The sequence below is a fragment of the Embleya hyalina genome (genome assembly GCF_003967355.1).
Classification (GTDB): domain Bacteria; phylum Actinomycetota; class Actinomycetes; order Streptomycetales; family Streptomycetaceae; genus Embleya; species Embleya hyalina.
The window spans coordinates 1-96,762 of record NZ_BIFH01000053.1 but is presented as its reverse complement, the minus strand read 5'-3'; the positions used below and the strand labels follow the sequence as shown (position 1 = coordinate 96,762).

Below are 96,762 nucleotides of genomic sequence, written 5' to 3'. Positions count from 1 at the left end.
GTCTGGTACGTCTCGTCCCGCCGGCCAAGCATTCTCATCCGTGTGGCCGACCGATCTCGGGACGTCGTCCCTCTCCCCCGGCCGGGACGAGATCACCAACTCCCTTACGGACAAGGATAGATCCCGGGTTCGCGTCCAAACGGACCCATGGACAATCCGCTGAGAATCCACCGGACGACAACACGAGACTCACCACCGGCCCGCTCCGCGGCCCCACCGCCGCGCCCGCCGGCCCAACTCGGGCCGACCTTCAGCCCCGTCGAACCGGCCCCTCAACGGCCACCGTGAGCCCGCCCCGGGACACCACCAGAAAACCCCGAGAACAGCCCTGGACGACCCCTGCGACCCTCACGCCCCGATCCCCGCCACAGCCCACACCAGGGGCCAGACAACACCACACGACGCCACACCCCGACATCGACGGACTTGGCCAAGCCGAGCCCGAAAGTTGTAAGGAAATCCAGGCAGGAAAATCAGCCAGGAAATCCGGGGACCCGCACCCGGATCGCCGAATTCCACGCGCCGGGCATGGTCTGGGACGCCTACGAACAGGGCCGGCGGGACGCCCTCGCCCACGCCCGCGAATACGCCCGACTCCACGGCGACCAGGCCGCGCCGGTCGACGCGATCATCGAGGGCTTCCCCATCGGGCGGCAGGGCAGCTGCAGAAATGGCGCCGGAGCAACGGTGAAACGCCACCCGGCACGCGCGGAGCAGCTCGCCGCCATCGACCCCGAGTGGATCCCGGCACTGGTTGATCGAGTGGCTGCGCCACCTCAACCACCTTCGCGGCTGGCAACAGGCCCACAACCCCCGAGGGCGGCGACGGCGCAGCGGCGGGTGGGGGTGAGCCGAATGTCGGGGTGGGCGCCGATGGGTCGTACGGCGCAGCGGCGAGTGGGCGTGGGGTGCCCGACGCGGCGGCGGTTCGAAATGGCGGGGCGGGGCGGGGCGGGTGGCGTGGGGGCCGGTGATGACGGGGGTCGACGGCGGCGGCGCGGTGGCGGTGCGGGAGGTGGTCGTTCCCGGGCTCGAGACGGCGTATCGCGGGGTCGGGATCGGGCGCTGGGTCGAGCGTCGGGTCGCGGGGTGGGCGCGGCTGAACCCGGCGCAGCGGGAGGCGCTGCTCGCCGTTGGCGTCGCGGCGCCCACTGCCGGGGCGGTGGCGGAGCGGCCTGGGGTGTCGGGTGGGCCGAGGGCGGGGCGCAGCAGGGACGAGGCGTTCGCGGTGGGGTTGGCCGCGGCCGGGGTGTTCTTCGCGCGGGAGGGGCACCTGGAGGTCCCGCGAGGGCACGTCGAGGCCGTCGACGTGCCCGGGGTGGCGGGGTCGAGGAGGTGCGATTGGGGGTGTGGGTCACCAACACCCGGACCCGCCGCGGGAAGTTGACGGCGGAGCGGATCACCGCGCTCGACGCGGTCGGGATGCGGTGGACGTGAGGCGGATGTGAGATCGAGCGTGAGGTTCGAGGTGCGGCCGGTTGTCGGGGAGGTTGGTCATGTCCGGGCGGGTCATGGCTCGATGAAGGTGAGTGTTTGGTTGTCCAGGTCGAGTTCGACGGTGCCGCCGTTGTGCTTGCGGAGTTGGCGCCATACGTCGTAGCCGGTCATGATCGCTCGTTCCCAGTCGGCGGTGCGGAGGACGTTGACTTCCAGGTGGGCGGTCATTTGGTCGATGGTGTCGAGGAGTTCGTGGTCGACGTGGCGTGTGCCTTCGAAGAAGTCGTGGCGTGTGGCGTAGGTGAAGACCAGGGCGGATACGCCTTCTTCGATGGCGATTGCGCGGCCTCCGTCTTCGGCTTCGTCGACGCCGGGGCGGCTGCGGCGTTTGCGCTCCAGGAGGAAGCGGGTGACCGGTGACCATCCCAGGACCGCGGCGTGCGCCAGGTGGAAGGCATCGTGAAAGCGGTAGTCGTCCTCGATGTGGGAGGCACTGGTGAGGGGGTCGCCTGCGGGGGTGCCGTCTTCGCGTGTGAGGACGACGACGGTGCGGTCGTTCTCGGCAGGTGTGGGGGTGAAGGTGACGGTCGTGCGGCGGGGAAGTTGTTCGTGGTGGGGATAGTCGGCGTCGAAGTGTACGCGTTCGGGCTCTGGGGTGACGCGCCACCGGTCCTTGGCCTTTTCGAGGCTCGCGGCGGCGACGTCCTCGAGGTCGAGGTCCAGGCGGTGGGCGAGGGTGGCGATGTACCACAGGACGTCGCCGAGTTCCTCGCGTAGTTGTTGTCGTCCTGTCGTCGTGCCGTCGCGCATGCGCTTCTTGTAGGCCGCGGCGACCGAGCCGACTTCGCCCACGAGTCCCAGGAGTGGGACGAGGACGGGGTCGGTGTCGGGGGTGGGGGGTTGCAGGGTCTTCAAGGCGGCCTGCTGATAGCGAGCGAGTTGCACCGACGCTCCGTTAAGGAATAGAGGACATGTCTGTCGGATTTTCCGACACGTCGCTATGCTAGGTGACATCAGCCCGAGCTGTCCGGGAGTTGCGAACATGGGGGCGTCCGGCATGCCTCACGAGAGAGTCAGGGAGATCGTCGACGTCGTCATCGATCTGCTGGCGGAGGAACAACGTCAGCCGTTCGACGAGGTGTACGAGGAACTCGCCGCGCGGGGGGCGGAATTGCCGGTGGACTCGGTGAAGGTCGTCGAGATCCTGATCCGTGTCGAGGAGCGTTACGGCGTCAAGATCGACGCGAATGCCGAAGCCGGGCGGTCCCTGCGCTCGGTGTGGGCGTTCGCCGAGACCATCCACGTAGCCGTCATCAAGAAGGAGGGACTCTCATGACCACCGCCACCGAGCCGGGGGACGACGCCACCGAGCGCACCCGGCTCGGGCAGAAACTGAGGAGCACCCGCGACTATCTGGGCCTGTCCCAGCAGCAGGTGTCCGAGCGCACCGGCATTCCCCGATCGGCCGTCAGCGACATCGAGAGGGGGGTACGCAAGGTGGACACCATGGAGTTGAAGAAGCTGGCTCGTCTCTATCGTTTGTCCACCTCCTACTTCCTGGACGAGGACGAGGACGCCGACGCCGGCGAGCACGCCTTGGCAGGGATGCCTCGCACCCGTAAGGACTTGACCGCCGAGGATCGGATCGAGGTGGCCAGGTTCATCCATTACCTGAAGGCTCGACGCGCTGCGGAGGCGGAGGACGGGCGCCCTCCGGCGTCGGATGCCTCGGCCGGGCCGTCGTCCGCGGAGCTTCCTTGAGTTGGGGCGAGGCGCACGGCATCGCGATGATCGCCGCCGCGCACGCGCATGAGGACCTCAAGGTTCGTCGGGACGACTACGTGGACGTCTTCGCGGCCTTGAGGGCGGCGGGGGTGGAGGTGATGGCCCAGAAGTTGGGGCCGTTGCTGGGGTTGTACGTCGCCGCGGACGATCACGGTCCGGCCTGTCTGCTCAACACGGGTCTGGCGGAAACCGATCTTCGGCACACCCTGGCCCACGAGTTGGGTCACCACGTCCTGGGACACGGAACGACCCTGGACCACGACGCGGACAGGAGGTGGGGACGCTGGGGCGAGGACTGGCCGGAGCACGAGAAGGCTGCCGAGGCCTTCGCGTCCTGGTTCCTGATGCCCTTGCCGGCCGTCCGTGCGGCCTGTGCGCGCATCGGTGTGCAGCGCCCGTCCGACCCTGCGGAGGTCTATCAAATCGCGCGGTGGCTGGGGACTCCCTACGCCACCACGGTGCGCCATCTGGTGCGGGTCAAGAGCATCGGAGGTGCCGTCGAACGGCGGTGGGCAGGCATCGCGCCGGCCGGCTTGAAGAGCCTGCTCGCGCACGGGTGCGGGTTCTCGTCCCGTGCTCACGTCCACACGTTGGGCCCCGGTGCCCACGAGGGGCACGCGCGCGTGGGCACCGGGGACCTCCTGTGGTTGGACTTCCCGGGCACCTGGGATGCGGTACCGCGTGGCCTCACGTGCGAGGACCCTTTCGACGGTGCGCAACTTCCCTGGGGGGAAGCCGGGTTCGACGGTGGTCGTGCTCTGTGGGTCACCGAGGATTTGGACACCACCTCCGCTTTGACCGCCACTGCGGGCGGCGGCGAGACCTTCCGCATCACCGTGTCCCCGACACCGCGACGTCGAGGCTCCGATCATTTCTGGCCGTCGTGAGCCGAACGCGCGCGTGTCGGATGTCGAGGGGAGAGAATGTTGCACACCTTCACCGTCGACGCGCTCGACGTGTCCTCCGCATGGCTGAAGGCATGTCGCAGCCTGGCCAAGATCCCCGGCGGGAGGGGCTATCACACCGTCGTGCGCATCGCCGACCCGCGGAGCGAACGTGTCGAGGTGCACGCCGAGTTGGAGCGCCTGCGCATCGCCGGGGACAAGTACCCGATGGAAGCGGTGATCAACACCCTCTTCCCCTCCGCGCTCGCCGCTTCCTGCAGGGACCACGCCGAACTGGCCCGACGCTATCTCGCCTTGTACGAGCGGCTGCGCAAGGCCGATCGGCGCAACGTCCACGGCACCTACTTCGGGCGGTTGGTGGGCCACCCCGGGCGCGAGGGCGCGGCTCCGGTCGACCAGTTGGGCCTACTCATCGCGCGACTGCGGAAGCTCAGTCACAGCAGTCGCTGGAACGCGGTGTATGAGGCCGGCACCGTCCACGTCGAGGACGGGCCGCCGCCGGTCGAGGAGGTTCCGGCCGACCTGCCCATCCGCGACCTCGGAGGCGATACCCAGATGCTGGACTTTCCCTGCCTGAGTCACGTCTCGTTCCAGTTGGAGAGCGGCACCGGCACCGTCCACACGGTCGCCTACTACCGCAGCCACTACATGTTCGACCGCGCCTACGGCAACTACCTGGCGCTGGGCAAGCTCAACGCCTGGGTCGCCGAGCAGGCGGGGCTACGTCCGGGACGTCTGATGGTCGTGGCAGGCGTCGCGCATCTGGACTGCAGCCAAAAGATCCTCGATCGGGTGGACAAGGCGCAGCCGGCAGACCTGCTCGGTCTCGTGTCGGACGCTCAGGAACGCTCCGCCGCCCCGGATGCGCCCCGTGTCCCGGACGCGCCGGCACCGGCGGCGTCGGTCAGTCCCCACTTCGGGGGGAACCACGGTGTCAACGGCGCGGAGTCGGCGCGGTAGACCTGCTTGATCCGTGCGCGGCCGCTGATCCCGGCGACCTCGGGATGCGCGACCCGGGCGTACTTGTCGACCTCGCAGAACAGGTTCTGGCAGTCGATCAGTTGGAGTCGGCGGCGGCCTCCCAGCCGCACCGGTTCCAGGCCCAGTCGGGCGAAGTGCTCCTCCTGGGTGTCGGTCATGTAGTGGATGACCTCAGCCTCGATGCCGTCCGCCGCCGCACCGAACGCCTTGCGAATACCGTCCTTGGCCCCCGGGCCGGGCACGACGAAGTCGCCTTCCTCGAAGGGCATCTCGGCCGCGTAGTTCAGGTCGATCACGTACTGGTAGGCCAGGAACGGGCCGATCGCCGGATAGCCGAGCAGGATCCGGTACGCCTCCTGGAGGCTCTTCGCCGCCAGTACCCGCGCGGGCGCGTTCGTGGCCATCATCGTCTCCAGCACGCGCAGGTGGTTGGCGTGCTTGCGTGACTCCCCCATGGCCGGCGGCGGGGTGATGTACGCCGCCGAGTACAACCGCCCACCGGACGCGAACGCCTTCGACAACACCCCGTCGTAACGACCGAAGTCGTAGTCCGCCCACGTCGGCGTCCCGCCGAGCGCGCCCACCAACAACTCCCACGTGGACGCCTTGTTGAAGAACTTGAACAACAGTGTGCGGAAGAACACCTCCTCCCAGCGCTGATCGCCCCGGTAGCTCACCCCCGCGATCAGCTGCTGGCTGACGCGATCCGCCGCGCGGAAGCAGTTGGTGAACCGGTGACGGGCCAGAATCGGGTCGCTCGTCCACGGCGCAGGCGCGCCGGCCACCCGGGCCCGATACACCCGGTCGCGCAGCACGGCGAACCGCCAATAGGTGTCGAAGACCGCCGTCGGCCGCAACCGCCGCCCCGCCACGACCACCTCGTCGCAGGCGCGATGAGCATGTTCCTCGGCAGCGGGGCTGGCCAGCAGGGAAGGCATGCGTTTGAATATATATTCAATCTATAGTCGATGAACAGGGGCGCCGCTGTGGACAGGTCCGTGGAGCGGGTCCATCAGGGAGCACGGCGCAAGGTCCTGCTCACCTGGCCGCAGGAGATCGACGCCCGCCTCGACCTTCTGGTGCGCGCGGCGACCGAGGCGGGCGAACGCACCAACCGGTCCGAGCTCCTGGCCGCCCTGATCGCCTCCACCAAGACGACCCCGAAGAAACTCGCGGACACGCTGCGCGCCTATCGACGACTCGACCCGGAGACGTTCACCGCCGCCCACGACCGGCCCGATCTGCCCACCGTGCGCCGCACCGGACCCAAGACCGCGAGCGGGGACACCACCGCACCCACGCCGTAGCCGCACGCCCCCGCGGCCGCCGCCACGTGGGCAGGCCCGCCGGCGGCAGATGTTCCCGCCCGGTCCGCACCGCATGGGTGACCCACCACCGCGTCTCGACACGGCGTCCGACGAAAGCAACGACACGCGGATTCAACCCCCCACACGACACCGAGGACACGGCCCAACCCCCACGACCACGCGCCGGCCGGCCGCAACAGGAACCCCCGGGAGTCGAAGACGGCTCACCCTCGGCGGAACGGGGCACGTCATCGCGTGCTCTACCGCTCGTCGCCCGTACACCGCACCGCCGGGCCGGCCCTACTCGCGGTTGCCGGATCGGGAGGGTCCACCGCACGTCGCAGAAACCAACGGCCCAGCCGAGGCGCGACATAGGGCGCACCCACGCGCAAGTTCGCTGGTGGAATCCCTCACGTGGACGACTCCCACGTCTTGGCGAAGATTCGTTCCAGGGTCCGATACATGGGCGAGGACACGGGGTACTTGACGACCGCGCAGTGTCGGCCGTGCTCGTGTGCCGAGTAGGGCGTGAAGTAGGCCGCCCGTTCGGTCAGACACACCCGCCCGATGTGCGGGGCGTCGAACCTTCTGAGTTCGATCGTGCCCGCACTCGTGTACGGGGCCACGAACGCGACGTTGGTCTCGATCTGAGTGTGCAACAGGCCCGAGCCGTGACTGCGATCGAACGTCGCAAGTTCCGCCTCGCGGTCGGTCGTCCAGCGAGCGTCCTGGCCGGTTCCGGTGCACGGCAACAGGAGCCGAACCTGGCGCCCCGTCGTACCTGCGGCCGCCAGGAGAGGAGCGAAAGTATCCCGCTGCAGCTCGTTTCCCCGACCGGTCAACAGGTCCACGCGACGAGCGCGCGCCAACTCCCTGCGGAAATCCTCGTCCGCCTCGACTTTCGTCGGCCACGTCTGACCGAAATCACCACGTGTCAATCGCGATACCGCCCGGATCAACAACCAACGAAAACGTCCCGACCACAACACCGCGAGTGTGACGGTCAGCCCCGTGGCCGCGAGTGAGGACAACACCCCCATCAAGAACTCGTTCACCACCCACCCCCTCGCACGTCATACCCCGCCGCCCGCTCCGACCAAGCCCCGGGAAGACGAACAACACATGCGATTCGCGACGTCGGCGCCACCCGCGGATGCGCGACTCCATTGGCGACCGGGAACGATTCGTGGCAACCGCATCGACGGCCACAGGCCGGCTCGCATCACAAGGGATTCGGTTCCCGGCCGATGTTCACCGAATCGGTCGGGGACCGGTCGGTCGTACCGCACGAGAACGCACACGCGCGCCGGACTCACCCGTCGAGCCCGTGACTTGCTCGCCGGTCCCGTTGCACGGTTCGTCGCCGCGGTGGGAGGCCGGGCGGGCCCCGAAGTCGAGCACAAGCGTGACGGGTGAAGGGACGGCGCTACGGGGCGCGGGCGTCGCCGTGCCACTGGTCGAGGAGGTCGGGGAACTCGGGTGCGTCGTGTGGGGTGCGTTGCTTTTTCAGGATGCGGTTGGTGAGTTCGACGGTGGCGAGGTACCACCAGAAGATCCAATCGAGGAAGGCGTCGTCGTAGTCGGCGCGTTGGTCGGCGCGGCCGTGGCGCAGGTCGTATCGATTGGCGATTTCGAAGAGGAATCCGTCGTCGGGTTTCCCAGCCTCGGTCTTGATGAGGTCGCGGCGTTGTTCGAGGATTCGGGCGAGGGCGACGATGGCCGAGCGTTTGTGGTCGCGGGTGGCCCCGCGTGCGCGGAACAGGGCGATGGCGTGCTCGGTGCCCGTGCGTGTTCGCGGGTCGGGTGTGTTCAGGACGTGGTGGACGAGGTCGCCGCGGGCGTCGTCGGTGAGCGCGACCAGTCGTCCGAGGTCCTCGCCCTCGTCGGCGAGTCGGTAGTCGATGCCGGCGTCGTGGAGGAGGTTGTTGATCCTCCACCGGTACAGGGCGCGGCCGGGGGCGGCGTTGAACTCCTTGTAGTGCCAGCCGCAGCCGGAGTAGGAGTGCATGTCGCGGTTGCGGGGGCGCGACACCAGGTCGTGGAAGACCTCGATCAGGCCGAAGAAGACGTCGTCGTCCCATGCGTCGGGATCCAGGGGCCACAGATTCGCGTATCCGAGGCGGCGGTCCAGGATCCGGGAGCGGTCCGGGAGCGGGTCGGGGTCGTCGACGCAGTCTCGGCCGAAGACCTCGACCAGGTAGCCGTTGGTGTCGAGTTCCTCGACGAGGCGGGCGAACTCGCGGCGTTCGCCGCCCTCGTGGCGTGCGTGGCCGGGTGGGGTGCCGTGGCGTTGGGGCCAGTACGGGCGTGGTCGGCGGGCGTGGCACAGTTCGGATGCGCGATCGATCAGCTCGCGCAGCCAGGTCCGTTGGGTGTACGCGGGAGGGGCCTGTCCCGCGGGCGGCTTCGGGGACCAGGGGTCGTCGGCCCGGATGGTCGAGGATTCGCCGACCTCGTCGAAGTCGCCCACCGCCGTGGTACCAGCGAACGCCTCGCCCAACAGCAGTCGTGCGCGTTCGACCCACTGGCGGTGGTCGGAACGCGAGATGCGCTCGGCCTCGGCCGTGAACAGAGAGGTGGGCCAAACGAGTTCGTACACGCTCACATCCAGCACGGGGACCATCCTGGCCGAGTGTGTACGAGATCGTCCCCGAATCAGCGTGGCTGCGTGCGGGGTCGCATCCCCGCCGGCGTCGGTCGGGTGCCGTGCAGTTCGGTCGGGGGCGCGGGGCGGTCAGGCCCGGCCGCCATTCCATGCCGAGTGCCTGCAGGGCGTCGAGTTCCGGGCGGGACAGGCGTGTGACCCGGTCGGGGTCGCGCAGGGCGGCGATCGCGGCACCGAGGAGAACACGGTCGCGGGGGACGCGTTCGACGTGGTCGGCGGGTACGCGCAGGTGTCCGTGGGTGCGACGGAACCGGCGGGCGGCGCGCAGGAGGTGGCAGAACTCCCTCTCCCCCGAGCTGCGGGGATTGCGCAGGCCGATGGCGAGGGGGTCCGCGGGCAGGAGAGCGGCGAGTTGCTCGCGCTGGCCCGAACGCAGCGCGGGGAAGGCGTCGAACTGGGCGTCCAGCCATCGGGTCAGGTCGTCGGCCTCGGCCTGGGCGTGGGTGATGGGGATGGCCAGGGCGCCGCTGCGGGCCCGAACGAGGGCGGCGGTGTGCGTTCGCTGCCAGGCGTGCGGCCAGGCGGGGTTCCAGTGGCGGTCGATACCGGCCAGCGCCTGGGCGTAGCGGCGGGGCAGGGTGCCGGCCGTGTCCTTGGCGCGTTGGTGCTCGAGCCAGGCGCCCAGAGGTCGTTTGCGGAAGGTCTCGGTCGGTTCGGGGAGCAGGTGGCCGTGTCGGTGGTGCCAGGCGCGGGCGAAGGCGAGGTGGTGCTCGGCGCTGTCGGCGGGGTGGGGCCAGCTCATGCCGAGTCGGGCCAGGGCGCGGATGCGGTCGGGGGCGAGGTTGCCGGCGGCTTTGAGGGAGCGCTGGTATCCGATCCACCAGCCGAGGTGGAATCCGTCGTCGTCGATGTGGTCGCTGTCGATGTCGAGGTCGCCGTGGCGGGCGTGGTGGAGGGCGGCGGCGTCCAGGCCGCGGAGCCATAGTTCGGGCGGTGGGTCCATGGTGCGCAGGCCGAGGTGGGCGGCGATTTCGGCGGCGCGTTCCGGGCGTGGGGCGGGCAGCGGGGCGTGGAGGGGGCGTTCGCCGGCGCGGACGAGGCGGTGGAACCAGTGCTCGTCGTGGGCGCGGAGCGCGACCATGACCTGGTAGAGCAGGTGGTAGGGGGTGGCGAGGGTGGCCTCCGCGGGGTCGTCGCCGGGGGCGAAGAACACCGGGACGATCAGGGTGGCGCATTTGGACGTGCCGGGTGCCAGGCGCAGCGCGCGGCCGACGGCTTGGACGATGTCGATGGTGCTGGATTTGGAGTCGGTGAACAGGACCGAGTCGGCCAGGGGGAAGTCGACGCCTTCGATGGCGAGGCGGCAGGTGGCGAGGACTTCCAGGTCCAGGGTGTTGCCCGGGTGCGTGGCGTGGGGCGGGCGGGCGAAGCGGTCCATGCGGCGGCGGCGTTCGTCGGGGGCGTGGCGGGAGTGGACGGCGGCGGCGTGGAGTCCTTGGTCGTGTCCGGGGCCGGCGTTGCGGGCGGTCTCCAGGAGGGTGTCGGCGAAGGCTTCGGTGCGGCTGATCGAGTTGGAGAAGGAGATCGTGCGGGTGATGCCGTGGCGTTCGCGGGCACGCAGCAGGGCGAGTTGGGCGGCGGCGGCGCGCATGTTGTCGGCGGACGGGTGGTCGCGGTGGCCGCGTCGGCCGGTCAGGACGGTGTGGAGTTCGGGGTGGTGGATCTCGGGGGCGCAGACGCGGTAGTCGGCGAGGAGGCCGTCGTCGATGGCCTGGGCCAGGGAGTAGCGGAAGACGAAGGGGCCGTAGAGGGACTGGTCGTCCATGGAGGCGACGGGCTCGTCGGCGAGGGGGTGGTTGACGTCCCAGATCCTGGGGGTGGCGGTGAGGTAGAGGCGGTGGCGGGCCGGGAGGGCGTCGGCACTGTGGACGACGGCCCATTGTTTGCCCAGGGCTCCGGCGGTGCGGTGGGCTTCGTCGACGACGACGATGTCCCAGCGCGGCAGGGTGAGTTCGGCGTGGGCGAGGAGGACCTTGTCGAGTGAGGCGTAGGTGGAGAACACGGTGACCGGGCCGTCGGCGGCGCGGATCGCCCGGGTGAGGACGCCAGGGTCGGTGGTCATGGTCATGTGGCCGTGCAGGGCAGGGTCGGTGGGGGCGGGGTCGCTGCACAGGGCGATGTAGGTGCCGCGGCGGCCGTGGGCGTGCCAGCGGGCGGCGGTCTGCTGGAGGAGGAGCCGGGTCGGGCACAGGACCAGGACGCGGCCTTCGGGGGCGCACTCGTGGGCGATACACAGGGACATGACCGTCTTGCCAGTGCCGCAGAGCGAGATGAGGGTGGAGCGTTCGCTGCCGAGGGCGAAGCTGTTGCACAGGGCGTCGACGGCGTCCTTCTGGCAGCCGCGGAATTCGACGTCGAGGTCGCGGAACGGCCGGGCGGGGCGGATGAAGCCGGTGGGGTGGTCGGCGTGGGTGAGCCGTGGCGGCACGGGGCCTCCTGAGCGTCGGTCGGGCCGCGCTGTCCGGCGGTGGTGCCGTCGGCGTGCCGCTGACGTGCTGTCTCCTGGGCAGCGTGCAGGAGCCGGGGCCGGGTTCCGCCCGTGCGGGCCGTCGATTCGCTCGTTCGAGCGAACAGGTCTGGTGTCGTTCGGTGTTGGCGTGCTATTCCGCGATGGGGTCGGCGCGGCGTGCGGCCGGGTGTGCGGGTGGTTGCCGGGAGGGTTCGCCGGGCCGCGGGGTGAAGTGGAACGGGGGTGGGTGCGGGTGGAGGGGCGGGCGGGGTGGGGCGTGTCGCGTCCGTGGCCGCTTGCGGTGCGGTTCGTGGCGGAGGAGTCGACGGGGTCGTTCCTGGTGCGGTGGGCGGCCGCGAACGGCCGGACGCTGGGAGACCTTCTGGAGGATCTCGGTGAGGGCGGGCAGCCGCCGGCGGACCCGGGGTCGGCGGAGGTCTACCTCAGTCGCCCGGCCCTGGCATGGCTCGCGGCGATGACCGGCCGTGCGGTGCCGGTGCTGCGGCGGGCGCTGCCGGGTCTGCGCGGACCGCTGTTGTTGCCCGGGGAGGACGCGCGGTGGCACTGCCCGTGGACGCCTGCGGCGGGGGTGCTGGTGCGGGCGTGCCCGTGCTGCGCCGGTGCCCGAGGCGCCGCCGACGCGTGGGTGCTGGCGCGGGATCCGTGGCGGGTGTGCCTGCGGCACCGGCGGTGGACGGACGGCGCCCGGGCACGGGATCCGGGGTGGTACGACCTGAGGGCGGTGCCGGAGGCAGTGGCCGCGTGGCGGGGGCTGGAGCGGTTGGAGCGGCGGTTCGGGCCGACGGGTGTGGCGCTGGTCGCGGACGCGTTCGCGGTCGCCGGGTGGTGGTGGCGCCGGGTGCCGCAGGCACGGGTGTGGGCGGACCGCGAACGGCGTGTGGGCGCCGGCCCCGGCGCGGTGCGCACCGCGGCGCTGGTGATGGCTCCGGAGGTGTACGCGGTCGCCCGGCTGCTGCTGCGCCACGAACGCGCCCGTGGCCTCACAGACCACGGCGGGGCAGGGGCGGGGGCGGAACTGCTGGCAGCGGCATGGGTGTCGGCCGGGCCGCTCGGCTTGTCGGCGGCGGTGGCGCAGCAGCCGGTCGCGGAGTGGTTGGCGCGTCATCACCGCACGCTGCCGCCGGTCCCCGGCGAACGGGTGCCGGGCCGGGGCGGTGGGATGCACCGGTCTGCGCCGGTGCGCGCCGTCGCCCATGAACGGGACGACCCGCGGGCGTGTCTGGACGACCGCACTTGCCTGCCGTGGTGCTGGGGTGACCTGCGAACCCGGGTGTGACGATGCACGCCGCGAAGGGCGGGCGGGCCGCGCTCGTGCGGCGGCCCGGGGTGCGTCGGGCCGCCGGCGCACGGCCGAACGGTTCAGGGAGCGGCCGCCATGTACCGTTGGCACCTTGCCCGTTCAGCGTCTAGCTCACTCTGGTCGGCTTGGCAAGGGCTTGCGAGGGGGGTGTCACCCGTTCGTGTGGATACGGCGGTCACCCGCACGGGCGGCCTCGCTTGGTGGATCACTGTGAAGGGACACGTCTCGTGCCTACACCCTGAGGGGGCCGCGTGCTGGAGATCTCCGTCGCCTACCTCGACGCACGAGGACGCCTCCGCGAGGTACCCGCCGCCGAGGCGTCCGGTGTGCCCATCGAGGAACTCCCCCCTGTCGCCCCTCCTGTCGCGCACCGGGGACGCCGCGGCTTCGTCACCGACGCCTGGGTGTCCACCACCGGCAGGGTCGTCTCCTGCGGGTCGCTGCGGGAGCAGCGAGTCGCCATGGCCCTGGACCGGGACAGCACGATCGCTGCGTTCAGCGCCTGCCCGGTGGAACTGCGCTGGGACGAGGGCGGCCGACACCGTGCCCTGCGGCCCGACTTCGGCGCCCGCCGCCACGGCGGCGAGCGGCTCCTGCTCCTCGTGGAACTGCAGACGCCCGGCGCCGTCTGGGAGCGCCGCAGGCACATCCTTGAGGAGGCCGCGCTCCGGACGGGATGGGAGCTGGAGGTCACCGCCCCCGCGACCGGCACGGAACTGGCGAACCTGCAGCTGGTCTTCGGTGCCCGCGACCCGCGCGGACGCGACCCGGGCGCCGCGCAGGCACTGCTGTCCGCCTTCGCCCGTCCCCGCCGGCTCGAGGACGGCGCCGCGGCCTGCGGGCTGCCCCGCCTGGCAGCAATCGAGCTCGCCCATCACCTGATCTGGCACCGGCAACTGGAGATCGACTGGCACGCGCCGCTCCTGCCGACCTCCCCTGTCTGGGCGAGCGGGGTGCGGCCGTGAACCAGGCACCGGTGCTCGAGGCACCGCATCCGAGCGGCGAGATCCTGGACGTGGGCGACACCGTGCAATTCGACGGCCACGCCTACACGGTCAGCCTCCTGCAGGGACCCCGGGTGTCGATGGAGCCGTGCGAGGAGGGCGTCGACGCGGTCACCGGCCTGCTCCCGGTGCTCGTCGCGGCCGACGACTTCGCTGTCCTGGACCGCTCCGGCCGGCCCCGGCCGCGTCCCCGGGTTCTGCACCGCAACGGCGAGTTCGAGGCGTTGCCCGTCCGTGTCCGCGCCCAGGCACGGGAATGGGAACGCCACGTCAAGCAGGTCCTGCACCAGCAGATGCCGAACATCCCCGCCGCCACGGCGCCGCGGCCCGAGTACGATCCCGCGCTGCGCACCCTCCAGGAGCGCTACGCGGCCAAGGCCGGGCAGCTTCGGGCACTGGGCAGGGACGTGTCGGCGGCGACGGTCGAACGCAAGTGCCGGTCGTGGCGCGCCCACGGGGTGATGGGACTGGTCGACGGCAGGAGCACCCGCCGGGGCTCCTTGTACGGGCGCACCGATCCGCGGGTGGTGGAGTTGCTGTGGGAGGTGATGGACGCCGAGGCGAAGGCCGAGGAGTCCGCCGGCACGGCGCAGCGCCTGTGGGAGCGGTTGGAGCGCGCCGTGGCCAGGCGCTACCGGCGCGAGCTCGACGATCCCCTCGAGCGGGCACGGCTGCGGGTGCCGCGCTCCACCTTCTACAAGCTGCTGCGGCGCCTGGGTGTCACCGTGGACGACGTGACCGGAACGCTGGTGCGGCGCACAGCCCGACGGGCTCGTCCCCGGCCCCCGTACACGCCCACGGTCGCGCGGGTGCCCGGTGAACTGGTGCAGATCGACACCACCGGCCTGGACATCCTCGCGATCGGCGACGACGGGCGGCCCACTCCCGTCGAGGCGACCATCGCGATCGACATCGCCACCCGCAGCATCATCGGCGAGATGATCGTGCCCAGGCAGTCGGGCGACGGGCCGCGCGGGGCGCGGGTGGGCGGGCGGGCCACCCGCGCCCTGGACGCGGTCTTCACCATCGCCCAGGCCCTCGCTCCGGTGCCGGGCAGATCCGGCTGGTCGCCGCTGACCCTGCTGGACGGCTCCGACCTGCCGTACGAGGAACTGCTGGCCGCCGACCCGCGGATGGAAGGGGCGGCCGCACGGCCGGTGATCCGGCCTCGGACCGTGGTGATCGACCACGGCCGGGTCTTCACCGGCAGTGTCTTCTCCTGCGCGTGCGCCGAACTGGGCATCGAGGTACGCCACGCCCGCACCCGCACCCCGACCGACAAGGCGGTCGTGGAACGCGCCATGCGCACCATCAAGACGAGGTTCAGCCAGTACGTCGCCGGCCACACCGCGCGAAAGCTCGAACTGCGCGGCAGGCACTTCGACAAGCAGCCGCTGTGGACGATCGACCAGCTCCAGGACATGCTCGGCGAGTGGATCGCCCTGCAGTGGCAGCAGACCCCGCAGGGCGGGCTGCGCAGCCCGTACACGCCCGGGCTCGTCCTGACCCCGAACCAGATGTACGCGGCAGCGGTCTCGCTGACCGGCTACCGGGCACTGCCGCAGACCCCTGGCGACAACCGCAAGCTGCTGCCCGTGCAGTGGGTGTCGGTCACCCGCAAGGGAATCCGGATCAACAACCGCACCTACGACCTCGGCGACGAACTCGCCCCGTTCAGACGCCCCTCCGGGATCCCGGGGCGCCGCGGCAGGTGGGAGGTCCACTACAACCCCTACGAGCCGGACGTCGCCTGGCTGTACGACCACCGCGCCGGGGAGGGGCAGGACCCGTGGGTGGAGGTCCCCTTCGTGTTCCGCCGGCTCGTCGAGGACCCGTGGACCGAACGCGTGTGGGAGCAGGCCACCGCCGCCCACATCGCGGCGGGCGGCAGCGTCCGCGACGAGCGGGCGATCGCCCGTGCGATCAACGAGCTGCGTGAACGCGCCCGCCGGGGCCACGCACCCGCCCGCGCCGTGGTGCCGCCCCCGTTCCGGGGCCGCAAGCTCGAAACCTCCGCACCGCACCCGGATCCGCGGGAGAACCTCCCCGACCTCGACCCGGCCGCCCTCACCCCCTACCGCAGCCTCGACGTGCCCGCCGCGGACCTGTTCGTCGACCCGTACCCGCCGCAGGCGCCGAAACCGCCGGCGGACGACGTCCTGGTCGCCCTCGACTGGGACATCGGCGATCTCGACGGCCTTCCCCCCGACGACCCTGATCGGCCCGGGCCGGATGCAGGCACGGAACGGCGATGAGCACCACCTCCACCGGCCGGGCCGCGCTCGGCCCGGGCCGGGCACCCGGCGTCGTCACCGAGCCGGAACCCGTGACGGTCCGCTCGGGCTGGGACACCTCGGTGCGCCACCCGGTCGTGCCGCCGGACCTGCAGGACTGTGCCCCCGCCGGCACACCGGTGCACGACGACGACCCCCGGATGCTCTACCACGCCTCGCTCGGCATGGTCGCCACCCCCGACGTCGAGCACGGCCTCAAGACGGCCAGACGCCTCCTGCGCGTCAACCGTCAAAGCGTCCATGCCCGCGTCCACGCCGCCGTCGACGGCGAACGCGGCACCGGCAAGACCGCCCTGACCCACCTGATCGGCCGCGCCCACCAGGGCCGCATCGAGCAGCTGCACGGCACCGACGCCAACCGCATCCCGGTCGTCTGCGTCAACGCACCGCCCAGCCGTGACGACGCCGTGAACTGGTCCGCCCAACTCGCCGTCTTCCTCGGCTGGGACCTCTACCGCAGGGACGTCGACGGAAGATCCGTCCTGCGGATGAAGGACTGGACCGGACCGGCTGTCCACGTGATGCGCGCCTCCCGGACCCGCCTCGTCCTGGTCGACGGCGTCGACCGGCTCCGCAACAACGACATCCAGCCGACCTTCGACTTCTTCGACTTCCTGTCCGCCGAGATCCCCTCACCGTCATCTGGTGCGGCACCGGCGCACGGGAGATCCTGCACGAGGCCCGCGGCGAACGCAGCCCCGCCCTCCCCCGCCCCGCTGGCACCCGGCACACCCCCACCCCACGCAACTTTGTCCCCGTCCTGTGGGTCAACCCCCTCCCCTACACCGAGGTATGGGGAAGGACCCTGAACGGCTTCGACGAGAAACTGCGCCTGCACCACCACAAGAAGCAGGGCCTGCTCGAACACGCGGCGCTCCTGCACCGCTTGAGCGAAGGGCGCATGGAACACCTCGCGCCCCTGATCTCCCAGGCCGCTCAGATCGCCATCGAGGAAGGCGGCGAAGCCATCACGGAGGACGTCCTCCGCGAAGCCGCATCGTTCCTCGACACGTGACCGCGCCCCTCGGGTCCGTGACTGCGGTCCCGCACCGAAGGGCCTTCCCGTGAACACGTGGACGATCACCACCGCCCGCCTCCCACTGCCCGACCACACGGCTCCCATGCATCTGCGCGGGCCGTGACAATCGTGCGCGTGGCGTATCCGAGCCTTCCCGTCCACCTTCCGACCGCGCCATGAGCATTTACTGCAAGTGCGGGCAGTAAGTGGGGAGAAGCACGCGAATCAGTTGTTCGCCACGGGTGGCCGGTGCCCGCGGGTGGTTCTCGCTCATTGCTGCGAAGTCGGTCCCGTAAAGGGCCACTTGCTCCTGGGGGACGAGGTCGTGGACCGGGGCCGGCAGGCGGTCGTCGCGCATGCCGAGACAGGCCAGGGTGAATCCGTCGATACGTCCGGCGGCAGCCCATTCGTGCAATCGTCATCGACATGCGGGGTGAAGGTCGTTGAGCGGCCCGGCTCGAGCGAGCCTGTACCGAGGTTGTCGTAGACGCCGCCGTCGGTGAGCAGCACGGTGTGGCGGGCCTGCCGTCCTGTGCGTTCGAAGGTGTAGGTGCGCTCGATCGCCGGGAGCAGCGCGGGGAAGGCCGCGGACGCGGCGACGCGGTGGCCACCGACACGGGTTCGGTGATCGTCCCCAGAGGTGAGCAACTGCTCCGGGCGCTGCCGAAGCGCATCGCGTTGCCGGTGACCAGGTCAGCGGCGGTCAGGACGGTATCGAGTCCCGCGTGGCCGGTGTCGGGCATAGTGGCGTCCCCGAAAGCCAGATAAGCCGTCTCGGCACCCCTGCATAAATCTCATTTCATCTGCAAGATCAACCAGAAACATCCCCATCACCTGCAAAAACAAGAACGCCGCATCAAGATCAACCCCCGACAGGACCCGAAACGTCCGTCTCGCTGTATCTACAGCACTACAGGTCAAACACCTACAGATCACACAACTTCAACGAGACGGGACAACGCTCGTGAGTACCGCATCTCTTCGCCCGCCACGGGGACAGCCCGCTCGGCCGGCCGACTGCCCGGGCTCGCCCGGCGCGGGCGGGCTGCGAGCGCTGCAGGCCGCGGCGGTGATGGCCGGGGCGTGTACGCGGGTCGGCTGGGTCCATCGGCAGTTGGGGCGGCCGGATCGGGTGTCGGCGGCGAACCCGCGGTGGCTGGCCGGGTATCGACATCCCCGGTATCGGGGGTCGCCCGGGGCTGATGGCCTCGGCGTTCCGGGCGTTCACACGAGAACGGCCACCGATCGAAGGCATCGAGGTGGTCGGCGACCCGCTCGAAGTTCTCCCCCGTATCTTCCACGTCCTGTGGCACGGGTGGTTTGACGGCAGCGAGCACACATGCGAGTGCGGACGGGATCGAGCACGTCGCCGGCGGCGCCGACGACCGGACGCTATTCGCTACGCTTCAGCCGGGGTGGGGAGAAACTTGCCGGCGGCTGGCCGATGTCCGGCCCGCCGGTGTGCGGCGTCGGGACGTAGCCCTCGGTCGGTGCGGGCAGCGCATCGACGCAGGCCGTCGAACAGGCGTTGACCAGCAAGGGCAGCACGTCGGCGCCGGATGTCCACAGTGAGATCCACACCTGGCGCAGGTTCGCACCGTGGACACGCTCGTCGCAGACGCTGCACGTGCGGATCGCGGTCGCGCCCCACACCCCGGGGTCGACGTCGTCGAGGTCCGCGGCCCGATCATCGGTTGCCGCGGCCCGGAGCGGCGGAAACGGCGGCCGCTGCTTGTAGTTGCCGTAGACGGCACGGGAGCTGACCGTGCTGCGCCGAAGATTGAGGCACCGGGTGATCTCGTACGGGAACCAGTGCAGGCGGTACGAGGTGTACGGGGTGAACTCCTCGAGGCTCGTCATCGCACCGATCTCGGGTGGGATACGCACCAGGTTGCTGCCGTACAGCACGAGGTGTTTCACCGAGGTGAGTTCGGCGATGGTCGCCGGGAGCGTAACGACCTGGCGCCGCTGCTCCGCGGTGAGTTCCACCAGCGGCTTGAAGACCTCCCGTCCGTCGGCCGCGGCCTCTTCGATCAGTTCGAGAAGGCGGATCCATCCCGGTGCGGTGGTGTCCTGACGTTCGGGATGGAAACGGGTCGGCGACTGTGTCCGGGAGGCGTATTCGATACACCCGCATCTCTCGCGCGCCGGACCCCGATCGCCGGGCCCGGTGGCATCGGCCCACCGGTTGGGAAACACCTGCGGCTTCGAGTCCTCACTCATCGGCTCACAGTAGACGTCACGGCCGGGGAGACGTAGAGGGGGTCCGGAAGGGTCGTTCAGGGAAGCCGAGTCGGTGGTCGCCTGTCTCTGAGGGGGTGCGGATCGTGGTCGGGCCGCGCGCCGTCCGACGTGGAACGGGAGGTCCTCGCCCCTCTCGTGCCGCCGCCGAGGCCGGGAGATCGACCGGGCATCCCCGACGCGAGATCCCCAACGCGCTCTCGTATCGGCTTCCGGCCTGCTGCGCATGGCGCCTGCCTCGGCACGACTTCTCGCCGTACCGGACGGTCCACCGCCACGGGCGCAGGTGGCGGACCGAGGGACGATCGGGGGCGATCCCGGGCGCTCCCGGGAGCGGGAACGCGCCGGTCGGGGCCGTGATCCGACCCCAGGCTCCGGGATCGTGGACAGCCGAAGTGTCAAGGAAACGGAACGATGGGCCGGGGCAATCCCGGCGGCGGTGCCGTAACCGGGCGAGACCAGGGCGGTGGACGCGGCGCCGTCGCCCGCAGAGACGGCCGTCCCCCGTCCCGCCCGGCCGACATGGCCCGACGTGTTGCGCTTCGCCCGCGCCCGGTTGTTCGCCCGCGATCGGCCGATGACGTTGGACGAACACCTCGGGGGCGCTGCCCCCCGGCCGGTCGTCGTACCGGAGACCGTCGTCGTGGACCGGGGAAGGGTCTTCCTGTCGAGGGCGTTCACCGCCGCGTGCGAGACGCTCGGGATCGGCGTGCAGCCCGCCCCGCCGTACACGCCGACGGCCAAGGGCATCGTCGAGCGCGCCTTCGGGTCGATCAACTCCCCGTTCTGCCGACACCTTCCCGGGTACACCGGCTCCGACGCCGGCCGACGCGGCACAGACGCCGGGCGTGAGGCGTGTTTCAGCGTCGCCCGGTTGCAGGACCTGCTCGACGAACGGCTCGTGCACCGGCACCACCGCCCCCACGAAGGACTACGCCATCCGGTGATGCCCGGGATCGCGCCGGCGCCGAACCGGATGTGGGCCGCCATGGTCGCGGCGGGCGGATACGTGCACGGTACCGCTGAGCCGCGGCGACTACCTCGAGTTGCTACCGGTGCGATGGCAGGCGATCACCGAACGCGGGATCCGCATCGACCACCGCACCTACGACCACGAGGTGCCGGGCCCGCTTCGCGGGCAGTCCTCCGGGATCGTCGCCCGCGGCGGGAAGTGGGAGGTCCACCACAACCCCCACGACGGCCGCCAGGTGTGGGTACGCCTGCCCGACGGCGAGTTGACCGAGATCCCCTGGATCCACCGCGACCACACCCACCACCCGTTCGACGAACGCACCCGGCGGTACGTGCGTGCCACCGCCGGCCCCCACACCGACGCCGACATCCACGAAGCGAACCTCGCCGACGCCCTCGACCGGCCCATGCGCCGCGCCCACACCGGACGCGCCACCCGTGCCGAACAACGCCTCCTCGCCTGCGGCACGCCCACCCGGACCCCCCACCGGCACGCTCCGTGCACGAAGGACCGGAGCGTGCCACCGTCCCGGGGAAGGGCGAGGAGAGCCTCGACGAACTCGACGACAGTCCCGATGCATCCCCACTGCCGGGGTCGGACACTGCGCTAAAACGGCGGCGGCTCGTACGGAAGCTCCACCCGAGCAGACTCGAGCTCGGCCAAACCCTTAAGGCCGAACCGGGACGCATACCGCTCGATAGAATAATCAGATGGAGTCGCAAAAGTTAGCATCCATCGCCCCTCATCGGGAGTCGCATATCCTGTCGGCGGGGGTGTCATGCGAACCAACGCATCCTCGCTACACCACAGCCTGACCTGAGGCTCTTCACTGCAGAGCGCTACAAACTTCAACGGCTCAAACGACTCCAGAGCATCGTTAACCTCGGAAATATCAACAAAGTTAGTGAACTTGGATGCACCCCCGATGACAGCCTCCCGCACGGTACAATGCAGAAGAAAATCGCCGAGAGCCTCACCTGTTCCCGCCCAACCGCTCTCTCCTGCCTCTCTGGAGAAAACCTGAAGTGCATCATCATTGAGATCGATGGCCCAGAAATAGCCGTTCTGATTCTCAACCCAGAATTCGAGCATGCCTCGCGCGTCCGGCGCAAGGTCTCGAGGCGCAACGGGCCGATCCTGGAACGTCACCGGGCCACGAGCATGCGCTGCCGCCGCGTGCCACTCAATCAGCTCGGCAGGCACACAGGAGCTAGTGTCGAGGTGAACGTCGTTCACAACCTCTACGGTGCCGTACCAGCGCCGGAGGAAACGCCTGACACTATCCGACTCAATTGAAAGTAGTTCGTCCATGATCCCCGATCATACGCCATGGATTCACCTCGCCTCGCATAATAATAGTTGCCATACCGATACACATTCCACTGAAAAATGTTTCGGCAGGGCATCTGGCGCAGCTTGCCGAATCACTTCAGCCACGACTAGCGGTAGTTCCCCGTGAATCTACCGAGGAAACGTCCATCTTGATTGTAGACCCACATTTGGGCACCCGTCGGAAGTGCGTCCTCAATTGGCCTGACCGGAGGACCGCCCGGACGCGTATACGCCGATCCGTTGCAAAATTGACATATACCGTCCGGATGGTTTATATAAAGCACTCCGCGCTTAATATCGTTGCGGCGCATATAGGCCGCAGCCTGCATCTCGACGTGATGAAAATTCGACTGCGTCATGCCGGGTACCCAGTCGCCCATATCGTCAACGAATCCGCCCGAACGAGGGCCGCTCCCGAACGGGACGACATCCACCTGGATGTCTAGGACTCCTGACGTCACGTGGTCCATTTGCTGCACAGCGCCCCGACACTGCTCCGAACTGATGTTGTGAACCAATACTGCGGTCGCACCAGCCCGCACATAGTACGTATGGTCGTCATCAACGGTGAGATCATGGGTTCGCTGTTGTTTGCGAAAGTGGCGAATGGCGCTGACCTGGGCCCACGTACCGGCCGAAGTCTGCAGCCACTGACCTGCCTGCAAGTCACCTGCGTTGACCCAGTGCCGTAGTTCGGGAACCCAGAAGGGATGATTCATGGTGGTGATGATGGAGGCGTCGTCGTTGTCAACCTTAACGGTGAGGTCGGCGAATTCCTTATCATCTTCGGTAGTGATGGAGGCAAGGACAATGCGAGGCTTAGATGCACCCGTTTCGGGGTTGGTTGCAAGGACTTCGTCGCCTGGTTGGATGTCCTTGATCTTTTTCAGCGAACCATCGGCCATCTGGACTTCGGTGTCGGGGACGAAGCTGTGAGTGCAAGGATTCATTCCTTTCACCTTCGTGAGAGCCCCCAAGTCCATCAGCAACTCAGTGGAGTTTTCGGTTTTCTTACCCAACTGCCACGAGTCGTCACAGCCTTTCACCTGGGCGCAAGCGCTGAGGTCGGTCTTGAAGCCCTCACTTTCCATCTGCTTTTCGAGGGCCTTGGATCCACACTCGATGTCCGCGCCGAAACTGTCGGCGATCCTGCATGGCGTGTCGATAAGGTCTGCGACCCCCGAGCCGAAACCGGCCACGAACTTCATAAATCCGGAGCGTTTGGGAGTGACCTTCCCCTTCGTCATCGTGGGTGGAGTGATGGGCTTGACCCGACCACAGTTCAAAGCCACCCAGTTGCTACAGCCGCTACTGTCAGCTGTCCGGGTCGCGTTGTTGACCGGCTGTGCAGGGGCTGCAGGAGGGTTGGAAGGAGAGCTGGCGTTTCCTGGCTGTGGCTGGAAGTCGCCGCAGTCGTTCACACCAAGGACTCCGCATATTTCGCGGGCACCGCTGGGATCGCTATAGGTGAGTGGGGAGTTACTCGAGTAGGTATAGCCGTGCATCTGTTGAGCGTCGGTGAGATCCATGATCGGGTCGACGCTGATGAAGCGGCCGAGAGTCGGGTCGTATTCGCGGGCGCCGACGTGGGTAAGGCCGGTGGCGTCCATGGGCTTGCCGAGGAAGCCCTTGTCGTCGGGCCATTGGCCGTTGGCCTGGGTGGGCTGGGGACCGCGGGGTTCGCCGAAAGGCTTGGACTGGCGACGCGTGGCCGCGAGGGTGGCGGCATCGAGAGTGCTCGTGGGGGTGCCGTGGTGGTCCGCAGCCATGTAGGTGAGCGTGGCCGGGCCGTTGCGGACGACGGTGGCGCCGCCTGCCGTGGGGTAGTAGCGGGTGCCGACGACGGAGCCGGATTGGTCGGTGTTGGTGGTGAGTTCGTCGGTGCCGAGGTAGAGCGTGGTTTTGCCGGCTTCGCGGCGGATGATGCGATTGCCGTCGGCATCGTGGAGGTATTCGCTGGTGCCGGTGGCGGAGGCGACCGCCGTGAGCTTGTCTTCTTCGTTCCAGGTGAGGGTCTGGAGGTTGGAGTCGGCGGCGGGGCGGGTCTTGGTGTTGCCTGCCTGGTCGTAGGTCAGACCAGTGGTGACCGCTTCGCGGGTGCCGGTCTTGACGGTGACGGTGTCCAGGCGGTGGGTGCGGTCCGTGGACGTGGTGCCCGCGCGGTAGCCGTACTCCGTGGTGACGTTCTTCGTCGGGTCGTCGGTCGCGTCGTGGTCGACGAGTTTGGTGCGGTTGCCGACGATGTCGTAGTCGAAGGACTGCCAGTACGCGTCCGGGCCGCCAACCGTGGACGGGGTCGGGGTCTGGGTGGTGCAGCCGCCGATGCCGGGGACGTTGGGAGCGGGCAGGGTGGTGGTACCGGCGGTGTCGGTCCAGGCTTCCTTCAGGCGGCGGTGGCCGTCGTAGGCGAAGCATTGTGTGTCGGTGGTGGTGCCGTCGCGGACGGCTTTGACGGAGGTGACGTCGCCGTTGGGCTTGTAGGTGTAGGACGCGGCATCGACGCTTGCGGTGGTGCCGGTTTCCTTGTCCCAGTTGGTGGACAGCAGGCGGCCCGTGGCGGGGTCGTAGGTGCTGGTGAAGGCGGCCTGCAGGGGGCTGTCGCCGAGGGTGGCGCGGGTGTTGCCGCCGAAGGCGTCGTAGAGGGCGCGGTTGAGGTAGGCCCGCTCGCCGCCGAGTTTGGTCCGTAGTCCCTGGGTGGTGTAGGTGCTGCGCAGCGTCTCGGCGGGGAGACCGGCCTGGGCGGGGAGGTCTGTGGCCACCGGGAGGCCCAGGACCGGTTCGTATCGGGTGGCAATGGTGTAGATGCCAGCGAGTTTGCCCTCGGCCGGGGGGATGGTTGTGCGGGTGCCGGTGGGGCGGTAGGTGCCGGGTTCAAATCCGGTGATCTCGTTCGTGTACTTCGCGCCGGTTTTACCGCCGACGTAGCGGGAGGAGCCGTCAGCCTGGCCCTTTGCGTAGCGGTCGTAGGTCCACTCAGCGAGGAGGTTCGTGTCGGCGACCGAGTCCTTGTAGCTCGCGGTCTTTCGGCCGAGCGCATCATACGTATATGCGAGGTTTTGGCCTCGGGCGTCGGTGATGCCGATCACGCGGCCGACCAGGTCGTAGCGGGTGTCGGAGGGGCCCTTGTCGGGGTCTTCGACGTGGGTTTTGCGGCCAAGGAAGTCGTAGGTGTAGGTCCAGGTGTTGCCGCCCGCGTCGGTGACCTTCTGGAGTTCCCCGCGTGGGGTGTAGGTGTAGGTGATCTTGGAGTAGTCGTCGCCGGTCGGGGTGCCGCCGTTGTACTCGCGCAGTTCCTTCGGCTTGCCGCGGGCGTCGGAGATGGACAGGGTCGCGGCGCCGCCGGTGGGTGGGGTGACGCGGGTTTCGTCGGCGCCGGCGTAGGTGGTGGTGGTGCGCCACTGTTCGATGCCCTTGGAGGAGAACGTCTGGGCGGTGGTGCGGCCCTGGCCGTCGTAGACGACCGCGTTCTGGCCGTGGACTTCGTTGTCGTTGCCGACGAAGACGGTCGTGCCCGGGTTCGAGGTGGTGTTCAGGTAGGGCTGGTTGGTCTTAATCGGGCGACCGAGGCTGTCGTGGAAGGTGTCGGTGATCAGCCGGCCGAAGTCGTCGTTGGCGGTGCTCGACTGGGTCTGGCGTTCCTGGAGGAAGCTGTTAAGGATCCGGTGCGAGACCGCGTACTTCTTGTCGGTTTTCAGGGTGCGGGTGGTGACCACGGACGGGCCGGTCTTGCTGGGGGCGTATGCGAACTGCAGGTCCGCGTTGTCCGCCTTGGTATGGCCAGGCTTCCACACGGCGATCAACCGGCCGAGTACGTCGTACTCCTGCTCCACCGCCAGGCCGTTGACGTCGACGGCCTTGACGGGAAGGTTGCGGGCCCCTGCGTAGGTGGTCGAGGCGGTCCAGCCGGTGGGGCCGGTGACGGCGACCGTGGTGGGCAGGCCGCCGGCGGCAGGAGTGTACGCCGTGGTGGTGGTCTTGTTCTCGGCGTCGGTGGCCTTAGTGACGCGACCGTACGCGTCGAACTCGGACTTCGCGGTGGTGACCCAGTTGGGGGTGCCGTCGGCCTTGTAGTCGATCACGGCGTCGGTGGAGGTGGTGTCGCCGATGGAGCCGACCTCGCCGTACGGCTTGTTGTCGTAGAGGGTGCGGGCCCAGGCGTAGACGGTGTCCTTGCTCTTGGTGGTGTCGCAGGTGCCGACCAGGGAGATCGTCTCGACGGGTTTGCCGATGATCCACGCTGCGGTGTTGTGCGCGTAGGTGGTCTTGGTGCAGTACTCGGGCAGGCCGTCGGCCTTATCCGACACCGTCTCCGGGAGGCCGTGGAGGGGTTCGAAGGTGGTGGTCTTGGACGTCTCACGCCAGGTGACGGCGTCTGCGAGGAGACTGCGAGCGCGGGACCTGGAAGTGGCGGTGCGTCGGGCCTCGAGCGGGGGCAGGCTGCGGGCTCGGGCATGACTGGCGGTGACCGCCGAGGAGAACGGGGTGTTCAGAGACGTGGCCGCGACGGAGCCGCCCGCGCCGGTGAACGTCTGGGTCTCGTAGGCGAAACCTGCGTGTTGGTTCGCGTCGACGAGGGTGGCACCGGTGGAGTCGATCAGCGTGAGGGCGCGTTTGGTGCCGTCCTTTTTCACGTCGGCGTCCATGCCGCGCAGGTAGAACGTCGCGGACTGCGTGACCGGATCCTTCGACGGGTTGCCGGAGCGGGTGACGACTTGGCCGTAGCCGCGGTACTGGTTCCAGGTGCGGCGGTCCTTGCTCTTGGGGCGTGAGGCTTCCTTGTCCTCGGTGAGCTCGGCGTCGTCGCGGTGCCAGGCTGCGCCGCCGACGTACTCGTACCGGGTGGAGCGGTTGGGGGTGGTGGTGTCGATGTCGTGTTCGGTGACCTCGGCGACGGTGTACTTGTGGAACCAGTGCAGGACCGGCTCGGAGTCCTCGTCGTAGTTCCACCACATCGGGTAGCACGCATTGGTGTTGGCGTCCGGGGTGGGCAGCGTGGCCGGGGTGCACTCGGGATCGTTGTAGGTGACCGTGGTCTGGCCGCCGGTCTCGTTGGTGATGCCCTTCAGGCGGCGGCGGTTCATCGGCGGGGCGAGGTCGCCGCCGGCGTCGACGCGGTTGGGCATGAACTGGCCGACGAAGTCGACCGAGGGGACGTCGATCTTGTTGGTGCCGTCCCAGGCGGTGCGGGTGATCGAGTTCAGCCACAGCGTCGGGGAGGAGCCGTCCTGCGGGTCCGGGTAGTCCTGGTCGAGGGCGTACTCGTCGACCGTCCGGTACGTCGAGCCAACCAGGGACTGCGTGGTGATCTTCGTGAGACGGCGGGTGGAGAAGAACGACTGGCCGTACTCCTCGCACTTGCCCGTGGCGGCGCACTGCTTGTCGACGGGCACGTCCGGCCACTTGGCGGCGTTGGCCTTGGTCATCTTGGCCGGGTCGCAGTCGAAGCCGTCCTTCTTCAGGCAGCGCTCCGCCGTATCGAAGAGGACCTGGGCGGTGGGCTGCGCGGTGTCGGTCTGCTTCGAACCGTAGGTGATCCTCGCGAGGGTGCCGCCGCGGGTGTACTCGGTCAGGGTGCCGGAGCCGACGAGAATCGCGCCGCGGGTGTAGCGGTTGGTCTCGGCGTTGTACCAGTAGGTGACCATCCCGCCGCGCGGGTCGACGACGTAGTCGAGGTTCCAGCGCCAGGCCTGCTGGCACCACGACGCGTCGAACCCGGAGGCCTTGTTGCAGGGTTCGCCCGCGTTGTTGCCGTAGACGGGCGCGGACCAGGTCGAGTTCGTGGGGGTGTCCTGATTGTTGCCGCCGGGCCTGTGGCCCACGCCGAAGTAGTACTGGATGCCGTCGCCGGTGGTCAGGCGCCAGTACTCGCCGTTGTCGTCGCCGTTGACCGCGCCGGTCAGCGGTTCGATGCGGGAGTCGTCGTCACCCTCGAGGCGCCACTTTGCCTTGTCGGTGTCGTCCTGGACCAGGATGGAGGACTTGCCGTTGAGGGACAGCGCCAGGGAGTTGCGGTTCGACCAGCACTTCTCGCCGGACTTGTCCTGCCCGTCGCGCGCGCAGGAATCGTAGGAGCGTTCGACGAAGCCCGGCGAGTATTCCCAACCCTCACCGATCCACGACGCCTGATTGTTCGTGGAGGTCGTGCGGCCGTCCACGCTGCCCGAGTTGTAGGCCAGGTTCAGCGCAGGGGCGGTGCCGCCGATCGCGGGCGGGACCGCGATGCCGTACGACCAGTTCATCGAACCGGAGTTGCCGCCCGCCGACCACTGACCGGACGGGGACAACGAGGTCGCCTTGTAGTCGCCGGACGGGCCCGACGCGTCAGCGGTGACCGCGAGCAACATCGCGCCCGGGGCTGCGTTTGCGGAACGGGCGGCGGTTGCGGACAAGTCGACATCGGCGAGTACGCGGTTCTTGACGCGGTCGTTGCGTCCGCCCGCGACCGGGGACTTGGTCCGGCACTCGGCCGCGTCGGGTGTGGTCAGCGCGCACTCGGGCATCGACACCAGGCGCAGGCGTGAGGACCAGTCGGCGCCGAACGCGTCGCGGAAGCCCGCGTAGTCGACGCCGATCGTGACCTTGCCGGGGTTGGAGGCCGCTTCGGTGGGGCGGACGGTGATCAGGACGCCGTCGACGCCGGCCTTCTCGGCGGCGGTGTGGTCGGCGACGGTGACCTTGACCCGGCTCGGAGTGGTCGTCGCGTCGCTCGGGGGTGCGGCGTGGGTGTTCGAGCGCAGGGGGCCGGGGGTGGCGGCGGTGGGGGTGGTGATCCAGACGGGGGTGCCGGGGGCATTGCCGCCGGTGGGGGCGGCCAGCAGGGACGATCCTCCCCGCGCGACGAACGAGGACGCGGGCGCCGGGGCGGTCTCGGCCTCGGCCGCCTTCGGCCAGGCGGTCGCGGTGGGCTTCCACGAGCGGTGGCCGTCACCGGTGAGCGGGCGCGCGTCCGGCTTGGGTGCGTCGTGGCCGCCGACGGAGGGTGTCTTGGGCAGGTCACGCGGGGACCAGCCTTCGGTGTCGGGGCGGGTCTCGATCCAGTCGACGGCCTGGGCCGGGGCCACGCTCGCCGTCAACGCCAACACCGTCGCGCCCGTCACGAACAGGCGTGCCGCACCGGCCCCTCGACTGCGGTGGGACCTCCTCGATCCCCACGACCAACCACGCACGACGACCAACCCCCACCCGGACGGATCCCGCCCCCGAACAGGCGAAAGATCACAGACGGAGCGCACCGTACGCGGCAAGTTCGGTGTGGGTAAAGACAGTTCCCAAGGGTGGATGTGGTCTTCGTCACTACAACCTCGGCAGCTGCCCGAGAGTCCCACGAGCGGCCAAATCACCCGTTGGTATCCATAGTTCGGCAATCTGCATGCACTCGGGGACGACTTGGATCCCTATCGACATGGCTACCGGGTCGATGTGATCTGCGCCACGTGGTGTGGGCTTGCAGCCAACCGGTACGTTCCGCGCATCTATGCGCGCTCGCGCCCCGCACCCCCAACTTTCCCGAGGAGTCACCCTCATGGGGCACCCGCCTCCCCGCCCACGCCCGTACGCACGACGACTGTCGGCACTCTTCGGCGGACTCGTCACTCTGTCGATGACGTGTGCCGTCGGCGCTGCCGGAGCCACGCCGCTCAGCGCACCCGCCGCCGCGAACATCGTCCCGACCGTGGGCAACACTGCAGACACCACTGCGGATGCCCCGTCGGCCGACGCGAAGGCCGCGGCCGAGGCCGGTGCGCGAGCGCAGGCTGTGCGCACCGGAGTTCCCGTGCCGGTGCCGGAGTTGACCACCGAGACCGACACCGTGGTCGCGAGGCCGGACGGTGTGATGGTGCTCAAGCGCACGGTGGAACCGTCGCGCACCAGGAAGAGTGGTGTCTGGCGCGACCTCGACCCGACGCTGGCCCGGGCCGCGGACGGGACGGTGCGGCCCGGCGCCACCACCGGCGACCTCACCCTGGGCGGTGGAGGCTCCACGCTGCTGGCGTCGATGACCAACGGCGGCCGCAAACTCACCTTCACCTGGCCCACCGCGCTGCCCACTCCGGTGCTCGCCGGTGACGCGGCGCTGTATCCCGGGGTGTTGCCGGATGTGGACCTGAAGGTCACCGCGGGCGAACAGGGCGGCTTCACTCATACGCTGATCGTCAAGACCCCGGCCGCCGCGAAGAACCCGCAACTCGCCACGCTCAGGCTCGGGATGACCACCGACGGCGTCGCCGTCACCGAGGGCGGCGACGGATCGCTGACGGCCAAGGGCACCGACGGGAACGTCGCGTTCGTCGCGCCCGCGCCGACGATGTGGGACTCGCGCACCACCCCGAAGCAGGCACCGGCCGCAAAGGCGGCAGGCACCGCGAACGCCTCGGAGGTCGCCGACGGCGCGATACCGGCGGACCAGCTCGTCTCCACCGACAGGCGGCCCGGGACGCATGCCACGACCGCGCCGCTGGAGACGTCCGTCGCCGGTGCCTCGCTCACGCTCACTCCGGACGCGGGTCTGTTGAACGCGGCGGACACGGTGTTCCCGGTGTACGTCGACCCGCCGTGGGTGCCGCTGCGCGACAACGTCAGCTGGTACGGCTGGGCCCAGGACGCATACCCCACCACCGTGGGCTACGGGCGCACCGACTACCAACCCGGCGCCGGCTACCAGCGGTGGCGCGAAAAGACGGGTCTGGAGCGCACGTTCTATCGGGTGGACTACAACTGGGCGGGGCGCCTGGACGGCAAGCTGATCAAGCGGGTCACGTTCAACACCACCCAGGTCGACTCCGCCGTCATCGACTGCAGTCCGGACGTGTCCCAGCCCGTGTACCTGCATCTGGTCAGTGACACGCTCACGTTCGGCACGCACTGGAACAACCAGCCGGCCGACTACGGTCTGTGGTCCACCGCCTGGGCGCCCAGTTCCCGTGTCGAGTCCCACTGCGGCAGCCGCCTCGTGGACTTCGACATCACCGCCAACCTCGCCGGCCACCAGAACTGGGAGTTCATCACCCTCGGCGTCTACGGGAAGGAATCCCCGCAGAGCACGGCCAACAACGGCTTCAAGCGGTTCTCCCGCACCGCGGCGGACAATTTCGTCTACATCGAGTACAACACCCCGCCGACCCCGCCCACCAACCGGCGGATGACACCCGTGCCCGTCAACGGCGGCGCCTCCGGGAACGACGGCTACGTCGGCGCGGTCAACCCCGCCGTCGGCGGCGTCAGCCTGTACGCCACCGTCGCCGACCCCGACCCCGGGCAGACCATCGACGCCAACTTCGTGGTCACCGAGGTCGGCAACGGCAACCCCGTCGTCCACACCACTGGATGGATCTCCAAGGGCGCGAGCGGCCACGAGGCCCGCGCCGACATCCCACCGGGGATCCTGCAGGACGGACACACGTACAGGTGGGCCGTGCAGACCGGGGACGGCGACGTGCCCTCGGCGTTCGCCGACGGTCAGACGTTCACCGTCGACGGCACACCGCCCACGCAGCCCGAGATCACCAGCACCGACTACCCCGTCGCCGGCGGCGGCAAGACCGTTGGTGACAAGGGGGTGTTCGTCTTCGACAAGGCCACCGACGCCGCGTCCGGCGTGGACACCATCGAATACTCGCTCGGCAGCACCATCCCCGTGGGCTGGGCCGCCCGCGCCACCCTGGGCACCGACGGCAAATGGCGCACCGACGCCCTGCCCGTGCTGCGCTGGGGCACCAACACGCTGTGGGCGCAATCCGTGGACAGGGCCGGGAACCGCTCGCAACCGAAGGCCTACGCCTTCTACGCCCCGGCGAACGTCGACGCCCGGCCCGTCCTCGGCGACATCAACGGCGACGGACGCGCCGACCTGCTCACCATCGACGACACCGGCGCACTGCGTATGTACAACACCAACACCGACCCCGCCCTCGGCGGCACCATCGCCTCGCGCACCTTCCAGGGCCCGGCCGGCACCGAGGACCAACCCAGCTGGGCGGGATCGCTGATCACCCACCGCGGCGGCGCCGGCATCACCTACGACGACCTGTACGCCCACGCGGGCGGACAGCTCTACCGCTATGCCACCGCCGGTGCCGGAGCCCACGGCGAATACTTCACCAGCGGGGTACGCGACGGCGTCACCCGACCCGACACCTGCGTCGACGCCACCCGCCCCAACGGCACCTGCGCCGCCTACACGACCGACTGGTCCCGCGTGCGGCAGATCCTCGCCCCCGGCAACGTCGACAACGACCTCAGCCCCACCCGCGCCGCCCGCCTGGACCTGCTCACCCTCGAGAACAACGGCGACGGCAGCGCGAGCCTGTGGCTCTTCCACGGCGACACCAGCGCCGGAGAGTTCGACAAGGCGATCCCCCTGGGCACCGCCGACTGGCGCAACCTCGACCTGATCGCCCCGGGTGACGCCACCGGCGACGGGCTCCCCGACCTGTGGGCCCGCGACCGCACCACCGGCAAGCTCTACCAATACGCGTCCAAGACCGTGACGAACCCGACCACGGGCGCGGTGACGGTCGACGTCACCGCCTTGGGCGACGCCGCGGCGCGCACGCTGATCGGCACCGGGTTCGACGTCGCCGCCCACCCCCGGCTCACCTCCGACGGCGACCTCGACGGCGACGGCAAGCCCGACCTGTGGTCCCGCACGCCCGACGGACGCGTCTACACCTTCCTCGGCACCACCCCCGACGCCACCGGCCACGCGTTCAAACCCGCGACGGTGATCGCGGACACGCCCGAGAGCGTGTGCGAGACGTTCGACAACGGGGCCGCGAAGGGCGATCCCGCGCGTCGGATCCAGTTGTGCGGGCCGGTCCTGGCCAAGTACAAGGACCTGCTGAAGAGTTCCGACACCACGGTCAACCTGCCGCTGACCGGCGTCCTCGCCGACACCGACGGCGTGGGCAAGTACGCCGAGTTCCAGGGCGCCGACGCGAACGCCACGACCGCCGGGGCGTCGATCCACTGGGCGCCCACCAGCGGCGGGGCCTGGTCCGTACGCGGCAACATCCGCAACAAGTGGCTCACCGACGGCGGCACCCACGGCACGCTCGGCTACCCCGTCAGCGACGAGAACCGCATCCTCGACGGCGCCGGGACACCCGTCGGCGCCGTGAGCGTCTTCGCCGGGACCAACGAAGGCACCGGCGCCATCGCCTGGACCGGCGGCCCGGGCGGGACCGGCGCGCACACGATCACCGGGGACTTCTACGACCGTTGGCAGGCCGGCGGCGGGGCGCGCGGCGACCTCGGGTTCCCGTCCATGGAGGCCTCGCCCACCACCCTCAAACAGCCCGGCCGCTACCAGCAGTTCCGCATCCTGCACGCCGGCGCGGACACCGGCTCCCTGTACTGGTCGCCCACCACCGGGGCATGGCCGGTCTACGGCAAGGACCGCCAGACCTGGGCCGCGCAGGGCTGGGAGGGCGGACCGCTCGGGTTCCCCACCGGCGACCAGTACACCGTCGCCGGCGGGCACCGCAGCGACTTCCAGGGCGGCTACATCCGCTACACCACCGTCCTGGACACCGCCACCGCACACACCAACCCCGCCGACTCCACCGCCGGCCAACGCACCGAATACACCGGGGACTTCGACGGCGACCACCGCGCCGACATCCTGACGACGTACGACCACGGATCCGAGTCCACCTCGTTCTTCGTCTCCCCCGGCCTCGCCGACGGCACCGTCGGGGCCCCGCGGCAGGCGTGGGTCAGCCACCCCGGCTGGTTCGACAACGCGCGCGCCAAGTACGCGATCGGGGACTTCAACGGCGACGGCCGCAACGACGTCGCCGCGCTGTACGGCTACCCCGACGGCAGCACCCGCCTGATCACCTTCGCCGCCCGGCTCGACGGAACGTTCGACGAAGGCGTCCCCGGCACCCGCACCGAACCCGGCACCCGGGACTGGACCAAGGCCGCCCTCCTCGCCGGCGACTTCGACGGCGACCACCGCGACGACCTCGCGATGATCTACGACCACGGCAACGAGGACACCGGCACCTGGACCTGGACCGCCAAACCCGACGGCACCTTCAACGACGCCCTCGCCAGCTGGCGCAGCGGCCCCGGGAACTGGGGCCAGGCCCGCGGGAAATACGTGAGCGGGGACTTCGACGGCGACGGGCGCGACGACATCGCCGTCATGTACGGCTACGGCAGCCCCAGCGGCGGCGCGGTCGCCCTGTTCACGCTCAAGTCGCGGGCCGACGGCGGATTCAACGATCCCGTCAAGTCCTGGAACGTACCCGCCGGGAACTGGGAATGGGACCACGTACAACTCGTCGCCGGCGACTTCGACGGCGACCACCGGGCCGACACGGGCGCGATGTACGACTACGGGAACGGCGACACCGCACTGTTCACCTTCCACGCCCGACCCGACGCTGGCTTCGACAACGACGTCCAGAAATGGCGCTCCGGACCCGGACAATGGTCCAACAACGACACCAAGGCACTCGCCGGAGACTTCGACGGCAACCAACGCGCCGACGTCGGGGCGATGTACGAATGGGCAGACGGCTCCACCACCACCCGCACCCTCACCACCAACACCGACGGAACCGTCAACGCCCCCGCCCAGGGATGGAGAGCCCCACCCGGCACCTGGTAAACCGACAAACGACACCACCGGAACAACGACACCAACGAACGCACAGGGCCCGGCGCGCATGCGCGCCGGGCCCCGGCCGTCACCCACCACACACGCCATGGTGCCGCGACGAGGCGCCTCGCAGGTTTCGGACGGTCTTCAAGGAGTTGACACCCCCAAACGGGGGCCGTCCCGGATCCGGGCAACACTCGGTCAGGCGACCCGTGATGCTGCGTCAGGGCCGACAACGTCGTGACCCTCACGACCTCCCGCGAGGCAACGAGCGATCCCGGCTTGATCCGGCGCAGTTGTGGACGGTCACGTAACTCCCCATGGGGGTCGGTCGGGGAGTTCCCCATGCGCGGGCCTGGTCCAACCGTTTGAGTTCGCGCCGTCGGACGGGAGATGAGCGGCCACGAGAGCGGCGGCTTCCTCTGGTGTGTCTGCTTCGCCGAGCAGGGTGGTGTACCCGGCCGAGTAGACCTTGTAGGGCGGCCCACCGCAGACGATGAACGGCAGGTCGTCGGGATCCGAGCGATCCCAGGGCGGGGCGGATCGCAGAAACTTCAGAGTGCCGTGGCTCGGCCATGGGTAGAGGCTGCGGAGTCTTGGCTCGACATGCGCCGCTTCGACGACCAGCGGGTCCCCTTGCCGGGTTCCCGGAGTGCGCTCCAGTAGCTGTCGCCAGGCGGTGGGGACGTCGGGGGCTTCAGGCATCAGGCGATCGTCCAAGATCACGGCGCTGGGGACAAGTAGCGCTGCCGCAGCCCCGTGTCGGACACACGCGGGCGTCAAACACGACCGGCCAGGAACATGACGTCGTCACAACGCGCTTGACGAACCTGGACAACACCACCCCGGTCGCCGAACGAAGTACCTTCGGAAACAACGAAGCGCCCCGTGCACGTCGACCCCGGCGATCACCGGGTGTACGGCACGACGGGACCTCCTGTGTACGGACCGGCACGGCCAAGCACGCCTGATTCGCGCCCGTCTCACGCTCGTGGTCTTCGTCGGAGCCCGTAATCCCCCAGGTCCTGGCTGTGTGAGCCACTAGGTTGGTGCGCGTGGAGATGCGGGGGCCGAGATATCGGTATGTGGGTCCGGTCGAGTTGAAGGCGCTCGTCCGGGCAGGCTGTGAGGGTCGGAGCATCCGTACGTCGGCGGACTTCGTCGCGTGGGTCTCCGGGCTGCACCTGGATGAATTAAACGAGCCGTTCACGTTCGTCGTCGACGGCGGCGGGGTGCTGCGCCTGGCTCCGCGCCGCAGCGAGCACGTGGTGTGTGCCGGCGGCGGAGAGGTGCTGAGCGCCGGCGAGATGGGCTTCCGTGAGGAGTCCGGGCGGTGGGTGGTCGAGGAGGTCAGCAACCAGTCGACCGGCTACTGCCCGGACGCCGGGTCATGGCCGGCCGTGGCCGAGGCCCTGGACCGGATCGGGATCCATCGCCCGTCCGGGTTCACGCACGAGGTGGTCTTCCGCCGATGCCGCTCCTGCGGGGAGCTCAACATCGTGCGGGAGGAGGACTTCGTCTGCGTCTTCTGCGGCGAGGATCTGCCGCGGGAGTGGAACGTCGGGGAGCCCGGGTGACCCGTCGGACGGCGAAGATCGCATCGCGTTGCGAGTGCGGCAGTATGGCGGTGCGACAGGTGAACCGGTTCATCCTCCGCGACCAGTTGTGGTGGGACGTCGAGTTCGCGTGCGGGTCCTGCGGCACCTACCTGTGCGAACACGCCGGTCCGGGGCCGGCACCCGACGATGTCCGGGAGGCTCTACTCGCGGCGCACGGACCCGTCAGGCTGCGGGTGGTCGATCCGCTTCCCGGTCTCGTGCCGGCTTTGAAGGTCTTTCGGGAGGTCTCGGGGCCTCGTTGTCGCGGGCTCGTGAGCCGGTCGGGGAGCTGAGCGACGATGGCCTGGTGGAGACGTTGTCGGAGAGGGAGTTCCTGAAGACCCGGCTTCGGCTGCGCGGGGTTCACGTCGACGTTGATCGGTAGCCGAGCGGAGAGGCATGGATCTTGCCGGCGAGATCCTCCGCGTGCCGGACGAGGAGTTGCCGCAGAACCGCGTAGTGGTCGAGCGGATCCGGCCGTGAAAGCTGGAACCACGTGCTGGAGCGTCGTGGGAGCCGGTCCCGATCCACTCGGTCGGGTTGGTCGGCTTCAATCGGCCGCGAAGCGCAAATCCGGGCTCGCCCCGTGTGACGTGGGCCCGGACGAAGGCGGAAGCCCCTTGCCGTTTTCTCGGCGATCATGACGGAAGGAATCCCCGCGAGCGGGACCTGGCCGTATCAACGCCGATGGTCGGCGATGGAATTGCCGGCGGTCACGGTCTCGACCGTGGCAGCCGGGCCCGGCCGGGCGTGGCGTGCCGGGTTGGGGTCGTCCCGCGTCGTGGCGTGCCGAGGGGATGTGCGTGGCGGAGCGGGTTGCGAGTGCGCAACGATCTCTTACCGGGCGGAGTTCCGGGACACGATGGGCGCATGTCTTCCCGTCCCGATGCGCGGCCGATGGGTTGTTGCCTGTTGTGGCTCGGCCGGTTCGTCCTGGCCGTGATCACCCTGGCGGTCGTGACCTTCCACGGCGGACTGTACGCGTGCCAACGGCAGTTCGCGGCTGCCGAGAGGGAGAAGGAGGCACACGAGAGGCACCCCGCCGAGGAGAGACGTGCGTGGGTCGATGTGGAGTTGCCCTTTCGGGTCTTCGGCCGACCGGCGAGTACGGAGTTCGAGCGCCGCCGATTCGACCGGTGTTGGCGCGACACCACGCCCCGGCCCGAGCCGCAGGCGGGCGTGGTGGGCGTGATCTGCACGTCCACCGCCGTGTACTTCTACGGTTCGGACGCTCCCACGACGTCGACGGCCGCCTTCGTGCACGAGGCACACAGGCTCGGGCCGACGCCGGACACGGAGAACTGGACGAGGTGATGTGCATCGGCGAGTTCGGACTGCCGCGCGGGGCCACGGCGATCCTCCCCGTGCGGCCGCCCCCGAATTTCGTCACACATCGCCCTGCGACGACCGACTGCTCCCACGACTGGAGAACTCCGCGCGCGCCGTCGAAGGACGTCCGGTTGCGCGCGCCATTCGATGCCTGCGGGCTCAATCGACTGCGGCATCCGGTGCGAGCACCAAACCGGCTTCCGCGAGGAAGTGCTCGAGATCGATGTCGCCGCCATTGGTGCCGTCGTCCCATTCGACCAGGAGCCCCGACAGGCCCGCCTCCCACGTCTCGGGCGTGTCGTCCGCGGCATCCGGGCCGCGATGCCATTCGACACTGCCCTTGCCGTGCCGGTAGCGGAGATACAGATACCGGCCGGACACCGTCCAGGCGTTCCACTGCGACGGAAATCCGTGACAGGTCTGCACCACCCGCACCAGCGTCCGATCCGCGTCCATCCGAGGATGATCGCGCAGTGGCAGGGCGTGAACAATCGATTTCGGCGCATCGTGATCCTGTGTCCCGGGGGCGCAAGTGTCTCCCCGCGGATGTATCCGGGTGGACGGTCAGGTGCCGCACAGGCTCCGATGGCGCACCAGCACGAGCGCGGATCCTCGACGTGGGCGTGGTCGGTCCGGTACGCAACGAGGATGACCCGGCAAACGGGCCGGGTGCGGGCGGGCACACCGTGGCAGGCGAGAGGACTTCCACCACGATCGCCACGCCGGGAGTGATCCGGTGACTCGCGCATGCACGACGACGGGCACGTGGTGACGGCCGCGGCGGGCCCGCGCGGGCCGTGGCGTTCGAGAAGGACCACGGTTCTACAAGCCGGGACGGATACACGCTCCCGCCGACAAGACCACCACCGGATGGGGACGGTAAGTCAGCAACTCTGGTGGCGGTTTCGACGGGCGCGCCGAAACACCGCGATACCGGCGGCGAGGAATACGGCGCCGGCCACCGCCGCGAGGATGGCCGCCGTCGGGACGGTCTCGTCCGAGGCGTCCGTGGAGTTCGATCCGGTGGCCACCGCCGGCGGGGCCTGCCCGAGGGCGGTGGAGGGGAGCGGGGTCGAGCGAGGTGCCGCGGTGGGGAACGGGCTCGGTTTCGGAGCCGATTTCGCGCTGCGGACGTCGACCAGTGGGGAGACGTCGCGCGGGCCCGGGTCCGACGTGGATTGGAGTGCTCGGCGCGGGCTGACGATGCCATATCCGACGTCGTCGTTGGGGGTGGGTTCGTCGGGGAATCGGATGACGGTGTCGAACGGGCGTCGGATGACCTGGTTGGCCGTCCGGTCCGGAGGCGCCGACCATTCTCCGAACCAGGGCTTGAAATCGCGGAGTTGTGGTGTTCGGGCGTGTTCGCGGACGAAGATCTCCCTGGCGGTGGTTGCCGCTCGTGATGGTCGGGAGGTGCCCGCAGCGATGCTTTTCTGCCGTTTTGGTCGGGCGAGGATCCGGTGTCGCGTGGATCCGGTGTAAGGGATGTTCCGAATGAGTGAGTCCGTGGCCGACGAGAACGGCGCGAACGTGGAGCCGACGACCTTGACGATCTCGGCGGAGAGCCTGGCCGATGCCGGGCTGGAGTCGCAGGTCCGGTCGTGGATCGGTGACGGCCCCAACGAGCCGATCACCGCAGATCAGGTCGTCGCGATCATCGGCGAGGACCAACTCGCCCAGACCGCCGCAACCTTGGGGAAGACGCCCGGCGACCTGGCCGCGGAACTCGCCGCCGAGCTGCCCGAACTCGTCGACGCAACCGCGCCCGACGACGAGAGCGCCCCGGCGGCAGGCCGGATCCCCGGTTTCCGGGTTCGCATCGCCCCGAGCAACCGGTTGACTCTCGACAACGAGGTGTCGATCGACGGCTCCGCGACCTTCGAGATCTCCTACCTCTAGGCCGTGTATCGGAAGTGAATCTTGTCCATAGGGTGTCGGCATGTCGCTGAGCCGCATAGCCCTCTCATCCGGACGTTCGATCGAGCTCACCGAGCTGCGAATGTCTTCGACCTATGGAGGGATGCTGGAGGGCTACCCGTGCAAGCCCATCAACGACATGAAGGTCAGGAGCCTTCAGCGGCAGGCCGAACGTGCGTTTCCCTCCGCGCCGGTCCATCTGGTCTCCCCCTCCCGGGAGTACCCGGACCGGGCTGCCGGCGTCTTCGGCCCCGTTGAGGTGCTGCCTGCCGTGGCCTGCATCGGCGCCTTCCGCTCGACAGCGGTCACCGTTGAACTCGACCCGGTGCTGCACCGTTCCGCTCTCACCGTGATCTGGTTCCAGACCGGCTTGGACGTTCCGTCGGGCAAGGACGCCGACCTTGTGCTGCGCGGCATTCGCTGGGAGGAACTGGCCCAGGACCACGAGCTCTAGCGACGAGTTCCGGTCACAGCCACTCGTTGACAGCAGCGATCAGGACGGTCGCCTCGTAGCGGGCGGACCGCGAGCTAGTCGTATCGCGTGGCGACGGCGCGGTGTCTCGTGAGGCGGTCGATCCCGCACTCGACCGCGTGGCGCTTGCGGTGGTCGGCCCGGTCGAAACGTGGTGGTCGGCCGCCGCGCGAGCCGAGCTTCCGGCGGTTGTGGGCCTGGTCGGCCCTGTCGGGAATGGTGCAGCGGATCCCGCGGGGGCGCAGGTAAGCGCGGTTCTTACGGGAGGCGTACGCCTTTTCGGCACGCACCCGATCGGGACGGACGCGTGGGCGGCGGCAAGACTCACCGATAGGCCCTCGATCTCGCCGGGCCGGCCCTCACGTTCGGCCTCGGCGGTCCGGGCTACCGATGTCGTGAGGTTCTTCCTCGCCGCCGGTGGCGGTAGAGACGTCCTCGGTCGGGATGCCCGCCGGGCGGTTCTTCCCGGAGGGCTCGGCAACTGCAGGCGGCGCCACAGACGTTGTGACGAGGACAATCCGAACCCCGTCCATAGAGGTGGCTGCACCGGCGGGGCGGGGGCCGGGTGCCGGGAGCGGCGACGCGAGGCCCTTGCCGGGCGGCCGCGGTGCGTTGGGAGGCGTGATGGGAGGGGGGCTCGGCGGGCGGTGTCCGGGTCGCGGTGGCGGAGCCTTCGGGTCTCGCTCCGGAGCGGTGGGTCGCGCTTCGTCGGCCGAAGTCGACCGTGCCGGCGCGGTATCGGCGGGCGCGTCCTCGCCGATGAACGGGAACGGGTGCGGCGGCGGGGGTGGTTCCGTCGGGGCGGGTGGTACGACGCCGAGGGCGGGCCAGGTGTCGCGGACCTCGTCCAGGAAGGCGCGGTGGTCGGTGCCGTGTGCGTACGCGGCCGCGTGCAGGGCGTCGAGGGCGGCGCGCAGGGAGTCCGGGTCGGCGGCGCCGAGCAACGCCGGTAGGGCGCACGCCTGTTGGAGCGCGTTGTGGGTGGCGCCGTCCGGGAGGGTGATCGTGGTGTGTGGCACGTTCCGGTCCTCGAGCAGGCGCCGCCACAGTTCGGCCGGGTCGTCGAACGGCGCGGGCAACGGTGCGCCCGCGTCGAGTGCCGTCAACGCGGGGGCGATCCAGTCGACGTCGGCGAGTCCCGCCACGGTGTATGCGCGATGGGCCGCCCAGTGGGCGATCGCGCGTTGTGTCCCGTCGTCGACGCGCGCGATCGCGTGGACCAGGTGCACGTCGAGCATGCGCATCCCGTGGACGTTTCCGCGCACCTGGCGCAGCCGTTCGGTCGGCAACCGGCCCGCCCACTGGCGCAGTTCGTACTCCCGGACACGCTCCGCCCTCTCGCGGGCCTGTTCCTCGCGGGCCGCGCGCGCCGCCGCGGCCCGCTCGTCGGGCGTCGGCGGTGGTGGCCGGTCCCGGGCGATCCTGTTCCAGTAGGCCGCCTGGTCGCTGGTCTGCCTGATCACGCGGTCCGGTTCCGCGGGCGCGGGCCAGAACTGCAGGAGGTAGTGGTCGACCGGCGGTTCACCGGCGAACACCACGCCGTGGGCGTTCGCCTCGTCCATCCCCGTCGCGCAGTAGCGCACGCGATGATGGACCAAGTCGAGTTCGAACTCGCACGCGTCCGCGTCGCCCCACTGTGCCAGCCGCACGGTGCGGGCCTGTGGATTGAAGGGCGCCTCGACCACGTCCTCCCACCGCCCGTCCACCTCGGGCGGGCCGTCGTGGACCTCGATGGTCAGCCCCACACTGCCGGTGTGCATGCCGGTGGTCAGGAACAGATACCCCTCCACCGCGGCACCACACAGACCATTGACCTGCCCCGCCCGGTGGTCCTCCTCGATCGCCGACCACTGCGCGCGGCTGTCGACGTACATCTGCATGTACGCCACGTGCACCGAACCCTCGAACACCGTCCGCACGAACACTCCCCCGAAACATCACCGGCCGCGCGTCCTCGACCCGGGCCTCAAGGTGTCAGGCTGCCGGATGGCACCGACAACGCGAGCATCGGTGACGCCCGGGTTCGGTTTCCGTCGCGAACGTCTCACCTGGCCCGCCGCGTTCGCGGTACGAGGGGGTGCGGTGAACCTATCGCCGCCGATCCTGTTCCTCGGTCGGTGGCTGATCTGTTGCCTGGCGGGCCCCGATCGGATGTGCGGGGCAGAAGGGGTGGTATCGGTCGTGGGGTGCGGGCCGACGAGCGCGGCCCCGTTACGACGCCGGACCGGACCCCGTCCGGACGCTCCACGTTGCGTGGCCGGACGGCGAGGGCGGGCGTGGGTGTGTCGGCTCGGACGGACAAAATGCCACCGAGGCACCGTCGTACGATGGGGGAAGGCCATGGCGGCCAGGGGATTGCACAGGTTGACAGAACTTCTCGGTGAGCCGCGGTACCGGGGACGGGGGCAGGCGACGCTGTGGGTGGCGTCGGAGGCGTATCTGGGGTTGGCCCTGCCGGCCGACTACAAGGCGTTTCTGGATCTCTACGGCCCCGGTGCCGTGGACGGCTACGTGTGGCTGGACCGGCCGATCGACGGTAGCCACGAGGAGGCCGAACGACTGTGGCACCAGGGCGGGTGGGAAGCGTCGTTTCCGGATTCCTCTCCCTGGCCTTTCCATCCGACGAAGGGCGGCCTCCTCGAATGGGGCCACGACGAACAGGGCAACTCGTACTTCTTCCTGGCTCTCGAATCGGACCCCGACGACTGGCGCGTCGTCGTCGGGGGTGAGGCGGGAGAATGGTTCGAGACGGCCGGTACATTCACCGATTTCCTCCTGCGGTGCTTCGATCGGGTGGATCGCCCGCCGTTCCTCGACCCGGGATGGCCGGGAAGGAATGCCCGGTATCACGCATGGCCCGAACGTTCGACCGGTACCGAGCGCACTGACGCACGAACGCGCTGACGAACGCTGCCTCCCGGAGTCACCGGGATTGAACTGCCGGAGAACCTCGGCGTGTCCGGCGGACGCAACGTAGCCATCGCGCACCTGCGTGCCGCGGCCGGCGTCGATGTGATCGTCGACCCCGACGACGACGGATTCCTCGCCGACACCGAGACGCCGGCCATCACCGCATGACCGCCCGCAACCGCATCCGGCTCGCCCGCCGCAACCTGCCTGCTCCACTGGTCCCCACCTACCTCGGCATACCTGGACTCTCACCACCGCCCTCGCCCGAGGCCGCCGCGTCCCTCGGGACCTCAAGGCGCGGGCCGAAGGACTCCGCGAAGGCTGGTTGTCGCTCCGTGGGGCGGAGCGCACGGTGTCGGGTCGGGTCATGTCTCGTCGTCGAGGCGGAATGCGTCCGTCGGGCCCGGCTTGACGGTCCGCCAGATCGGCAGGTCGATGGGGCGCCCGTCGCGGAGTTGGAACATCCCGGCCCCGATCCGCGCGTCCGTGTGCGCGGAGGCCGCGCGGGCGAAGGCGGTGCGGTCGTCGAGGAGATGGGACGCGTCCGCGAACGCCGCCCGAGTGGCCGCCTCGATGGCGGCGGCCTCGCCCATCAGCCGGTCCGCGACCGCGCGTACCCAGGCGTCGAATTCGTCCGGGACCAGGTCGAGGAGTGCGTCGAAGGGGGCGGTCTGGGCGATGACCTCCGCCTCCGCACAGGTAAGCGCATAGGCGACGTGGCGCGGGTCCCGGTCGGCGAAGCGCTGCATGCCGAGGTAGCGCCAGATGTCCCGTTCGGTCACCCCGGTCAGGATCCGGTGCAGTCGTACGTAGTCGGCGAACTTGAGTTTGACCCGCCGGCCGGAGGTGTGGCGCAGCACCCAGCCCTCGGCCGCCGTCCCGGTGACGGCCGTGCCGTCCGGCAGGCGGTTCTCGGCGGCGGCGCGGGCCAGTTCGGCGAGTGAGGCGACGGGCCGGGAGCGAACCACGCGTCCGCCGAGGGTGATCCAGTCGTCCGCGTGCGCGGCGAGCGGTTGTTCGGTGCCGTCGGGGCCGAGCACGGCGAGGAGGACGAGGGTGTGCTCGGAGCCGTTGTCGACCACGATGCGGTTGTCGGGATGGATGATCTCGGTGACGTAGCCCAGCGCCGGGTCGAGCGCGTCGATGTCCCGCTCGTCCAGCCAGTCCTGGGCCCACCGGGCCTGCCGGGAGACGAACGCCCCCTTGGACGCGGCTCGCCAACGGCCGGCGTAGTGGAACACCTGGCCCAGCGAGCCGTCTTCCTTGTCGAACGCCTCGAATCCGCCGTCCGGCAGCGCGGGCGCGTACGCCGTGCCGAGGCCGTGCTCCGCGAGGCCGAAGAACTTCGGCAGGCAGGGCCCGACGATCCGGTCGGTGCCATCCTCCACGACCAGTCCGCGACAGCGCAGCGTCACCGGTGTCCATCGCCGCTCGAACACGCAGGTCCGGGTGTAGGTGTAGATCGACAGCGGCAGTTGCGGATGCCGCCGACGTGCCACCAGACCACGCTCGACCGCACCGGCCAAGTCGTCGGGATGGAACAGGGCACTCACGGTGGCGGGTTCACTCATGCGGCGGCAGCGTAGCCGGAACCCACACATGACTTCGCCGGATTTTCCCGCCCTCGCGTCCGACGGTCGGGACGCCCCGCCGAACTGTGCCTAGACGAACCAACGACACCACCCCGGCGCGCACCCTGACAACGCATGGCCCGAGATCCGATTCACGCCGGCGCCGTCCGTCCGGTCCGGCTTGCCGGTGCGGATCGATGCGTGCCGGCTGAGTCGCCGGAGTCCATGCGGTCGCGTGCACGGCGGTGGACGGCCTACCGGTCGCCGTCACCGGCGGCAACGATCGCACGATCCGAGTGTGGGACCCGACGGCCGGACGGTGCACCGACCGGGTGCCCCTCCCGGACGCTTGTCACGGGCTTGCCGCTGCCGACGGGTAACGACTGTCATCGGCTTCGGGATCGACGTCGCCCTCCTCGCGCGCGCCCCGCAGCAACCGCCGACCGGCCCGCCCCGGGAACCCGATGTCGCGGACACGGGACGGAACAACGCATGACCCGAGCTGTCGTCGGTGCCTACGGGATCCGGAACTTCCGCTGGTGACAGCGCATACGAACGACGCCGTGTCGATCCGGAAGCGCCGCGTCGCCGCCCCCGGCGTCCACGCCCGCTTCATCGTCTCCCTCCGGATCCACGATGTCCGTCACCTCCTCCGGTTGCCGGCAGGTCGACGATGCACCCCCACCCCGATACGGCGTCAGGGCGAGCTCGTTGCGGTGTCCGAATCCTCGGGAGCGTCGTTGTCACGCAACCGGATCCTCGCCGTTCCCGCTGTCGTTGCCGATGTTCAGGGACGTGCGTTCGCTGCCTCGAGAAGGTCGACGGCTGTGAGCCCGGTATCTCCGCCGGCGACTGGGGGGCGGGTCTCCACAAGGACGGTCAAGGCGCGGCGCTCGCGACGCTCCGAACCATCCGCCCGTTCCGGGAGTGCGGAGCTCGGGCGAGGTCGCCGTTCCGGCCAATCCGGGGTTGTACGGAACATGTTCGGGACTGTACGGAACACCGCACCGGCCTGGACAGCGGCCCGGAACACTGATGCGATCCGGAGACGGAACGACGGCTCCCGTCCGGGAAGGCGGCGCCCCCTCGGCCTTCGAACGAGAGTGCGGGCAAGACCTCACCTCGGCGTCGTTCCTCGACCACATCCGCCCGGCGGGCGCGGCGGCCGATCGCCGTCGACGGCCCGACTCGCGATCACCCAGGAGACGTCACATGTCGCGCAGAACCGCACGGTTCATCGGCATCACCGCGACGGCCGCGTGGCGCACAGCCCGATCTTCTGCCCGCACACAAGAAATCCATGGGGGTTCCCGTGATACATCCGGCATTCCGGCCGACCCACGGAAGTGCAGGTCACCGCCGCAGGTCCCCGACCGGAACCGGACACCCCGGGATCCGGGCAGGTCGAACGACGCCGAGGGAAAACACGGATCCAGCTGGCCGAACCCCGGGACCACGGCCCGGGACCACGACGAAACCCGAGAGCTCACACCGTCACCGGCTCGTACGTCGCCGCGTCGGGGACCGACTTCGGATCTTCGTCGATTGCGGTACGTGGAACGGGACAAGCGTCGAGGAGGTATCGACCATTCCTCCTCGCCGAGTCCTATCGAATCGGCCTTCCGCCTCAATCATGGACGCATACACGCCAAATTTCTACGAAAAGGAGAAACCATGAGATTCCGCGAAAAGATCGTTGCAGGCGCCATGGGCACGGCCGCGCTGACCATGATGTTCGCCACCACGAGTCCCACCGCGTCCGCGGCAGCCGACAGGAACAGCCCCGGCTCCGACACCCGCGAGGCCTCCGCTGCCGCGTGGACCCCGACCACCACGCTGAACAATGGCCCGATCAGGGAGTGCTACGCGGCCGGATGCGCCGAGGTGTGGCGGCCGGGCCCCGGCGAAACGGTGCGTTGGAGCCACTACGCCTACAACAGTTCCGGCAACCGCTGGTATTACGTCCAGTACGTCGTCGGCAACGGCACGCCCCACACCTTCTACGGCTGGATCTACTGCGGCAACGTCGCCGCTCCCTGCTGAGTACCTCCGCCCGAGCGCCCCGCCCGTCAGGAGGAGGCTCCACCGGATGACGACGAGGGGTGCTCGAGGCGCGTTCGGTGAAGCCATCGCCGCCCCGACGCGAACCCGGTGAATGTCGCGGGGCGGTCGGTTTCGCGGCGCCGGCCGGCCCGGTGGTGTTGGGGCCGGAACACGGCGCGAACGCACGGCGCCGGGTGGGCAGTTGGTGACCGACAGCGCGATCGGCGGCGGCATCGCGCAGGTCTCCGACACCGGCGGCAACGTGCGGACCACCCGCCGCGGCACCGGGCCCGTCGTCCCGCCTCCGGTCGCGCCGGGTACACCGCCCGCCAGGGTGCTGCGGCGGCGGACGGGCAGCGGGTGCAAGGCGGTACGGTCTCCGGTCCGATCGAGCGGGTACGGGACACCGGCGGGACGTCGACATCGAGGAGGGTCCGTGACCGGCTCGCGTCGCCGGTCCGGTTGGTGGCTCCGCCGCAGCACCTCGCCGGCCCCCGAGCCCGGGGAGCTCGCGGCCGGGTCGGATACGCAGTGGGTGGCGGGGTCGGTGGTGTACGGGCCGGTGAACCAGGTCTCCGGCGTCACCGGGGACGTGCACATCACCACGCACACGCACACCGGCGGGGAGCGGGCGCTGTACCGGGTGGACGCCTTCCCGGTGGAGCGTGCGGCGCCGACCGCCGGGCGGGCACGCGCAGTTGCCGCAGGCACGGTACGCCCTCGTCGACTTCACCGGTCGTCGCGGGAAGTTGGCGCGGTCGGCCGCGTGGCGCGACGACACCGCAGCGGCGGCGTCGGTGCTGCTGGTGCACGGTCCGGGCGGACAGCGCAAGACACGCCCGGCCGCTCGCTTCGCCGTCGACACCCGTGCCGATGGCGGGGGTTGGGAGGTGCTGCAGGCCGACACGCATACGACTCCTGCGTCGCCTGGCCGAGGCCGATCCCGTCGCGTGGGAATCGGACCTCGCCACCGTGTTGAACAACCTGGGTCAGCCAGTCGACACGGTCGGCGAACGCGCGTCCGCCGGCTGCGGTGACTGCCGAGGTTGTCCCATATCAGGACGAGCGGCAGGTCGAACGTCTCGTGTATGTCGGGTAGTTGTCGGATCGGCTCCCGATCGGTGACCGAGCCCGGAACTATGCGGTAGAGGAACTTGGGCACTGCGTCCGGCGGGTAACGGCACCAGCCGACCAACGGCCTTGATCCGTGGTCATGACGCGCGTCCTCCCCGGCGGCGATCCCCACGCGCCATGGCAGGCTTCCACAACGCGAGCCGGCCCTCCGCACCGGATTCGTCGGGACCGGGTGTTCCGCACACCCGCGAGGAGACGGTGGTGGCGTTCGGCGGCCGATCGCAGGGCATGCGGCCGGGGCGGGGGTGTGGGTGACGACGGCCGCGCCCGGCGGTCAGGCCGGTACGCCCGGATCGGCCGGCGGGCGCGCTCCACCGGTGACCGCTCCGGCCGGGGAGCGGATCGAACGGCGGCTTCGTCGGCGGGAACAGCCGGTCTCGGCGCACCGGAACACTCGGTGCGTGAGCCGGGTGGTATGTACGCCGTCGATCGGATACCGGTGGAGCTTCCTGATGACCCGGTCATCGCGGCCGTAGAGGCTGTGCGGGCCGCTGTGCGGGCCCTCGTCGGAGACCGGGATCAGGTTGTTGTCGAGCCCGGCCGCCATCGTGGGCCCGCCGTCGTATGGGCTCAACGCACCTTGTCGAGCGCGGCGTCCGGGCGTGCCGTGGGCGGCTCGCTCGCGGTGTGTTTCGTGTCCTTCGCCGCCGAGGCGCGTCGCCCCATCCAGTACGCGAGGGGCGGCACGGCGACCGCGACCGCGACCGCGCCGGCGGCCAGGGTGAGGAAGTAGGCCGAGTCGTTCGACCCGACGTGGTGGTGGTCGGCCATGCTGCCGGCCAGCGCCGTGCCGATCGAGGCGCCGAGGTAGTGCAGGGAGACCATCTGCGCACTGAACACCTTCGGCGCGGCGGCCGAGACCAGCGCCAGTCCGGCCGGGCTGGCGGCCATGTCGGAGACGCCGAACACGGCGATCGTGACGACCACCACCCACAGCGGAGTCGCCGCAGACGCCGAGGCGAATGTCCCCAGCAGCGTGAACGCCGCCGCCGTGGTCGTCAGCACCGCGACGAAGCGGCTGAGGGCCGACGGCTGCCGTGTACCCGAACGCGCCCACAGCAGTCCCAGGAGCGGAGCCGCGAGGACGCCGGCCAGCGGGGCGACCCCGAACAGGCTGGACGCGGGCAGCTCGAAGCCGAGCAGGTGCCGAGAGGCCCGTTCGTCGGAGTAGATCGCGACCGTGGTGGCCAACTGCTGGTAGAAGGCGCAGAAGAAGATGTTGGCCACGAAGACCGGGATGTACCGCCACAGCCCGCGCCTCTCGGCGATCGACACACTCGGCGAGCGGAAGAACCGGATGAAGTAGGACACGGCCGCGACCCCGGCCACCGCAGCGACCAGGGTCGCCGGGTTCGCCCCGCCGGCCACCGCCCAACCGCCGAGCCCGAACAGTACGACGACGGCCGCGGCACCGGCGGCGAGGGACCGGTGCAGCGGCGCCCCGGCCGGCACGTCCGCGGGCCGCGGGGCGACCTCTTTCGGCGTCCGCCGGAACGGGAGGTAGCCGGCCAGGACGATCACCAGTGCGGCGGCATTGATCCCGAACGCGACCTGGAATCCCGTCCGCGACTCGAAGAAGCCGCCCAGCGTGATGCCCAGGAATCCGCCCACGGCACTGGCCGAGTAGTAGAGCGTGAACCCGGCGTCACGGCGCCCGTCCGTGTCCTCGTAGAGGCGCCCGGCCGTGACGGCGGAGTTCACCGTCATGGCGGCGCTGCCGAAGCAGGCCCCCACCAGGCCGATCACCAGCCCCGGCACGCCCGGCACCAGGGCGAGGGACAGATGCCCGGCCAGTGCGACGACAGCGCCGAGGACCATCGTGCGTTCCGCACCCAGGATCCGGTCGGCGATCCACCCGGCGCAGATGGTCACCAGGAACAGTGATCCGGCGTACGCGGACGCCACCGACGTGGCCAGCGACGTCGAGAACCCGAGACCTCCGTCGCCCGTCTCGTAGTAGACGTAGAAGACCAGGAGGCTCTGCATGCCCCAGAAGGCGAACTGGTCGCCGATCTCCAGGAACGACAGCGGAAACAGACCTCGTGGGAAGCCGAACGCACTCCGCGGGGCGGGGTGCCTACCGGAAGAGTCGGCGGGCCGATTCATACGGACTCCAGGCGGGGTTCGGGCCTACCCTCGGCCGTGCGGCGAGGGCGGGACGGGGGCGGCGGATGCCTCGGCGGATTCAGGCCATCTCGGCAGGCACTCCGGGGTCGGTGCGCCCGGTGGGGGCGGCCCGGCCTCGGGCAGGCGAGGCGATGGGGCGGAGTGCTGCCGCATGGATGTGAGCGCCGAGTCAAGCTATGCCGCCGCGCGGCTCCGAGCTCGCGACAATTGTCGGAAGTGTGGCATCGTCCTCCCTCCGGATGTCGTGCAGGGGCCGTAGGGAGATGACCGCCGTGGTGGTGAATGTACTTCAGGAGATTGTCGACCGACTGTCCGAAAGTCTTCGTCGTGCGGTCGCCGTCGACGATCCCGACCTGCGCCTGATGGTGTGCTCTTCGCACTTCGACGACGCCGACGACGCTCGGCTGAACGCCCTGCTCACGCGTGAGGCGACCGCGGGGCAGAAGGCGCACGTCGCGGCGTGCGGCGTGCACAAGTGGCGGGGGGCGGCCGTCATCCCGGCCGATCCGGCCGTGGGACTGGCGTACGACCGCTGGTGCGTACCGCTGCGGTCGCGCTTCGAGACCCTCGGCTACCTCTGGATCACGCTGCCGGACGGGGAGCCGCCGACCGCGCAGGCTCAAGAGCTCGTCGTGGAGTTCTGCGAGACGTTGGAGCACATCCTCTTCCGGCACGTGCACGACGTGAAGGCGATCGACGAGGAGATCGAATCGGCCCTGCTCGGGCTGCTCGATCCGGTGCCGGCCGGCCGCGAGAGCGCCGCTCGCGAACTGCACGACCTCGGCATGTTCAACCGTGTCCGGGCCTTCGTGGCGTTCGCCGTCGCCGTGCCCGAGGACTGGGCGCCGTGGGGCGGGACCTCTCCGCAGGACATTCTGGCCTTCGCGTTGTGGCGGGCGTTGCCCACCCTGATGACGGACGCCTACTCGTTCGCGCCGACGGTCCCGGAATCGTTCGCGCTCATCGGCTACCGGAACACGCCGCCGCGCGACGAACTCCAGGCGATCGCCGCGGGTGTCGCCCGCGAACTGCACGCCTACGACGCTCGATTCGCCGAACACTCCTTCGTGGGTGTCGGCGCGCCGGTCGATGCGCTGCAGGACTCCGTCCACTCGTACGAGCAGGCGCTCGTCGCCATCGGGATCGGCCGCGCCGAGCAGTCCCGCGTCACCGTCTGGCAGGACCACCCGGTCGCCGCGGCGTTGGCGACATATCTGGCCCCGCGGCCCGAGCCGCACCTGGTCCCGACGCAATTCGCCCGTCTGTCCGGGATGGGCGCGGACACCCTGGCCTTCCTGCGCGCCCACCTGGCGCACGCGGGCAACGCCACGGACACCGCCGCGGCGCTGGGCGTACACCGCGCGACGATCTACGCCCGGGTCAGAAAGCTGCAGGAGGTCACCGGGCTCGACCTGGACGACGGCCGGACCAGGCTGGCCGTGCATGCCTGGCTCACGGTCAGCCACCCCTGAGCGTCCCGCACCGAGGGCCGGTCCCGAGCAGCCGCCGCCGGACAGTCGGCGCCGGACGGTCGGCGCAGCGGCCCGTGGCGGGCCTCGACGCCGTGCGCGTCATTCGTGGTGTCCGCGCGCCCGGAGGACGACACCTGTCGCGAGACTCCGGCCCGCGGCGCCACCAGACTGACGGCCTGGACGAGGCCGCGACCCGCGGCCCGCACGAAACAGCGGATGGACGTCCCACATGGAACACCGGCAGCTTCGCGATTTCATCGACGGGCGGCAACACCTGTACACGGCGGCAGACTTCGTCGACCGCGCCTTCGACGATGTCGAGTACGCACGACGACTCGGCGAACTGCGCCGCCGACTGCGGGCCGCCGGCGTCGATGTCGCCGTCGTCACCGCCCCCGACACGATGGCCTGGCTCCATGGCTACCGCTCCCGCTGGTACCGCCACCACTCCTCGACGACGCTGCCCCCCACCCAGTGCACCGTCGTCCACGCCACCGAGGACCCGGTTTTCATGATCGAGGTCCCCGATCACATCGGACTGGTCAGGGCGACCTCCGTTGTCGAGGACATCCGCGCGGTTCCCGTCGGCAACGGGCTCGCGGAACCGACGCTCGACGAGTATCTGGCCTTTCTGCCCGCCCAGCTGGCCGAACACGGCTGGCGTGACTGTACGGTCGGGCTGGAGTTGTGGAGCTGTCTGCCCAACCCGGCGATCACCCGCCGTATCGAGGCGGCGCTCCACGACACGGGATGCCGCACCGTCGACGTGTCCGTACCCCTGCGCCGGGCCAGGTGCGTCAAGTCCGAGGTCGAGATCGCCAAGCTCGAACGTGCCCAACACGCCTGCGACGCGGGCCTCGCGGCGTTGCGGACGCACGTCACCGCCGACACGACCGAACTCCAGGCGTGGGCGCTCTACATGAACGCCAACGTCGGCGCGGGTGGCGAACCGGCGGCGCTGCACGAGACCATCGCGTCCGGGCCGCTCATGCCCTCGCTGCACCGGATCAGCTCACGTCGCCCACTCGGTGCCGAGACCCTGTTCCACGCCGACGTCGCCGGCGTCTACGACGGGTATCACGTACGCACCACCCGCCCGTACTTCATCGGTGCGGCTCCTCGCGAACTGCACGATCTCACCGGGGTTGCGGCCGGCGCCTACGACGTGCTCCGCACGTACGGGCGGGTCGGCAACAGTTGGGGAGAGCTGACGGCGCGGCTGAACGAGTACCACGCCAAGACCGGCCTGGGCGGCGGCGCGTGCGGCTACGAGCTCGGGCTGAGCGTCCCGCCGGCCGACTGGGTCGGGGAACTCACCTGGGGTATGGACGAGTCGGTCGACTCCCCCATCGAGGCCGGCACGGTCACGGACGTGGAGACCTGGAACACCGTGGCGCTCGTCGACACGGTCGTGTTCACCGACGACGGGCCCCGGTTCCTCTCCGCCCTCGCCCCCGAACTCCAGGTGGCGGACCGATGAGCGCGGAGTACGCACGTCCGGGTCACACCCCGGCACCGCTGCCGACACCGCCGTGCCGCGAATCGACCGTCGACACCGGCCGGGGCGGCACGCTGCTGATTCGCGAATGGGGTCCGCGCTCGGCACCCGCGGTCATCCACCACCACGGGACGCCGAGTTCCAGCGCGGCCGTACCGGGCGGCTGGCACGGCCCGGACCGCGCACGCGTGCGGGTGGTCACCTTCGACCGCCCCGGATGGGCGCGCTCCCACGACCAGCCGGGGCGAACGGTGGGCGACGCCGCCCGGTGGACGGAGCAGGTCGCCGACGCGTGCGGCATCGGTCGATTCGCGGTCATGGGAGTCTCGGGCGGCGGACCGCACGCACTGGCCGCCGCGGCGCTGTTGGGCGACCGGGTCGGCGCGCTGTGCGTCAGCGTGGGGCTCGGCCCGGTCGAGGCCGACGGATTCGACACCACGGAGGGCATGTGCGCGGAAACCGTCGAGGAGATCACCGCCGCCCGCCTCGGCGAGGTCCCGCTGAGAAGGTTCGTCGAGGCGGCCGCCGGCGGCGACGTGCCCATGGACGCGTGGTTGGCCCAACTCCCGGCGTCCGACCGCGAGATCCTCACCCGCGAGGCCGTGCGCGCCGAGGAGGCGGTCGAGGAACGCGAGTGGGTGGACGGCGGGCTGAACGGCTGGGTGGAGGACGACCTGGCCCTCTTCGGCCGGCCGTGGGGATTCGATCCGTCGGCGGTGACCACGCCCACGCTGCTCGTGTACGGAGGCGCCGACGTTCTGGTGCCGGCCTCGCACGGCGCCGCCTACCTGACCCTGCTGCCCCATGCCGAACTGCGGGTACACCCCGATGCCGGTCACTGGATGACGGACCACGACCAGGACGCCCTGTCCTGGCTGACACGCCACCTAGCGTGATGCCCACACGGACACCCACACCCACACCGACGCACCGGCGGAATGACGGAACGACGGAACGAGCAACAACGCCCCACCGTCCGCGATCGTCGACGACACCGAACGCATCACCAAAACCGGCCTCGACACGATTCGCCTGGACCACCTCGCCGAGACACACCACCGCCCCACCCCCGGCCACACACCAACCACCACCCCCGGAATCACACCGACGGGCAAGGCGGTATCGGGCGGGCGCCCGTTCGTCGCTCGTGCGCTTCATCTGCCCGGCCGGTACGGTGCTCGACCCGAGGATTCAGCGATCGGGTCGGTTCTCGCTGCGGGCGATCTCGTATCCGGCGGCGGTGGGGACGTCGGCGGCCAGGGGCAGTTGGTCCAGGCGGGCATGGACCGGTTCGCCGGTGGGCGCGGGCACCACGAACCTCGGGTCCCCGTCGGAGGGGCCGTCCGGAGGTCGCGAGCGGCCCGGACCAGGGCCGCCACCCGGGCGTGGGGAATGCGGCGGGCCCGGGGCGGGGAAAGACGGTCGGCAAGCAGGGCCACGATCGCCGCAGGCGGGGCCAACGCGCGGGTCAGCAGGAGGTGTTCGCGGTGCATACTCATCTCGAACGGTTCGGTGCTCGTGTGCGGTGCGGGTGCGACGGCGGCGACAACCGGTCTCCGGTCCAGGGCCACCGGGGGCTCGAACCGGTCGGGCGTGGGGTCTACGAGGTGGCCGGTGTTCACCAGCCACACCAAGGTGTGTCCGTGGAAGACGTCGCCACGCAGGCGGGGTTCGAGGGTGCCGTGGACGGTGGTGGAGCCGTCGCGGGCGTCGGTGATCGTCAGCTCCGCGACACGCACCTCGGCGCGCAGGCCCAGGTGGGCGTCGTCGAGACAACGTTGGAGGGGGTCCCCCATCTGTGTGGCGTGGTAATCGACGAACAACGGCGGCAGGCACACCAAGTGCGCGGATTCGCTGGTGTCCGCGTCCAGGGCCGCGAACAGGCGGGCGTACGCCTTCTCCTCGCTCGTGAGCGGACGCGGCGGCTGATCCTTGCGCGGCCCGGACCGCGATTCGGCTCGACGTCGACCGGACAGCTCGCGGCGGCGGCGGGACTTGGGCACGACGGCGACGCCGGCGGCAGGGCGGGGGTCGTGGCACGGACATCCGGGTATTCGATGGGGCCTCGGGTAGGTCGGACGCGACGCCTTCGGCCGGATCGCCGGTCGACGGCCGGGAAAGCCCGAACGCGCGCGGCATCTCGTGGGCGGCGAACCGCAGCGAGGCCTCGTCCGGGCCGCCGTGCCGGGCCGACACGACGCGCACCACCGAACACATCGGGACCGCCTCGCCGGGCCTCACCGCGGTCGTATCGTCGCTGCTCGAGTCGCATCGCTCTCGTGACGAACGAGAACGAGAGCGTGCGGAGCATGGTGCTGGGGGACGTCGAGATCATCCGGGTTGTCGAGTGGTACGAACCGTTCCTGCCTACCTCCGACATGTTCCCGGGAGCTGCCGCCGATGTGTGGAAGGACAACGAGGACTGGCCAGCACCGGACCACCGGGAGCCGGACGGCGACTTGGCGGTGCTTGCTTTGCAGAGCTGGGTGTTGCGCAGTGCGGGCCGGACCGTCCTGGTCGACACCGGAGCGGGGAACGGGCGTGAGCAACCCGGAATGGGGCCGTTCCACCACTCGCACAGTGATTTCCTCCACCTCCTGGCGAGGGCCGATGTCCGCCCGCAGGATGTCGACGTCGTCATCAACACCCACGTCCACGTCGACCACGTCGGCTGGAACACCGTCGACGCGGACGGGCAGTGGGTACCGGCGTTCCCCAACGCCCAATACCTCATTCCCGGCGACCGGGCCGTCTTCGTCGGAGATCTGCTGCACAGCCCGGTGCAGATCCTTGAGCCCTGTTGCAACAGCAACGCCTGCCTGGCCCCCGAACAAGCGGTGACCAGTCGCCGTCGGATTCTGGGGAGGGCGGCTGATGAACGGGAGTTGCTCGTTCCCGCGCACTTCGGTGGCGCCGGGGCCCTGGAGGTACGACGGGACGGGGACCGGTTCGCGCTCGGTCCATGGGCAACAACCAGCGGGAAGAAGAGTGCGTCCGCTTGCGCGTGATGTGATGTGGGTGCTCGTGGGGGCCTGGTCGATGGCCAGTGGGCGTCGATCGAGCCGTTGTTGCCGGATCGCTGGTCACCGACCGCCGCTTCGCCGGAGCGGGGGCCTCGGCGCCGCGCTGATCGAGGACGTACGCCGGGAGGCGACCCGTCGTGCCGTCGACCTGATCCGGGTCGACTGCTACGCCGGCGGCGACGGCGCGCTCGTCGAGCAGTACCGGACATTCGGCTTCAGCCCCCTGACGCAATTCGCGGTCGAGCGCCCCGGACATCCGTCCTGGCCCGGTCGGTTGCTCGGTATGCGCCTGAACTCCCGGCAGCGGTAACCCTTCACGACCCGCGATCGTCGAACCGACCCCGAGTGCGGGGGACGACCCCTCGGCCGGGGCTCCCCCGCGCCCGGCGTGGCCGCTTGTGCGCCCGTCTGCCCAACCGTCTCCGGGGCCGCCCGCACAGCCGCTTGCGTGACCACCGATCGACGCTGCGCGACCCGTGGGCAAGTACTGGGCAAGTACTCGGGATCGCCCACATGTTACTCACGAGTATGCCGTGACTTGTCACGCGATCACGCCTAGAACTTGTTCTCACTCTCCCCCCAGAGTGAGGAACGTCACATGAGCGATTCCGCCATGCACAGAAACAGTTCCCAGGGTTTCTCGCGCCGCGCTTTCATTACTGGAACCGGTTCCATTCTCGGCGTCGCGGCCCTCGCCGGTCGCGCCGGCGCGGCCCGGCCGACGGCGGCTGCCGCCGCGGCCTCGATCCCCTCCGGGGCAAACGTCCCGGCCCTGGTGATCGGCACCGGATACGGCGGCTGTGTCGCCGCACTGCGTCTGGCCCAGGCGGGCGTCGACGTGCACATGATCGAGATGGGCATGTCCTGGGACACCCCCGGCCCGGACGGCAAGATCTTCGCCAACACCACCTCCCCCGACGCCCGTTCCTTCTGGCTCCGCACCAAGACCAAGCAACCGCTGAGCAACTTCCTCGGCTTCCCCATCGACCGGGACATCCCCAAGTACACCGGCATCCTGGACGCCGAGGAGTTCGCCGGCATCACCGTCTACCAGGGCCGAGGCGTCGGCGGCGGCTCGCTGGTGAACGGCGGCATGGCGGTGACCCCCAAGCGGGAGAACTTCGGCGCCATCCTGCCCTCGGTGAACGTCGACGAGATGTACGACACCTACTACCCGCGCGCCAACGCCGGTCTGGGCGTAGCCACCATCGACCCGGCCTGGTTCGACACCACTGACTGCTACCAGTACGCCAGGGTCGGCCGCAAGCACGCCCAGCGCTCCGGCTTCCCATTCGTATTCGTGCCCACCGTGTACGACTGGGACTACATGAAGCAGGAGGCCGCCGGAGCCGTCCCCAAGTCCGCGCTGGCCGGTGAGATCCTCTACGGCAACAACTACGGCAAGAAGTCCCTGCAGAAGACCTACCTCGCCCGGATCAAGGACACCGGTCGGGTCACCATCTCCTCGCTGCACAAGGTCACTTCGGTCACCCCGGCGGCCGGCGGCGGCTACACCGTGGTGATCGACCAGACCGACACCAGCGGTGCCACCACCCTCACCAAGACCGTCACCGCCGCCAAGGTCTTCTTCGCCGCGGGCAGCGTCGGAACCAGCAAACTGCTGGTCCGGCTCAAGGCCACCGGAGCACTGCCCGCGCTGAACGGCGAGATCGGCCAGGGCTGGGGCGACAACGGCAACGTGATGTGCGGCGGGGCCAACCACCTGTGGGATCCCACCGGTTCCCTCCAGGCCTCCATCCCCACCGGCGGCATCGACAACTGGAACGCCGGCGGCGCGTTCGCCGAAGTCGCCCCGTTGCCCACCGGCATCGAGACCTACGCGTCGTTCTACCTGTCGATCACCAAGAACCCGAACCGCGCCCGGTTCTCCTGGAACGCCGCGACGGGCAAGGTCGAGTTGAACTGGCAGACCTCCTGGAAACAACCGTCCATCGACATGGCCAAGACCATCTTCGACAAGATCAACGCGAAGGAGGGGACGATCTACCGAACCGACCTCTTCGGCACCTACAAGATCTGGGGCGATCACCTCACGTATCACCCGCTCGGCGGCGCGGTGTTGACCAAGGCCACCGACAACTACGGCCGCCTGCACGGATATTCCGGCCTGTATGTGATCGACGGCGCGCTGATCCCCGGCAACACCAGCGTCAACCCGTTCGTCACCATCACCGCCCTCGCCGAACGCAACATCGAGAAGATCATCGCCACCGACCTGTGACACCGCCCTGACCGCGCGCCCCGGTGAGCCTCACCACCCCCGGTGCGAGCGCGATTCCGGGGCCGTCCGGACCCTCCGGCCGGCCCCGGGCCCGGGGCGAACGCCGCGCCGTCGACATCGCGGCGCACCCCGCCACACGGCATCATGCGCGCGTGATCACCATTCATCCGAAGTACCAGATCGACGCCGACAAACCGGCGGACTTCGAGGGGTACGGCCGCCGCTGAGTCGGCCTGGTCAACCGCTTCGGCGGCACCCATCACGGCTGCTTCCTGCCCGGCGAGGGCGACCGCGACATCGCCTAAAAGAGCGCTTTGTCGTGCGAATCGTGTTTGGTTCCGGGTTCAGGGGTCGCGCCGGTTCGGGGTGCTTTCATGGGTGAGTCGTCGACTCATGAGGTCGATCATGGCGAGGTGGATCATGGCTTCGGAGCGGTGTGGGTGGGTTTCGTAGTCGCGGGCGAGGCGGCGGCGCTGCATGAGCCATCCCGATGGGTGGGCCGCGCGACGAGGTTCTCGCCAAGGGCGAGTCCTTTTCCGCACGGCCTCCCGCCGAACCGGACATGACGGTTTCCCTGTCATCCGGCTCTCCAGTGACTACTGCGTGAGTGGTTCGGCAGGCCGTTCCGAATGGATTCGGTCATGGCAAGTATCGTGGTGTACTTGCACATTGCCCTTGCTTCCGCAGATCTCGCAAGTATCCGCCAGGAGCCTCGCGATGAGTTCCTTCTGCGGATAGTCCACTCGGACCGGGTCACGATCGGCAAGTGCTTCCGCCCGTTGCCGTTGGAGTGGAATTCCACCGAACCGTGCGACCAGTGGTTTCCTGTGCTTCCGTTCGATTCGGACCTCAAAAGCGATGCGGGCCCGTTCGGTATTTCGAAGGTGGTCCTCTTGTACTTCGTTGCCATCTTCGACACCGTTGAACGATGCTTTCCTGCCAAGGCCTTGAGCATGGAAGTCTCCATGACCCAGCGCAGGCGATGCAGCCGGTGGACATCACCGGCACGCAGGTAGTACTGGATGATTCCCCGGTAGACGGTTCCGAAGGTGGCGACGATGGTGTGGTCGTCGCTGTTCATCAGGGCCGTTTGCTTCGCGGGTTTTCCGCGAGCAAGGCAGGGGGAACATTTGGCCTTGATCACATCCAGTGGGACGCGCAGCGCAATCTGGCCGTTGACCACTCGTCGGCCCCGGGTGATTTTGGTGCTGTTCTGCCGAGTTGTGATCTCGTAGCCGAGGAACCGTGCCGTCTGGGTTCGGGCATGGGTGATCAGCGTCTTTTCCTTGGAGAGTTCCAGCTTGAGTTCGTCACGCAGGAACATCGCCAGTCGCTGTTTGATTTCCTCGGCCTCGGCCTTCGGTCCGGTGGACCCGAGCAGGTGGTCATCTGCATAGCGGACATAGCGCAGCCGCCTGAACCCCGGGTCATCAGGATCGGCGCTTGGAAGGCTGTGCATCTGCCGGCGCAGTCTGCGGGCCTCGGCCCGGTCACCGCGCCGGCGTGTCCTTGCCAGTGCATTGGCCACCGCGAGGTATTCCGGGTTACCGGCCCGGCGTTCCCCTCGGGTGTATTTCGGAATCAGTCGTGGGGGGGACGCGGGGCGTCGGGGTGTGTCCCGGAGCCGGTACTTCCCCGGTTCTCGGGTCGCGGCCCGGGAGTTGGGGCCAGACCGGGTCCGGATTCGGGGATGGTGTCGATCGAGAGGACGCGTGGTGTGTGGACCGAAGCCGAGGCCGGTGTCGACCTCGCCGCGGTGTGGGACGGCACGGTGGCACTGAGCACCTTCGAGAACATCAACGCGCTCACGATGTTCCACCACGCGGAATCCGGGGACGTGGTGTGCGGGTTCGACCGGCCCCGGGACCGCTGGGGCACCGACCCCGATCGGCTGGTTCCCCACCTGACCCGCGCGGGCCTGCTGCTCCCCGACGGAACCCAACACGACCACGGCATCGACGAACGACAACGACTCCTCCACCGCATGACGCACACCGAGTTCGGCACCACCCTGCCCTGCGCGGACGTCGAGCTCGGCGAACTCCTCGCCGCGATGTACTGAACCCGGCCTTCGTCCACGACACCCGATCGGGCACGGCACGCCCCGACGACGACGGTTCCCCCCGCGCGGTCGGGCGGCAGATCGGCAACCGCGTATCCGCCGGCGGCATCGGTACACGCCGGGGCCGTTCGTGATCGGCACGACCCCGCGCCGCGACGACCGTTCCCGACAACGCCGAACAACGCGCCCCACGCGAGGAGTTCACCCGCACGCGGTTCGCCGAACGTCGAACGCGCTCCGGTCGCGGGCGTCCGCCTGCGCGGGGAGGGCGGGCCGTGCGATGCCTCGACGGTCGCGGGCCGCCGCCCGGTCGCGCGGTGGATCCGTCACACGCGTGTCCGCTCCACGGCGTCGGAGCGTGTCGCCCCGGCGTGCCCGGGGCCCGGTGAATTGTCGGACACCGGCTCTACGGTGGGGTTATGAGTGCCCGGGACGGTATCGCGTGGCTGCGCGAGGCCCACGAGCTCGGAACCGACTACCGCGTCACGTTCGCCCGCGGTTTGGAGCCCCCGGAGTTGCTCACCCGCATGGGCTGCGACCCCACGACGGCGGTGCCGATGGGGCTCGTCGACGCGACCGAGACCTACTTCGACACCGGCGTCGAGACGATCCGCGCCGGCACCTCCCACGGATGGGCCTATGCCGTGGAGACCACCGGGAACCGCGGATTCAAGAAGGGTGTCCTCGATACGGTTTCCGCCGGCACCGAGGCGGTCCTCGTGTACAGCGACTGCAACCCCGTCGCGTACCTGATTTACGCCCGGGACGGCGAGGTCGTGTGCGGTTTCGAGGAAGAGGCTCCCGAAGATCGCTTCGGCACCGACCCCGACCGGCTCCTCCCCCACATGATCACCGCCGGGCTCCTCGCCCCGGACGGCACACCCGTCGACGACGACACCCAGGCGCGCGGATGCGAACTGCGCATGGCCGAGACCGTGTTCGGCCTCGACCTCCCCCACCACGACGTCGTCCACGGCCCACTCCTCGCCGCCGGACTGCGCGAAGGACTCTCCGCACCCCTGCCCGTCGACACCTCGCCGCCACAACCGATCCCCGTCCACGACACCGGGCCCATCACCCCGACGGCCACCGCCATCGCCGCCGAACCACCCGGCGAATAGACCACGGCAACGCGTTCCGCTCCCTCCAGACCTCCCACGGTGCCCAAACACCGACCCCGACCACTCCCGGAGCCCCCGACGTCGGTGTCGTGATGCGCGTCCACCGCGCCGGTCGCGTGTTACCCGGCCCGTACTCGTCGCGGGGGGTAGTTCGTCCGCATCGCCTTCCGGGCAGGCGCAGTCGCCGGGAAGGCGCGACGAAGTGTCACGTGGGAAACCGACTCGCGACCTCACCGGGCCCGCCCGGCCCGCACGCCCTGGGCATGCGGAGCTCGGCCGGGTTCCGGGTGTCGGATATCAGCCGCCGAGGTCGAATACGCCCCATGCGGTGAACGGCTCGGCCTGGACGTGGATCCTGCTTCCTCGGCCGACGACGCGTCGGGGGCCGGGGGCGGAGCCGTCGGGCTGGGTGAGCAGGCCGACGTCCGTCGGCTCGACGGACGCTTCGGTGAGCCTTCCGTGGGCGAGTCGGTCCCGCTCGTCGCCGTAACCGCCGTAGAAGGCAACCCGGTCGCCGTGGACGGCCACCGCCGTGGCGCCCCGGACGCGGTTCGACCACACCCTCACGGGCCGGTCGGTGCGGTCGGGGCGTATCTCGACGAGCGGGAAGTCCGTGTACGGGCAGGCCCAGGCCGTGGTGCCCGACACGTTCAGGGCGTAGCAGTCGAACAGGCCGGGGATGCGGGCGTCGTCCGACGTCCAGGCGAGCCGGCCCGTGGCGCTCCAGCGGCGGATTCCGTCCGGGTTCTCGTCGAAGTGTGCGACCCAGAGGTGGCCGCTCTCGTCCACGAGCAGGTGTTCGATGGCGTCCCCGACGGAGAACGATGTGGTCTCGCGGCCGAGTGCGTCGAAGATCTGGACCTGGTTGGCGTCCTCGTCGCGGCGGGCGCGGGACGCGGCGACGACGAAGCCGCCGTCGGGCAGGCGGTCCAACCGCGGCCAACGGGGGCGCACGGCGCTCAGTTCGGTGAGTTCGACGGTGTCGTCCGGGTGGACGGAGACGACCAGGGCGTCGAACGGCGGGAGATCACCGCCGGGCTGCGGGGCGGATTCGGCGAGCAGCCAGTGGGCGACGCCGTGGACGTCGACGGTACTGGTCAGGACGTGGCGGTCGTGGTGCGCTCGGGGCAGGTGGGCGTAGGGAACGAGGGCGGTCTCTTGCATGGGCGGGCTCTCCCGGGTGGATGTTCACGGCCGTCGGACGCTGCGATGGGCGGCGGTCGGCGGGGCGCGAGCGGCGGGGAGCGGAGCGGGGCGCCTAGACGGCATGGCCCTTTCTGGTGGTCACGAGGCGATCATCCTCGACGCCCGACCCCGTGACAAACCGTTTCGGGGCATCCCGATGCCCGACTGTTGTCGGCGCCGCTCCGTCCGATCGGTGAACGGCACCTGCGGGGCCGGTCGTTCGAGTGCCCGCGTCGGGTCCTGCATGGCGCGCCGGCGCCCGATCGGTTCCCCGGCCGAACGACGACTCGGGCGACGACCGGGCCCCGAACCCGCGTGTGGAGTTGTCGGTCGAGTCGTTGCCCGCCGGTGCTGACCCCGGCGCCGATGCGGATGTCGCTCGGCGTGCGTGGCCACGAGGTCAGCGGGTCGTCGGGGTTCGCGGCGTCGAGTGCGATGTCCACGGGGCATCGCGGCACTCAATGATCCGTCGTCGTGGGTTGTTGACGAACTCGGGTTTTTGAAGGGGTTTTGAACGCTAAGACCTTTTGAGGATCGTTCGTGTCGGTTTCCGAGGTCGGCTGCACTGATGGCCGAAGTCGTGTGTGTACAGGGCCGTTGTCGACGGGCCGAGTCGGTCCGGAGCGGGGCGGGTGGGGGGTGTCGGGTCATCGGTAGGCGGCGACGGCGGAGAGGTAGACGGCCGGGCCGGTGGCTGCGGCGCCGCGGCGCCGGTGAGGGTCGCCTGGGGAATGCCGGCACCGGATCGGTGGGCGAGCAGGCCGGCGGCGACGGCGAGGTTGAGGGCGGCGGACAGGGCGAGCGGCAGGGACACGATCTGCAGCGGGCTCATAGCGTGAACTCCCGGTGGTGGTGGCGGGCCCGGGCGGGCCGCGCCGGACGGGACCGACGCTGGCCGTCCAGTCGGCCATCCCGCAGGAGTCCGCAGTGAATCGGCTGCTTCGCGAGCCGAAGTTGCCTGTGCCGGCAAGACCGTCACCGTCGTCGTCGAGGAGACCTGCTTCCGCGTTCTCGACGGCGAGGTCGAAATCTCCACACACCCGCGCAAGGACCGGCCCATGATCCGCTTCATCGCCTCGCGCTGACCGTCAACCATCACCTGGAACCGTCAAGCATCACGCGAGACGCCGTCAAACATGTTGCGGAACCAAACTGTCAAGCATGTCCCCGGGCCTCACAAGCAGGGAGGACTCAGAGGCCATTGACAGATTGTCGATGGCGGGAGCGGCGGTGGACCGGACGACCGCGTTGCCCGTGAGGTCGTGGGAGGGTCCGCACCGCTTCCCGAGGCGACCGTACCCGTCCGCATTCGACTGACCGCCGAGCACACACGTCATGTAAGTGCCTCCATTCTGTTGCTCGGCATCGAAAATTCGAGCCACATTCACCCCCACGGAGCATCGCGATTTCTCGCCACCGGAACCCCGGCCACCAAGCGGTCGGCATCCGCGGTGGTCGCCAGGGGCGAGCCTCGATCAGGATCGGAGTCGTCCGCTCACGAGTTCGGCGAGTTCCCCGTGAGGGACCTCCGTGTTCGAGAGAATTTTGCTCCACACGGCGGGGTCGATGTCCGGGTTGGCGGCGGCGGCGTGGAACAAGGCGTCGTCGACTTCGATGCCCCGGTAGACAGCCGAGGCCAGGGGTGGGGGGATGTGGCTGCCGTTCATGAGGCTGGTCAACAGCCCGGCCGGCAGTCCTTGGCGCAACCGCAGCGTGCGGGTCACATCCTCCGGGAAGTCATGGCGGTTCAGGACCGCATACACGAATGCGTCGGGAACGGATACCCCGTCCAGGACGAGGTTCAGAAGGTTGTCGATGTCCGAGACCCAACGCGTCGTATCGGAGCCCGAAGCGCGCCCCGGCATGTCCGCGAACCCGCTTCGCTCACCCGGGGGAACGATCACGGGCGAGTCCCCGTTTTCCACTTCGTCCAGCAAAAGGTTCGGGATGGTGTAGCCGCGGTCGATCGCCTTCCACAGTTGTGGCGGGATGTAGCGCTCCGCCGCCAAGGCGTGGGTCATCTGCGCCGGTGTGCGTTTGCCGGCCAGCACCCGGCGTTCCTCGGTGTGCGCGGTCTTGCTCAGGAGCCGTTCGGCCAGGGCCTCCGGAAGCTCGTTGCCGACGACGACCATTTGTTCGAGGTCTCTCGGTACGTTCCGCCCGGCGAAGTAGGCGCGAAGCAGGGCGAGAGGAGGTTCCGTACGAGGCCCGACCGCGGCCGGATTGGCACTCGTGAGGTAGCGCGACATCACATCGGATGGCACCTTGTGGGCGTGCATCAGCTGTGCGGCGACGTCCTTGGGCACGGCGAACGTCAGGCGAACGTCCTCGGTCAGGGTCCGCGACGGCGCCTGCTCGTTGACACAACAACCGAAGCACGAGCACACCCCGGATGCCGGGACACCGTCGATGCGCACGTGCAGGGTGTACTCGACCGCGAAACGGAAGGCGCCTCCGCGATAGTTGACCTCTCCGATCGTCTCGCGCGCCTGCTTCGTCGTGTCCTCGCTCCCGTGCTTGCGGGCGTGGGAGATACCCGCCACGATTCCGCCGCTCGCGAGTGGGGCCCGGCTGACCTCGGACGGGACGTTGGCTGAGGCCGATACGTCGCCCTTGTAGGTGGTAGTCGTCTCGAGCGCCAGTTTCGTACCGATTTCCCTGAGGTTCTTGTCGGCCAACTTGTAGTCCGTATCCGGGAGGTACCCGAGCGGGACGAACGATCCGCGCGATGTGAACCACACCTCGAGGATGCTGCCTTGGGCACCCTTCGACGCTTTCGAGGTGACCGTGTGGTGACGGGACAGGACGTCCCGCCCGTTCGAGCGCAGCGCGTTTCGACTCAACAGGTCGTCCAGACCTTTCCGGTCGACGCCGAGGTTTGCGGTGTCGACCTCTGTTTGGATCATCTCGACGAGGTCGAGATCGCTCTCGATGTCGAAGGCCGACGGTGGGATGGAACTCGGCTGCCGAAGTGGATCCGGGTTTCGTTCGGGCGGGCGGGTCGTAACGTCCGCTTCGGGACTGCGGGCCGGTTGCGTCCGGGACACCAGTGGTCGGGACTCCGGCCCCCGGGTCGAGGAAGGCATGGTTTGCGAGGATGTGCTGGTCAGGCGGCGTTTCGTTGGCACTACAGACTCCGGATGTCGCCGGTCGGGCACCGAGCCGGGCGGTGGTGGGAAGCCCCATGTGCGGCGTGGGCGGCCGCCGACGAACGCTTTCACCGGAACGTCGCGTGGCATGCCGGGCGTTCGGGTGACGATTGGCGGATCCCCCCGGCGCCGGGAGCTCACGTCGAGGGGCACGGACCGCGATGTGTCGATCTACCTACCGGTCGGATCGGTGAAGACCGCCTCGTCGACGAGGCGGCCGAGCTTGCGCATTTCCGCCCGGGTCGCGGCGATCAGGTCGCCCATGGTCACGGGACGCCGCTCCACCGCGGCCCGGTATGCGGCGGACACGGCGCAGCAGTGGATGTCGCCGCCGGTCAGATCGAAGACGTCGGCGAGTCGATCCAGGTCGATATCCTCGGCGCGGGGAAGAACGGTGCCCAGGGCGACGTCCCATAGGGTGCGGCGTTGCTCGGCGTCCGGGGCCGGGAAGTGGACGACGTGGTCGAGGCGGCGGGTGAAGGCGGGATCGACGTTGCCGTGGAAGTTGGTGGTGAGCACCGCGACTCCGTCGAAGGCCTCCAAACGCTGCAAAAGGTAGGCGGTCTCGATGTTGGCGTAGCGGTCGTGAGCGTCCTTGACCGCGGTGCGTTTTCCGAAGAGGGCGTCGGCCTCGTCGAACAGCAAAAGGGCATCGACGTCGGCGGCCGCCGTGAACAGACGCTCCAGGCGTTTCTCGGTCTCACCGATGTACTTGTCCACCACGGTCGACAGGTCGATCACATGCAGATCAACGCCCAGATCGTGGGCGAGCACCTCAGCCGCCAGCGTCTTGCCGGTTCCCGACGGTCCGCTGAAGAGAGCCGTGACGCCGTGTCCGCGTCCACCACCCGGGCGCATGGCCCATTCGTTGAGAACGAGGTCGCGGTGTCGCGCTCGCCGGATCAGGTCGCGCAGTTGTTCCAGGGGCTCACACGGCAGCACGAGATCCGTCCACCGCCGGTCGGGTCGGACGAGCCGGGTGAGGCCACCGAGGGAGTCGCGACCTCGCGCGTGGGTTGCGGCGGCGCGCAGTTCGTCCGCGCCCGGTCGTACCCGACGTGCCCGCGCGTGGCGCGCGCAATCGTGGACCGCGGCCCGGATCTGTCGTGGGGACAGGCGGCGGGGAGCCATCTCCCGTGCAAGCGCGTCCATGAGCTCGGGACGTGCGACAAAGTCGCGGTTTTCGCTGAGGGCCGCGCGCCACAGGTGCATGCGGGTGGGCACGTCCAGCCGGGGACAGTCGACCACGAGCGGACGCGCACGGTCGTGGTGAGGCCAAGGAAGCCGACCGAACACCACGACGGGGACGGGAGCGTCGATCAGTCGGCTCGTGTCCGGGGGTGGCTCGGGAACAGGCCCCACGAGCAGCCCACAGCCGCGCAGGCGACACTCCACCACTACGGCGGTCAGGAGCGCGTCGCCGTCCGGTCCCGAGGGCATTCGGTCCAGTCGCAAGTGCAATACCTCGTCGCTTTTGCCGACACGGGCCAGCGCGGCGCGCGCGGCCGGTTCCGCCAGGTCCGATGCGTCGGTGTCGCGCACGTAGACCGGGTGTCCGTCGGTGAGCAGGCTCGCGACCGTGCGCACGGTTTCGTCCAGGACACCGCCCTCGGGCAGCGCCGGGTCGGCGGTGAGGTGAACGAGCTCCGCGACTTCGCGCAGTCGTTCCGACAGCGTGTCGTGGCCCAGTAGATGGGAGGTGACTCTGTCGGGCACCCACAGCGGACGGCCGAGGTAGTTCCCGGTGCCGGCGTCCGTTTCCACCAATCCGCCCGATCGCAATCGACCGGATGGACACAGCACGGTGCGTGCGATGCCGTGGACGGCGGAGATTCCGCACAGCCGCAACGCGGTTCCCGTGGTGACCCGTCCGCCGGGCGTGTGCGGGCCGTCGAGTCGGGCGTACAGGTCGCGAAAGCGAATGTCGACGTCGGGAGCCAGCGCGACGATCAAGAGGGCGATCTCCGGCTCGTCCAGGCCGAACGTCGAGACCAATGCGCTCAGACGCCCCGAGGACGGAGTCGCCGTCCCGTTCCGCAGGGCGCGTTCACCGGGCCTGTGGGAGGGCACCGGATCGACCGAGGCCGGAAGGGTGGATGAATGCGCGGCCTCGCCCCCAGGGAAAGACGCCCTTCGGTCCACCGGCATGTCGAGATGTTCCAGTCGGGACAGCAGTTGGAACAGCCGAGCGGAGAGTTCCGGGTCGGGACAGCCGGTTCGAGCGCACGCGCACGCCGTGACCTCGCGGCCTCCGTTGCCGAGGGTGGGTCTTTCGTCCGCCGATGCGGACCGGTTCGTCGGAGTACGGTGCGGCCCGCTCCCGACGTCGGGGGTCGTGTCGTTCGAGGGAGCCTGGCAGTCGTCGTCGCACACGGCCATGTGGAGTGGTCTTCCGGGTCGGAGCGGGCGGGTCGGGCGAAGGCAAAGCGCGAAAGAATGATCGACGAGCAACGGTCGAGTCCGGTGGGATGAGGCCGGGTGGGGGTACCGACTCACGTCACACGGAGAATCTTCTCCGAGCCGATGTAGACCCTGTCGGATCGGGAGTTCGTCTCGTCGACCCCCACGATGTGCATCGTGTACTCGAGGTTGTCGGCAGGATGGACGCCAACGGCGACGAAGCGCCGATCGCCCTTGTCCGACAGCGAGATCGTCATGTTGGACACGTGGACGTCATCCCGGCTGATCCAGGCCCGAAGCCCGGCTGCGTTGTCCGGTAGCCGACCATCGATCGTGATTCGGATCCGTCCGTTCTCGGAGTCCCGAACCACCTCGTGCAGGAGAGGTTCGGGGATACGTTCGGTGGTGAGCGTCCGCTTCTCCGGTGCGAGGATCCCGTCGCGGGAGGTGATGCCGAACTCGACCGCCGTCACCCAGGTGCCCGTGGCGATGCGGCTCTCGTCCGGGAGCATCGGGATGGTGACCGCCAGGTCCAGGAAGGGACGCGGGGGTACGTTCAGCGCCGACCACAGTTCGCCGGCCGAGCGAGCGTCCTCGGACGGCTGGTTGAGGCGCAGTGGCACGGAGACGCCGTATCGGTAGGCGGCGCGGTCCTCCATGGGGACGTACAGCGGCAGTTCGTCGATCGTGGTGAGTTCGGTCAGCAGGCCCTGGAACATGGCGTGGCTGTCGAGTGGTCGGAAGTCCTTGCCGGTGAGGGTGGCGAGTCGCATGGGGTCGATGTCGATCTGGGCCGAGGCGACGGAAACCATGTAGCCGAGTTCGGCGTATCGAGGTGGCTCCACGGTTCGCGGGTGGTCGGCTTCGCGGGTGTTGAGGTGGACGACTCCGGCCTGGCGTCGCCGGGTGTCCTCGCGAATGCGGTAGAGGAACATGTTCACCAGTGGGCGGCTCGGCGGTGAGGAGTCGGGCGCGCCGAGCGAGAGTTCGGCCCCGCGCAGTGTCGGGTTTCCCGCCATGAGGTAGGCGAGGGAGAAGTCGACCATGTCGATGGTGACGGGCGGCGGCAGGTCGCTCACGACGACGGTCCGCGCGGCGCCGGGGTACGGGAGGTGAGGCGTGCGAAGCGGCGGACGTGGTGCGCGGGCTCGGCGGCGCCGATCGGTTCTCCCGGGGCGCGGGCGGGTGGGTCGGCGTGGCGTGGCATCACTGGTGTCTGCTCCTGCCGGGTGCTCTTCGGGGACGACGTGCGGATGCCCGAACCGGCGGTCGTGAACCGACACGTCGCCCGGTCGGAGTGGGCTATGTCCGCCGTGGTCGTGCGGCGCGGGGTACCACACGAAAGCGAACCGGGCTATTTCTTCGCCCCGTTGACTTTGACGTGGAAGACGAAGGACGCCTTGTCCTCCGCTGCCGTGGCCTCGACCTTCAGGTCGCCGGGGGCGGGGCCGGCGGTCAGGACGTCGGCGGTGGCGATGCCGTTCGAGTCGGTGCTCGGTACGACGCAGGACGACCGGTGGTCCGGGAAGGCGGAGGTGGCCGTGGCGGGGCGGATGGTGAACGTCACCTCGGCACCGGGCACGGGGCCGCCGCTCTTGTCCTGGGCCACCACTCGCAGTCGCGGCAGGAGTTCCTTGTTCGGGTCCGCGTCGCGGTAGTCGTCGTCGCCATCGGGCACCACGAGATATGTCACCGGTTTCGGGGCGACGGACACCATCCGAACACGATGGTTGCCGCTGTCGGCAACGTAGATGTTGCCCTTGCCGTCCACGACCACACCCCACGGGCCGCTGAACCGGGCCGACGACGCGTCGCCGTCCTGGAACCCGGCCACGTCGCCGACATCCGTGACGGGACCGGCCACGGTCGTCACCTGGCCGGCGGAGATCATGCGCAGCCGATGGTTCTGCGAGTCGCCGACATAGAGGATTCCGTCGGTGTCGACGGCGACGCCGCACGGGCTGTGGAACCGGGCGGACGCGACCGGCCCGTCCTTGTAGGCCGGTGTGCCATCGCCCGCCACGGTGGTCACCTGGCCTCCGGCAATCACCCGTACCCGATGGTTGTCCCTGTCGGCGACGTAGATCTTTCCGTGGTCGTCGACGGCGATGCCGATCGGGCTGTTGAACCGGGCGGATGCCGCCGGGCCGTCGGCGAAGGCCGGTGTACCGTCGCCGGCCACGGTCGTCACCTGACCTCCCGAGATCTTCCGGACGCGATGATTGCTGGTGTCCGCGACGTAGACGTCCCCCTTGGAGTCCGCCGCCACGCCGAACGGGTAGTGGAGCCGGGCGGTGGATGCCGGACCCTCCTGAAAGCCGCTCGGCTCGCAGACATAGTCGGGACCGGCCGCAGTGGTCACCTGTCCGTTGGAGATCAACCGGATCCGGTGGTTGCACCCGTCGGCGACATGGACATTTCCGTCGGAACGCGTCGTCACCCCGAACGGCCAGCTGAACTCCGCCGACGATGCCTGACCGTCCTTCCAAGCCGGGTTGCCGTCGCCGGCCACGGTGGTCACCTGTCCGTTGGAGATCAACCGGATCCGGTGATTGTCCGCATCGGCGACGTAGACGTTTCCATTGCCCTTGTGCACCGCGACACCGAACGGGCGATGGAATCGCGCCGACGCGGCCGGACCGTCCTTGAAGTCCGCCGTGCCGTCGCCGGCCACCGTGGACACAATCCTGGTGGGCATGGCGCTCCTCGCTTCCCATGTGGTGGTACCGAAAGCGGGGACGGGGATGTCGCACCGCCGGCCGTGGCCGGGAATCGCACACCTCCCGAACCACGCCCGCGCGTACCCCCGTCGCGCGCACAACACGCCGTCGAAGTCCCCCTGGAAGACCGATCCGACCGTTACGAGCCGGGGGACCGGCGTCGTGTCCCTCGGGCGCCCGACCGATCACTCGGATGGCCCGCGCCGGGGGTGGCGACGGCTGAGTGGGGTATCCATCCGCCGTACCTGTCGGGCCCTTCAGTCCCGATCGGCGGCGGTGAAGTCCCATGTGCCCGGACAATCGTCAGGTGATCACGACGCTCCGGGGAGCCAAGGAGTGCCATGTCGAGCAGGACTGTTTCCACGGCGGCCGGCGACGGCACGGCGGCATTCCGGGACGACACGGCCGCCTCGGCGCGGTTCAACTGGCCGACGGATGTGGTGGTGGACGCCAAGGGCGATCTGTACATCGCCGACTCGAGGAACAGTCGCGTGCGGAAGCTGTCGGGGGACCGAGTATCCACCGCAGCCGGTCCCCCCACGGACGTCGGTGACGCAGCGGGCTACGTGGACGGCCCTGCGGCGTTGGCGCGGTTCGACTATCCGTGCGGTATGGCGATCGATGCCAAGGGCGACCTGTACATCGCCGACTACACCAATCATCGGATCCGGAAGTTGTCGGAAGGCTACGTGTCCACGGTGGCCGGTAGCGGTACGCCCGGCTTCAAGGACGGCCCGGCCGCCTCTGCCAGGTTCAACTGGCCGAGGGACGTGGCGGTCGACGCCGAGGGAAACGTCTACGTGGCGGATTCCGCCAATCACCGGGTGCGGATGATCTCACCCACGGGCGATGTGTCGACCGCGGCCGGTCCTCTCGCGGACGTCGCCGACGCGTCGGGTTGCGTGGATGGCGCGGCCGCGTCGGCCCGGTTCAACAGTCCGTACGGTGTGGCGGTGGATGCCGACAGAACCGTCTACGTCGCCGACTTCCTCAATCATCGGGTGCGGACGATTTCGGCCCAGCGCCAAGTATCGACGCCGGCCGGTCCTCCTGCGGAGGACGGGACCTTGCGCGGGTGTGTGGACGGCCCGGGGCCGTCGGCCCGGTTTGACGGTCCGTTCGGCATCGCGGTGGATCGAGACGGGAACGTCTACGTCGCGGACTTCTACAACAACCGAGTACGAATGGTGTCGAGGGCGCAGGTGTTCACTGTAGCGGGCCCTCCGGCAGGTAAGGACAGCGCGAGGGGTTGGGTCGATGGCCCCGCCGCGTCGGCCCGGTTCAACTATCCGAAGGGTGTGGCACCGGATGGCAAGGGGCGCCTCTACGTCGCCGACTGCGAGAACAATCGGGTGCGGATGGTGTCCGGTTCGGCGACGGCTCGATTTCTCGTGGTGCCCGAAGGCGACGATGATGCCCGTTGCGCGTTTGCGAACACCGAGTTCCTGCCTCGGCTCAAAGTCGTGGCCCTGGACGAGGAAAGTGGGCCGGTACCGTACGTGGAGGTCACGTTCACCGTGCACGGCACATCGATCGCGACTGCCGCCTTCCCGAACAACCGATCCTCGTGTACCGCGCTGACCGATCCCGACGGCATTGCCACCGCCGAAGCCCTGACCGCGGGTCCCGTCCCGACGGACAGGGGCCTCAAGGTCGAGGCCTCGGCGCCCGACAAGGCCTCGTTCGTCTTCCATCTCAGCGTCAAGCAGAAATAGCTCCGCCTCGTCGCGGGTCGGTCCGGGAGGAGGTCGGCGTCGGCCCGGGTCACGCGCAGGTCACCGTGATGTCGTCGGTGAGGAAGACCGCGTCTCCCTCGTACTTGCCGTTCATGTCGTCGTCGGGGTCGGATTGCGGGGGCGGTTTGGTCGCCCGGACCAAGATGGTGAACGTCGCGGCGAACTTCCCGCTGTTCAGCAGGAGTTGTCGGCCGTCGACGGTGGCGAACGCTCGGACCGCGTCGGCGTTCAGGGAGATGCGGCCGAAACCGGGAACGACGTACGGCGGACGGGTGTATGGGAACACCCCCTCGGCGTAGGGCGACACGTCCTTCTCATCGCCCGACAGGCACGGTGGGCGGCCCGCGACGGTGACTCCCCGGTCGGGCGCGACGACCAGTCCCGGGGGCGCGATGACCACCAGCCCGGGTGTCGTCGTGAACGACACCAGGACGCGGTCGGCGTCTCGGACGACGGCGCCGGTCACGTCGGATGCCTTTCGGGTAGTGGAGGTCCCAGGGTGAGAACGACGGCGGGCGCCTGGCCCGGTAAGGATGTGCGCACATCCAGGCCGACGGGAGAAATCGTGTACGGAGGGCCGGCGGCGGCCGGGCGTTCGGGGCCGACCGAGAGCCACGCGGTGACGCCGTCGGTGAAGTCCGGCTTCGGGCACAGTGCGGTGATCGCCGTGGCCTCCGGATCGAAGCCGAGCCAGGCCGGGCCCTCATGGCCCGGGATGTCCACGGTCGTGGTGGTGTGGAGGCTCGCCTGGGGGTTGGCGGGGTCGATGGTGATCAGGACGATTCGCCGGTCGCCCGGTGCCGCTGCGGCCAGGACGAGGTCCGGCGGACCCGCCGAGGCGAAGACCAGATGTCGCGCCCCACAGCCGATGTCCAATGGTGGTTCCCGCACCGACATGGATCCGGTGGTGGGATCGACGCTCAGGAAGTGCACGGCCCGGCTGTCCGGTTCGGCCACCGCGAGCAGATCGCCGCGCGGCGACAGCGCGACCGCGGCCGGGTTGGCACCCACCGGCACGGTGGTCTGCACGTCGGGTTCACCGTCGTTCGGGTCGACGCGCACGGCCAGAACGACCGCAGAGCCGGTGCATGTCACGTATACGCGATAGGCGCCGTCCGTGACCGCTCCGGCCAGGAAGGCGGGGTCGTGTCCGTGGTCACCGAGGTAAAGGCCGTGTGGCGTGCCCGGCGAGTCGGACAGGTCCGTCAGGGCAAGGGTGTCGCGGCGTCGTCGGTAGTCGGCCTCGCCCTGTCGTCGCGGGGCCTTGTCGAGGGTGCAGATGATGCGTGGACCGGCCACTGCGCGCGCTCCCCATAGTGCGGATCGGGACTGGCCTCTACCACTTGGGCCCCGAACCATGCGCTCGGCGCTTCGTGTTCGGATCGGCATGCCCGCGCGCCGTGCTGCGACGAGGACCGGAGGACCGGAGAAGTCGAAGGTCGACGTCGCCGGAGCGTGGCGGCACGGCCGCCGGATTGCCATTGCGGGTTCGTGGCAGCGATGGGGCGAATGGTGGACATCGGGTTCGATGCCGCACACCAGTGGATACCGACTGGTTGGCCAGGTCGTGTCCGCGTCCCGGCCGACCCGGAAGTGGTGCGAACGGCCCGCGAGATCGACGCGGCCTCGCCGCGTTCGGCCTCGTGAGCGTCTACGAAAGGATCCGCCGCAATGCTCAACGGCGACGTCTTCTCCAGCCACACCTTCGCCATCGAACTGGGCAAGTTCCAGGTCGAGACCGTTCGCGACGTCGGTGGCCTGACCCTGGAACAGGACGTCGTGGAGACCCGGCAGGTCACCCCCAGCGGCGAACTGGTCATCCGCAAGCAGCCGGGTGCCCGGCGTTCCGGCGAGATCACCGTCACCCGCGGTATGGACAAGAGCACCGCGTTCACCGACTGGATCAAGGCCACCCTCGTCGACGCCGACCTCGACAAGGCTCGCCAGAACATCAGCATTTCGCTCAAGGACGCCAGAAAGAACACCGTCCGGCGCATCCATCTGACCAACGCCTGGGCCTCGCGCTGGCAGGGACCCACCCTCGGCGCCGGCGACGCGAGTGCCGCCACCGAACAGGTCACGATCACCTACGAAGACCTCACCGTCGAATAGCCGCCCCCGCCCGACCGAAGGACCCACCCCATGAGCCCCAACGTCCTGCGCGCCCCCGGCGTCTACCTCGAGGAATACTCCAGCGGCATCCGCATCGTCACCGGCGTCGGCACCTCCACCCCCGCCTTCCTCGGCTACGCCTATCTCGACACGGAACACAGACACAAGGACGACGCCGAGGCCGAGCGGCGCCGGCGCGCACAACCGCAGGCGGTACGCGGCTGGTCCACGTTCGCGGCGGCGTACGACGTCGACGTCCTGCTCGACAAGATCCGGGCGCAGCAGTCCGACCCGACCACCGGCAGGAAGGCGACCGCGCAGCAGGAACGGTGGTTGCTGTTGGCCGAGGCGGTGTACGCGTTCTTCGCGAACGGCGGCACCCTTTGTTATGTAGGCATCCTCGACGACAACGCGGTCACCCTCACGGGCGATGCGACCAAGCGTTCGGGACTGGCGGGGCTGACGACCGTGCACGACGTCAACATGGTTGCGGTGCCGGTCCTTTGGGACATCGCGCAGCGAAATCCGTTCGGTGTCGACAACAGCGATACCAGGAACCTCCAATCGGCCCTGGACAAGGCCGCGGATGAGGCACAAGCCAAGGCCAAGACGGCCGCGGAGTCGGCCAAGAGGGCCCGGGAGGTCGAAAAAGCCGTCGAACTGGCGAACGCCTTCAAGGTCGAAGCCGATGACGGTGTGGCCACCGCGACCGCGGCGGTCGAAGACGCCGAAGCTCGCGTCGAAGCCGCCCGAAAGGACCTCGACGAGGCCGAATCCGCCAAGGCGAAGGCCGTCGAGGACCACACCGCCAAGTCACAGGCGGACGATGAGGCCACCGCCGAGGTGAAGGCCGTCCAGAAGGTGCAGGACGCGGTCAAGGCGGTAGGCGAGAAGGCGAAGGCGGCCACTGCGACCTCCAAGGCCGAAGCGCTGGAGAACGCCGCCGACGATGTCCTCGGCGCGGTGACTGCCGCCCTGAGAGCCGCCAAAAGGGTCAAGGGCGTCGCGGAGGTCGTCACCGCGCTCGACGACGTGGCGGCAAAGGCCGACGACGCCAAGAAGGTCACCCAGGGCGACGTGAAAAAGGCCGGCCAAGCGATCGCCGACGCGGCGCAGGAAGCCGTGAAGGCCGCCGAAGGCGCTGTCGACGTCGCGACCGACAACGCCAAGACGGCGAACGACGTGTGCGATGCGGCGTTGATCGCCCGGAGAAGAGCCGAAGATCTCGTCGCCTCACTGGGAACGCCCCTCCATGCTCGGCAGACCGAACTCGAGGACAGTCGGACTCGGCTCCACACCGCCGAAGCCGAGCGGGGCAAGGCGCTGCTCACAGCCCAAACGGCCGAATCCGACGCCGACAAGGTGCTCCGGGAAGCCGTCAAGGCTCGTGGCGAAGCCGTCCATGCCGAGCAGGTCAGAGCCGACGCCGCCCGGGCTCTGGCCGACAGCAGGGCCCCTCGGATCCGCACCGCGGCCCAAAGCCTCATGAAGGACGTCGTCGCCCACTGCCACCGGGCCGGCAACCGCCTCGCCGTCCTCGACGGCCCTCCCACCCCCGATCCGCTCACCTCCGCCTGGGACGCGGCCCTGAGGGACTTCGCCGGACCCCTCGGGACCGACGACGTCGACAAGGCCTTCGGCGCCCTCTACTACCCCTGGGTACGCGTCCCGGGCCTGGACGGCGACAGCACCCGGGCCGTACCGCCGTCCGGACACATCGCCGGCGTGTGGGCGTCCACCGACGCCGCTCGCGGGGTGTTCAAGGCCCCGGCGAACGTCGGCCTGCGCGATGTCGGCGAACCGCTGGACCACCTCGGCGACGCCCGCCAACAGCCCCTCAACGACGCCGGCGTCAACTGCCTGCGGGTCTTCCCCGGACAGGGCCTGTTGGTGTGGGGTGCGCGCACCCTCTCGGACACCCGGGACTGGCGGTACGTCAACGTGCGGCGCCTGGTGTGCTTTCTGGAGGACTCGATCCTGTCGTCGTCGCGGTGGGCCGTGTTCGAGCCGAACGACGAGCGGCTGTGGGCGTCGTTGCGGCACGCGGTCGCGGCGTTTCTCACCGATCAGTGGCGCGCCGGAGCGCTGTTCGGTCGCACCGCGGCGGAGGCCTTCTACGTCAAGTGCGACGCCGACACCCACACGCAGACGGATCTGGATGAGGGTCGCGTGGTCTGCGAGATCGGCGTGGCCCCGGTGCGGCCCGCCGAGTTCGTCATCTTCCGCGTCACCCAGATCGCGGCGGCCGTGGGCACGACCACCACCTGAGGTTGCCCACGTTTTTCCTTCGTCGACACCAGGAGACGCCCATGACAAACAAACTGAAGGCGCTGTACTCGCTCGCGGATCGGATCACCGGGAACCTCGACTCCGTCGCCCTGGCCGAAAACGGCATGCTGTGGATCACCGTGCAGAACCAGGCCTGCGTCGTCGGCGTCGACTCGGCGTTCCCGCAAAAGCGCGTCTACCTGACCAGGAACGCGCCTTCCAGCGCCGCGGGAATCGTCCGCGATCCCCGCAAGAACCAGGGCAACCGCATGTGGATCGCCGTGCCGCGCGGCTCCACCGACGAGGCGCCGCTCTACAGCCTGATCGACGACTCGAAGACGGCCACGCTCAAGCCCTATCCCGACACACGAGTCCAGATCAGCCCACTGGTCGTCGACGTGGCGACCTACGGCAAACCCAATGCCGAAGAAGCCCACATCGGCGTCCTCAGCCACTCCCTGGCCTCACCCACCATCTGGTACGCGCCGCTCGCCAAGAGCGACACCGGCGACATGAAGCTCAAGGAGATCAGCGTGTCCGACCTCCCCGACTACGGACGTTTGTGCGGAGGTTGTCTGATCGGTTCCGATACCAACCTGGACATCTATGTCGTGTCACAGGACCGCGACCGTGCGGTCAAGAGCAACGCGAACCAGCTCCGGGAGCGAACGAAGGGCCATTGGGAACCCCCCATCGAGATCGGCGACCGGCTTCCCGTCGACGTGGCCGTCACCGAGGTCGGCGGTAAACGACACCTGTGGTTCCTCGCGACCGAGACGGATGGCGGTGGGGGGCCGGCGATCCTGCGCGTTCGGACGAACGACGAATGGGAGGACGTCCAACTCCCCGCCGGGATCGGGGCGCCTCGTCGGGTGGTCGCGGAGGCCAAGACGAGTGCCGTGTGGGTGTCGACCGAAAAGGGCGTCCATCGCGTCGCGGCCGCCGACAACGACACCTACCCCGTCACCGACAGCGTCCCGGTCAAGCTCGGCCCCCGGGGGATGTGCGTGCTTTCCCCGGCCCAAAAGGGTGACAAGGACCTGTGGTTCGTGTGCGACGACCAACCCGTTCTGGGCCACTGCACGTACACGGTCAAGTGACACCCCCACCGGTGAACGCCCCCGGCCCGCCCCACTCACCGAGAGGACCCGAACCGGTGTCGAACCCCACGACCACGGGCCTGCGCACCACGTTCGACTTCGAACTGCCCCACGGATACGTCGACGACCACGGCGCCGTGCACCGCACGGGCACCATGCGCCTGGCCACCGCCCATGACGAACTGTCCCCGCTGATCGATCAACGGGTCCGGGAGAATCCCGCCTACCTCGGAGTCGTGCTGCTCAGCCTCGTCGTCACCCGGTTGGGGACGGTCGCCGACATCCACGCCGGTGTCATCGAGCGGATGTTCGCCGCCGACCTCGCCCACCTCCAGAGCCTGTATCGCCGCGTCAACGGCCTGGAGGAGACGCACAGCGCGATGGCCTGTCCCGGCTGCGGCATCACCTTCACCGTCCCCGAACCCGCGCGGGAACGCCTGGGGGAAGCATGACGCACCCCGTCGCCGTACTGCTGCGCGAAAGCGCCCGCATCGCCGGGCACTTCCACTGGTCGCGCGCAGAGATCCTTTCGTTGGCCCACCACGAGCGCCGCGACTGGGTGCGTCAGATCGCCGAACTCACGTCGACCGGCCACGAGCGAGCGTGACCCGTGGCCCCCGAACGCCGCCGCCCTGCGCGGCCCGTCCCCGCTTCGATGTCGCGATGCGATGATCCGCCCGGGTCGCTCACGCCCCGAGGGTTCGTACTCGGCCCGCTGGCCGCGCTGCGCAGGGACCTGGTCGCGTGGACCCCCGCCCCGACGGTCACGACCACGAGCCGACCACTGCCGCGCGCGATCCCGCTGTCGGCGTGCCGCGCGCTGCTCGACCTGTGGCCGGCGTCCGGCCCGGACGACGAGTCGGATGCCTTCGTGGCGGCCGATCAGGCAACGCCTTTGCGCCATCCCGGCGAAGCGGGCGGCCTCGTATCGCCCCGCCATTCCGGCACGATGGCCGCACCCGATGGCACACCGCTCCCGCCGTCGACCATCGGGCCCGGTCACGACGACCCGACTGCCCCGACGACCGCCGCATGTCGTGAACACGGTGGGGCGCCCGCGCACGCATCGGACCCGACGGCCCGCGATCGATGGCCCGCGCCGGACGTCGCACCTGTGTCCCCGGCATACACCGACGAACACACCGACTGGCACCGGGACTTCCATGACGACCCGGCCGACCACCACGCCGGAGGGAAGAACCGGCGGCCTTCGCACGCCGGCTCCGCGCACGTGGACACGTCCGCCCCGAGCACCCGCGATGGCGGCCTTCGTGCTGCGGCCGGTGCGCGCGAGACATCCGTCGAGGTCGATCCCGCCCGACGACCTTTCGGGCAATTCGGCACCCCAGAGCTCACCTTCGCGCACGACCACCCGTCGCACCCCGGCCCACGCCCGGTATACGGCCCCGCCCACTGCCCGCAACCGGATCCCGGGTATTCACTGCCGGTGGACGCCACGCGGCTCGACGCTCGGACGCCCGCGCACTCGCACACCGACGCAACCGACCTTCGCGGCGCGACAACGCCGAACGAACGGCGAAACGACATCCGTTCGTTGGCGCAGGCGGATACGGAACACGACGACCCCCGAGGCCCGACCGCCGGTCCGGCAACTCCCGGACGCGCAGACGACGGCCCCGCCGAGCCCCTCACCCGGCGACACGCGCACGGCACGCCTCCGTCGCTCCTTTCCCCGGACAACGCCCTCGCCCCACACGCCGACGTGTGGGAACCGGTCGGCTCCTCGGCCGTTCCGCCAAGCGAACGCGAAGCCGCCGGCGATCCTCCCACCCGGCACACGTGCGGTGCCCCTCCGCCGCCCGAATACGCGGTGTCGACGCACCCGGCGCACCGTGCCCCCGGCAACACCCATACCGCGCACGCCGAGTCCGGCGAATCGGTCGGCCCTTCGGCCGTTCCCCGAAGCGAACACGAAACCGACGGCGATCCTCCCACCCGGCACGCGCACAGCACCCCTCCGACCGAGCACCCGGCGCCCCCGCGCTCGGCGCCCTACCTCCCGGGCAACGCCCCCACCGCGCACGCCGGATCGGGCGAACCGATCGTTTCCCCCGCCGTTCCCCGGCGTGAACTCGACGCCGTCGAGTCTGCAACCCGCCGAGACTCGCTCGCTGCGCCTTCATCGTCCGCGTATCCCGGATACACGATCCCACTCCGACCGCTCGCCACTCCGACCGTCCCCGAAGGCGCCGACCACCCGGGCGAGTCGGCCCACCGAGATGCGCGCGTCGCCCTTCCGCCGCTCGGGCAATCGGCACCCGTCCACCCCGGACACCCGGCTGCCGCATCCCGCGCCGCAACCGCACGGGAAGCCCCCGCCGCGGCGACCCTGCCGCAACTCCGGGGCCCGGCGCCGAGCCGCCGACACGACTCGGCCCACACCACCGCGACCGGAATCGACCTCCCGGCACACCTCGGCACATCGCCCTCGCCGATCGCGCGCCACGCCGATCCGGCCGATCCATCACCGCGCACGAACCCTGTCGGCACCCCTCACGACCCGCTCACCCGACACCAGGCGCCTCCGGGTACCCACGCCCGCGTCCGACCCGCCTTCGACGCCCGGCACCACCGGACCCGCCCGGACGACCACTCCCCCGCCGCCGGCACCCAACCCGCCGCCCACCTCCCCGGTGCCGGTCGATTGGGCCGCCCGATCGACCGCCCTCCGGCGACCGCCGTCCCCTTGTCCCCGCCGCCCGCAGACCCGATGCCCCACTCCCCCACACCCACGAGCGCCGTGGCCACCCCGGCGCGCCCGGCAACGCCCCATGTCGCCACACCAACCACCGCCGCCGCGGCCCCCGCGTCCTCCCCACCTGCGGACGCCGCCGCGCTCGCCCACGAAATCGCCCGCCACCACACCGAGATCGTGGCCCGTGCCGTGCACGGACTGAGCGCGCCGCGCCGCCATCCCGTCCCTGCCGGTCTCACCCCCTTCCGGAGCCGCGCGGAGGAACCCCGATGACGACCTCCACGAAGCGTGGCGGCGCAACGCCGACTCCCGCCCCGATCCGCGCAGATGGGCCACCGGCCGGCGCAACCGACGAGCGGCGACCGGCGCCCGCACCCGGCCGGCGACCGAGTCCGCCAAGCCCGGCCCGCGCGCGCACCCGGCCACCCGTACCAACAAGCAACCGCCGGACGGCGACGACCGGTTCCGGCTCACCTCGCCGGCACGCACCGCCCGGGTGCCGGTCCCGGTCCCCACCGCGAAGAACGCGGCGACCGCCCCGGCCGCCAACCCCCCGTCCACACCGCCCGTCCCGACCGGGAGACCTACCGTGCATTCCGAGCCGTTCGCCGTCAGCTCCCTGTTCCACATCTCCGTCGGCGACAGCGACCTGGGCTCCTTCACCGGCTGCGACGGACTGGGATGCGTGCTCGACAGCGAGGAGCACACCGAGGGCGGGCTCAACGACCACGTATGGCACCTGCCCACCCGCATGCGCTACACCAACGTCGTCCTCACCCGGCCCCTCACCCGCCAGACCACCCTCGTGTGGCTGTGGATGCGGCAACAGATCCGCCAACCCCTCGGCCTTCCCGGGCAGATCGTCGCCCTCGGTCCCGACCGGCGGCCGCTGATCCGGTGGGTGCTCGCCAACGTGCTGCCGGTGCGCTGGAGCGGTCCCTCGTTCGACGCGGACCAGTCGCAACCCGCCCGCGAGACCCTGGAGATCACTCACGACGGCTTCGTCGAAGTGACTCTCTGAGGAGAATCCCCGTGCTCGAAGCCCTCGCCGCCACACCGGTCCGCGCCCACCTCGCCGTCCACGAACCCCCCACCGCTCCCGGCACCACCCCCGGCGCCCGAATCCACCGCATCGACCTGCACTTCAACCCCGACCGCATCACCGTCACCAAAAACGCCACCTGGCACCGCGTCAGCACGCCCTCCGGCGCCGACATCGCGCCGGCCCAATATGTCGGTACGTCCCCGCGTGTGCTGCGCATGAGCGCGCTGTTCGACGACGACGGCCGTCGCGGCGGTGTCCAGGACCGGGTCGAACTCCTGCTCGCCTGCTGCCACCCCACGCCGCACAGCGCCGCGGTGCCGCCCGCCTCACCGCCTTGGGTCCGCCTGGAATGGGGACGTTCGCGCACCGTCGCCTTCTACGCCCTGGTCACCGACGTCTCCGCCACCTACACCCGCTTCGCCGCCGACGGCATGCCCCTGCGCGCCACCTGCGAGCTCACCCTCGAAGAGGTCGGCGGCACCGTCGCCGGACAGAACCCGACGAGCCGTTCCACCACCGGCCCCACCACCCACCGACTCGAACCCGGCGACAGCCTCCCCCTCCTGGCCTGGCGCGTCTACGGCGACCCCACCCGGTGGCGCCGCATCGCCCGCGCCAACGACATCGACGACCCCCGCCGCCTCACCACCGGCACCCTGCTGCTCCTGCCCGCGCCCGGAGACGACGAGGAGCCCGCCCGTGCATGAACGGGAATCGGCCCCCCACGCGGCCCGCTGGAACCTCACCCTCGGCGGCGGGAAACCCGATCCGGGTCTGCACCGCCAACTGGTCACCGCCTGGGTGGACAGCGCCATCGGCGAACCCGACCAGACCTGCCTGGTCTTTCGCGACGAACAGGGCCGCTCGGTACTCGACCACAAGCACGCCCGCGTCGCGGGCCCCCTGACCATCACCGTCGACGTCGACGCCGCCGCCCGCGCCGACACCCCCTCGGCCCCACCCCTGTTCACCGGCGAGATCATCGCGCTGGGCACCCGCGTCGTCCCCGACGACCCGCACACGGGCGAGACCCCCGGCACGTTCACCCTGCTGTGGGCCAAGAGCCTCGACCACCGCCTCGACCGCGGCCGACGCGTCGAGGCCTACGCCGACCGAACCCTGCGAGAGATCGTCGAGACCGTGGTCGGCCGCCACAAGACGGCCGGCGGAGCGCTGAAGGTCGGCCGCGTCGACGACCCCGACCCGGGCCTTCGCCGCCGCTTCGACCAACTCAACCTCACCGACCGCGAGTTCCTGCTCCACCTCGCCGAGGAACGCGGCCTCGACCTGGCGATCGCCCACGGCGAGATCGCGCTGCGCACTCCGCGACCCGCCCGCGACGCACCCCCGCCCACCCCGCCCACGCCCCGCCGGGTGCTGCCCCACGACCGCATCCTCCGGGGCCTGGAGGCCACCCTGTCCGCCCAGGGCCAGGTCGCCGCGATCGAGGTCCGCGGCTGGGACCCCCACACCAAGTCCGCCGTGAGCACGCGCGTCGACGTCGCCACCAGCACCCGCCTCGACACCCCGACCACCGCCGGCACCCTCGTCCACGCGTTCGCCGACCCCGAACCACCCCGCCTCCTCGTCGCCGCCCGCCCCTACACCACCCGCGCCGAGACCACCCACGCCGCCAAGGCCCTCGCCGCCGACCGGGCCGCCTCCTCCACCACGTGGCAGGCGCAGATCTCCGGCACCCCCACACTGCGCGCCGGAGACCCGGTGACCTTCGCCGGCGCCGGCACCCCCTTCACCGGCCGGTACACCCTCACCCGCTGCCGCCACCTGTGCACCGAGGACCAACCCCTCACCACCCACCTCACCTTCGGCCCCCGGCCGACCCCGGTCGTCCCGCCGCCCCCGCCCATGCACGCACCCGGAGTCGCCGTCGGGCAGGTCGACGACGTCAAGAAGCCCGACAGGGACGGGTACGGCGCCGTCCGCCTGAAACTGCCGTGGCTGTCCGAGGACTACCTCACCGACTGGGTCCGCGTCCTGCAACCGGCGGGCAACGCGGGCATGTTCGGCCCCGCCGTCGGGGACGAGGTCCTGGTCGGCTTCGAACACGGCCGACTCGACCGCCCGTACGTCCTGGGCGGCCTCCACAACGGCGTCGACCGCCCCCTCGACCACACGCCGGCCCGCTTCGACGAGCAGGGGCGGATCAACCGCTGCTCCTGGGCCACCCGCGCGGGCGATCGCGTCGAACTCCTCACCCAGGACAACGGCCTCCAGGGCGTGCGCCTGACCACCGAGACGGCCGACGGCACCGGCGCCCGCCTGTTCCTCGACCGCCGCGACACCGCCGTCGCCCTCGACGCCGGACCCCGCGACAAACGGACCGCCATCCACCTCGACGGCCGCGACGCCGCCATCGTCCTGACCACCGGCACCGGCGGCCACGCCGTCGAGCTCCGCCTGGACGGCCGCACCGGAGCCCTGCACGTGCGTACTCGAACGGGCGACCTCGAGTTCGAGGCCGCCAACATCCGCCTCAAGGCCACCGACCGCGTCGCCATCGTCGGCAGCCGGGTCGACATCGGAAAGGCCTGACCCCGTGAACACCGACCAGGACGACATCATCGGCACCGGCTGGGCCCACCCCGCCACCATCACCCGCGACGGCCGCATCGCCACCGCCGACGGCATCACCGACATCGAACAGTCCATCACGCTCATCCTGTCGACCGTCCCCGGTGAACGCCCCATGCGACCCGAATTCGGCTGCGCCATCCACGGCCTGGTCTTCGACCCCCACGACGCCGCCACCGCCGCACAGGCGGAAACCCACGTGCGCACCGCCCTCGAACGCTTCGAACCCCGCGTCGACGTCGACGATGTCCTCGTCAGCGTCGACCCCGACCGGCCCGACGTGCTCTACCTCGACATCCGATACCGCCCGCGCGCCACCAACCAACCCCGCAACCTGGTCTACCCCTTCTACACCGCGCCCTCCGCCCCCGCCCCGAACCCCGGACGGTGACCCCACGTGGACCGGCCCACCCTGCCCGACCTGGACGACACCCCCTTTCAACAGCTCGTCGACGCGGCCAAGCGCACCCTGCCCGACCGCGCCCCCGGCTGGACCGACCACAACGTCTCCGACCCCGGCATCACCCTCATCGAGGCCTGCGCCCAACGCGTCGACCAACTCCTCTACCGGGTCGACCGCACCACACCCGCCGTCCGCGCCCGCCTGTTGCGGCTGATGGGCATCGCGCCCGCGCCGGCGTCACCCACCCGGGTGCGCCTGCGCGTCACCCGCCCGCCGAAGACCGCGCTGCCCGCCGACACCCCGCTCACCACCGCCGACGGCCTCGTCCTGTACACCACCACGGCCCTGGCGGCGGCGAAGGACACCCTCGCCGAGGCCGCCTGCCTGCGGCGCGTGCACGAAACGCTCGGCGTCTCCACCGGCGAACCCGGCCAGCGCTTCGCCGCCGGCCGGCGTCCGCATCGGCCCGATCACCCGCTCGATCCCGACGAGTCGTTCCTTCGTGTGGCCGTCGACGGCGAACCCTGGCGTGTGGTGCCGACGTTCGCCCGCCGACGGGTCGACGACCGGGTGCACATCTGGGACGACGCGTGCGGGGAGGTCGTGTTCGGGCCGCGGGTTCCGTACGCCGAGGGGGCGCGTCGACACGGCGGAGTCCCCTCTCGCGGCGCCGTGATCACGGCCGCGTACCGCGTGGGTGTCGGCAGCCCCGGGGCGCTGTCCGTCGGCACGATCCTGACCGGCTCGGACGTCGAGGCCGTCATCACGAGCATCCTGTCCCCGGGCGCGGACGCGGAGGACGTGGACCAGGCCCTCCGACGGGCCCGCCTCGACCTGACGCCGCCCGCTCGCGCGGTGACCGCCGCCGACCTCGAACGGGTGTTGGACGACCTCCCGCTCCTGGCCCGCGTGCGTGTCGGCCCCGAGGAACCGGCGCCGGCGGATCCCGTACCGGTCGCCCTCCAGACCCCGCCTCGCCCCTCCCGTGTGGATACCGCCTGGGCGGTGGACCAGCAACGTGTCGTATTGGTCTCCGCCGGGACATGCATCCGGTCGACCCTGGACGGGAAGCACGTCGAACACCCACAGATGCCCTTCGCCCGGGCCGACGCGGTCCTCTGGTTCGAACCGAGCCATTTCCTGTGGTCGCTGGGCGATCACTACCGATGGAACGACGACGCGACGCAGCGGCCGATCACCGACCTGGTGCCGAACCTCGAACCGTTCACGCGGGGCCTGGACGCCGCGTGCGTGCAACCGGCCGTCGGGAGCGATGCCGTTGACCTCTTCTTCTTCGTGGACGACCGCTACTGTCACTGCCCCGCGCGCTACGCGAACCGGAAGCTCACCCCCACCGGCGCGCCCGTCGTCTCCACGATCGCGGTCGACTTCCCGGCCCTTCCCCGGGTGTTCCGATCTTCCCCGGACGCGGTCGTCGTGGTCGGTGACACCTTTCACTTCCTCAAGGGCGACCGCACGGCCACCGCCACCCGATGCCCCGACGAACGCGGCCTGCGCGTGTCGCTCGTGCCCGCCTCCGCCGCCGATCCGACCACGTCACCGGGCCCCGACGAGGCGCACCCGCCCGGCGAACTCGTCGGCGCCGCCCGGTCCCGCGTCGAATCCACCCGCATGCTGGGCCAACACGTGACCGTGGGGGGATGTGCCCCGGTGTCCTTCGACGTGCATGTGACGGTGCGCCCGTGGGACGGCGTCTCGGACGTGCGGGAGATCGTCGCCCGTCGCCTGCACGCCTACTTCCACCCTCGGGTCGGCGGGCCCGACGGTCGGGGATGGCCATGGGGGCGGCCCGTGCACACCGCGGACGTGTTCTCCGCGCTGGAGGACGTCGCGGAGATCCACCGCGTGGTCGACACGATGCTGCGTGCTCGGGGCGCGCGGGTCGACGTCGTCACCCTGCCCGAGCACGGCCTGCCCCGGCTGTGCGAGGTCGACGTCGCCACCGAATCCGACATCTGACCCGACGGAGCCCCCAACCATGTGCCCCGACCCGAACACGACGACCCTCGCCGCGAGTTCGTACGGTCATCTACCCGCGATCCATGCCGCCGACCCCGTCACCTCGGCGTTCGCGGCGGCCATCGACGCGTTGACCGATCCGTTGGAGGAGCGCTTGGACGCGATGGCCGACGTCTTCGACCCGTGGCGCTGCCCCGCTCCCGGGCTGGCCTGGCTCGCGCACATCTCCGGGGCCCGGACCGAGCCCGACTGGACCGAGGAGCAGGTGCGTACGGCGATCGACCTCGCCCCGCGCCTGCTCGCCCGTCGCGGCACCGTGGCGGCGCTGCTGCTCGAAGCGGAGGCCGTGTACGGCTGGTCGCCGGCCGCGCTGACCGTCGACGACCAGGACGCCGGGGGCGGCACCATCCGGGTCACGCTGCGGATCGACGCCGACGAGCGGCAGGCGCAACGGCGACTCGCCCGCCTGGTCGACGCCCACTGTCCGGCCCATCTGTCGCCCACCGTGGCGGTGACGACCACCGGCGCGCAGGCGGCCGGCCGCACAGTCGGCGGGCGCGGTGGGGGGTGATCGCGTGAGTTCCCCGCCGTCCCCGTCGGTCACACGCGCACGTGAGGGCCTGCTCGCCGATGCCGTCGCCGCCGTCCGGGCCCGCCTGCCCCGCGACCTCGGCGGCACCTGGACCGGCGCCGACCGCCGAGAGCCGGGTCTGGCCGTACTGGAGACGTTCGTCGACATGGCCGAACTCCTGCGCGACCGCGTCGACCGCGCCCCCGAACTCCACCGGCTGAGGGTGCTGGGGCTGCTCGGCATCCGTTCCCGACCCGCCTCGGCCGCCACGGCCGGCCTGGTGTTCGAACTCGCCGCGGACCTCGGGCCGGTCACGATCCCGGCGGGTACCCAGGTGGCGACCAGACCCGCGGGCGAGGACACCGCCGTGTTCACCACACTCGCCGACGTCGCCCACACGCCGTGTGCGGCCGTCGCCACCGGCTTCTTCCTGGGGCGGGAGGTGAACGGCACATTCGCCGGGGCGTTCCATCCCTTCCCCGGCTCCCCACCGGTGGCTCTCGGACCGGACGATCCCGGGGTCGAGGCGTACCCGCTCGTCGTCCTGTCGCAGACGACGCCCGGCGCACGTGTCGTGCTGGACGTCGACGCGGACGAGCCCGGCGCCGGCTTCGGGCCCGGCCGTTGGCAGACCTGGCAGGGCAGGCATTGGGTCGACTGCCGCCACGTATCGGACGCCGGAGACGCGATGGGTCGCCCCGGCACCGTGGTCGTGGATGTGCCGGCCGACCAGTACCCGGCCGCCGTTCGGCTGCGGCTTCCCGACATGGACCTGAACCTCGACCTGGATCGGACACAGGTCGGCCTCCTGCGCTTCCGATCCGATCGGCCCGACACCCTCGGCGGCGGCTTCGTCAGGCGTCTGCGGCCACGAGCCGACATGTACCCGACCACCGGCGCGGCGCAGGCCCGTTGGGTGGCCGACGGGACCCTGGGCACCGCGGCCGGCATCGACGACGAATGCCTGCGGTTCGCCCACCCGCCTCTGCTCACCGCCGGCGTGCTCACCGCTCTCGTCGTGCTCGGCGACCGCACCGAACAGTGGATCCACGTCGACTCCCTGGCCGGTTCCGGCCCCGAGGACCGCCACTTCAGCGTGCTCCCCGGAACCGACGAAGCCGTGTTCGCCGCCGTCGCCAGAACCGACTCCGGCCCCCGCCGACACGGTGCCCGGTTGCCGCGAGGGGCGGTCGTCCGCGTACCGCACCACCTCACGGGCGGCGGCACCTGCGGAAACGTCGCCGCCCGCACCATCACCACGCTGCCGCGCCCGGTACCGGGCGTCTCCACGGTGACCAACCCGCTGCCGGCCGTCGGCGGCATCGACGCCGAGACCCCCAACGCGTGCGCCGTGCGCGAGCCCCTGGGCCGCACCTTCCCCCGACGCGCCGTAACCCCCGGCGAATACGAGCAAACCGCCCTGGACGCGGGCGCCGGCATGGCCCGGGTGCACTACGCGCCCGGCGCCGCGGGCATCCTGGACCCCGCGCACGCGTACGCGGTCTGGCGCCCGGCGACCACCACGATCGTGTTCACCCGCCGCCGCGGCACTTCGGGTGCGGTGCCCAAGGGCACCAGGGTGAGCACGGCGGGCGGCATCGTCTTCGAGACGACCCAGGATTCGAGCGGGCACGCCGCCACCACCGCGACCACCGTCACGCCGTTGCTCCTGAACCGCGGCGCGGCGAACACCGGTGACCTGTTCACCGCAGGGCAGCCGACGTCGACGCTGACGGCGGCGCACGATCTTGCCGGCATCCAGGAACCCATGGGTTTGATCCTGGCGACCGTCTCCGTCCCCCAACACCCGGACACGGACGCGTTGAGCCTGTGCGTCACGGTGACCGACGCCTCCACCCCGGCGCGACGCGTGGCGGTGTCGGTGTATCGCCCGGAAGCGGGTCGGCTGTGGTGGGACATCGACCGGTGCGCCTACGTCGCGGCCGTCCCCGACGCGAACGGCGCGATCCGGGTTCCCCTGGACGCCCGTGCCCGGCACACCCTCGACTGGGACGGCCCGAACCCCCCACCGACATTGGCGGTTCAGGTCCTCGATCCCGGACGCACCGCCCAGACGGGCTATGTGGTCGCCTGGGACACCGGAGACACCGACCCCGTCCCGGCCGTCCAGACGTCTCCCGGCGCCCGCGACCGGCGGTTCACCTCCGACGGTCGCCCCGGGCAGGTCTTCCCACTGCTGGACGCGCGCGTCTGCGACGACCCCCGGCCGCGGATCCTCGTCGACGGCAAACCCTGGAACGCGGTGCCCGACTTCGCCGACTCCGGGGAAGGGGACGAACACGTCGTCGTCGACCACACCACCGGGCAGGTGATCTTCGGCCCCTGGTCCCCGGGCACCACCGAGGCCGGTCGGCAACACGGCAAGGTCCCCCCGGCCGGTGCCGTCGTCACCGTCGATGCGTATCGCACGACCCGGGGAGCCGCCGGCAACGTCGGCCCCGGCGAGATCGATCGGCTGACGCAGCCCGCGCCGCCCGACGTCGTCGGCGCGCGCAATCCGGAACCCGCGACCGGTGGTGCCGATGGTGCCACCGGCGCCGGCGTCGTTCGCCGTGGTGTCCGCCTCCTGCTGATCCCCGCCGCCACACCCGATCCGACCGGCCGCATCCCCCATCCCTCCCTGAGCCCGTCGCCGGAGGCCCGCGACCGGTTGCGCCTGTTTCTGGAGGCCCGACAGGCCCCCGGCGTCCCGCTGTGGCTCGAACCGCCCCGCTATCTCGGCATCGTCGTCGAAGCCGACCTCGTCCCCCAACCGTGGACGACCGTCTCCGAACGCGACCGCCTGGCCGAGGACGCCGCCCATGCCCTGTACGCCCACTTCAACCCCGTGAACGGCGGGCCGGACCACACCGGTTGGCCACTGGGCCGCACCGTGCACGCCGGCGATGCCTTCCGCCTGCTCGAAGCCCTCCCCGCCGTCCGCCATGTGGCCGCCGTCCGGTTGTACCCCTGTGATCCCATCACCGGCGCCCGCCGCACGGACCTGCCCATGCAGTCGCTGGCCTGCGACGACGACGAGACGGTCTTCTCGTTCGAGCACCGAATGACGGTGCTGGACCCATGAGTTGCCGCCCGCCGCGCCGCGCCCCACATCGAACGGTCGAATGGAGGAAGCGATGACGACAACGAGACTGCTCGTGCCCAACCGAGGGTCGAACGAGCTCGGCGTGATCGACTTCGCGTCGGGCGACGGCAAGCCGGTGGCGGTGGCCGTCGGCGTCGGGCCCTGCGCGTTGTCCGTCGATGGAGGACGCTACGTCTACGTCGCCGACGCGCAGTCCGACACGATCACCGTGGTCGACCTCGATGCCGCCGCCGACCATCCGGCGCCCGTGCACCTGCCCGCGGGGGCCGAACCCGTTGCCCTCGCCTTGGCGTCCGTTGCCGGCGATCGGCGAACGCTGTGCGTCGTCTGCGCCGGCACCGACCGAGTCGCGGTCTTCGACGCGGCCAAGCCCGGCACGCTCACCCACATGGGATTCGTCGAGGTCGGACGCGTCCCCCGGGCGATCGCGCTCACGCCCGACCAGGCCCATGCCGTCGTGGCCAACTGGGGCGACGACACCGTTTCCGTCCTTCCCCTGGCCACTCCGCCCGCCAAAGCGCCCTGTGTGGCCGTCGGCAAGCGCCCCGGGGCGGTCCTCGTCACCGGGACGCGGCCGTACGCGTATGTGGCGAACCGGGACGCGGGAACACTGTCGATCCTCGATCTGCACGACCCCGCCAAGCCGAGCGCGCTTCCCGACGCCATCGGCGTGGGCCGCGATCCGCGCGCGCTGCGGCTGTCGCCCGACGCCGGACGCCTGTATGTCGTCAATTACGGGTCCGACAGTCTGTCCGTCGTGGACGTCGACCCCACGACAGGCGCGCCCCGGAACACGCAGCCGAAGACCGTCCCCGTCGGACGTCAACCGATCGACGTCGCCGTCTCCCGGGACGGCCGCGTATGCGTGGCCGACCACACCGACCGCACGATCACGTTCGTCGATCCGGTCACCCTCGCCACCACGAAGTGCGCGATCGTTACCGACCCCGGCGGCTTCGCGGCCCCTCGTGGCGTGGCCTTCGACCACGACGGTTCACGCGTGCACGTCACCGACCACACCGGCGGCGGCGTCGTCACCGTGCTCGCCAATCCCGCGGTGGCCGAGACCGCGCAGGTCGGCAAGGATCCGACCGATGTGGCGGTGAGCCCCGACGGGAAGCGAGTGCTCGTCACCTGCCGCGGAGACGCCACGCTCCACGCCCTGCACGCCGCGAGTCCGAAGATCAAGGGAACGCCGCTGACGGTCGCGTGTCTCGACGATCGATGGTCGTACGTGGGCACTCGTACGGACGACGGCAAGGCCGCAGTCGTCCCCGTGGACGACCTCGAGCCGGCCGAGCCGATCGACCTCGGCGCCGGCACGGATCTCCGCGCCGCGGCGATCTCCCGGAAGGAGTACGTGACGATCGCCGATTCCGGGCGTCGGCGAGTCGTCACCCTGCACCACGAATTCCCACGGGAGGTGACGACGGTTCTATCCGGACTGACCAACCCGGTCACGGTACTCCCGTCCACGGACGGCAGGTTCGTCTACGTCTCCGAAGCCGGGAAGGCCGTCACCGCGTACGAACTCGGAGAGAATCCCACGAAGCTGTGGACCGATCAGACCAATATCCACGGCCTCGCCGTCCACCCCAACCATGCCGATCACCTCTATGGCGCGCTATGGGACGACGACACGCGGCCGGTCGTCGTCTACAAGAACTCCACCAACGGCCAGGGCAAGAAAACCCCCATCGCGGTCGAGTTCACCAAGGGCAAGGAGCCGCTTTCCCCGTTCGGCATCGCGTTCTCCCCCGACGGTCGCCACCTCTACGTCACCCGAACACCGAGCAAGAAAAACGGAGTCGTGTCGGTCTACGCGTTGGGCGAGCAGGACGATGCCACACACGTTTGCGACATCGCCTCCGGGGTCAAGGGACCGACAACCGCTGGGGTCTCGCCCACCGGAATCCTGTATGTGGCCAACACCGAAGCGGGAAACGTGCTGGCGATCGTCGGGCCCGACGGCGAGAACCCCGAAGTCCACACGATCGCGGTGGGGTCCGCCAAGCCGCAAGGCGTCGCCCTGTCGCCGTGCGGACGAACCCTCTACGTGTCCTACGACAGCGCGCCCGGCTCGGCCTGGGAACTCGACGCCACCGGCTACGGATTGGTGGCCGACTCCCATCGGAAAGTGGGTGGATCGGAGTCGATCGCCGGCCTCGGAGTCTCCCCGGACGGCTGTCTCCTCTACACCTGCCACGCCGGAAGCGGCCAGGCGAAGCAGGGATCCGTCGGCGCCTTCCCCGTCCCGGCCGTCCTGCCCCTCGCCGCGAACGCCGATCCGCGACACCTCGCGGGCAGCCCCGACCACCCCTACGTCTTGGTGGCCGATGTCGCGACACCGACCCTCCACGTGGTCGACACGACCCACAACACGGTGGCCGCCACCCCACCGACCCTCACGACGAAGCCCACCGGCGTGGTCTGGGCACCGGGCGCCGCGAAGCCCCACATCGGGTACGTCGCCGGCGACGGCAACCTCGTACGCATCGCCTTCGATCCCGACGCCAAGACGATCACCCCCGCGACGCCGGTGTCACTGACATGGGACGGAACGCCCGTCCACGCCACCGGCATCGCAATCACCCCCGACGGAACCACCCTGCTGGTGACGGCCCGCGACCCCCACCGACTCCTGCTCGTCGACAGCACCGGGGGGCTCGCCCCACGTGCCCGGGTGGACCTCGACGCCACCCCGACCGCGATCACGGTCCACGACCCGGAGCACGTGTATGTGACGGGCACCCGGAATCCGGAGCCCGGTGTCGTGTTCACCGTCGACGTCGGCCCGCCCCGCCCCGACAAGCGGATCCCCGTCGGCCTCGACCCCGGCCGGCCCGAATGGTGCTCGTGAGAGGTCCGTTCGGACGACGCACCCGCCCCCATCCCGCCCCGAGAACGAAGAGGACGAACAGATGACCATCACCTTCCCCCTGACCGAGACCTTCTCCGGAACGATCGCGCCGAGCCGATGGACGTTCTACGGCGACACCGATCTGCCCGGCGGCTGGCTCGTCCTGGGCTATGGCGACATTCGGCAGCGACTGGGAACCGCCGTGCTCCACGACGAGATTTCCACCACACGGGCCTTCACCGTCGAATTCGACTACTACGCCGAGCACTCGCACGACCACCTCGACGGCGAAGGGCTCTCCGTCTTCCTCTTCGACGCCACGGCGACCTTTCACCAGGGAGCCGGCGGTGCGGCCCTCGGCTACGCGAACCTCAACAAGCCCGTCAGTGCGGGCGTTCCCGGTGCCTGCGTCGGCGTGGGCATCGACGAGAAGGGGCAGTTCTCCAACACCGAACTCGTCGGCACCAGTTCCACCTCGCACCTCACCGCGCCGAACTCGCTGGTGCTGCGCGGTCCGGCCGTACAGGCGAACCCCACGGGCAAGTACGCCTATAGGGATGCCACCATGGTGACGGCCGGCATCGCCGCCGAGCGGAAGACACCGGCCCGCGTCCGCGTCGACTTCACCCCCACGGGCCCGAAAGCGCCGGGATCCGGGAAAGTCACGGTTCGGCACAACCCGCAGGACCCCAAGCCCAAGTGGATCAACGACACATTCACCGGGCTTCCGTCCCACGTCAGGCTCGCGTTCTCGGCCACCACCAACGAGCGCGGATCCACCTACGCCATCCGGAACGTGCGCGTCGGGCTGCCTCCACTGACGGTGGACTCCCAACAGACCGGCGCCGACGCGAAGTCCTACAAGGTCACGCTGACCGCCGCGGAGGACTGCCCTCTGCGAGAATGGCTGCTGCGTTTCACCGTCCCGCCGAACCTCACTGTCATCGACGACGTCGTGTACGAAGTCGGCAGCGCTCCCCCCGCCACCGCCGAAACCGTCAGGGACGGCACCCTGGGCAGCGCGGAGATCCGCTTCGCCCGCGTATCGGCTCCCGTCCCGCCCAAGACGAAGGTCGAATTCACCCTGACCCTCGAAGGCACGGGCACCCCTGCGGCCAAACTGGACAACCTCACCGCTCAGCAGATCGACTGACCCCCCTCGCGGGCGATCACCGCGCCGTGGGCCATCAGGCCGCCGACCTGCGTCACCAGGCTGGCGATCCCGACGAACAGGGGCGCCCAACCGGGGTCGGTGTGCACCGTGACCAGGATGTCGCCCGCCTCCGCGTCGGCCCGCGCCATGTCGACGATGACGCGGGCCCGCCCCTCGACCGTCCCGGCGGAGACCGGCAGGCCGATCAGCGCGCCTGCCGGCACGTCGTCGCGTCGGTACGTCCCCGTGGCGGCCTCGCCGTCGGATGTGAGCACGGTGGGCGGGGTGAGCGCGTGGTACGAGCGGAACTCCTCCTTGCGCCGGCGGATCAGATCGTCGTCCACCCGCTGTTCGCGCACGGCGTCGCGGAACTCCCCGAACGTGAGGTGGAAGACGTCCTCGCGGTCGTGCAGGACGCCGGCCCGCACCAGGCGATCGGCCTCCTCCGGCAGGGCCCGCAGGCGCGCCAACACGCCCTCTTCCTTGGCCGGTGCCCGCTGTCGCCCCTGCTCGAAGCGCCGTTCGGCGGCGCCCGGTTCGAAGTTCGCGACGTGGTCGAGGATCACGGGCACGAGCGTAGTGGGGCGCTCGCGCCAGGGCGGCCGGGTGATGTCGATCTCGCCGACACAGCGCATGCCGTATCGGTCGTGGTATGCCTCGATGCGTCCCGGGCTTCGATCCCGCCCGGAAGCTTCGACAACTCGGCCGGGAAGTCCTCGTCTTCGACGGTACGCGGGAACGCCACCACGTCGGGATGGGGACGGATCACGTCCGCGACGTCGAGCAGGCCGATCCCATCTCCGACGTGATGTTGTCGGGCACGGACAGGGTGAGCGTGATCGGGACGCTGCACGCGACCAAGTGGGTGGACCTGGCCGTGCGGATCGCCTTCGATGACCTTCGCACGGCACCGCCCGATCCACGTTGGAGCACGTTCGGCAAGGCCCGCCGGAACTGGCGCGAACTGTTTCGGTGTCGACAGGTCCGGCAATCACGCCGAGCCGTGTCGGCGGCATCGGGCCGGCCGACCGCCGCGGGCCGGGTTCGGGCGCGCAGACCCGGCGCGGTACGAGGCTGCCGGGGAATCGGACAGGGGGAGCGGCGTCCTCGTCGCGGATCGCGTCGTTGTTATCTCGTGCAACACGCGAACCACGCCGAGACGAAGGTGCTCAAGCCCTCCACCGCGTGCCAACGCAGGCAACGTCAACCCCCGCACGGTGTGTTCCTCACGGCGCTTCGGCCCCTGCCACGCGCAGGTTCTCCATCGGCCGGGCCGGCGTGGCACACCGCGCGGGCGACCGGGGGCATCAGGCTCGGCGTGCGGTCCGCAGATCGGCGATCACCTGCGGGTCGTGCCCGCACGTGGCAATACCCCACCACAAGAACAACAGGTCGTCCGTGACGTGCTCCTGCGTGACGACGACGGCACGGATCTCCTGGTCCGCGGCCGCACCGAAGCAGCCCTCGACGCAATACGCGACCTGCTCCCGGGCGATTGGCTGAACGACTCCCGGTAGATCACGTTCCGACCTTCACCGAACGTCGAGCGCATTCCGGTCGCGGGCACCCGTCTTCGCGGGGAGAGCGGACCGTGCGCTGCCCCGACCGGCGCGGACCGCTGGAACACACCGTCGTCACCACGCTCACCCCTGAGCAGGTCACCGCGGCTGCCGAGGCTTTGCGCCGCGCTCCGTGCGAAACCTGGCTCTGCGCGAACCCCGCGGCGCATGACCGCGTTGGTGGAGGAACTCGAGTTCACCACCCCATGGCACGACGATTGGGAGCCGCGGGTCGTCCAAGACCTGGCGAAGCTCACCGGCTTCTATCGCGCGGCAGCCGATAGCGGCGACGCAATGGTCAAGTACCTGAGCTGCTGAGCTTTCGAAGTCCGTTTCGACCCCGTGATCAGGTCGCGGTCGGAACGCAGGACGCTGCCGCGGCCTGCCATCGTCCGAAAAACCGCGATCGCGTTGTCTGTGAGCCGCGAGAAGGACCCCCCCGACCTACCCGCGCCGAAGGGCCCTCGACGTCGAACCCGCCGGTGGTGCGCAGCGCTCACCGGTGCGATACGGACGGGTGGCCTGCGGCCGTGGGCGTCCGACGAACTTCGCGGCCGTCGGCATCCGCAGCAGTCGGCCGGACGCATCGAACTCGGCCGGGATCGGACCCCGGGGCGACACGACCGAGGTGGACAATCGATCGTCGCCTCGTCGCGCCGCGAGGGCGGCAGCGTGCAACGTCTGCGGCGAGTCGGACCGGCGGCGTCCGCAGGACAATCGGGAGGACTCGATGGACGAGGGTCGGCTTCCTGCGGACGCGTTGCCGGTGCGTACGTGCTCGGCGATCGAGGCCCTGACCGGGCCGATCCACGCGGTCACGCCCGTGGACGGAGGCCATCACAGCGACCTGGCCGTGCGCGTGGACACCGCGACCGGTCCGGTGTTCGTCAAAGGGCTGCGCGCCGGTGATCCTCGGGCGGCGGCGCAGCGGCGTGAGGCGTTGATCGGGGAGTGTGTGGCGGGATGGGGCTCGGGGTGTCGTGGCGGTTGCTGGTGGGGGGTTGGGATCTGGTGGGTTTCGAGTTCGTGGCCGGTCGGCACGCCGATTATCGCGAGCGCTCGGGGGATCTTGTCCTGTTGGCGGCGGCATTGACGGTGCCGGCCGGTGTTTCGCTGCCCGCGGTGGAGTTGCCGTCGGCCGGGGAGCGGTGGGCGGGGTGTGTTTCCGGTGTCGGTTTGGGTGAGTGTAGGTTCCGCTTGATCGTGAGCACTGGGCCCTGCGGAAACGCCGGAATCCGGGTGTCGTGAGCACTGGCCGCGTCGGTGCAT

Annotated in this window: 64 protein-coding genes and 7 pseudogenes; 46 read left to right on the top strand and 25 right to left on the bottom strand. The window is 69.9% G+C overall.

The window, feature by feature from the left end; all coding sequences use genetic code 11:
- Positions 1–973: 973 nt before the first annotated feature.
- Together EMA17_RS47390 and EMA17_RS56255 are read left to right on the top strand one after the other, a co-directional pair.
- The gene (locus EMA17_RS47390; protein WP_126643430.1) at positions 974–1,387 is read left to right on the top strand and encodes a hypothetical protein; all 414 of its coding nucleotides are present in this window, start codon (positions 974–976) and stop codon (positions 1,385–1,387) included.
- Positions 1,348–1,437, top strand: coding sequence for a helicase associated domain-containing protein (locus tag EMA17_RS56255; RefSeq protein ID WP_371863238.1), 90 nt, complete (start codon positions 1,348–1,350; stop codon positions 1,435–1,437). Before EMA17_RS47390 ends, EMA17_RS56255 begins: the two co-directional genes overlap by 40 nt.
- A gap of 72 nt (positions 1,438–1,509) precedes the next feature.
- Here EMA17_RS56255 and EMA17_RS47385 read toward each other — a convergent pair whose 3' ends face one another.
- Positions 1,510–2,382: a nucleoside triphosphate pyrophosphohydrolase family protein gene (locus EMA17_RS47385; RefSeq protein WP_246127355.1), complete on the bottom strand. Its 873-nt coding sequence runs from the start codon at positions 2,380–2,382 to the stop codon at positions 1,510–1,512.
- A 112-nt stretch (positions 2,383–2,494) separates the two neighbouring features.
- Between EMA17_RS47385 and EMA17_RS47380 the strand changes: the two genes are divergently transcribed.
- Genes EMA17_RS47380 through EMA17_RS47370 form a run of 3 tightly spaced genes read left to right on the top strand, consistent with a single transcriptional unit; the run spans position 2,495 to position 4,109 of the window.
- A complete protein-coding gene (locus tag EMA17_RS47380) occupies positions 2,495–2,773 on the top strand; it encodes an acyl carrier protein (protein ID WP_126643429.1) in 279 nt (92 codons plus the stop codon).
- Positions 2,770–3,198, top strand: coding sequence for a helix-turn-helix domain-containing protein (locus EMA17_RS47375; RefSeq protein ID WP_126643428.1), 429 nt, complete (start codon positions 2,770–2,772; stop codon positions 3,196–3,198). The genes EMA17_RS47380 and EMA17_RS47375 overlap by 4 nt, the downstream gene beginning before the upstream one ends.
- The gene (locus EMA17_RS47370) at positions 3,195–4,109 is read left to right on the top strand and encodes an ImmA/IrrE family metallo-endopeptidase (protein WP_126643427.1); all 915 of its coding nucleotides are present in this window, start codon (positions 3,195–3,197) and stop codon (positions 4,107–4,109) included. The genes EMA17_RS47375 and EMA17_RS47370 overlap by 4 nt, the downstream gene beginning before the upstream one ends.
- A gap of 857 nt (positions 4,110–4,966) precedes the next feature.
- Here the strand turns inward: EMA17_RS47370 and EMA17_RS47360 are convergent.
- Positions 4,967–6,046 (bottom strand): nucleotide kinase domain-containing protein, encoded by a 1,080-nt coding sequence (locus EMA17_RS47360; protein ID WP_218043265.1) that lies wholly within the window; start codon positions 6,044–6,046, stop codon positions 4,967–4,969.
- Positions 6,047–6,094: 48 nt separating this feature from the next.
- Between EMA17_RS47360 and EMA17_RS47355 the strand changes: the two genes are divergently transcribed.
- The gene (locus EMA17_RS47355; protein WP_246127353.1) at positions 6,095–6,415 is read left to right on the top strand and encodes a hypothetical protein; all 321 of its coding nucleotides are present in this window, start codon (positions 6,095–6,097) and stop codon (positions 6,413–6,415) included.
- Positions 6,416–6,825: 410 nt separating this feature from the next.
- Here EMA17_RS47355 and EMA17_RS47350 read toward each other — a convergent pair whose 3' ends face one another.
- From EMA17_RS47350 to EMA17_RS56250, 3 genes and pseudogenes are all read right to left on the bottom strand, one after another.
- Positions 6,826–7,470: a hypothetical protein gene (locus tag EMA17_RS47350; RefSeq protein WP_126643426.1), complete on the bottom strand. Its 645-nt coding sequence runs from the start codon at positions 7,468–7,470 to the stop codon at positions 6,826–6,828.
- Between the two features lie 371 nt (positions 7,471–7,841).
- The gene (locus tag EMA17_RS47345) at positions 7,842–9,038 is read right to left on the bottom strand and encodes a hypothetical protein (RefSeq protein WP_246127351.1); all 1,197 of its coding nucleotides are present in this window, start codon (positions 9,036–9,038) and stop codon (positions 7,842–7,844) included.
- A 181-nt stretch (positions 9,039–9,219) separates the two neighbouring features.
- A pseudogene (locus EMA17_RS56250) lies at positions 9,220–11,508 on the bottom strand (helicase associated domain-containing protein); the annotation flags it as partial.
- Here EMA17_RS56250 and EMA17_RS47325 point away from each other — a divergent pair.
- The 4 genes from EMA17_RS47325 (at position 11,465) to EMA17_RS47310 (ending at position 16,957) form a co-directional block, all read left to right on the top strand.
- Positions 11,465–12,826, top strand: a complete 1,362-nt coding sequence (locus tag EMA17_RS47325) for a TniQ family protein (RefSeq protein ID WP_281290625.1) — start codon at positions 11,465–11,467, stop codon at positions 12,824–12,826. The pseudogene EMA17_RS56250 and the gene EMA17_RS47325 sit on opposite strands and share 44 nt — an antisense overlap.
- A gap of 275 nt (positions 12,827–13,101) precedes the next feature.
- A complete protein-coding gene (locus EMA17_RS47320; RefSeq protein WP_126643424.1) occupies positions 13,102–13,815 on the top strand; it encodes a TnsA-like heteromeric transposase endonuclease subunit in 714 nt (237 codons plus the stop codon).
- Positions 13,812–16,109: a DDE-type integrase/transposase/recombinase gene (locus EMA17_RS47315; protein WP_126643423.1), complete on the top strand. Its 2,298-nt coding sequence runs from the start codon at positions 13,812–13,814 to the stop codon at positions 16,107–16,109. Before EMA17_RS47320 ends, EMA17_RS47315 begins: the two co-directional genes overlap by 4 nt.
- Complete coding sequence (locus EMA17_RS47310; protein ID WP_126643422.1) at positions 16,106–16,957, top strand: hypothetical protein; 852 nt, start codon at positions 16,106–16,108, stop codon at positions 16,955–16,957. Before EMA17_RS47315 ends, EMA17_RS47310 begins: the two co-directional genes overlap by 4 nt.
- Before the next feature lie 1,601 nt (positions 16,958–18,558).
- Here the strand turns inward: EMA17_RS47310 and EMA17_RS47305 are convergent.
- Entirely contained in the window at positions 18,559–19,389 is an 831-nt protein-coding gene (locus EMA17_RS47305) for a leucine-rich repeat domain-containing protein (RefSeq protein ID WP_246127346.1), read from the bottom strand.
- Between EMA17_RS47305 and EMA17_RS56245 the strand changes: the two genes are divergently transcribed.
- The 3 genes and pseudogenes from EMA17_RS56245 to EMA17_RS54980 all read left to right on the top strand — a co-directional run bounded on the left by EMA17_RS56245 (position 19,272) and on the right by EMA17_RS54980 (position 20,990).
- A complete protein-coding gene (locus EMA17_RS56245; RefSeq protein WP_371863237.1) occupies positions 19,272–19,988 on the top strand; it encodes a transposase in 717 nt (238 codons plus the stop codon). The two genes, EMA17_RS47305 and EMA17_RS56245, sit on opposite strands and share 118 nt — an antisense overlap.
- A pseudogene (locus EMA17_RS56410) lies at positions 19,985–20,152 on the top strand (hypothetical protein); the annotation flags it as partial. The gene EMA17_RS56245 and the pseudogene EMA17_RS56410, both read left to right, overlap by 4 nt.
- A 310-nt stretch (positions 20,153–20,462) precedes the next feature.
- Positions 20,463–20,990, top strand: coding sequence for a hypothetical protein (locus EMA17_RS54980; protein WP_246127344.1), 528 nt, complete (start codon positions 20,463–20,465; stop codon positions 20,988–20,990).
- Here EMA17_RS54980 and EMA17_RS54975 read toward each other — a convergent pair.
- Positions 20,987–21,691: a hypothetical protein gene (locus tag EMA17_RS54975; RefSeq protein ID WP_246127343.1), complete on the bottom strand. Its 705-nt coding sequence runs from the start codon at positions 21,689–21,691 to the stop codon at positions 20,987–20,989. The two genes, EMA17_RS54980 and EMA17_RS54975, sit on opposite strands and share 4 nt — an antisense overlap.
- A 128-nt stretch (positions 21,692–21,819) precedes the next feature.
- Entirely contained in the window at positions 21,820–28,785 is a 6,966-nt protein-coding gene (locus tag EMA17_RS47285) for a polymorphic toxin-type HINT domain-containing protein (RefSeq protein ID WP_126643419.1), read from the bottom strand.
- Between the two features lie 599 nt (positions 28,786–29,384).
- Between EMA17_RS47285 and EMA17_RS47280 the strand changes: the two genes are divergently transcribed.
- Positions 29,385–34,328, top strand: coding sequence for an FG-GAP-like repeat-containing protein (locus EMA17_RS47280; RefSeq protein WP_126643418.1), 4,944 nt, complete (start codon positions 29,385–29,387; stop codon positions 34,326–34,328).
- 297 nt (positions 34,329–34,625) lie between these two features.
- Here EMA17_RS47280 and EMA17_RS54970 read toward each other — a convergent pair whose 3' ends face one another.
- Positions 34,626–35,024, bottom strand: coding sequence for a DUF6193 family natural product biosynthesis protein (locus EMA17_RS54970; protein ID WP_126643417.1), 399 nt, complete (start codon positions 35,022–35,024; stop codon positions 34,626–34,628).
- 356 nt (positions 35,025–35,380) lie between these two features.
- On the opposite strand from EMA17_RS54970, the gene EMA17_RS47270 reads away from it, so the two are divergent.
- Positions 35,381–35,896 (top strand): hypothetical protein, encoded by a 516-nt coding sequence (locus tag EMA17_RS47270; RefSeq protein WP_126643432.1) that lies wholly within the window; start codon positions 35,381–35,383, stop codon positions 35,894–35,896.
- An 891-nt stretch (positions 35,897–36,787) separates the two neighbouring features.
- Positions 36,788–37,231 (top strand): hypothetical protein, encoded by a 444-nt coding sequence (locus tag EMA17_RS47265; RefSeq protein ID WP_126643416.1) that lies wholly within the window; start codon positions 36,788–36,790, stop codon positions 37,229–37,231.
- A 174-nt stretch (positions 37,232–37,405) separates the two neighbouring features.
- Here EMA17_RS47265 and EMA17_RS47260 read toward each other — a convergent pair whose 3' ends face one another.
- Entirely contained in the window at positions 37,406–37,702 is a 297-nt protein-coding gene (locus EMA17_RS47260; protein ID WP_126643415.1) for a hypothetical protein, read from the bottom strand.
- Positions 37,703–38,740: 1,038 nt separating this feature from the next.
- Between EMA17_RS47260 and EMA17_RS47255 the strand changes: the two genes are divergently transcribed.
- The gene (locus EMA17_RS47255) at positions 38,741–39,145 is read left to right on the top strand and encodes a YidB family protein (protein ID WP_126643414.1); all 405 of its coding nucleotides are present in this window, start codon (positions 38,741–38,743) and stop codon (positions 39,143–39,145) included.
- A gap of 40 nt (positions 39,146–39,185) precedes the next feature.
- Entirely contained in the window at positions 39,186–39,617 is a 432-nt protein-coding gene (locus EMA17_RS47250; RefSeq protein WP_126643413.1) for a hypothetical protein, read from the top strand.
- A gap of 13 nt (positions 39,618–39,630) precedes the next feature.
- On the opposite strand, the pseudogene EMA17_RS56370 reads toward EMA17_RS47250, so the two are convergent.
- Positions 39,631–39,949 (bottom strand): annotated as a pseudogene (locus tag EMA17_RS56370) (transposase); the annotation flags it as partial.
- Between the two features lie 45 nt (positions 39,950–39,994).
- Positions 39,995–41,554, bottom strand: a complete 1,560-nt coding sequence (locus EMA17_RS55675; protein WP_174861537.1) for a hypothetical protein — start codon at positions 41,552–41,554, stop codon at positions 39,995–39,997.
- Positions 41,555–41,975: 421 nt separating this feature from the next.
- Here EMA17_RS55675 and EMA17_RS47235 point away from each other — a divergent pair, with 421 nt between their 5' ends.
- Positions 41,976–42,539, top strand: a complete 564-nt coding sequence (locus tag EMA17_RS47235) for an SMI1/KNR4 family protein (RefSeq protein ID WP_126643412.1) — start codon at positions 41,976–41,978, stop codon at positions 42,537–42,539.
- Positions 42,540–42,545: 6 nt separating this feature from the next.
- Positions 42,546–42,692 (top strand): annotated as a pseudogene (locus EMA17_RS47230) (glycosyltransferase family 2 protein); the annotation flags it as partial.
- Positions 42,693–42,910: 218 nt separating this feature from the next.
- On the opposite strand, the gene EMA17_RS47220 reads toward EMA17_RS47230, so the two are convergent.
- Positions 42,911–44,116 carry an RNA ligase gene (locus EMA17_RS47220; RefSeq protein ID WP_126643411.1) on the bottom strand — a complete coding sequence of 402 codons (1,206 nt, stop codon included), beginning with the start codon at positions 44,114–44,116 and terminating at the stop codon, positions 42,911–42,913.
- Positions 44,117–45,790: 1,674 nt separating this feature from the next.
- Here EMA17_RS47220 and EMA17_RS47215 point away from each other — a divergent pair.
- Positions 45,791–46,159, top strand: coding sequence for a hypothetical protein (locus tag EMA17_RS47215; protein ID WP_126643410.1), 369 nt, complete (start codon positions 45,791–45,793; stop codon positions 46,157–46,159).
- Between the two features lie 1,704 nt (positions 46,160–47,863).
- On the opposite strand, the gene EMA17_RS47205 is transcribed toward EMA17_RS47215, so the two are convergent.
- A complete protein-coding gene (locus EMA17_RS47205; RefSeq protein WP_126643408.1) occupies positions 47,864–49,399 on the bottom strand; it encodes a peptide MFS transporter in 1,536 nt (511 codons plus the stop codon).
- A gap of 284 nt (positions 49,400–49,683) precedes the next feature.
- On the opposite strand from EMA17_RS47205, the gene EMA17_RS47200 reads away from it, so the two are divergent.
- The 7 genes and pseudogenes from EMA17_RS47200 to EMA17_RS54955 all read left to right on the top strand — a co-directional run.
- The gene (locus tag EMA17_RS47200) at positions 49,684–50,892 is read left to right on the top strand and encodes a PucR family transcriptional regulator (protein WP_126643407.1); all 1,209 of its coding nucleotides are present in this window, start codon (positions 49,684–49,686) and stop codon (positions 50,890–50,892) included.
- A 229-nt stretch (positions 50,893–51,121) separates the two neighbouring features.
- Positions 51,122–52,372: a M24 family metallopeptidase gene (locus EMA17_RS47195; protein ID WP_126643406.1), complete on the top strand. Its 1,251-nt coding sequence runs from the start codon at positions 51,122–51,124 to the stop codon at positions 52,370–52,372.
- Positions 52,369–53,286 (top strand): alpha/beta fold hydrolase, encoded by a 918-nt coding sequence (locus tag EMA17_RS47190; protein WP_126643405.1) that lies wholly within the window; start codon positions 52,369–52,371, stop codon positions 53,284–53,286. Before EMA17_RS47195 ends, EMA17_RS47190 begins: the two co-directional genes overlap by 4 nt.
- Before the next feature lie 1,413 nt (positions 53,287–54,699).
- Positions 54,700–55,398 (top strand): MBL fold metallo-hydrolase, encoded by a 699-nt coding sequence (locus EMA17_RS47175; protein WP_371863236.1) that lies wholly within the window; start codon positions 54,700–54,702, stop codon positions 55,396–55,398.
- Complete coding sequence (locus EMA17_RS52340; RefSeq protein WP_160161825.1) at positions 55,379–55,723, top strand: GNAT family N-acetyltransferase; 345 nt, start codon at positions 55,379–55,381, stop codon at positions 55,721–55,723. The genes EMA17_RS47175 and EMA17_RS52340 overlap by 20 nt, the downstream gene beginning before the upstream one ends.
- A 288-nt stretch (positions 55,724–56,011) precedes the next feature.
- Positions 56,012–57,655, top strand: coding sequence for a GMC oxidoreductase (locus EMA17_RS47165; protein ID WP_126643401.1), 1,644 nt, complete (start codon positions 56,012–56,014; stop codon positions 57,653–57,655).
- Between the two features lie 152 nt (positions 57,656–57,807).
- A pseudogene (locus EMA17_RS54955) lies at positions 57,808–57,957 on the top strand (NIPSNAP family protein); the annotation flags it as partial.
- Between the two features lie 42 nt (positions 57,958–57,999).
- Here the strand turns inward: EMA17_RS54955 and EMA17_RS54950 are convergent.
- Together EMA17_RS54950 and EMA17_RS54945 are read right to left on the bottom strand one after the other, a co-directional pair.
- A pseudogene (locus EMA17_RS54950) lies at positions 58,000–58,143 on the bottom strand (IS5 family transposase); the annotation flags it as partial.
- Positions 58,144–58,232: 89 nt separating this feature from the next.
- On the bottom strand, positions 58,233–59,183 hold the full coding sequence (locus EMA17_RS54945) for a group II intron reverse transcriptase/maturase (protein WP_246127342.1): 951 nt from the start codon (positions 59,181–59,183) through the stop codon (positions 58,233–58,235).
- Positions 59,184–59,372: 189 nt separating this feature from the next.
- Between EMA17_RS54945 and EMA17_RS54940 the strand changes: the two genes are divergently transcribed.
- Both EMA17_RS54940 and EMA17_RS47145 read left to right on the top strand, forming a co-directional pair.
- Positions 59,373–59,717 (top strand): DUF6461 domain-containing protein, encoded by a 345-nt coding sequence (locus tag EMA17_RS54940; protein ID WP_246127341.1) that lies wholly within the window; start codon positions 59,373–59,375, stop codon positions 59,715–59,717.
- Positions 59,718–60,136: 419 nt separating this feature from the next.
- Positions 60,137–60,838 carry a DUF6461 domain-containing protein gene (locus tag EMA17_RS47145; protein WP_126643400.1) on the top strand — a complete coding sequence of 234 codons (702 nt, stop codon included), beginning with the start codon at positions 60,137–60,139 and terminating at the stop codon, positions 60,836–60,838.
- A gap of 297 nt (positions 60,839–61,135) precedes the next feature.
- Here EMA17_RS47145 and EMA17_RS47140 read toward each other — a convergent pair whose 3' ends face one another.
- The 5 genes from EMA17_RS47140 to EMA17_RS47120 all read right to left on the bottom strand — a co-directional run bounded on the left by EMA17_RS47140 (position 61,136) and on the right by EMA17_RS47120 (position 70,270).
- Positions 61,136–62,002, bottom strand: a complete 867-nt coding sequence (locus tag EMA17_RS47140; RefSeq protein ID WP_126643399.1) for a hypothetical protein — start codon at positions 62,000–62,002, stop codon at positions 61,136–61,138.
- Positions 62,003–63,498: 1,496 nt separating this feature from the next.
- Positions 63,499–65,151: a hypothetical protein gene (locus tag EMA17_RS47135; protein ID WP_126643398.1), complete on the bottom strand. Its 1,653-nt coding sequence runs from the start codon at positions 65,149–65,151 to the stop codon at positions 63,499–63,501.
- A 192-nt stretch (positions 65,152–65,343) separates the two neighbouring features.
- Positions 65,344–67,320, bottom strand: coding sequence for an ATP-binding protein (locus EMA17_RS47130; RefSeq protein ID WP_371863235.1), 1,977 nt, complete (start codon positions 67,318–67,320; stop codon positions 65,344–65,346).
- A 344-nt stretch (positions 67,321–67,664) separates the two neighbouring features.
- Entirely contained in the window at positions 67,665–68,651 is a 987-nt protein-coding gene (locus EMA17_RS47125) for a Pvc16 family protein (RefSeq protein WP_126643396.1), read from the bottom strand.
- A 275-nt stretch (positions 68,652–68,926) separates the two neighbouring features.
- On the bottom strand, positions 68,927–70,270 hold the full coding sequence (locus EMA17_RS47120; protein ID WP_126643395.1) for an SMP-30/gluconolactonase/LRE family protein: 1,344 nt from the start codon (positions 70,268–70,270) through the stop codon (positions 68,927–68,929).
- A gap of 363 nt (positions 70,271–70,633) precedes the next feature.
- Between EMA17_RS47120 and EMA17_RS47115 the strand changes: the two genes are divergently transcribed.
- The gene (locus EMA17_RS47115; RefSeq protein ID WP_126643394.1) at positions 70,634–72,007 is read left to right on the top strand and encodes an NHL repeat-containing protein; all 1,374 of its coding nucleotides are present in this window, start codon (positions 70,634–70,636) and stop codon (positions 72,005–72,007) included.
- A 49-nt stretch (positions 72,008–72,056) separates the two neighbouring features.
- Here EMA17_RS47115 and EMA17_RS47110 read toward each other — a convergent pair whose 3' ends face one another.
- Both EMA17_RS47110 and EMA17_RS47105 read right to left on the bottom strand, forming a co-directional pair.
- The gene (locus tag EMA17_RS47110; protein WP_126643393.1) at positions 72,057–72,494 is read right to left on the bottom strand and encodes a contractile injection system spike tip protein; all 438 of its coding nucleotides are present in this window, start codon (positions 72,492–72,494) and stop codon (positions 72,057–72,059) included.
- Complete coding sequence (locus EMA17_RS47105; RefSeq protein ID WP_160161824.1) at positions 72,491–73,327, bottom strand: beta-propeller fold lactonase family protein; 837 nt, start codon at positions 73,325–73,327, stop codon at positions 72,491–72,493. Before EMA17_RS47105 ends, EMA17_RS47110 begins: the two co-directional genes overlap by 4 nt.
- A gap of 372 nt (positions 73,328–73,699) precedes the next feature.
- Here EMA17_RS47105 and EMA17_RS47100 point away from each other — a divergent pair, with 372 nt between their 5' ends.
- From EMA17_RS47100 to EMA17_RS47040, 14 genes are all read left to right on the top strand, one after another.
- Positions 73,700–74,140, top strand: coding sequence for a phage tail protein (locus tag EMA17_RS47100; protein ID WP_126643391.1), 441 nt, complete (start codon positions 73,700–73,702; stop codon positions 74,138–74,140).
- 333 nt (positions 74,141–74,473) lie between these two features.
- Complete coding sequence (locus EMA17_RS47095; protein WP_160161823.1) at positions 74,474–76,408, top strand: phage tail sheath family protein; 1,935 nt, start codon at positions 74,474–74,476, stop codon at positions 76,406–76,408.
- A gap of 41 nt (positions 76,409–76,449) precedes the next feature.
- Positions 76,450–77,508 (top strand): hypothetical protein, encoded by a 1,059-nt coding sequence (locus EMA17_RS47090; protein WP_126643389.1) that lies wholly within the window; start codon positions 76,450–76,452, stop codon positions 77,506–77,508.
- Between the two features lie 56 nt (positions 77,509–77,564).
- Entirely contained in the window at positions 77,565–77,960 is a 396-nt protein-coding gene (locus tag EMA17_RS47085) for a hypothetical protein (RefSeq protein ID WP_126643388.1), read from the top strand.
- Positions 77,957–78,115, top strand: coding sequence for a DUF6760 family protein (locus tag EMA17_RS52830; protein ID WP_170222376.1), 159 nt, complete (start codon positions 77,957–77,959; stop codon positions 78,113–78,115). The genes EMA17_RS47085 and EMA17_RS52830 overlap by 4 nt, the downstream gene beginning before the upstream one ends.
- A 2,698-nt stretch (positions 78,116–80,813) precedes the next feature.
- Entirely contained in the window at positions 80,814–81,245 is a 432-nt protein-coding gene (locus tag EMA17_RS52335; protein ID WP_160161822.1) for a phage tail protein, read from the top strand.
- Positions 81,246–81,256: 11 nt separating this feature from the next.
- The gene (locus EMA17_RS47075) at positions 81,257–81,976 is read left to right on the top strand and encodes a CIS tube protein (protein ID WP_126643386.1); all 720 of its coding nucleotides are present in this window, start codon (positions 81,257–81,259) and stop codon (positions 81,974–81,976) included.
- Entirely contained in the window at positions 81,969–83,822 is a 1,854-nt protein-coding gene (locus tag EMA17_RS47070) for a VgrG-related protein (protein WP_126643385.1), read from the top strand. The genes EMA17_RS47075 and EMA17_RS47070 overlap by 8 nt, the downstream gene beginning before the upstream one ends.
- A 4-nt stretch (positions 83,823–83,826) precedes the next feature.
- On the top strand, positions 83,827–84,252 hold the full coding sequence (locus EMA17_RS47065; protein ID WP_246127340.1) for a GPW/gp25 family protein: 426 nt from the start codon (positions 83,827–83,829) through the stop codon (positions 84,250–84,252).
- A gap of 6 nt (positions 84,253–84,258) precedes the next feature.
- On the top strand, positions 84,259–86,244 hold the full coding sequence (locus EMA17_RS47060; RefSeq protein WP_126643384.1) for a baseplate J/gp47 family protein: 1,986 nt from the start codon (positions 84,259–84,261) through the stop codon (positions 86,242–86,244).
- A gap of 19 nt (positions 86,245–86,263) precedes the next feature.
- Positions 86,264–86,815, top strand: a complete 552-nt coding sequence (locus EMA17_RS47055) for a phage tail protein (protein WP_126643383.1) — start codon at positions 86,264–86,266, stop codon at positions 86,813–86,815.
- Positions 86,816–86,819: 4 nt separating this feature from the next.
- A complete protein-coding gene (locus EMA17_RS47050) occupies positions 86,820–89,900 on the top strand; it encodes a baseplate J/gp47 family protein (RefSeq protein WP_126643382.1) in 3,081 nt (1,026 codons plus the stop codon).
- A gap of 52 nt (positions 89,901–89,952) precedes the next feature.
- Positions 89,953–92,781, top strand: a complete 2,829-nt coding sequence (locus tag EMA17_RS47045; protein WP_160161821.1) for a beta-propeller fold lactonase family protein — start codon at positions 89,953–89,955, stop codon at positions 92,779–92,781.
- 61 nt (positions 92,782–92,842) lie between these two features.
- On the top strand, positions 92,843–93,934 hold the full coding sequence (locus tag EMA17_RS47040) for an L-type lectin family protein (RefSeq protein ID WP_126643380.1): 1,092 nt from the start codon (positions 92,843–92,845) through the stop codon (positions 93,932–93,934).
- Here EMA17_RS47040 and EMA17_RS47035 read toward each other — a convergent pair.
- Positions 93,934–94,771 (bottom strand): annotated as a pseudogene (locus tag EMA17_RS47035) (PEP-utilizing enzyme); the annotation flags it as partial. The gene EMA17_RS47040 and the pseudogene EMA17_RS47035 overlap by 1 nt on opposite strands.
- A gap of 890 nt (positions 94,772–95,661) precedes the next feature.
- Here EMA17_RS47035 and EMA17_RS52330 point away from each other — a divergent pair.
- Complete coding sequence (locus tag EMA17_RS52330; protein WP_160161820.1) at positions 95,662–95,811, top strand: hypothetical protein; 150 nt, start codon at positions 95,662–95,664, stop codon at positions 95,809–95,811.
- A 728-nt stretch (positions 95,812–96,539) separates the two neighbouring features.
- Here EMA17_RS52330 and EMA17_RS53635 read toward each other — a convergent pair.
- A partial coding sequence (locus EMA17_RS53635) for a hypothetical protein (RefSeq protein WP_218043264.1) occupies positions 96,540–96,762 on the bottom strand: 223 nt, incomplete at its 5' end.

What these genes read in the sequence shown, in the direction of transcription:
- EMA17_RS47390 (WP_126643430.1), top strand. Translation starts at nt 974, where the DNA reads ATGACGGGGGTCGACGGCGGCGGCGCGGTGGCGGTGCGGGAGGTGGTC.
- EMA17_RS47380 (WP_126643429.1), top strand. Translation starts at nt 2,495, where the DNA reads ATGCCTCACGAGAGAGTCAGGGAGATCGTCGACGTCGTCATCGATCTG.
- EMA17_RS47375 (WP_126643428.1), top strand. Translation starts at nt 2,770, where the DNA reads ATGACCACCGCCACCGAGCCGGGGGACGACGCCACCGAGCGCACCCGG.
- EMA17_RS47360 (WP_218043265.1), bottom strand. Translation starts at nt 6,046, where the DNA reads ATGCCTTCCCTGCTGGCCAGCCCCGCTGCCGAGGAACATGCTCATCGC.
- EMA17_RS47345 (WP_246127351.1), bottom strand. Translation starts at nt 9,038, where the DNA reads ATGGTCCCCGTGCTGGATGTGAGCGTGTACGAACTCGTTTGGCCCACC.
- EMA17_RS47325 (WP_281290625.1), top strand. Translation starts at nt 11,465, where the DNA reads ATGAAGCCGGTGGGGTGGTCGGCGTGGGTGAGCCGTGGCGGCACGGGG.
- EMA17_RS47310 (WP_126643422.1), top strand. Translation starts at nt 16,106, where the DNA reads ATGAGCACCACCTCCACCGGCCGGGCCGCGCTCGGCCCGGGCCGGGCA.
- EMA17_RS47305 (WP_246127346.1), bottom strand. Translation starts at nt 19,389, where the DNA reads ATGAGTGAGGACTCGAAGCCGCAGGTGTTTCCCAACCGGTGGGCCGAT.
- EMA17_RS54975 (WP_246127343.1), bottom strand. Translation starts at nt 21,691, where the DNA reads ATGGACGAACTACTTTCAATTGAGTCGGATAGTGTCAGGCGTTTCCTC.
- EMA17_RS54970 (WP_126643417.1), bottom strand. Translation starts at nt 35,024, where the DNA reads ATGCCTGAAGCCCCCGACGTCCCCACCGCCTGGCGACAGCTACTGGAG.
- EMA17_RS47270 (WP_126643432.1), top strand. Translation starts at nt 35,381, where the DNA reads ATGCGGGGGCCGAGATATCGGTATGTGGGTCCGGTCGAGTTGAAGGCG.
- EMA17_RS47265 (WP_126643416.1), top strand. Translation starts at nt 36,788, where the DNA reads ATGTCTTCCCGTCCCGATGCGCGGCCGATGGGTTGTTGCCTGTTGTGG.
- EMA17_RS47260 (WP_126643415.1), bottom strand. Translation starts at nt 37,702, where the DNA reads ATGGACGCGGATCGGACGCTGGTGCGGGTGGTGCAGACCTGTCACGGA.
- EMA17_RS47255 (WP_126643414.1), top strand. Translation starts at nt 38,741, where the DNA reads ATGAGTGAGTCCGTGGCCGACGAGAACGGCGCGAACGTGGAGCCGACG.
- EMA17_RS47250 (WP_126643413.1), top strand. Translation starts at nt 39,186, where the DNA reads ATGTCGCTGAGCCGCATAGCCCTCTCATCCGGACGTTCGATCGAGCTC.
- EMA17_RS47235 (WP_126643412.1), top strand. Translation starts at nt 41,976, where the DNA reads ATGGCGGCCAGGGGATTGCACAGGTTGACAGAACTTCTCGGTGAGCCG.
- EMA17_RS47220 (WP_126643411.1), bottom strand. Translation starts at nt 44,116, where the DNA reads ATGAGTGAACCCGCCACCGTGAGTGCCCTGTTCCATCCCGACGACTTG.
- EMA17_RS47215 (WP_126643410.1), top strand. Translation starts at nt 45,791, where the DNA reads ATGAGATTCCGCGAAAAGATCGTTGCAGGCGCCATGGGCACGGCCGCG.
- EMA17_RS47205 (WP_126643408.1), bottom strand. Translation starts at nt 49,399, where the DNA reads ATGAATCGGCCCGCCGACTCTTCCGGTAGGCACCCCGCCCCGCGGAGT.
- EMA17_RS47200 (WP_126643407.1), top strand. Translation starts at nt 49,684, where the DNA reads ATGACCGCCGTGGTGGTGAATGTACTTCAGGAGATTGTCGACCGACTG.
- EMA17_RS47195 (WP_126643406.1), top strand. Translation starts at nt 51,122, where the DNA reads ATGGAACACCGGCAGCTTCGCGATTTCATCGACGGGCGGCAACACCTG.
- EMA17_RS47190 (WP_126643405.1), top strand. Translation starts at nt 52,369, where the DNA reads ATGAGCGCGGAGTACGCACGTCCGGGTCACACCCCGGCACCGCTGCCG.
- EMA17_RS47175 (WP_371863236.1), top strand. Translation starts at nt 54,700, where the DNA reads ATGGTGCTGGGGGACGTCGAGATCATCCGGGTTGTCGAGTGGTACGAA.
- EMA17_RS47165 (WP_126643401.1), top strand. Translation starts at nt 56,012, where the DNA reads ATGAGCGATTCCGCCATGCACAGAAACAGTTCCCAGGGTTTCTCGCGC.
- EMA17_RS47145 (WP_126643400.1), top strand. Translation starts at nt 60,137, where the DNA reads ATGAGTGCCCGGGACGGTATCGCGTGGCTGCGCGAGGCCCACGAGCTC.
- EMA17_RS47140 (WP_126643399.1), bottom strand. Translation starts at nt 62,002, where the DNA reads ATGCAAGAGACCGCCCTCGTTCCCTACGCCCACCTGCCCCGAGCGCAC.
- EMA17_RS47130 (WP_371863235.1), bottom strand. Translation starts at nt 67,320, where the DNA reads ATGCCGGTGGACCGAAGGGCGTCTTTCCCTGGGGGCGAGGCCGCGCAT.
- EMA17_RS47120 (WP_126643395.1), bottom strand. Translation starts at nt 70,270, where the DNA reads ATGCCCACCAGGATTGTGTCCACGGTGGCCGGCGACGGCACGGCGGAC.
- EMA17_RS47115 (WP_126643394.1), top strand. Translation starts at nt 70,634, where the DNA reads ATGTCGAGCAGGACTGTTTCCACGGCGGCCGGCGACGGCACGGCGGCA.
- EMA17_RS47100 (WP_126643391.1), top strand. Translation starts at nt 73,700, where the DNA reads ATGCTCAACGGCGACGTCTTCTCCAGCCACACCTTCGCCATCGAACTG.
- EMA17_RS47090 (WP_126643389.1), top strand. Translation starts at nt 76,450, where the DNA reads ATGACAAACAAACTGAAGGCGCTGTACTCGCTCGCGGATCGGATCACC.
- EMA17_RS52830 (WP_170222376.1), top strand. Translation starts at nt 77,957, where the DNA reads ATGACGCACCCCGTCGCCGTACTGCTGCGCGAAAGCGCCCGCATCGCC.
- EMA17_RS47055 (WP_126643383.1), top strand. Translation starts at nt 86,264, where the DNA reads ATGTGCCCCGACCCGAACACGACGACCCTCGCCGCGAGTTCGTACGGT.
- EMA17_RS47045 (WP_160161821.1), top strand. Translation starts at nt 89,953, where the DNA reads ATGACGACAACGAGACTGCTCGTGCCCAACCGAGGGTCGAACGAGCTC.
- EMA17_RS47040 (WP_126643380.1), top strand. Translation starts at nt 92,843, where the DNA reads ATGACCATCACCTTCCCCCTGACCGAGACCTTCTCCGGAACGATCGCG.
- EMA17_RS52330 (WP_160161820.1), top strand. Translation starts at nt 95,662, where the DNA reads ATGACCGCGTTGGTGGAGGAACTCGAGTTCACCACCCCATGGCACGAC.